This is a genomic window from Streptomyces sp. NPDC053560, from assembly GCF_044544605.1.
In the GTDB taxonomy this organism is placed as follows: Bacteria; Actinomycetota; Actinomycetes; order Streptomycetales; family Streptomycetaceae; genus Streptomyces.
In genome coordinates this window covers 1-112,528 of record NZ_JBITXI010000009.1, presented here as the reverse complement: position 1 = coordinate 112,528, position 112,528 = coordinate 1, and the positions used below count along the sequence as shown (strand labels likewise).

The 112,528-nt window shown below is 72.5% G+C and carries 98 protein-coding genes, 1 tRNA gene, 1 pseudogene and 1 riboswitch (1 of these 101 cut by a window edge); of the genes and pseudogenes, 52 read left to right on the top strand and 48 right to left on the bottom strand.

Features of this window, described 5'->3' with window-relative positions:
• Positions 1–147: the 3' end of a dienelactone hydrolase family protein gene (locus tag ACIGQF_RS22405; protein WP_399712903.1), read on the top strand. It extends 621 nt beyond the left edge of the window; the window shows 147 of its 768 coding nt (coding positions 622–768); its start codon lies beyond the left edge, outside the window; the stop codon is at positions 145–147.
• Between the two features lie 22 nt (positions 148–169).
• Here the strand turns inward: ACIGQF_RS22405 and ACIGQF_RS22400 are convergent, their stop codons facing one another.
• Entirely contained in the window at positions 170–1,807 is a 1,638-nt protein-coding gene (locus ACIGQF_RS22400; RefSeq protein ID WP_399712901.1) for a penicillin-binding transpeptidase domain-containing protein, read from the bottom strand.
• Positions 1,808–2,767: 960 nt separating this feature from the next.
• On the opposite strand from ACIGQF_RS22400, the gene ACIGQF_RS22395 reads away from it, so the two are divergent.
• The 4 genes from ACIGQF_RS22395 to ACIGQF_RS22380 all read left to right on the top strand — a co-directional run bounded on the left by ACIGQF_RS22395 (position 2,768) and on the right by ACIGQF_RS22380 (position 6,004).
• Complete coding sequence (locus tag ACIGQF_RS22395; RefSeq protein WP_399712898.1) at positions 2,768–3,511, top strand: GNAT family N-acetyltransferase; 744 nt, start codon at positions 2,768–2,770, stop codon at positions 3,509–3,511.
• A gap of 216 nt (positions 3,512–3,727) precedes the next feature.
• Positions 3,728–4,495, top strand: coding sequence for a GNAT family N-acetyltransferase (locus ACIGQF_RS22390; protein WP_399712895.1), 768 nt, complete (start codon positions 3,728–3,730; stop codon positions 4,493–4,495).
• The gene (locus tag ACIGQF_RS22385; protein WP_399712892.1) at positions 4,492–5,289 is read left to right on the top strand and encodes a lysophospholipid acyltransferase family protein; all 798 of its coding nucleotides are present in this window, start codon (positions 4,492–4,494) and stop codon (positions 5,287–5,289) included. Before ACIGQF_RS22390 ends, ACIGQF_RS22385 begins: the two co-directional genes overlap by 4 nt.
• Complete coding sequence (locus tag ACIGQF_RS22380) at positions 5,282–6,004, top strand: DedA family protein (RefSeq protein ID WP_399712890.1); 723 nt, start codon at positions 5,282–5,284, stop codon at positions 6,002–6,004. The genes ACIGQF_RS22385 and ACIGQF_RS22380 overlap by 8 nt, the downstream gene beginning before the upstream one ends.
• A gap of 46 nt (positions 6,005–6,050) precedes the next feature.
• On the opposite strand, the gene thiE is transcribed toward ACIGQF_RS22380, so the two are convergent.
• The gene (thiE, locus tag ACIGQF_RS22375) at positions 6,051–6,737 is read right to left on the bottom strand and encodes a thiamine phosphate synthase (protein WP_399712888.1); all 687 of its coding nucleotides are present in this window, start codon (positions 6,735–6,737) and stop codon (positions 6,051–6,053) included.
• Positions 6,734–7,570, bottom strand: coding sequence for a hydroxyethylthiazole kinase (gene thiM, locus ACIGQF_RS22370; RefSeq protein ID WP_399712886.1), 837 nt, complete (start codon positions 7,568–7,570; stop codon positions 6,734–6,736). The genes thiE and thiM overlap by 4 nt, the downstream gene beginning before the upstream one ends.
• A 3-nt stretch (positions 7,571–7,573) precedes the next feature.
• Positions 7,574–7,669: riboswitch (TPP riboswitch) on the bottom strand.
• A gap of 62 nt (positions 7,670–7,731) precedes the next feature.
• Here thiM and ACIGQF_RS22365 point away from each other — a divergent pair.
• From ACIGQF_RS22365 to ACIGQF_RS22350, 4 genes are all read left to right on the top strand, one after another.
• On the top strand, positions 7,732–9,096 hold the full coding sequence (locus ACIGQF_RS22365) for a purine-cytosine permease family protein (RefSeq protein WP_399712883.1): 1,365 nt from the start codon (positions 7,732–7,734) through the stop codon (positions 9,094–9,096).
• Between the two features lie 201 nt (positions 9,097–9,297).
• Positions 9,298–11,538 carry a HelD family protein gene (locus tag ACIGQF_RS22360; RefSeq protein ID WP_399713579.1) on the top strand — a complete coding sequence of 747 codons (2,241 nt, stop codon included), beginning with the start codon at positions 9,298–9,300 and terminating at the stop codon, positions 11,536–11,538.
• A 132-nt stretch (positions 11,539–11,670) separates the two neighbouring features.
• On the top strand, positions 11,671–12,444 hold the full coding sequence (locus ACIGQF_RS22355; RefSeq protein WP_361561060.1) for an IclR family transcriptional regulator: 774 nt from the start codon (positions 11,671–11,673) through the stop codon (positions 12,442–12,444).
• A 318-nt stretch (positions 12,445–12,762) separates the two neighbouring features.
• Positions 12,763–13,131, top strand: a complete 369-nt coding sequence (locus ACIGQF_RS22350) for a hypothetical protein (RefSeq protein ID WP_399712880.1) — start codon at positions 12,763–12,765, stop codon at positions 13,129–13,131.
• Positions 13,132–13,144: 13 nt separating this feature from the next.
• On the opposite strand, the gene ACIGQF_RS22345 is transcribed toward ACIGQF_RS22350, so the two are convergent.
• From ACIGQF_RS22345 to ACIGQF_RS22335, 3 genes are all read right to left on the bottom strand, one after another.
• Positions 13,145–13,756, bottom strand: coding sequence for a TetR/AcrR family transcriptional regulator (locus ACIGQF_RS22345; protein ID WP_399712877.1), 612 nt, complete (start codon positions 13,754–13,756; stop codon positions 13,145–13,147).
• Positions 13,757–13,865: 109 nt separating this feature from the next.
• A complete protein-coding gene (locus ACIGQF_RS22340) occupies positions 13,866–14,078 on the bottom strand; it encodes a DUF397 domain-containing protein (RefSeq protein ID WP_399712875.1) in 213 nt (70 codons plus the stop codon).
• Positions 14,075–14,905, bottom strand: coding sequence for a helix-turn-helix domain-containing protein (locus ACIGQF_RS22335; protein WP_399712873.1), 831 nt, complete (start codon positions 14,903–14,905; stop codon positions 14,075–14,077). Before ACIGQF_RS22335 ends, ACIGQF_RS22340 begins: the two co-directional genes overlap by 4 nt.
• Positions 14,906–15,063: 158 nt before the next feature.
• Between ACIGQF_RS22335 and ACIGQF_RS22330 the strand changes: the two genes are divergently transcribed.
• Entirely contained in the window at positions 15,064–15,504 is a 441-nt protein-coding gene (locus ACIGQF_RS22330) for an ATP-binding protein (RefSeq protein WP_399712870.1), read from the top strand.
• Here ACIGQF_RS22330 and ACIGQF_RS22325 read toward each other — a convergent pair.
• The 7 genes from ACIGQF_RS22325 to ACIGQF_RS22295 all read right to left on the bottom strand — a co-directional run bounded on the left by ACIGQF_RS22325 (position 15,497) and on the right by ACIGQF_RS22295 (position 24,167).
• Positions 15,497–16,360 carry an SDR family oxidoreductase gene (locus tag ACIGQF_RS22325; RefSeq protein ID WP_399712868.1) on the bottom strand — a complete coding sequence of 288 codons (864 nt, stop codon included), beginning with the start codon at positions 16,358–16,360 and terminating at the stop codon, positions 15,497–15,499. The two genes, ACIGQF_RS22330 and ACIGQF_RS22325, sit on opposite strands and share 8 nt — an antisense overlap.
• Positions 16,357–18,024: an FAD-binding dehydrogenase gene (locus ACIGQF_RS22320; protein WP_399712865.1), complete on the bottom strand. Its 1,668-nt coding sequence runs from the start codon at positions 18,022–18,024 to the stop codon at positions 16,357–16,359. Before ACIGQF_RS22320 ends, ACIGQF_RS22325 begins: the two co-directional genes overlap by 4 nt.
• 66 nt (positions 18,025–18,090) lie before the next feature.
• Positions 18,091–18,741, bottom strand: coding sequence for a TetR/AcrR family transcriptional regulator (locus ACIGQF_RS22315; protein ID WP_399712862.1), 651 nt, complete (start codon positions 18,739–18,741; stop codon positions 18,091–18,093).
• Positions 18,742–18,906: 165 nt separating this feature from the next.
• The gene (locus ACIGQF_RS22310; RefSeq protein WP_399712859.1) at positions 18,907–19,800 is read right to left on the bottom strand and encodes a hypothetical protein; all 894 of its coding nucleotides are present in this window, start codon (positions 19,798–19,800) and stop codon (positions 18,907–18,909) included.
• The gene (locus tag ACIGQF_RS22305; RefSeq protein ID WP_399712857.1) at positions 19,800–21,116 is read right to left on the bottom strand and encodes a VWA domain-containing protein; all 1,317 of its coding nucleotides are present in this window, start codon (positions 21,114–21,116) and stop codon (positions 19,800–19,802) included. The genes ACIGQF_RS22310 and ACIGQF_RS22305 overlap by 1 nt, the downstream gene beginning before the upstream one ends.
• Before the next feature lie 53 nt (positions 21,117–21,169).
• Positions 21,170–23,101 carry a M64 family metallopeptidase gene (locus ACIGQF_RS22300; protein WP_399712854.1) on the bottom strand — a complete coding sequence of 644 codons (1,932 nt, stop codon included), beginning with the start codon at positions 23,099–23,101 and terminating at the stop codon, positions 21,170–21,172.
• 289 nt (positions 23,102–23,390) lie between these two features.
• Positions 23,391–24,167, bottom strand: coding sequence for a FadR/GntR family transcriptional regulator (locus ACIGQF_RS22295; RefSeq protein WP_399712852.1), 777 nt, complete (start codon positions 24,165–24,167; stop codon positions 23,391–23,393).
• Between the two features lie 135 nt (positions 24,168–24,302).
• Here ACIGQF_RS22295 and ACIGQF_RS22290 point away from each other — a divergent pair, with 135 nt between their 5' ends.
• The 9 genes from ACIGQF_RS22290 to ACIGQF_RS22250 all read left to right on the top strand — a co-directional run bounded on the left by ACIGQF_RS22290 (position 24,303) and on the right by ACIGQF_RS22250 (position 36,038).
• Positions 24,303–25,538: a M20 family metallopeptidase gene (locus ACIGQF_RS22290; protein WP_399712849.1), complete on the top strand. Its 1,236-nt coding sequence runs from the start codon at positions 24,303–24,305 to the stop codon at positions 25,536–25,538.
• Positions 25,528–26,982 (top strand): aldehyde dehydrogenase family protein, encoded by a 1,455-nt coding sequence (locus tag ACIGQF_RS22285; RefSeq protein WP_399712847.1) that lies wholly within the window; start codon positions 25,528–25,530, stop codon positions 26,980–26,982. The genes ACIGQF_RS22290 and ACIGQF_RS22285 overlap by 11 nt, the downstream gene beginning before the upstream one ends.
• 85 nt (positions 26,983–27,067) lie before the next feature.
• On the top strand, positions 27,068–27,880 hold the full coding sequence (locus ACIGQF_RS22280) for an SDR family NAD(P)-dependent oxidoreductase (protein WP_399712844.1): 813 nt from the start codon (positions 27,068–27,070) through the stop codon (positions 27,878–27,880).
• 150 nt (positions 27,881–28,030) lie between these two features.
• Complete coding sequence (locus ACIGQF_RS22275; RefSeq protein WP_399712842.1) at positions 28,031–28,399, top strand: DUF3311 domain-containing protein; 369 nt, start codon at positions 28,031–28,033, stop codon at positions 28,397–28,399.
• The gene (locus ACIGQF_RS22270; RefSeq protein WP_399712839.1) at positions 28,396–29,943 is read left to right on the top strand and encodes a sodium:solute symporter; all 1,548 of its coding nucleotides are present in this window, start codon (positions 28,396–28,398) and stop codon (positions 29,941–29,943) included. The genes ACIGQF_RS22275 and ACIGQF_RS22270 overlap by 4 nt, the downstream gene beginning before the upstream one ends.
• Positions 29,940–31,601: an amidohydrolase gene (locus ACIGQF_RS22265; RefSeq protein WP_399712837.1), complete on the top strand. Its 1,662-nt coding sequence runs from the start codon at positions 29,940–29,942 to the stop codon at positions 31,599–31,601. Before ACIGQF_RS22270 ends, ACIGQF_RS22265 begins: the two co-directional genes overlap by 4 nt.
• Positions 31,598–33,934, top strand: a complete 2,337-nt coding sequence (locus ACIGQF_RS22260; RefSeq protein ID WP_399712835.1) for a penicillin acylase family protein — start codon at positions 31,598–31,600, stop codon at positions 33,932–33,934. Before ACIGQF_RS22265 ends, ACIGQF_RS22260 begins: the two co-directional genes overlap by 4 nt.
• A gap of 123 nt (positions 33,935–34,057) precedes the next feature.
• Entirely contained in the window at positions 34,058–34,501 is a 444-nt protein-coding gene (locus ACIGQF_RS22255; RefSeq protein ID WP_399712833.1) for a YchJ family protein, read from the top strand.
• 244 nt (positions 34,502–34,745) lie between these two features.
• A complete protein-coding gene (locus tag ACIGQF_RS22250; RefSeq protein ID WP_399712830.1) occupies positions 34,746–36,038 on the top strand; it encodes a YeeE/YedE family protein in 1,293 nt (430 codons plus the stop codon).
• 80 nt (positions 36,039–36,118) lie between these two features.
• Here ACIGQF_RS22250 and ACIGQF_RS22245 read toward each other — a convergent pair whose 3' ends face one another.
• Complete coding sequence (locus tag ACIGQF_RS22245; protein ID WP_399712827.1) at positions 36,119–38,296, bottom strand: OmpL47-type beta-barrel domain-containing protein; 2,178 nt, start codon at positions 38,294–38,296, stop codon at positions 36,119–36,121.
• Positions 38,293–40,773 (bottom strand): ThuA domain-containing protein, encoded by a 2,481-nt coding sequence (locus tag ACIGQF_RS22240; protein ID WP_399712824.1) that lies wholly within the window; start codon positions 40,771–40,773, stop codon positions 38,293–38,295. Before ACIGQF_RS22240 ends, ACIGQF_RS22245 begins: the two co-directional genes overlap by 4 nt.
• 194 nt (positions 40,774–40,967) lie before the next feature.
• Here ACIGQF_RS22240 and ACIGQF_RS22235 point away from each other — a divergent pair, with 194 nt between their 5' ends.
• The gene (locus tag ACIGQF_RS22235; protein ID WP_399712821.1) at positions 40,968–41,957 is read left to right on the top strand and encodes a multicopper oxidase domain-containing protein; all 990 of its coding nucleotides are present in this window, start codon (positions 40,968–40,970) and stop codon (positions 41,955–41,957) included.
• A 45-nt stretch (positions 41,958–42,002) separates the two neighbouring features.
• Here ACIGQF_RS22235 and ACIGQF_RS22230 read toward each other — a convergent pair whose 3' ends face one another.
• Positions 42,003–42,659, bottom strand: a complete 657-nt coding sequence (locus ACIGQF_RS22230) for an antibiotic biosynthesis monooxygenase family protein (RefSeq protein WP_399712818.1) — start codon at positions 42,657–42,659, stop codon at positions 42,003–42,005.
• Between the two features lie 159 nt (positions 42,660–42,818).
• Between ACIGQF_RS22230 and soxR the strand changes: the two genes are divergently transcribed.
• The gene (gene soxR, locus ACIGQF_RS22225; RefSeq protein WP_399712815.1) at positions 42,819–43,304 is read left to right on the top strand and encodes a redox-sensitive transcriptional activator SoxR; all 486 of its coding nucleotides are present in this window, start codon (positions 42,819–42,821) and stop codon (positions 43,302–43,304) included.
• Positions 43,305–43,354: 50 nt separating this feature from the next.
• On the opposite strand, the gene ACIGQF_RS22220 is transcribed toward soxR, so the two are convergent.
• From ACIGQF_RS22220 to ACIGQF_RS22210, 3 genes and pseudogenes are all read right to left on the bottom strand, one after another.
• Positions 43,355–44,302, bottom strand: a complete 948-nt coding sequence (locus ACIGQF_RS22220) for an aldo/keto reductase (protein ID WP_399712813.1) — start codon at positions 44,300–44,302, stop codon at positions 43,355–43,357.
• Positions 44,302–44,415, bottom strand: a pseudogene (locus ACIGQF_RS22215) (sugar phosphate nucleotidyltransferase); the annotation flags it as partial. The gene ACIGQF_RS22220 and the pseudogene ACIGQF_RS22215, both read right to left, overlap by 1 nt.
• 106 nt (positions 44,416–44,521) lie before the next feature.
• On the bottom strand, positions 44,522–46,093 hold the full coding sequence (locus ACIGQF_RS22210; RefSeq protein WP_399712810.1) for an MFS transporter: 1,572 nt from the start codon (positions 46,091–46,093) through the stop codon (positions 44,522–44,524).
• Positions 46,094–46,203: 110 nt separating this feature from the next.
• Here ACIGQF_RS22210 and ACIGQF_RS22205 point away from each other — a divergent pair, with 110 nt between their 5' ends.
• Positions 46,204–46,566, top strand: a complete 363-nt coding sequence (locus tag ACIGQF_RS22205) for a DUF6545 domain-containing protein (protein ID WP_399712807.1) — start codon at positions 46,204–46,206, stop codon at positions 46,564–46,566.
• Between the two features lie 130 nt (positions 46,567–46,696).
• On the opposite strand, the gene ACIGQF_RS22200 is transcribed toward ACIGQF_RS22205, so the two are convergent.
• The 7 genes from ACIGQF_RS22200 to ACIGQF_RS22170 all read right to left on the bottom strand — a co-directional run bounded on the left by ACIGQF_RS22200 (position 46,697) and on the right by ACIGQF_RS22170 (position 53,247).
• Positions 46,697–48,325 carry a GMC family oxidoreductase gene (locus ACIGQF_RS22200; protein WP_399712805.1) on the bottom strand — a complete coding sequence of 543 codons (1,629 nt, stop codon included), beginning with the start codon at positions 48,323–48,325 and terminating at the stop codon, positions 46,697–46,699.
• A gap of 76 nt (positions 48,326–48,401) precedes the next feature.
• A complete protein-coding gene (locus ACIGQF_RS22195; protein ID WP_399712803.1) occupies positions 48,402–49,016 on the bottom strand; it encodes a hypothetical protein in 615 nt (204 codons plus the stop codon).
• The gene (locus ACIGQF_RS22190) at positions 49,013–50,644 is read right to left on the bottom strand and encodes an ATP-binding protein (RefSeq protein ID WP_399712800.1); all 1,632 of its coding nucleotides are present in this window, start codon (positions 50,642–50,644) and stop codon (positions 49,013–49,015) included. Before ACIGQF_RS22190 ends, ACIGQF_RS22195 begins: the two co-directional genes overlap by 4 nt.
• Positions 50,641–51,348 carry a response regulator gene (locus ACIGQF_RS22185; protein WP_399712798.1) on the bottom strand — a complete coding sequence of 236 codons (708 nt, stop codon included), beginning with the start codon at positions 51,346–51,348 and terminating at the stop codon, positions 50,641–50,643. Before ACIGQF_RS22185 ends, ACIGQF_RS22190 begins: the two co-directional genes overlap by 4 nt.
• A gap of 128 nt (positions 51,349–51,476) precedes the next feature.
• Positions 51,477–51,884 carry an SsgA family sporulation/cell division regulator gene (locus tag ACIGQF_RS22180; RefSeq protein ID WP_361561137.1) on the bottom strand — a complete coding sequence of 136 codons (408 nt, stop codon included), beginning with the start codon at positions 51,882–51,884 and terminating at the stop codon, positions 51,477–51,479.
• 352 nt (positions 51,885–52,236) lie between these two features.
• A complete protein-coding gene (locus ACIGQF_RS22175) occupies positions 52,237–52,650 on the bottom strand; it encodes an SsgA family sporulation/cell division regulator (protein ID WP_399712795.1) in 414 nt (137 codons plus the stop codon).
• Between the two features lie 351 nt (positions 52,651–53,001).
• On the bottom strand, positions 53,002–53,247 hold the full coding sequence (locus ACIGQF_RS22170; protein WP_399712793.1) for a DUF2630 family protein: 246 nt from the start codon (positions 53,245–53,247) through the stop codon (positions 53,002–53,004).
• A gap of 235 nt (positions 53,248–53,482) precedes the next feature.
• Between ACIGQF_RS22170 and ACIGQF_RS22165 the strand changes: the two genes are divergently transcribed.
• Complete coding sequence (locus ACIGQF_RS22165; RefSeq protein WP_399712791.1) at positions 53,483–54,598, top strand: WD40/YVTN/BNR-like repeat-containing protein; 1,116 nt, start codon at positions 53,483–53,485, stop codon at positions 54,596–54,598.
• A gap of 42 nt (positions 54,599–54,640) precedes the next feature.
• On the opposite strand, the gene ACIGQF_RS22160 is transcribed toward ACIGQF_RS22165, so the two are convergent.
• Positions 54,641–55,147 (bottom strand): MarR family transcriptional regulator, encoded by a 507-nt coding sequence (locus ACIGQF_RS22160; protein ID WP_361561144.1) that lies wholly within the window; start codon positions 55,145–55,147, stop codon positions 54,641–54,643.
• Positions 55,148–55,313: 166 nt separating this feature from the next.
• Complete coding sequence (locus ACIGQF_RS22155; RefSeq protein ID WP_399712788.1) at positions 55,314–57,185, bottom strand: FUSC family protein; 1,872 nt, start codon at positions 57,183–57,185, stop codon at positions 55,314–55,316.
• Positions 57,186–57,490: 305 nt separating this feature from the next.
• Here ACIGQF_RS22155 and ACIGQF_RS22150 point away from each other — a divergent pair, with 305 nt between their 5' ends.
• Positions 57,491–57,811, top strand: a complete 321-nt coding sequence (locus tag ACIGQF_RS22150) for a hypothetical protein (protein WP_399712785.1) — start codon at positions 57,491–57,493, stop codon at positions 57,809–57,811.
• Positions 57,812–57,904: 93 nt separating this feature from the next.
• On the opposite strand, the gene ACIGQF_RS22145 is transcribed toward ACIGQF_RS22150, so the two are convergent.
• Positions 57,905–58,558, bottom strand: coding sequence for a TetR/AcrR family transcriptional regulator (locus ACIGQF_RS22145; protein ID WP_399712782.1), 654 nt, complete (start codon positions 58,556–58,558; stop codon positions 57,905–57,907).
• A 208-nt stretch (positions 58,559–58,766) separates the two neighbouring features.
• On the opposite strand from ACIGQF_RS22145, the gene ACIGQF_RS22140 reads away from it, so the two are divergent.
• Positions 58,767–59,612: an SDR family oxidoreductase gene (locus ACIGQF_RS22140; protein WP_399712780.1), complete on the top strand. Its 846-nt coding sequence runs from the start codon at positions 58,767–58,769 to the stop codon at positions 59,610–59,612.
• Between the two features lie 104 nt (positions 59,613–59,716).
• Here the strand turns inward: ACIGQF_RS22140 and ACIGQF_RS22135 are convergent, their stop codons facing one another.
• From ACIGQF_RS22135 to ACIGQF_RS22120, 4 genes are all read right to left on the bottom strand, one after another.
• Positions 59,717–60,622 (bottom strand): DeoR/GlpR family DNA-binding transcription regulator, encoded by a 906-nt coding sequence (locus ACIGQF_RS22135; RefSeq protein ID WP_399712777.1) that lies wholly within the window; start codon positions 60,620–60,622, stop codon positions 59,717–59,719.
• A 169-nt stretch (positions 60,623–60,791) separates the two neighbouring features.
• A complete protein-coding gene (locus ACIGQF_RS22130) occupies positions 60,792–61,673 on the bottom strand; it encodes a class II fructose-bisphosphate aldolase (protein WP_399712774.1) in 882 nt (293 codons plus the stop codon).
• A 241-nt stretch (positions 61,674–61,914) separates the two neighbouring features.
• Entirely contained in the window at positions 61,915–62,820 is a 906-nt protein-coding gene (locus ACIGQF_RS22125; protein ID WP_399712772.1) for an SIS domain-containing protein, read from the bottom strand.
• Positions 62,821–63,053: 233 nt separating this feature from the next.
• Positions 63,054–63,353: a YciI family protein gene (locus tag ACIGQF_RS22120; protein ID WP_399712769.1), complete on the bottom strand. Its 300-nt coding sequence runs from the start codon at positions 63,351–63,353 to the stop codon at positions 63,054–63,056.
• Positions 63,354–63,526: 173 nt separating this feature from the next.
• Between ACIGQF_RS22120 and ACIGQF_RS22115 the strand changes: the two genes are divergently transcribed.
• On the top strand, positions 63,527–63,703 hold the full coding sequence (locus tag ACIGQF_RS22115) for a hypothetical protein (protein ID WP_361561162.1): 177 nt from the start codon (positions 63,527–63,529) through the stop codon (positions 63,701–63,703).
• A gap of 94 nt (positions 63,704–63,797) precedes the next feature.
• On the opposite strand, the gene ACIGQF_RS22110 is transcribed toward ACIGQF_RS22115, so the two are convergent.
• Both ACIGQF_RS22110 and ACIGQF_RS22105 read right to left on the bottom strand, forming a co-directional pair.
• Positions 63,798–64,313, bottom strand: coding sequence for a flavodoxin domain-containing protein (locus ACIGQF_RS22110; protein ID WP_399712767.1), 516 nt, complete (start codon positions 64,311–64,313; stop codon positions 63,798–63,800).
• An 89-nt stretch (positions 64,314–64,402) separates the two neighbouring features.
• The gene (locus ACIGQF_RS22105) at positions 64,403–65,062 is read right to left on the bottom strand and encodes a response regulator (RefSeq protein ID WP_399712764.1); all 660 of its coding nucleotides are present in this window, start codon (positions 65,060–65,062) and stop codon (positions 64,403–64,405) included.
• 334 nt (positions 65,063–65,396) lie between these two features.
• Between ACIGQF_RS22105 and ACIGQF_RS22100 the strand changes: the two genes are divergently transcribed.
• On the top strand, positions 65,397–66,770 hold the full coding sequence (locus ACIGQF_RS22100; protein WP_399712761.1) for a cryptochrome/photolyase family protein: 1,374 nt from the start codon (positions 65,397–65,399) through the stop codon (positions 66,768–66,770).
• Positions 66,771–66,811: 41 nt separating this feature from the next.
• Here the strand turns inward: ACIGQF_RS22100 and ACIGQF_RS22095 are convergent, their stop codons facing one another.
• Positions 66,812–68,236 carry a carboxylesterase family protein gene (locus ACIGQF_RS22095; RefSeq protein ID WP_399712758.1) on the bottom strand — a complete coding sequence of 475 codons (1,425 nt, stop codon included), beginning with the start codon at positions 68,234–68,236 and terminating at the stop codon, positions 66,812–66,814.
• A 68-nt stretch (positions 68,237–68,304) separates the two neighbouring features.
• Here ACIGQF_RS22095 and ACIGQF_RS22090 point away from each other — a divergent pair, with 68 nt between their 5' ends.
• Entirely contained in the window at positions 68,305–69,009 is a 705-nt protein-coding gene (locus ACIGQF_RS22090) for an endonuclease V (protein ID WP_399712754.1), read from the top strand.
• Between the two features lie 107 nt (positions 69,010–69,116).
• Here ACIGQF_RS22090 and ACIGQF_RS22085 read toward each other — a convergent pair whose 3' ends face one another.
• Positions 69,117–70,304 (bottom strand): saccharopine dehydrogenase family protein, encoded by a 1,188-nt coding sequence (locus ACIGQF_RS22085; protein ID WP_399712752.1) that lies wholly within the window; start codon positions 70,302–70,304, stop codon positions 69,117–69,119.
• 218 nt (positions 70,305–70,522) lie between these two features.
• On the bottom strand, positions 70,523–71,266 hold the full coding sequence (locus ACIGQF_RS22080; RefSeq protein ID WP_399712749.1) for an MgtC/SapB family protein: 744 nt from the start codon (positions 71,264–71,266) through the stop codon (positions 70,523–70,525).
• Positions 71,267–71,554: 288 nt separating this feature from the next.
• Here ACIGQF_RS22080 and ACIGQF_RS22075 point away from each other — a divergent pair, with 288 nt between their 5' ends.
• The 4 genes from ACIGQF_RS22075 (at position 71,555) to ACIGQF_RS22060 (ending at position 77,447) form a co-directional block, all read left to right on the top strand.
• Positions 71,555–72,799, top strand: a complete 1,245-nt coding sequence (locus ACIGQF_RS22075; RefSeq protein ID WP_399712747.1) for a CaiB/BaiF CoA transferase family protein — start codon at positions 71,555–71,557, stop codon at positions 72,797–72,799.
• A gap of 17 nt (positions 72,800–72,816) precedes the next feature.
• Positions 72,817–73,959, top strand: a complete 1,143-nt coding sequence (locus ACIGQF_RS22070; protein WP_399713575.1) for an acyl-CoA dehydrogenase family protein — start codon at positions 72,817–72,819, stop codon at positions 73,957–73,959.
• 67 nt (positions 73,960–74,026) lie between these two features.
• Complete coding sequence (locus tag ACIGQF_RS22065; RefSeq protein WP_399712744.1) at positions 74,027–75,241, top strand: acetyl-CoA C-acetyltransferase; 1,215 nt, start codon at positions 74,027–74,029, stop codon at positions 75,239–75,241.
• Between the two features lie 34 nt (positions 75,242–75,275).
• Positions 75,276–77,447, top strand: coding sequence for a 3-hydroxyacyl-CoA dehydrogenase NAD-binding domain-containing protein (locus ACIGQF_RS22060; protein ID WP_399712740.1), 2,172 nt, complete (start codon positions 75,276–75,278; stop codon positions 77,445–77,447).
• Between the two features lie 45 nt (positions 77,448–77,492).
• Here ACIGQF_RS22060 and ACIGQF_RS22055 read toward each other — a convergent pair whose 3' ends face one another.
• Complete coding sequence (locus ACIGQF_RS22055; protein ID WP_399712738.1) at positions 77,493–78,221, bottom strand: MerR family transcriptional regulator; 729 nt, start codon at positions 78,219–78,221, stop codon at positions 77,493–77,495.
• 129 nt (positions 78,222–78,350) lie between these two features.
• Here ACIGQF_RS22055 and ACIGQF_RS22050 point away from each other — a divergent pair, with 129 nt between their 5' ends.
• The 3 genes from ACIGQF_RS22050 to ACIGQF_RS22040 all read left to right on the top strand — a co-directional run bounded on the left by ACIGQF_RS22050 (position 78,351) and on the right by ACIGQF_RS22040 (position 82,009).
• The gene (locus ACIGQF_RS22050; protein ID WP_399712735.1) at positions 78,351–79,565 is read left to right on the top strand and encodes an ATPase/DNA packaging protein; all 1,215 of its coding nucleotides are present in this window, start codon (positions 78,351–78,353) and stop codon (positions 79,563–79,565) included.
• Complete coding sequence (locus ACIGQF_RS22045; RefSeq protein WP_399712733.1) at positions 79,562–80,320, top strand: hypothetical protein; 759 nt, start codon at positions 79,562–79,564, stop codon at positions 80,318–80,320. The genes ACIGQF_RS22050 and ACIGQF_RS22045 overlap by 4 nt, the downstream gene beginning before the upstream one ends.
• 285 nt (positions 80,321–80,605) lie before the next feature.
• Positions 80,606–82,009: an amino acid permease gene (locus ACIGQF_RS22040; protein ID WP_399713572.1), complete on the top strand. Its 1,404-nt coding sequence runs from the start codon at positions 80,606–80,608 to the stop codon at positions 82,007–82,009.
• A gap of 78 nt (positions 82,010–82,087) precedes the next feature.
• Here the strand turns inward: ACIGQF_RS22040 and sph are convergent, their stop codons facing one another.
• Together sph and ACIGQF_RS22030 are read right to left on the bottom strand one after the other, a co-directional pair.
• Positions 82,088–83,104, bottom strand: a complete 1,017-nt coding sequence (gene sph, locus ACIGQF_RS22035; RefSeq protein WP_399712730.1) for a sphingomyelin phosphodiesterase — start codon at positions 83,102–83,104, stop codon at positions 82,088–82,090.
• Positions 83,105–83,195: 91 nt separating this feature from the next.
• Positions 83,196–84,722, bottom strand: a complete 1,527-nt coding sequence (locus ACIGQF_RS22030; RefSeq protein ID WP_399712727.1) for a M1 family metallopeptidase — start codon at positions 84,720–84,722, stop codon at positions 83,196–83,198.
• A gap of 214 nt (positions 84,723–84,936) precedes the next feature.
• On the opposite strand from ACIGQF_RS22030, the gene ACIGQF_RS22025 reads away from it, so the two are divergent.
• The 3 genes from ACIGQF_RS22025 (at position 84,937) to ACIGQF_RS22015 (ending at position 90,223) form a co-directional block, all read left to right on the top strand.
• A complete protein-coding gene (locus ACIGQF_RS22025) occupies positions 84,937–87,009 on the top strand; it encodes a Xaa-Pro dipeptidyl-peptidase (RefSeq protein ID WP_399712725.1) in 2,073 nt (690 codons plus the stop codon).
• An 85-nt stretch (positions 87,010–87,094) separates the two neighbouring features.
• Entirely contained in the window at positions 87,095–88,408 is a 1,314-nt protein-coding gene (locus ACIGQF_RS22020; protein ID WP_399712722.1) for a M14 family metallocarboxypeptidase, read from the top strand.
• Between the two features lie 54 nt (positions 88,409–88,462).
• On the top strand, positions 88,463–90,223 hold the full coding sequence (locus ACIGQF_RS22015; RefSeq protein ID WP_399712720.1) for a BCCT family transporter: 1,761 nt from the start codon (positions 88,463–88,465) through the stop codon (positions 90,221–90,223).
• 119 nt (positions 90,224–90,342) lie between these two features.
• Here ACIGQF_RS22015 and ACIGQF_RS22010 read toward each other — a convergent pair whose 3' ends face one another.
• Complete coding sequence (locus tag ACIGQF_RS22010) at positions 90,343–91,293, bottom strand: FAD-dependent oxidoreductase (RefSeq protein ID WP_399712717.1); 951 nt, start codon at positions 91,291–91,293, stop codon at positions 90,343–90,345.
• A 190-nt stretch (positions 91,294–91,483) separates the two neighbouring features.
• Between ACIGQF_RS22010 and ACIGQF_RS22005 the strand changes: the two genes are divergently transcribed.
• Positions 91,484–93,586, top strand: a complete 2,103-nt coding sequence (locus tag ACIGQF_RS22005) for an FUSC family protein (RefSeq protein WP_399712715.1) — start codon at positions 91,484–91,486, stop codon at positions 93,584–93,586.
• A 116-nt stretch (positions 93,587–93,702) separates the two neighbouring features.
• Here ACIGQF_RS22005 and ACIGQF_RS22000 read toward each other — a convergent pair whose 3' ends face one another.
• Positions 93,703–94,422 carry an SDR family NAD(P)-dependent oxidoreductase gene (locus ACIGQF_RS22000; RefSeq protein WP_399712713.1) on the bottom strand — a complete coding sequence of 240 codons (720 nt, stop codon included), beginning with the start codon at positions 94,420–94,422 and terminating at the stop codon, positions 93,703–93,705.
• A 169-nt stretch (positions 94,423–94,591) separates the two neighbouring features.
• On the opposite strand from ACIGQF_RS22000, the gene ACIGQF_RS21995 reads away from it, so the two are divergent.
• Positions 94,592–95,107, top strand: a complete 516-nt coding sequence (locus tag ACIGQF_RS21995; protein WP_399713569.1) for a MarR family winged helix-turn-helix transcriptional regulator — start codon at positions 94,592–94,594, stop codon at positions 95,105–95,107.
• A gap of 158 nt (positions 95,108–95,265) precedes the next feature.
• Here the strand turns inward: ACIGQF_RS21995 and ACIGQF_RS21990 are convergent, their stop codons facing one another.
• Positions 95,266–97,701 (bottom strand): Tex family protein, encoded by a 2,436-nt coding sequence (locus tag ACIGQF_RS21990; protein WP_399713566.1) that lies wholly within the window; start codon positions 97,699–97,701, stop codon positions 95,266–95,268.
• A gap of 190 nt (positions 97,702–97,891) precedes the next feature.
• Positions 97,892–98,782, bottom strand: coding sequence for a hypothetical protein (locus ACIGQF_RS21985; RefSeq protein WP_399712711.1), 891 nt, complete (start codon positions 98,780–98,782; stop codon positions 97,892–97,894).
• A 130-nt stretch (positions 98,783–98,912) separates the two neighbouring features.
• Between ACIGQF_RS21985 and ACIGQF_RS21980 the strand changes: the two genes are divergently transcribed.
• From ACIGQF_RS21980 to ACIGQF_RS21970, 3 genes are all read left to right on the top strand, one after another.
• Complete coding sequence (locus tag ACIGQF_RS21980; RefSeq protein WP_399712709.1) at positions 98,913–99,896, top strand: GlxA family transcriptional regulator; 984 nt, start codon at positions 98,913–98,915, stop codon at positions 99,894–99,896.
• Between the two features lie 14 nt (positions 99,897–99,910).
• Positions 99,911–100,555: a DJ-1/PfpI family protein gene (locus tag ACIGQF_RS21975; protein ID WP_399712706.1), complete on the top strand. Its 645-nt coding sequence runs from the start codon at positions 99,911–99,913 to the stop codon at positions 100,553–100,555.
• Between the two features lie 155 nt (positions 100,556–100,710).
• Positions 100,711–100,839 (top strand): hypothetical protein, encoded by a 129-nt coding sequence (locus tag ACIGQF_RS21970; RefSeq protein WP_399712703.1) that lies wholly within the window; start codon positions 100,711–100,713, stop codon positions 100,837–100,839.
• A gap of 133 nt (positions 100,840–100,972) precedes the next feature.
• On the opposite strand, the gene ACIGQF_RS21965 is transcribed toward ACIGQF_RS21970, so the two are convergent.
• The gene (locus ACIGQF_RS21965) at positions 100,973–101,722 is read right to left on the bottom strand and encodes an enoyl-CoA hydratase/isomerase family protein (protein WP_399712701.1); all 750 of its coding nucleotides are present in this window, start codon (positions 101,720–101,722) and stop codon (positions 100,973–100,975) included.
• A gap of 273 nt (positions 101,723–101,995) precedes the next feature.
• Between ACIGQF_RS21965 and ACIGQF_RS21960 the strand changes: the two genes are divergently transcribed.
• From ACIGQF_RS21960 to ACIGQF_RS21950, 3 genes are all read left to right on the top strand, one after another.
• Positions 101,996–103,648 (top strand): ABC-F family ATP-binding cassette domain-containing protein, encoded by a 1,653-nt coding sequence (locus tag ACIGQF_RS21960; RefSeq protein ID WP_399712699.1) that lies wholly within the window; start codon positions 101,996–101,998, stop codon positions 103,646–103,648.
• Between the two features lie 72 nt (positions 103,649–103,720).
• Positions 103,721–103,794, top strand: a tRNA-Met gene (locus ACIGQF_RS21955).
• A gap of 289 nt (positions 103,795–104,083) precedes the next feature.
• The gene (locus ACIGQF_RS21950; RefSeq protein WP_399712697.1) at positions 104,084–104,581 is read left to right on the top strand and encodes an ATP-binding protein; all 498 of its coding nucleotides are present in this window, start codon (positions 104,084–104,086) and stop codon (positions 104,579–104,581) included.
• Here the strand turns inward: ACIGQF_RS21950 and idi are convergent.
• Together idi and galE are read right to left on the bottom strand one after the other, a co-directional pair.
• Positions 104,556–105,167: an isopentenyl-diphosphate Delta-isomerase gene (gene idi / locus ACIGQF_RS21945; protein WP_399712694.1), complete on the bottom strand. Its 612-nt coding sequence runs from the start codon at positions 105,165–105,167 to the stop codon at positions 104,556–104,558. The genes ACIGQF_RS21950 and idi overlap by 26 nt on opposite strands.
• Before the next feature lie 125 nt (positions 105,168–105,292).
• Positions 105,293–106,303 (bottom strand): UDP-glucose 4-epimerase GalE, encoded by a 1,011-nt coding sequence (gene galE, locus ACIGQF_RS21940; protein WP_399712692.1) that lies wholly within the window; start codon positions 106,301–106,303, stop codon positions 105,293–105,295.
• 255 nt (positions 106,304–106,558) lie between these two features.
• On the opposite strand from galE, the gene ACIGQF_RS21935 reads away from it, so the two are divergent.
• From ACIGQF_RS21935 to ACIGQF_RS21910, 6 genes are all read left to right on the top strand, one after another.
• Positions 106,559–108,343 (top strand): DUF5941 domain-containing protein, encoded by a 1,785-nt coding sequence (locus ACIGQF_RS21935; RefSeq protein WP_399713564.1) that lies wholly within the window; start codon positions 106,559–106,561, stop codon positions 108,341–108,343.
• The gene (locus tag ACIGQF_RS21930) at positions 108,340–109,077 is read left to right on the top strand and encodes a sugar phosphate nucleotidyltransferase (protein WP_399712689.1); all 738 of its coding nucleotides are present in this window, start codon (positions 108,340–108,342) and stop codon (positions 109,075–109,077) included. The genes ACIGQF_RS21935 and ACIGQF_RS21930 overlap by 4 nt, the downstream gene beginning before the upstream one ends.
• Entirely contained in the window at positions 109,065–110,129 is a 1,065-nt protein-coding gene (locus ACIGQF_RS21925; protein WP_399712687.1) for an iron-containing alcohol dehydrogenase family protein, read from the top strand. The genes ACIGQF_RS21930 and ACIGQF_RS21925 overlap by 13 nt, the downstream gene beginning before the upstream one ends.
• Positions 110,107–110,886, top strand: a complete 780-nt coding sequence (locus ACIGQF_RS21920) for a CDP-alcohol phosphatidyltransferase family protein (protein WP_361561218.1) — start codon at positions 110,107–110,109, stop codon at positions 110,884–110,886. The genes ACIGQF_RS21925 and ACIGQF_RS21920 overlap by 23 nt, the downstream gene beginning before the upstream one ends.
• 17 nt (positions 110,887–110,903) lie before the next feature.
• Positions 110,904–111,776: a glycosyltransferase family 2 protein gene (locus tag ACIGQF_RS21915; protein ID WP_399713562.1), complete on the top strand. Its 873-nt coding sequence runs from the start codon at positions 110,904–110,906 to the stop codon at positions 111,774–111,776.
• Positions 111,777–111,863: 87 nt separating this feature from the next.
• The coding region (locus tag ACIGQF_RS21910) for an ABC transporter permease (protein WP_399712683.1) at positions 111,864–112,528 on the top strand (665 nt) is incomplete at its 3' end.

Here is a 112,528-nt window from a genome sequence, read left to right as displayed (position 1 = left end):
GCGGGCGTGACGTACCGCTCCGAGGTGTACCCGGACACCATCCACGGCTTCACCATGGCCGACACCGCCGCGTACAGCGAGGCGGGCCTGGCCCGGCACTGGGAAGCGCTGCTGGACCTCTTCGCCCGTACGCTGAAGCAGGCCTGACGACGCGTCGTGCGACGCGGCGCTACCCGGCGCGCAGCACCTGCGCGACGACCGGGCCCGCCGCGTCGCCGCCGTGGCCGCCCGACTGGACGAGCGCCGCGGCCGCGAGGTCACCGCTGTAGCCGGTGAACCAGCTGTTGGACCGGGACTGCCCGTCCTTCTCGGCGGAGCCGGTCTTCGCGCCCTTCGCCCCGCCGACGCCCGCCATCGCGGCCACGGCCGTGCCCCGGCCGACGGTCGCCGCGTGCATCATCTGCCGCAGCTGCCGGGCGACGGACGGGGACAGCGGGCGTGCGGTCGCCAGCGTCCGGCCGTCGAGCGACTGCGGTACGAGGACGGGCTGCCGGAAGCCGCCGTTGACGACGGTCGCGGTCACCGACGCCATGGCCAGCGGCGACATCTGCACCTTGCCCTGGCCGATGTAGGAGGCGGCGGACTCCACGCCGGACGACTCCGGGACGCTGCCGTCGAAGGACGGCAGGCCGGTCTGCCAGTCCCCGCCGAGGCCGAAGGAGTCGCGGGCCGTGCTGCCCAGCGCGGTGCCCGCGACGCCCCGGTCGTTGAGCGGCTTGACCGCCTTGATGAACGCGGTGTTGCAGGACCGGGCGAAGGCGTCGGTGAGGGTGCCGTCCGCGATCGAGAAGTCGTCCAGGTTGTGGAAGGTGTAGCCCTCCCAGCTGACGGTGGGCGGGCAGGCGGCCTTGGCGTTCGCGTCCCCGACCCCGTTCTCGATCATCATCGCGGCCGTGACGATCTTCATGGTGGAGCCGGGCGCCACCTTGCCCAGCATCGCCGCGTTGTAGCCGTCCGCACGGTTGTTGGCCACCGCCCGGATCTCGCCCGTGCTCGGCCGGACCGCCACCACCGACGACTCCGGATACGACGTCACCGCCCGCTCCGCCGCCGCCTGCACGTCCGCGTCCAGCGTCGTGTGCAGCGTCCCGGCCCGGCCCTTGCGGAGGGTGAGCAGGGTGCGCGCCGGCTCGCCCGACGCGTTGTCGATGCGCAGCTCGATGCCGGCCGTGCCGCCGGCCTTCCGGCCGTACTTCTCCCGCAGGCCGTCCAGCAGCGGACCCAGCGAGGGGTACTCCTCCTTGGCCAGCGTCCGCTCCTCGTGGTCGACGGCCCGGATCTCCGGTGTCTCGCTCGCCCCCGTCACCAGGTACTCGCCGTCCTTGAGCTGCGGGTGCAGCACCGAGGGCCGCCAGTCCACCAGCGGCTCGTGCGTGGTCCGGCCCCGCACGATCCGCAGTTCCGAGGCGTACGACAGGGGCTTGGTCCGGCCGTCGTACGACACCTCGGCCTTGACGGTGTACGGAACGGTCGTGCCGCTCCGCTCACCGGGCTTGATCACCACGTGTGTGAAGTGCGCCTGGTCATGGAATCCGGCCAGTTCGGTGCGGGCGACCGCCCGGTTGTCCGTGAGTCCGGCGGCGGTGGCGCTGTCGCCCTTCGCCCACGCGGCGAGGAAGGCCGTGGCCGTCTTGGTCGTCTCGTCGGCGCTCGGCGGCCCGGTCCGTACGGGCGCCGCCTGTGCCGTGCTGTCCGAACCGCCGTACCCCATGACGCCGTTGACCAGGTTGTAGCCGAGGTACAGCACGCCCCCGCCCACGACGGTCAGCACCCCGCCGACAATGGTGATCTTCACCCCGCTGCGCATCCGCGCTCCCTCCCCTGAGAGCCCCTTGAACGAGTTCAAGAGGGCAACGAGAGGCACGGTACGGGGCAGATGGGGTGACCGAGGCATTCGAACGGAAGTCCGTTATGGGATAGCGATCTTCGGATACCGATCCGGAGTGGGGCGGTCCGGTCGGCGGCGGGCCGCGTCTGCTGGGCGCCGACCGGGCGACGGCCTCCGGCGCCCGTTGCACCGCCGGTGCCGACGTGGCCTCGTACTCGATGGAGCACTCCACCTCGTGGTGGGCGCACAGGACTTCGGCCAGCCGTACGAGCGCCGCGGTGTCGCCGGTGCGGCCCACCCGGTGCAGATCGACGACGACGTTGCCGCTGCCGGGACGGATGACGGCGTTGAGCAGCCGCCCCAGATGGGGTTCGGCCGTCGGGCGGATCGGGCGGTGCACCTCGATGACGGTGCGGTCGGCGTACCGGCGTACCGCGACCGGGGACGGCCCGGTGGCCGCGGCGGCGGGACCCGGCAACGCGGCACCGCCCGTCCCGGCCGCCCGGGCGGGAACCGGCGCGAGCTGCGTACGGAGCCGATGGCGAACAGCGGCCCACCACGGGTGCAGGGAAGGAGCGGTCCACGTCATCGCGGTCTCCCTCGGCATCAGGACCTGCTGGGACTAGCCGTCGCGGCCCGCCGTGGCGCGACGCGGGGGCGACGCGGGAGCGACTGGGATTCTGCCACCGCGGGCGGCCGGCGGGCATGGGCCGGTCGGCCTCTGGACAGCGGACCGGAGGGCCTGTCGGGCGCGTTGCCGGGATACTCCGACAGCCCCTGCCGGAAGCCGGGCGCGGACGGTGGCTTTCGGCCGATGCCGGGCCCCGGGGGCCGCGCGTGGCTTTCATGGTCCAGCGGCGCACCGGCCGGCCCGGCGCGGGGCTCCGCCGGGCGCGCTGTGCCGGCGCCGGTCGTCTCCAGGAAGGGAGAACGTTTCACATGCTCTCGGGATCCACCGCAGTCGCGGCCACCGGTTCGTACGTCGTCTCCATCGCCGACACGGCAGGAGAGATACGGGCCGCCCAGCGGCTGCGCCAACGGGTCTTCGCCGAGGCGAAGGGAGCAGCCGTACGCACCCGGCGCGCGGGCCGGGACGCCGACGGATTCGACGCGGCGGCGGACCATCTGATCGTGACGGAAACGGTGGGCCGCCAGGTGGTCGGCACCTACCGGCTGCTGCCGCCGGGCCGCGCCGAAACCCTCCGCGCGGAGGGCGAGTTCGACCTCCGCGCCCTCCAGCCGCTGCGCGGCCGGCTGGTGGAGGCGGGCCCCTCGTGCGTCGATCCCGGACACCGGACCGGCACGGTGCTCGACCTGATGTGGGCCGGGCTCGCGCGGTACGTCCTGCTGAACGGCGTCCGCTACCTGGCCGGGTGCGCGTCCGTCCCCCTGGACGACGGCGGCCAATCCGCCTCCAGCGCCTGGCTGCTCGGCAACATGAAGCACTGCGCCCCGGTCGAGCTGCGGGTCCACCCGTACCGCCCCTGGACGCCGCGGGGTGTGAGCGAGAACGAGCCGAGTTACGCGCTGCTGCCGCCGCTGCTCCGCGGCTGCCTGCGGGCCGGCGCATGGATGTGCGGAGCCCCAGCCCACGACCCGGACTCCGGCGTCGCGGACTTCTTTCTCCTGCTGGACACGGAACGGATGGACGAGCGCCACCGACGCCACTTTCCGGGGGAGTAAGGGTTTTCCCGGAGGACTAGGGGTTGGCCCTGACACCGCTGAACCGCGCTCCTCCGGCCGGTGGAACCGGCCCCTGACGAAGGTCGGGGGCGGGCTCCGACCTTCGGGCACTGTGGCGCCACGCACCCCGCTCCTACCGTCGGTTCGGAAGGGCGCGCGGTCGCCGAGGACCGGCTGCCACGCCGCGGAAACCCAGTGAATCGGAGACGCGAGACCATGCCGACGATGTCACCCGGCACCACCGGGACCAGCACCTACGTCACCTCCCTCGCGGACTCCACCGCGCAGGTGAGGGCCGCCCAGCGCCTCCGTCACCTGGTGTTCGGCGAGGAGCTGGGCGCCACCCTCGACCCGGCACTGGCCGGTCACGACACGGACGCCTTCGACGGCCTCGCCGACCACCTGATCGTCACCGAGTCCGCGACGGGCGAGGTGGTCGGCACCTACCGGCTGCTGCCGCCCGGCCGCACCGAACGCTCCTACTCCGACGGTGAGTTCGACCTCGGTGCGCTGGCCGGCATCCGCTCCTCGATGATCGAGGCGGGCCGCTCCTGCGTCCACCCCGACCACCGCTCGGGCGCGGTGATCAACCTGATGTGGGCCGCGCTCGCCCGCTACGTCCTGCTGTCCGGCCACCGCTACCTCGCGGGCTGCGCCTCCGTATCGCTCGGGGACGGCGGAGCGGACGCGGCGAGCGCCTGGTCCCTGTGCGCCGCCAAGCACGCCCCGCCCGCGGGCATGACCGTCCGCCCGCACCGCCCGTGGCGGCCGAGCGCGTCGGCCGAGGCCGCCGCCAAGCCCTCCCTCACCCGCGTCCCGCCGCTCTTCCGGGGCTATCTGCGGCTCGGCGCCTGGGTGTGCGGAGCGCCCGCGCACGACCCGGAGTTCGACGTCGCCGACTTCTTCGTCGTCCTGGACATGGAGCAGCTGAACGACCGCTACTACCGCTATTTCCTCGGGGAGTCACGCGGGGAGGCACGATGAGTCCGTGGGCCGTCGCCTCGCCCTGCACACCGGTCTGCGCCACGCACGCCGTGCCTCTCGTGTCCCGCGCCGAGCGCTCCCGCCGGTACGCCGCGCTGGCCGCGGCCCTGGCCGGCGGCGCGGCGGCCGGACCGCGCCTCGCCGACCCCCGGATCATGCGGCTACGGGCCCGCGCCGTGCTCCGCGCGCTCGGACTGCGGCTGGAGACCAGCACGCCGGAGCTCAGCGTGCCGCGCGGTCCCGGCGGCCCCGGCACGCTGATCGTCGCCGACCACATCTCCTGGCTCGACGTCATCGCCGTGCTGGCGGTGGAGCCCGCCACCCCGCTGGCCAAGCGCGAGGTCGCCGAGTGGCCGTTCTTCGGCACCCTGGCGCGCAGAGCCGGGGCGGAGTTCATCGACCGGGACGGGCTGCGCACGCTGCCGCATACCGTCGGCCGGCTCGCCGCCACGCTCCGCGCCGGCCGCTCGGTCCTGGTGTTCCCGCAGGGCACGACCTGGTGCACGGAGGCCGGCGGCGGCTTCCGGCGGGCGACGTTCCAGGCCGCGATCGACGCCGGGGCGCCCGTCCGCCCGGTGACGATCACCTACGCGCAGCACGGCGCGCCCAGCACCGTGGCCGCGTTCCTCGGCGAGGAGGACTTCGCCAGCTGCCTGCACAGAGTGATCGGCGCCGACGGCCTCACGGTGCGGGTGACCGCGCATCCCCGGCTGGAGCCCGCGGGAGACCGGCGTGCGCTGGCCGCCGAGGCGCACGCGGCGATCTGCGGCAGCCGGCCGCCGGTCCATGTCTGAGCTGTTCGACCAGTTCGCCGAGCTGGTCAAGACACAGCTGGGCTCGCCCTGGCTCTGGCTGATCGTGCTGCTCGTGGCCGGCCTGGACGCGCTGCTGCCGTTCATGCCGAGCGAGACGACCGTGGTGACGGTGGCCGTGCTGATCGGCCCCGACCTCCCGCAGCTCGCGCTGCTGGCCGTGGTCGCCGCGCTGGGCGCGCTGGGCGGCGACTGCCTCGGCCACGGCATCGGCCGCTGGGCCGGCCCGAAGGCGATCGGCCGGCTGCTCCGCGGCGAGAAGGGACGGCAACGGTACGCATGGGGGCGTGCCATGGTCGGGCGGCACGCCACGTCGCTGGTGGTCGCGGGCCGCTTCCTGCCCGGCGGGCGGGTGGCGTCCGCCCTGTCCACCGGCAGCCTGCGGTTCCCGTTCCGCCGTTTCGTGCTGCTGGACGCGGCCGGCGCCGCACTGTGGGCGGTCCTCAGCACGGCCATCGGGTACCTCGGCGGCGCGGCCTTCGCCGAGGACCCGGTGAAGGGACTGCTGCTCGCCTTCGCGCTGGCCCTGGTCATCGTCGGGCTGCTGGAGGCCGCCCGCCGGCTGGTCGCCCGACGCCGGGGCGCCGGCGGTCCCACGACCGTCGTCGCCGTCACTACCGCCGAGGGCGTCACCACCGCCGAGGGCACGCTCCCGGCGGACGGCCCGAAGGCGGTACGGGCGGACCGGCCGAGCTGAGGTGTGCGGTACGGGCGGGTGCGCGGGGGAGACTCCGCCCCGCCCGTCAGGCCGTACCGGCCCAGGCCTGCGCGTACGCGCGCGCCGCGGCCCGCGGCTCGGCGGCGGCGCAGATGCCCGAGACGACAGCGCCGCCCGCCGCGCCCGCGGCCCGCAGCAGCGGCATGTCCGCCACCGTCACCCCGCCGATCGCCACCGCCGGGAGAGGGGTGGGCAGCGCCAGCCGGCCGAAGCCCTCGACGCCCAGCTCCGGCGGCGCGTCCGCCTTGGTACGGGTCGCGTGCAGCGCGCCGATGCCGACGTAGTCGACCCGGGCCGGCTCCTTGGCGGCGGCCCGCAGTTCCTCCTCCGCCGCGGCGCTCAGCCCGATCACCGCGTCCGGCCCGACGAGCGAGCGGACGGCGGCCACCGGCAGGTCGGACTGGCCGACATGGACCCCGGTCACCCGTGCCCCGGCCGCACGCGCCGCGAGGAACACGTCCACCCGGTCGTTGACGAACAGCGCGACCCGCTCCGGCAGCACCGCGGCGATCCGCACCACCGTCTCCAGGAAGTCCCGTGCGGCGGTGTCCTTCTCGCGCACCTGCACGGCGGTGACGCCGCCCGCCACGGCCTCGGCGACCGTGCCCGGTACGTCCCGGCCGCACGCCGCGGCCTGTGCCGCGTCGGTGACCAGGTACACGGAGAGGTCCGGGTGTGTGCCCGGAGTGCCGTCCGGGGGAGTGCCGTTCACGCCCACGAGATCGCCGCCCGCTTGCCGAGCGTGTCCTCGTCCAGGCCGTACAGCGCGTCCAGGAAGGCGGCCGCGAAGCTGCCGGGTCCGGCGCTGCGCTCCGCCGCGACCTCGGCGGCCACGGTGTAGACCGCCACGGCGGCGGTCGCGGCGGCGAGCCGGTCGGCCTGCGCCGCGCCCTCCGGTGTGGTCGGCGGCGCGAACGCCGCGAGCACCGCGCCCAGCGCGCAGCCGCCGCCGGTCACCCGCGTCAGCAGCGGGTCCCCGTTGGCGACGCGTACGGCCCGCTCGCCGTCGGTGAGCAGGTCGACGGGGCCGGAGACCGCGACCACGGCACCCGTGGCGCGGGCCAGCTCACCCGCGGCGGCGGCCGCCGACTCGACCTCGTCGGTGGCGTCCACGCCGCGCCCGCCGCCGCCCGTTCCGGCGACCGCGATGATCTCCGAGGCGTTGCCGCGGATGACGGCCGGGCCCTGGGTGACGAGTTCGCGCGCCAGCGCGGTCCGCACGGGCAGCGAGCCGACCGCGACCGGGTCCAGCACCCAGGGCGTGCCCGCCGCTGCCGCTCCGGCGACCGCCTCGGTCATGGCCGCGCGCTGCTCGGCGTGCGGGGTGCCCACATTGACCAGGACCCCGGAGGCGGCGCCGGCGAACGGGCCGGCCTCCTCGGGGATGTCCACCATCGCCGGGGCCGCGCCCAGTGCGAGCAGGACGTTCGCCGTGAAGTTGGCGACCACCTGGTTGGTGAGGCACTGGACCAGTGGTGTTTCATGGCGTACGCGGTTGAGGGCCTGCCGGGTGAAGGCGAGCAGGTCGTCGGGCGGACGCGTCATAGGGGCATTCCTCCGTGACATCCCTTCGCTGGTGCGATCCAGATCAGGTTCGACGGGTGTGATCTCAGCCCTTGAGATGGGGCACCCCGTGTCTCGTGTGCCTCACCATGCTACCCGCACCACCCCGTTCCCGATCGGGAACCCCGACCTCTGGAATCCCCATGACCATCGAGAGGCCCGTCTTCGACGGGCGCATGCCCGCCGGCGCCGGTGACCTGTCCGTCGAGAAGCACGGCATCGGCCCGGTGCCGGAGAGCAACCGCTACGGCCGGCCCGGCCGTCTCTTCACCGTGTGGTTCGCGCCCAACCTGACCATGACCGGCGTGTTCACCGGCACCGTCGGCATCGGCCTCGGGCTCGACTTCTGGACGGCGTTCGCCGCGATGGCGCTCGGCACGCTGCTCGGCGCCGCCCCGTCCGCGTACCTCGGCACGTGGGGGAGTCTCACCGGAACCGGCCAACTCCCGCTCTCCCGGCTGGCGTTCGGCCGCGGTGTGGTGCTGCCCGGCGTCCTTCAGTGGCTGTCCTCCATCGCCTGGGACGCGCTGATCGGACTGTTCGGCGGGGACGCGCTGGCCCGGCTGGTGGGCTGGCCGTTCTGGCTGGGCGCGCTGACGGTGCTGCTGCTCCAGGGCGTCGTCGGCGTCCTCGGGTACGAGGCCATCCACCGCCTCCAGACCGTGATGACCTTCGTGCTGGGCGCGGCCTTCCTCGCCCTCAGCGTCAAGCTTCTCAACGGTGTTCCGCTGCCGTCGGCCGCCAGCGCGCACGGCGCCGACCGGGCCGGCGCGTTCTTGCTGACCACCACCGTCGCGCTGAGCCTGGCGATCTCCTGGGCGCCGTACGCCTCGGACTTCAGCCGCTACCTGCCGCGCTCGGCGTCCCGGCAGCGGATGTTCTGGTACGCGCTGTTCGGCATGGCCGCCGCGTACCTCTGGGTGCAGACGCTCGGCCTGTGGGCCGCGGGCCTGTTCACCGACCAGACGGCGGCGGGCGTGCACGAACTGCTCGGCGGCGGGGCGCTCGGCGCCTTCGGACTGCTGGCCATCGCCGCGTCCGCGGTGTGCAGCAACGCCATGAACGACTACAGCGGTTCCCTCGCTCTGCAGACGGCGGGCGTGCGCATTCCCCGGCCGCTCGCCGCGGCCGTCGCCGCCGTGCTCGGTTTCCTGCTCGTGCTGTGGATGCACGCCGCCGACACCACCGCCCGTTTCCAGAACGTGCTGCTCTTCGTCGGTTACTGGATTCCCGGCTTCATCGGCGTCGTCGTGGTCGACTGGCTCGCCCGCGCGAGGGAGCGTGGCGGCCGGCCCGTCGAGGTGCACGAGGAATTCGCCCGGCCGCGGCCGTGGTGGCCGGCGGCGCTCGCCTTCGCCGGTGCGTTCGCCGTCGCGGTGCCCTTCATGAACACCTCGCTGTACGTCGGCCCGGTCGCCGAGGCGCTGCACGGCGCGGACCTGGCGTACTACGTGGCCTTCGTCGTCTCCGTGGCGGTCTACGCGCCGCTTCGGCTGCGCCGCGACTGACCGCTTCCGGACACAACAAACCCCGGTCGCATTGGCGGCCGGGGTGGACTTCCGCGTATATTGGGAGATTCGCATGCCGAGAAATAATTCAGGCAGGGCGAAGCTAACTGGAGTCATCTTAACCAGGCGGGAGTCGAATTGTCAATCCAGGTGCCGGGCGGGGAATCGGGCGTGGGGCCGGACCGGGCCGCCGACGAGGAGATGCGCCGCGAGCAGGAATTCATCGACATGCTCTACGAGCGCCTCGGCGAGCTGCGGGCCGGCGCGGGCGCCGCTGTCCAGGGCGCCCTCGCGGTCGCCGACGCCGGCACGATGCAGGCGCGGCTGGAGCGTGACGTGACCGTCGCCGAGCAGGCCGGTGTGCTCGCCGCCCTCGACGCGGGCGAGCACGGCCTGTGCTTCGGCCGGCTCTCCTTCCGCGACGGCAGCGACCACCACATCGGCCGGATCGGCATCCGGCGCGACGACGCCGAGCACACGCCGCTGGTCATCGACTGGCGCGCCGACGTCGCGCGGCCCTTCTACCTCGCCACAGGCCACACCCCGATGGGGCTGCGCCGCCGGCGCCACATCTCCACCGAGGGCCGCCGCGTCACCGCCCTGCACGACGAGCTGATGGACCTCGCCGACACGGTGCGCACCGGCCACGAGGGCACCGACGCCGACACCGTGCTGCTCGCGGCGCTGGACGCGGCCCGCACCGGCCGCATGCACGACATCGTGCAGACCATCCAGGCCGAGCAGGACCGCATCATCCGCGCCCCGCACCGCGGCGTCATGGTCGTCGAGGGCGGCCCCGGCACCGGCAAGACCGTCGTCGCCCTGCACCGCGCCGCGTACCTGCTCTACGCCCACCGCGAAGTGCTCGCCCGGCGCGCGGTCCTCATCGTCGGCCCCAACCCGGCGTTCCTCGGCTACATCGGTGAGGTGCTGCCCGCGCTCGGCGAGACCGGCGTGCTGCTCGCCTCGCCCGGCGAACTCTTCCCCGGCGTCACCGCCACCGGCACCGACACGCCCCGGGCCGCCGCGGTCAAGGGCGGTTCCGCGATGGCCGACGCACTGGCCGCGTACGTACGCGACCGCCAGCGGCTGCCCGAGCCGGACACGATCGTCCCGCACGAGGACGGCGATCTGCTGCTGGACGCGGACATCGTCCTGGAGGCCCGCCACCAGGCGCGCGAGACCAGGCTGCCGCACAACCTCGCACGCGCGCACTTCGCCTTCCGCATCATCGACGCGCTGACCGCCCAGCTCGCCGACCGGCTCGGCGCCGACCCGTACGGCGGCCCCAACTTCCTCGGGCCCGACGACATCGCCCAGCTCGGCAAGGCCGTCGCGGCCAGCGCCGAGGTGCACGCCGTCATCGCCGACCTCTGGCCCGTCCTCACCCCGCAGCAGTTGGTCGCGGACTTCCTCGCCGACCCGGTGCACCTCCCCGAGGCCGACGCGGCCGCGATCCGGCGCTCCGGCGGTGAGTGGACCGCCGCCGACATCCCGCTGCTGGACGAGGCCGCCGAGCTGCTCGGTGACGACGACTCGGCCGCGCAGGCCGCCGCCGAGGCCGAGCGCCAGGAGCGCATCGCCTACGCACAGGGCGTGATCGACCTCGCGTACGCCTCACGCACGCACGAGTTCGAGGGCAAGGACGACGAGGATTCGGAGGTACTGGGCGTCCAGGACCTCATCGACGCCGAGTTGCTCGCCGACCGGCAGGAGGAGGCCGACCACCGCACCGCGGCCGAGCGCGCCGCCGCCGACCGCACCTGGGCCTTCGGCCACATCATCGTCGACGAGGCGCAGGAGCTGTCCGCCATGATGTGGCGGCTGCTGATGCGCCGCTGCCCGACCCGCTCGATGACACTGGTCGGCGACCCGGCGCAGACCGCCGAGCCCGGCAGCTGCGGCACGTGGGAGTCCATCCTCACGCCGTACGTCGGCGACCGCTGGGAGCACGTGCGCCTCGGCGTCAACTACCGCACCCCCGCCGAGATCATGGAGGTCGCGGCGGCGGCGCTCCGGGCGGCCTACGCCGGTACGCCGACGGCCGAGGCCTTCGAACCGCCGCGCTCGGTCCGCTCCACCGGCGTACCGCCCTGGTCCCACCGCACCGACGACCTGCCGCGCGCGGTCGCCGAGGCGGTCGCCCGGGAGACCGGCAGCGAGGGCCGCCTCGCGGTCATCGCCCAGCGCCACCACCATGAAGCGCTGCTGGCCGCCGTGCCCACCGCGTCGGCGGGCACGGCCCCCGACCTCACCAGCCCGGTCGTGCTGCTGGACCCGCGGCAGGCCAAGGGGCTGGAGTTCGACACGGTGCTCGTGGCGGAGCCCGCCGAGTTCGGCGTGAGCGACCTCTACGTCGCCCTCACCCGCGCCACGCAGCGGCTCGGCGTGGTCCACACGCGGCCGCTCCCGGCGGGGCTGGAGGGGCTGGCGGCGCACTGAGCACGGCGGCCGGCGGCAGTGCTGTCCCGGCCGTCGACAGCCGAACCCTCATCGCCCTACCCTGTGTTCGTCATTCCGGCCGTTGGCCGGAATGACGAACACAGTCGGCGCGGCGGAGGGTGGGTGAGCGGCATGGGACGACTGGTCCCTGCGGTGACCCGGGCACTGGACATACTCGAACTGTTCCTGGAGGCGGAGGGTCCGCAGTCGGCACCCGACGTGGTCCGGAAGCTGCAACTGCCGCGTACCACCGTGCACGAGCTGCTCACCACGCTGGCGGCCCGTTCCTACCTTGTTCCCGTACCCGACCAGCCGGGCCGCTACCGCCTCGGGGTCCGCGCGTACCAGCTCGGCAGCCGGTACGCGGAACAGCTCGACCTCGCGGCCGAGGGGCAGCGGGTGGCCCGCGAGGTGGCCGCCACCTGCGACGAGACGGTGCACGTCGCCATCCTGGAGGGCGCCGACGTCATCTACATCGCCAAGGTGGACTCCACGCACGCCGTCCGCATGGTCTCCGCCGCGGGCCGCCGGCTGCCCGCGCACTGCACGGCGGTGGGCAAGATGCTCCTCGCCTCGCTGCCGGACGCGGAGCTGGACGCCCGCATCGAGGGCCGCGAGCTGGTCGCCCTGACGCCCGGCAGCATCACCGACCCGGCCGCGCTGCGCGCCGAGCTGGCCGCCGTCCGGGACCGCGGCACCGCCACCGAGCACCGCGAGTCCAACCCGGACGTCTCCTGCGTCGCGGCCCCGGTGCGCGACAGCACCGGCCGCGTCGTCGCCGCGCTCTCCATCTCCGTCCCGATGATCCGCTGGACCGACTCCAGCGAGACCGACCTGGCGGAGCTGGCCACCAAGGGCGCCCGCGACCTGTCCACGAGCCTGGGACACCGGGGCGCGTGGCGGTGACCCGCCCACGATCCTGACGATGCGTCAGTCAGCTGCCATCAGTCGGCTGTCGTCAATCCTCCAGCAGAGAACCGAGGATGCCGTCGACGGTCTCCTCGGTGATGCCCAGGCGTAGTAGTCGCGCGGCTGCCAGCCGGCGCGGCGTATCAGGACGACGGACAGCTCGGGCTCCTCGGCCTCGTCATCCGCTCCTCGATCGAGGAGTCACCCGAATTCGAGGCGGCGCGCGCGGCGGAGGAGACCGAGGCGAAGCAGGCGGCACCCGTCGTCGTCATCGTCTGCACCCCACTGGCAGCGCCGGCCGCCGACGGCTTCGGCATGCGCCGAGTGACCCTGGCCGGGATCCTCCTCCACCTGGTGATCGCCTTCCCGATGTTCTGGCTCGCCGACACCCGTACGGTCGGCGGCCTGTGGGCGGCGATGTGCCTCCCGATGCTGGCCAGCACGATCGCGTACGCGTCGATCGGTACGCTCCTGTCGGGCTGGTTCACGCCCCGCGTCCGCTGCACGGGCCTCTCGATGAGCTTCCAGCCGGCGGGCCTGATGGGCAGCGCGGCCCCGTCCGCAGCGACGTGGCTCTTCTCCGCGACGGGCGACTCCTGGACCCCGGTCGCCCTCGCCTTCGCCGCGATGGCGGCGCTCAGCGTGGCGTGCCTGATGCTCCATCGCCCGCCGCGGAGCACATAGCCGACGCGCGCCCTCACCCGCGGGCGGCGTCCTGGGGTGCCGCCCGGTCGAGGGTGTCCGCCACCGTGGTGCAGGCGAGCCGGGCCACGGACCGCAGCTCCGCGTCCGGCGTACCGGCACGGCTCAGCACGGCCAGCGACTGATTGACGGCGACGACGTACGTGGCGATCTCGTCGAGCGTCCTGGCGTCGGCCGGTGACCACGCCAGCGCCGCCCGCACCCGCTCCCGCTGCACGTCGAGCAGCCCCCGCACCCGTGCGCGGTTCTCGTCGTTGATCGTCTCCGACTGCGCGGCGGACTGCGCGATGAGGCACCCCGTGGGGACCGAAGGGTCGGCGATGCGAGTCAGTACGGCATCGAAGAACGCCTCCACCGCGCGCACCGGCTCACCGGCATGCGCGGCGAGCGCCTGCTCGAACCGCGCGCCGTAGATCGAGGAGTACCGGTCGAGGCTCTGCCGGAACAGCGCGTCCTTGTTGCCGAAGGCACCGTAGAGGGAACCGCGGCCGAGGCCGGTGGCCGAGGCGAGGGCGTCGAGCGAGGCATCGGCGTACCCGCGCTGCCAGAACACCCGCATCGCCTGGTCCAGCGCCGCCTCGACATCGAACTGCTTCCGGCCCGCCATGCCGCGTACCTCCTGTTTCCGTACATTCCCGCCCCGCGACCCTACCCACCTCCCGGATCGGCCGGCCGCTACCCGGCGGAGCAGGCCCCGGACGAGACCCTGGCCGCCCTCACCGAATCCCTGACCCGCTACCGTCAACAAGCACGGTGACCGCCCCGAGGAACGCGACCCAGGCCTCCGGCCCGACGACAATCCGCGTCCGGTGGATGTCCTTGGAGTCGCGTATGAGGACGGTGTCCTGCCCGACCGCGACCTCGACACAGTCGGGCCCGTCGGCGGTGCTGTGGCTGCTCTTGAACCACGACAGCTCGTCGTACGTCATGTTTCTCCCCGCAGTTTCTCGATGAAGGCCAGCGACTCGTGCGGCGTGAGTGCCTGGGCGCGGATGATCCCGTAGCGCATCTCAAGGATCCGGACCGATTTCGCATCGGAGATCAGGCCGCTGACGAGCTGCACTTCGCTGTGCCCCACCGTGGTGCCGTCCTTGAGTGACAGCAGCCGGAACGAACCGTCGAGCCCGGCATGGTCCTCACGCTCCGTGGGCATTACCTGGATCTCCACGTTCCGCAACCGTCCGACCTCCAACATGCGTTCGAGCTGCCTCCGCATGGCCATTCTGCCCCCGACGGGGCGGCGCAGTGTCACCTCGTCCTGCACAAAGCTGAAGACGGGCAAGCTCCTCGTGCCGTCGAGGATCTCTTGTCGCGACATACGTGCGGCCACCCGCTGTTCCAACTCCTCCTCGCTGAACGGCGGCCGCCGCATCGAGAACAGCGCACGGGCGTACTCCTCGGTCTGCAGCAAGCCGTGCACGACCGAGTTGTTGTACGCGCCCAACTCGACCGACTCGGACTCCAGCTTTGCCAGGTCTCGGACCTTCTTCGGGTAGCGGGCTGCCTCCACGTCCTTCTTGAGGCCGGAGATGAGGCCGTCCGCCGTCAGGACCCCGTCCGCCGCGTCCAGGAACTCCGGTTTCGGGACGCGGCGGCCGCGTTCGACCGCGGAGACCTGTTCCTCGCTGTACCCGATCGCGGCGCCCAGTTCCGCCTGGCGGAGCCCCGCTCGCTCGCGGCACGACTTGATGACTCTGCCGACCGTGCGCAGTACCGCCGCCGTTTCGTCGTCGTCGTTTTCCCGGCCGACGTCCATGTGAGCCCCCTCCGGGCCGTCCCGCCCGTACCCAACGCCGCGGCGCACGCAGCGTCACGGGGCGCCGCCCGTACAAGCCCGGACGGCAGCCGGACAGCGACCGTGCGTACGGCCGACCTGGGTATTCAGCCTACGCACAACTGACCACGCTGAGTGACATGAACGAGCAGACCGGTCACCCGGCTTTCCGTATCCAGCTCTCCGCCACACCGCGCGGCGCACGCCTCGCCCGCCGACTCGCCGTGGCGCAACTGGCCGATTGGGGCTGGCCGTACGGCTGCCCGGTGTCGGACACCGCGGCTCACCTCGTGGCGGAGCTGGCGGCCAACGCCGTACGGCACGGCCGGGTCCGGGGCCGGGACTTCCGGCTCCGGCTCGTGCTCCTCGACCACGGCCGGGCGCTCCGTATCGAGGTGACCGATCCGCGTCCCGAGCGGCTGCCCACCGTCGGGCACCACGCGCCCGACGGGGAGTCGGGGCGCGGGATGCTGCTGGTCGAGGCGCTGGCCGAGCGTTGGGGTACGGACGCCGGCAACGACCTGTGCACCAAGACCGTGTGGTGCGAAATCTCCTCGCCGGCCGTGTGCGGGCTCACTTGAGGCCGTGTTTGCGCGAGACCAGGGACTCGGCGCGGCGGCGGGAGATCAGGCGGCGGAGGGTGAAGACGAGGGGGGCGTTGCTGCCTACCGCGTAGAGGGGCTTGGGGCGGGGTGCTTCGATGGCCTTGAGGATCGTGGCCGCCACCGTGGCCGCGCTGATGCCGGTCGCCTCGTTGCGGTCCAGGCGGGCGGAGACGGTGCCGAAGGCCTCGGCGTAGGGGGAGTTGTCGGTGAGGTAGCGGGTGCGGCGCTCGCTGATGCCGGTGTTGATCGAGCCCGGCTCGACCGTCGTCAACCACACGTCGTACGGGGACAGTTCGCGGCGAGAGGCGGTCGCGAAGGCCTTCACCGCCGCCTTGGACGCCACGTACGAGGAGCGGAAGGCGAGCGGAAAGCTGGCCAGCATGGAGCCGACCATGACGACCCGGCCGTGGCGCCGCTCCCGCATGCCCGGCAGCAGCAGTTGCGTCAGCCGCACCGCACCGAAGACGTTGAGCTGGAAGAGGCGTTCCAGGGCGTCCATCGGCAGTTCTTCGAGGGGGGCCAGCTGGCTCTCGCCCGCGTTGTTGACGAGGACGTCCACCTCGCCCGCTGCTGCCGCGCACGCCTCGATGCTCGCCGGGTCGGTGAGGTCTAGGGGGAGGTACTCGGCGCCGGGGAGGCGGTCGGCCTCGGGAATCTTTTCGGGGCTGCGGCTGGTGGCGAGTACGTGGTAGCCGCGCGCCAGCAGCGCCTCGCAGACCGCCCGGCCGATGCCGGAGGAGGCCCCGGTGACCAGTGCCGTACGCCGCCGCGTACCGGGCGTTCGGCCGTCGGCCGCCCCGCCCGCCTCGCGTGCCGTGCCGCCGGTCGTCATGCCAGCTCCTTCGCCAGCGCCCGGCCCGCCGCGCGGCCGGAGAAGATGCAGCCGCCGAGGAACGTGCCCTCCAGCGCGTTGTAGCCGTGCACCCCGCCGCCGCCGAACCCGGCCACCTCGCCCGCCGCGTACAGGCCCGGGAAGGGGGTGCCGTCGGGCCGTACGACCTGCGCGTCGAGCGTGGTCTCCAGGCCGCCGAGGGTCTTGCGGGTGAGCAGGTTCAGCCGTACGGCGATCAGTGGGCCGTGCGCGGGGTCGAGCAGCCGGTGCGGCTTGGCCACTCGGACGATCTTGTCTGCCAGGTAGGCGCGCGCGTTGCGGACCGCCATCAGCTGCATGTCCTTGGAGTACGCCAGGCCCACCTCACGGTCGCGGGCCACCACCTCCCGGCGCACCTGGTCGTAGTCCAGCTCGGGCCCGCTGCCCAGCGCGTTCATACCGGTCACCAGGTCGCGGAGATTGTCGCGGACGACGAAGTCGGCGCCGTGCTCCATGAACGCGGCGACCGGACCCGTCGGGCCCTTCTTCGTCCGGCCGAGCGTCATTTTGAGGTCCTTGCCGGTGAAGTCCGGGTTCTGCTCGGAGCCGGAGAGCGCGAACTCCTTCTCGATGATCGACTGGGTCAGGATGAACCAGCTGTGGTCGTGCCCGCCGGCCCGGATGTGCCGCAGCGTGGCCAGCGTGTCGAAGCCCGGGAAGAGCGGCGGGGGGAGCCGCTTGCCGGCGGCGTCGAGCCAGAGGGAGGACGGGCCGGGGATGATGCGGATGGCGTGGTCGGGCCAGACCGGGTCCCAGTTCTTGATGCCCTCGACGTAGTGCCACATGCGGTCGCGGTTGACGATATTGCCGCCCGCGCTCTCGGTGATCTCCAGCATCCGCCCGTCGACGTGCGCGGGCACGCCGCAGATCATCCGCTCCGGCGCCGGACCCAGCCGGTCCACCGGCCAGTTCTTCCGCACCAGGTCCGCGTTGCCGCCGATGCCGCCGGAGGTGACGACCACGGCCTGAGCGCGGAGCTCGAAGGAACCGGCGGGCGTACGGGAGGACTGCACGCCGCGCGCCTCGCCCGACGGCTCCAGCACCGTGCCCCGGACGCCGACCGCCGTGCCGTTCTCCACGATCAGCTCGTCGACCTGGTGGCGGTGCTTGAACGTCACCAGCCCGCGGTGCTCCGCCGCCAGCACCGGCTCGCGGAAGACCCGTACGACCTCCGGCCCCGTGCCCCAGGTGAGGTGGAAGCGCGGTACCGAATTGCCGTGCCCGGAGGCGAGCCCGGAGCCGCGCTCGGCCCAGCCGACGTTCGGCATCAGCCGCAGGCCCAGGTCGTGCAGGTAGGCGCGCTTCTCCCCGGCGGCGAACTGCACGTATGCCTGCGCCCACTGGCGCGGCCAGTGGTCCTCGCGCTCGCGGTCGAACCCGGCCGAGCCCAGCCAGTCCTGAATCGCCAGCTCGTAGGAGTCCTTGATGCCCATCCGGCGCTGCTCGGGGCTGTCCACGAGGAACAGCCCGCCGAGCGACCAGAATGCCTGGCCGCCCAGGTTGGCCGCGCTCTCCTGGTCCACGAGCAGCACCTTGCGCCCGGCCCTGGCCAGCTCGTACGTCGCGACGAGGCCGGCCAGGCCGGCGCCCACGACGATCACATCGGCCTGTTCGCGCTCACTCATCGAGAGCCCCTTCGCTCTGGGTGCGGGAGTTGTACGGGGTGTCGCAGGCGTTGGTGCTGTGTTCGTTCAGCGTTGCTTCGTGCTGTCAGCGGTAGTGCTGTACGCGTTCACCACGTGCCGGAAGAGTTCCTCGCGGCGCCGGCGTACCGCCTCGTCGTCCGGCTCCATGAGGCACTGCACGGTGGTGCCGTCGTGCACGGCGACCAGCGCGTGGCCGAGCCCCGTCCGGTCGGTGACCACCCGTCCGCCACGGGCCAGCGCGGCCTCGACGAGCGGCAGCAGGGTGTCGTGGATGGCCTGCTCACGCGCGGCCATCACCCGGCGCAGGGCAGGGTTGCGCAGCGCGTGCGCGGTGAACTCCGCCGTCACGCGGTACCACGCGTCGTCGACCGGTACGGCGTCCAGCACGGCGAGCAGGGCCTCGTCCGCGGAGACCGTCTCCAGGGAGCCGAGCCGGTCCAGCGCTTCCCGCAGATCGGCCAGCATCGCCCCCGAACGCTGCTCCCACATGGCGAGGAACAACTCGTCGAGCGAGGTGAAGTTGGAGTAGAACGCGCCCCGGGTGTACCCGGCCCGTTCGCACACCTGGTCCACGGTGGACCGGCCGAAGCCCTCCTCGGCGAAGACCGTCAGCGCGGCGTCGAGGAGCCGCTGCCGGGTCTGCGCCCGCCGCCGGGTGACGCGCCGCGGCCGGGCGGCTGTCTCTGCTGAAGTCATGACCGGCCCGGCCCCGCCTTCCGTCGTGCGTCGTCCGTCGTGCGCCGTTCGATACGCGAATGTATGGGATGCGTTCGTGTATCGACAAGGGGTGCGGCGCGGACAGCCGAAGGGGCGGGCCGGGTGGACGTACCACCAGGCCCGCCCCATGGAGCGCGCCGCAGGTCAGACGGCCGGCGGCAGATGTGACGGCCGTCCGCGTCCCCGCGTGGCCGCGTACCCCGCGATGCCCGCGAGCGCCGCGAGCACCGCGCCCGCCGCGGTCCACAGCCAGCGCGCCGACCACCAGCCGGAGGACCAGCCGCCGTCCGGCTCGGGCCGTGCGGCAGAGCCCTGGACCAGGGGCGCGCCCAGCGAGCCGTCCACGGCTTGGGCGCTGCCCGCGTCCGTGGTGGTGGCGGTCACCGCGGTCTCCACCGGTAGACCGGTGTCGGCGGAGGCGGTGCGCACGGCGGTGAGCCGGACGTAGTACGCGCCGGGGAGCGGGTCGTTCGACCAGGGCTCCGCGGCGGCCCGGACCGTCCGCAGGGTGCAGGACAGCTCGACCGTCGCGGCGTCGGCCGCGGCCGTCCTGGTCTGCGTGCCGTACCGGCAGGCCTGCCGGCGGCGCAGCCCGTCGTACACATCGAGCTGCCAGGTGGAGTCGCCGTGCCGGGCCTCGGCGTCCGGCAGCTGCACCTTCGCGTCCACCCTGGCGCCCTGCTCCGCGTCGGCCGGGAACTGCCAGTAGAGGTAGTCACCGGTGGACGCCGGCGCGGTGGCCTGCTGGCCGGGCCGGATGACCGTGGCGGTACGGAAGGAGGTGCCGGCCTCGGTGGGCGGCGGCGCGTCCTCCGGGTCGGCGGAGGCGGACGCGGACGCGTCGGACGACGGGCTGTCGGACGACGGGGTGGGGTCCTCGGCCGGCGCCACGGAGGCGGCCGACGCGGGCCCGGCGAGGGCGACCCCGCCCGCGGCCGTCCCGAGAAGCGCCGCACCGGCGAGCAGAGCGGCGGACAGGCGCCGGCGTACAGAAGCTGCGGCGGACAGGCGCGTCCGTACAGAAGCTGCGGCAGACATCAGCGGGTCCTCCAGACGGTGACGCGCCAGCGCGAGATCCAGCCCCACACCAGCCCGGCCAGCAGGCCGATCAGCGTGACGGCGATGAGGAACCACCAGCCGTGACCGAGGCCCAGGAACGCGGCGTCGGACGCCTCGTCCGGCCCGTCCACGACATCGACGGACAGCTCGACCGGCAGACCCGGGGCGGTCTTGACCGAAGCGGGCGCCGAGAAGGCGTTGCTGACGCGCAGGCAGACGGTCTCGGGGACCGGCTCGCCGTCCGCGTCCTCCGCCGCGCTGCCGTCGTCGGCCTTCGGATAGCGCAGACCGGTCGAGAGCACGTCCGTACGGCCGTCGCCGGTGGCCTCGCCCCGCACGATCTCCCGGCCGCGCAGCGTCGAGGCGCGCAGCTGGACGCCGTAGTCGTCGTTGACGGCCCGGTCGGCCGCCACGCTCACCGAGGCGCGCAGCTCCTGGCCGGGCCGTACGTCCACCTTGTAGAAGCGGTGCTCGCCGAACTCCTCCCGGTCGGTGTAGAGCCCGGGCTTCAACTGCGGCGCGCGCTCGCAGCTGTCCGAACCCTTCGCCGGTTCCGGGGTGAGCGACGGCTCGACCGTCCGGTGCACCAGCTGCTTGACCCGGCCGGACAGCTCGTCCTTGTGCTGCACCGAGGTGTACGTACCGCCGGTGGCCTCGGCGATGCAGCTCAGCTGGGTACGCGTCTTGGCATCCGGCACCAGGCCGAGCGTGTCGATGGTCAGATGGATTCCCTTGGCCGCGAGTTCGCGCGCCACCTCGCACGGGTCGAGCGGCTGGCAGGTGTCCTCGCCGTCGCTGATCAGCACGATGCGGCGGGCGCCGTCGCCGCCCTCCAGGTCGTCGGCGGCCTTCAGCAGGGCCGGGCCGATCGGCGTCCAGCCGGTCGGCGTCAGCGTGGCGACCGCGGTCTTGGCCTCGGTGCGGTCCACCGGGCCGACGGGGTACAGCGCGCGGGTGTCCTTGCAGCCCACCTTGCGGTCGTCGCCGCGGTACTCGGCACCCAGCGTACGAATGCCGAGCTGCACCTCTTGGGGCACCGCGTCCAGCACCTCGTTGAACGCCTGCTTGGCCGCCGACATACGGGACTGCCCGTCGATGTCGCGGGCCCGCATCGAGCCGCTCACGTCGAGTACCAGGTCGACCTTGGGGGCGTCCTTGGCCGTCTCCGCCGATGCCCCCGCCGATGGCTCTGAGGTGGCCGGTCCGTCGGCCGCGGCGGTCGCCGGTGCGAGCCCGCCCGTCAAACTGACCAGCAAGCCGCACAGCACGGCCGCCAGTCGCCTTCTTATGATCATCGCCGGATCATAGTGATCTCGGGGCGAACTGCCCAACTCGCGGCATGCGGCGCTTACTGAGGCGGCCTCAGGGTGACCCGGAAGCGCTTCGCGGGACCAGTGTTTCCCGCCGCGTCCAGCGCCCGGTACTCGATGGTGTGGGTCCCGTAGTCCGGCGTGGCGTCGTCCCACGGAACGGCCCGCGGCGTGCCGAGCTTCCCGTGGACGAGATCGTCGATGACGGTGCCGCCGGGGGAGAACCGGAACGGCGCGTCCGCGTCCGTCGGCCAGCCGAAGTACGTGAACCAGCCGTCCCCGTCCCCCCGGAACTGCGTCACCACGTAACCGTCGCGGTCGTCCTTCCCCGTGAGCTTCATCGTGAAGGGACCGTCGTACACGTACTCCACGGGCCGGCCCGGACGGTGCACCGTCCGCAGCGGCTCGGACAGGGCGTACGAGACGGTCGCCGGGGTCGCGTCGACGGTCCACCTCAGGCGGGTGGCGGGGGAGGGGCGGGCACCGGCGACGCGGGCGGTGACGGTGTGGTCGCCGGGCCGCAGCCGGAGCGCGCTCAGGTCCAGGTCGCGGTCGTTGCCGCGGTTCGCCACGGGGCGGCCGTCCACCGCCCACGAGATGCGCACCGCGCCGCGTACGGGGTGCGTGGTGTCGGCGTACAGCACGGAGGACGCGCCCACGGGGGCGTCGGTGGCGGTGTGCCCGGTGAACTCCGCAGCGACGGGCGCCGGATCCGTGGTCACGGACGGGTCGACGGTCCAGGTGACCGTACGGGTCAGCGCCGCCGAGCCGCGCACGGCCGGATCGCGCACGAAGGGCGTCGGGTCGGTGACGGTGGCCGTGAGGCGCCGCGGCCGCTCGCCGGAAGGGACGTACCGGCGCAGGTCCACCGTGCGCAGCCCGGCCGTCCCGGGGAGCGGCCGGCCGTCCAGCCGCCAGGTCACCTTCAGTTCGCCACCCGTGGGGTGCAGCGTGTCGACCCACACGGAGCGGTCGGCGCCTATGGGCGCGCCGTTCGGGGTGTGGCCCTGCACCAGGTTCACCTTGGCGGCGACGGCGCGTGTCATGACCTCGCGCTCCACCTGGTCGAAGGGGTAGCCGAGCGTCTTCATCATCGAATGCGCGCTCGGCCGCCACACCCCCTTCGTGCTGTACATACCGCCCTCGTAACGCCCGATCCGGCCGCCGGACTCGCTCTCCTCACCCAGCCAGCGCCACCACTTCTTGCGCTGCTCCCGCATCTGCCGCGCGGTCAGCACGGTGTGATGCGCCGAGTCCGGCTCACCGTCCGCGTACCGGCCGCCGGGAACACCGCGCTGGTAGTAGTCGTACTCGTCCTGCAGCTTCCCCAGCGAGTGGCCGATCTCGTGCGGCGTGATCAGCGAGGACAGCGAGTTGCCGCCGGACGCGGTGGCGTACGTGCCGCCCGCGCCGCCGTAGGTGTCACTGTGCGCCAGCCCCACGATCTGCCGGTTCCCGGCCGAGGTGCCGGCCACCAGATCGGCCGCCGCCCTGGCCTTCCCGTCGTCCATCGTGATCAGCCGCTGCACGCTCCGCGCGTCGCACCCGCCCCAGAACCCCATGTCCAGCGCCGTGTCCCGGCGCGGCGCTCCGAGCCCCGGATCGCAGTCGACACCGGACTCGGCGGACGGCGTCTCCACCGCCCAGACATTGATGTACGAGCGGTAGGAGGCGAACGGCTCGGTGCTCCACAGCACGTTGAGGTGCTTCTCGACGTTCGCCCGGAACTCCGGCATCTCGTCCGAGGTGTAGCCGTCACCGAGAAAGACCAGGTTGAAACGCTTCTCCGCGGGGCCGGTCGACTGAATGGGCAGCACCTTCGCGCCGCTGCTCCCGGTGATGGCGTCCTGTTGCTGCGCTGCCGCGCCGGCCGGTGGTGCCGTCCCCAGTACGGACGCGCCGCACAGCAGCCCCGCCGCCGCGAACAGCCCGATGCCGGTCCGGCGCCTGCGCTCAGCCCTCGCGGTCATGACGACGCCCTCCTCGGGGTGCGGTCTCCGTGTACGAGGCTCTCCGCGTACGGTGGCGGAGCGTACGGGCGTGAACAACCGGCCGTAAAGAGGCGGAAGTTGGCCACGGGGCTGCCGCGCTGGGCGTGGCTTCTGCCGACGGGACCGTCACCACCACTGCCCGACCTGGAGCGGGAGGCGCGGCAGGCCGGTGCCCGTATCGTCACCGGGTCGCGGGTCGACGGTGAGCTGCTGCGCGCCGAGCGGCCCGACGCGGTGCAACGCCGAAGCAGGAGCCGACCGGGCCGTACTACTGCTCCTGCTCCAGCGCCGCATTGAGCAGCGCCCGCGTATCCGGTTCGACGTGCTCGGCGTAGTAGGCGTACAGGGCCTGGCGGGCCAGCCGGGCGGCGTGCGGGGCGTCGCCGGCGCGGATCGCGGCGAGCACCTGTTCGTGGTGGTCGATGGAGCGTTCCCGCCAGGCCGCCGCATCCGAGGCATCGGCGATCTTGCGCTCGATGATGTCCACGACGGCGTCGTGGACGGCGCGGGCGCAGAGACCGAGCAGCGCGTTGCGGCTGGCCTCCGCGACGGCCTGGTGGAACAGCGCGTCGGCCTCGCTGAACGCCCGCAGCCCGGCGCCCGGCCCGGCGGACAGCGACCGCATCCGGTCGATCAGCTCCGCCATCCGCTTCAGGTCGTCCTCTGTACGCAGCCGGGCGGCGAGCCGGTTGCTCTCGGCCTCCAGGACCATCCGGAACTGGATCAGTTCGCCGAGGCTGGATATGTGGGAGCGGGTGAGCCGGCCGAGCGCCTGGCTGAGGTTGTCGGCGGAGACGCCGAGCACTTCCGCGCCGAGCGGGTCGCCGGGCCGGGACCGGACCAGGCCGGTGGACTGCAGGACGCGCAGCGCCTCGCGGACCGTGGAGCGGCCGACGCCGAACTGGTTGACCAGTTCGCGTTCGGCGGGGAGGCGGGAGCCGGGCGGCAGTTCGCCGCGGAGGATGCGTTCCTCGATCTGCTCGGCCACCCGCTGGTAGGCCCGTACCGGCTCGACGGGGGTGAAGGGAGCATCGTAGGCGGCCATCGGGACCCCGTTCCGTTTCCGTACCGATTGCTGCTGGTGGCCTCTTGACCCACGCGTGAACGTGCGAGCAGAGTACGGGAAATCAACTGGTCTGACCAGTGGACTGGCCTCCCGGCCAGGTGTTTTGGAGGTTCTATGCAAGCCGCCCAGACCCACCCGCCGACCGAGATCACGATCGACGCCGACGCGGCCGTCGCCTTCACCCAGGACCTGATCCGGCTGCGTACCGTCAACGCCACCGGCGCCACCGATGTCGAACGCCCGGCCGCCGACCTGGTGGCGGCGCTCTTCACCGAATTCGGCTGGCAGCACGAGGTGGTGGAGGTCGCGCCGGGCCGCCCGAACGTCATCGCCGTCGTCGACGGCAAGGGCGGCGCCGGACCGACCCTGATGTTCGAGGGGCACACGGACGTGGTCACCGAGGGCGATCCGGCAGTGTGGAGCGTCGACCCGTACGCCGCGGAGATCCGCGACGGCAAGCTGTGGGGCCGCGGCGCGGCGGACATGAAGTCCGGGGTGGCCGCCATGATCTACGGCGTGCGCGCGCTGCAGCAGGCAGGCCCCTTCCCCGGCCGGATCGTCCTCGGTGTGCTGTGCGACGAGGAAGGCATGATGCTCGGCGCCAAGGCGTTCGCCGCCTCGCCGCTGGCCGCGGAGATCGACGGAGTGATCGTCTGCGAGCCGGAGGGGTACGAGGTGTGCACCTCGGCCCGCGGCGGCGTCCGGCTCCGGCTGGAGCTGACCGGGGTCATGGCGCACGGCGCGATGCCGCAGGAGGGCAAGAATCCGGTCGTCGCAGGGGCCAGGATCGTCGAGGCGCTGAGCCGCGCCCAGACCTGGGCCGAGGTGCGTTTCGGCGCCCACCCGCACGCCGGGCAGGTCACCGTCACCCCGACCGTGCTGCACGGCGGCGATCCCGACCAGCTCAACGTCATCCCGGCGCACGGCCTGGTCGGCGTCGACGTACGGACCGTTCCGGGCACCGACCACGCCGAACTGATCGACCGCATCCGGCACGAGGCCGAGGAGGCAGCGGCGACCGCCGGTGTCACCGTCGCCCTGACCGTCGTCGACGACCGTCCGGCGATCGAGATCGCCGAGGACCACCCGGTGGTCGCCGGGCTGGTGGCGGCGCACGAGCGGGTGCACGGCAGCCCCCCGCCCTTCGGAGCCGTGCCCGGCACCACCGACGGCACGGTCCTGACCCGCGACGCCGGGCTGCCCACGGTCGTCTACGGGCCCGGCGGCAAGTGGATCGCGCACCAGAAGGACGAGTACGTGGAGGTGCGCGAGATCGGCGAGTACACCCGGGTGTACGCGGAGGCGGCGCGTCATTTCCTGACCCGGGGGGTGCGCGGCGATGACGCGTGAGGAGATCTCCGGGCGCTTCCCGGCGGGGCTGCCGGTCGGCGACGGCTGGGTGCCGGCGCCGCGTACGGAAGCGGTGACGTTCCCGTACGACGGCAGTGAGGTCGCTCAGGCGCCCGTGGGGGACGAGGCGCTGGCGCGGCAGGCCGTGGAGCACGCGGCGGCGCTGCGGAAGGACATGGCCCGACTGACCTCCCGCGTACGGCGGCGGGTGCTCGGCGGGGTGGCGGCGGCGCTCGCCGAGGCCGCCCGCCCCATGGAGGACCTGCTCGTCCTGGAGACCGGCAAGCCGCGGGTGGACTGCCGTACGGAGGTGCAGCGCACGGTCTCCACCTGGGAGGCGGCGGCCGACGAGGTGGTCCATGTCCACGGCGAGACGGTGCCGCTGGACATGCTGCCCTCCGGGGACGGCATGACGGGCTTCTGGACCCGCCGCCCCATCGGCGTCGTGGTGGGCATCGCGGGCTTCAACTACCCGATGCTGCTCGCCTCCCACAAGATCGCGCCCGCGCTGGCGGCCGGCTGCCCCGTGGTGATCAAGCCGGCGCCGGCCACGCCGCTCGCCACGCTCTGGCTGGTGCACCTGGTCCGCGAACAACTGGCCGCGGCCGGCGCCCCGGTGGGCGCGGTACAGCTGGTCACCGGGGACGCGGCGGTGGGCCGCGCGCTGACCACGCACGAAGCGGTGGCGGCGGTCTCCTTCACCGGCTCCGCCGCGATCGGCCACCGGATCGCGCGGGACGCCGCGCCCCGCAAGGTCGTCCTCGAACTGGGTTCCAACGCCGCGCTGGTGGTCGCCGCCGACGCCGATCTCGACGCCGCGGCCGATGCCGTGGTCCGCGGCGGCTACTACGCCTCGGGGCAGGCGTGCATCGCCGTGCAGCGGGTGATCGCGGTCGAGGAGGTCGCCAAGGAGTTGGCGGCGAAGATCGCCGACCGGCTCGCGGGTGTGGTGGTCGGCGATCCGCGCGAGGAGGCGACCCGGGTGGCGGCGCTCATCGACGAGGCGGCCACCGACCGGGTGCTGGCCTGGATCGAGGAGGCCCGCGCGGCCGGCGCCCGGGTGATCGCCGGTGGCGAGCGGGTGGGGCGCTGCCTCGCGCCCGCGCTGCTGGCCGAGGTGCCGGGCGGGCTGCCCGCCTGGGACGAGGAGATCTTCGGCCCGGTCGTCGCGCTGCGCGCCGTGCCGGACCTCGATGCCGCTTACGCGCTGGTCAACGACTCGCGGTACGGCCTGCACGCCGCGGTCTTCACCCGCGACCTGGGGGCCGCGTTCACCGCGATCGACACGCTCGACGTCGGCGGCGTGGTCATCAACGAAGTCCCGGGCTACCGCAGCGACGTGGCCCCGTACGGCGGCGTGAAGGACTCCGGCATCGGCCGCGAGGGCCCGCGCTTCGCCATCGAGGAACTGACCGTGACCCGCATGGCGGTGATCAGGCCGTGACGCCCGTGCGTCCGGTGGCGCCCGCAGCGGCGGTGCCCCGGACGCTGCTGGACCCTCCCACGACGACCGGGCGAAGGAGCCCCGTATGCAGACCCGTATGACGTACGCGCAACTCTTCCGGCTCGACGGGCGGCATGTCGTCGTGGTCGGCGGGGGCAGTGGCATCGGACGTGAGGCCGTACGGGCGCTGATCGCGCACGGCGCCGATGTGACCGTGGCCGACCGGGACCTGAAGGGCGCGGAGGAGACCGTGCGGCTCGCGGGGGAGGAGCCTGCCGCTCCCGGCAGCGGTACGGGGACGGCGACCGCGTGCGCGCTCGACGTGCTGGACGACGAGGCGGTGCGCGCGGCGGCGGAGGCGTGGGGCGCGCCGGACGGGCTGGTCGTCACCGTAGGCGCCAACGTCCGCAAGCGGATCGCCGATTACACCCTGGCGGAGTTCGACCGGGTGGTGGCGCTCAACCTCCGGGCGCACTTCGCGCTCGTGCAGGCCGTCGCCCCGGCCATGGCCGAGCGGGGCAGCGGCAGCGTGGTCGGGCTCGCCTCGATGCGCGCGGTGCAGGTCGAGCCGGGCCAGAGCGTGTACGCCGCGTCCAAGGCGGGGCTGGTGCAGTTCCTGCGGACGGCGGCGGCCGAGTGGGGGCCGCGCGGGGTGCGGTTCAACGCGATCGCGCCCGGCGTCGTGCGGACGCCGCTGACGGACCAGATCGCCGCGGACCCGGAGTGGTACGAGGCCTACGCGCAGGCCTCCGCGCTGCGGCGGTGGGCCGGTGCGGAGGAACTGGCCGGTGCCGTGCACTACCTGGTCTCGGACGCCTCCACCTTCGTCACCGGCAGCGTGCTGGCCGTGGACGGCGGCTGGACGGCGGTCGACGGCCGGTACGAACCCTCGGTCTGACGCCGATGCCCGAGGACCGACCCCGGGCTGGGGCCTTGATTCGTTTCTGACCTGCGATACCGTCCGGTCGGCCGGTCGCCGTCCCCGCGGCTGTCCGGCCGGCCGCCCGCTCGACCGTCCCGGACACACCCCTTTCCCCGAAGGAGTTCCATGTCGCACGCCCCCGAGGACAGAGGGCGGGAGGGCCCGGCGGAGACCGGACCGCACCCGTCCGACGGACTGCCCGAGGTGAGCGCCCGGCGCCCCGCGCTGTGGCTGCTGCTCGTGCCGGCCGTGCTGTACTGCCTGGCGCCGCTGGTGGCCAACAGCATCGAACCGCGCGTCCTCGGCATGCCGTTCCTGCTGTTCTGGCTCGTCGCCGCCACGGTCGTCAGCCCGCTCGTCATCTGGGCCGTCACCCGCCTGGACCCCGCGTACCGCGTCGACGCCGCCGAACCGCTGCCCGGCGACCGGCCGCAGACGGGCCCGTCCACCGCGCCCGGGGCCGCGCCCGGCGGACCCGAAGGAGGCGCCGCATGAGCGGATCAGCGGCGATCGCGACCACCATCTTCGGCCTCGCCATGATCGCGACCATCGTCATCGGCGTGCTCAGCGCGCGCGGCCGGGACAAGGGCCTGGCCGAGTGGTCGGTCTCCAGCCGGGGCCTGGGCGTCCTCTTCATCTGGCTGCTGATGGCCGGGGAGACCTACACCAGCTTCTCCTTCCTCGGCACGGCCGGCTGGTCGTACTCCTTCGGCGTGCCGATCCTCTACCTCGTCGCGTACCTCACCGTCGGCTTCGCCGTGGGGTACGTCGTCGGCCCGGCCATCTGGACGTACGCCAGCCGGCACGGCCTGATCTCCATCGCCGACCTGGCGGAGCACCGCTTCCGGTCCCGGCCGGTGGGCATCGTCGTCGCGGTCATCGCCACCGTCTTCCTCGTGCCCTACATCCAGGTGCAGATCCAGGGCATGGGCGTGGTCGTCAACGCGATGACGTACGGGAGCGTGGACCTGCGGGTCGCCGCCGTCATCTCCTTCGTCGTCGCCGAGGTCTTCATCCTGGTCTCCGGGCTGCGCGGCTCGGCGTGGGTCAGCGCGCTCAAGGACGTGCTGGTCATCTTCGCGGTGGTCTTCCTCGCGGTGTACGTGCCGATGCACTTCCTCGACGGCGTCGGCGACTTCATGCACCGCATGGTCACCGAGAAGGCCGACTGGCTGACCTTCCCCGGGCACGAGTCCGGGGGCAAGGGCGGGATGTGGTTCATCACGACGACGCTGCTCAACGCCGTGACCATCACCATCTTCCCGACCACGGTCGCCGGTTACCTCAGCGCGCGGAGCCCGAACGCGCTGCGCCGCAATGCCGTACTGCTGCCCTGGTACCAGCTGCTGCTCTTCGTCCCCATGATGATCGGCGCCACCGCGCTGTTCGTCATGCCGGCCCTCGGCAATCCCGACCTCGCGCTGTTCAGCCTGGTCACCGACTCCCTCCCGGCCCCCGTCGTGGCCATCATCGGTGTCGCGGGCGCACTCTCCGCGATCGTCCCGATGAGCGTGTTCATGCTGGCCATCGGCACGCTCTGGGGCCGCACGCTGCTCGGCGGCGGCAACGGTGCCGACCCGCGCAGCCGCCGTACGGGCCGCACGCCCGCCGACGACGTGCGCACCAAGCGGCTCTCCCAGCTGGTCTGCCTCATCGCCGGGCTGATCGCCCTGGGCGGCGCCCTCTTCTACCCCAACACCCTGGTCCAGCTGTCGGTCCTGTCCTACGAGGGGCTCGCGCAGCTGGTGCCCATCGTGCTGCTCGCGCTGTTCTGGCGGCGGATGACGAAGGCCGGCGCGCTGGCCGGGATGTTCGCCGGGCTGGCGGTCGTGGTGGCGCTCTGGGCGACCGGCAACGACCCGCTGCACGGTGTCAACGGCGGCATCGTCGGACTCGCCGTCAACCTCGTCGTCACCGCAGTGGTCACCTTCGCCCGGCCCGAGGGGCAGCCGTCCGCGCCGCGGCGGGTGGGTACGACTCCGACGACCGGCACCGACCAGGCCCCGGCCGCCCCGGCGGCCCCGAAGGAGGCTCCGTGACCGACGTGACCCACGAGACCACCCCCGTCCTCTACCGCGCCGACCGCATCGTCAGCCAGCGCACGGACGGCACCGGCGCGGACGGCGCGCCCGAGCCGGAGGGCTTCGCCGTCGCCGACGGCCGCATACGCGCCACCGGCGGCTTCGCCGCGCTCCGCGACCGCTTCCCCGACGCGCCCGAGGTCGACTTCGGGGACGCCACCGTGATCCCCGGCCTCAACGACGCGCACATCCACCTCGCGATGGCCGCCACCGACCTGCTCCACCTGGACCTGTCGGCCGCAGCGGTCGCGACGGCCGACGCGCTGCTGGCCACCGTCACGGCTGAGGCGGCCCGCACGGCACCGGGGGAGTGGGTACGCGGCAGCCGGTACGACGACGTCAAGACCGGCCGGATCACCCGGCACGAACTGGACCGGGCGGCCCCCGGCCACCCGGTGCTCGTCGTCCACGTCGCCGGACACTGGGGCGTCGTCAACTCCGCCGCGCTACGGGCCCTCGGCATCGACGAGGACACCCCCGCGCCCGACGGCGGCGACTTCGGGCGTGACGCCGACGGCCGCCTCGACGGCCGGCTGATCGAACGCGCCCTGATGAACGTGGTCTACCCGGCCACGGCACGCGGCGACTCACCACTCGCGCCGAGTTCACCGGAGGACCGGCTGCGCGGTCTGCTGCGCGCACAGGAGCTGTGGCACGCCGCCGGACTCACCTCGGTCTGCGACGCGCTGATCGCCCCGGACGACGTCGCCCTGCTGCGCACCGCCCGCGACCGGGGCCTGCTGACGCTGCGTACGGGCATGCTGCTCTCCATCGACCACTACGCCAAGGCGCGGGCGCTCGGCGTCGGCAGCGGCTTCGGCGACGACCTGCTGCGGTTCGTCGGCGTGAAGGCGTTCCTGGACGGGGCGATCGGCGGCCGGACCTGCCTGCTCGCCGAGCCGTACGCCGACCCCGAGTGCGGCGGCGCCGACGGGCACGGCCTGCAGACCACCTCGACCGAGGAGCTGTTCGCGCAGGTACGGGAGGTGCACGCGGCCGGCGACCGGATCGGCGTGCACGCCAACGGCGACGCCGCGATCCGGCTCGTCCTGGACGCGTTCGAGGCGGCACAGCGCGAACTGCCGCGCCCCGGACTGCGGCACCGCATCGAGCACTGCTCCCTCATCGACGACGCGATCCTCGCCCGGATGAAGGCGCTGGACGCCGTCGCCGTACCGTTCGCCGGATACGCGGGCTACCACGGCGGGGCGCTGAACACCTGGTACGGGCCCGAGCGCACGGAGCGGATGTTCGCGCACCGCTCCTTCCTGGACGCGGGCGTCACCGTCGCCGGCTCCTCCGACTACCCCTGCGGCCCCTACGAACCGCTGCTCGGCCTCCAGTCGATGGTCACCCGCGAGGGCATCGAGGACGGCGCGAAGGTGGGGCCCGCGCAGCGGGTCACCGCCGCCGAGGCGCTGCGGATCTTCACCCTCGGGTCGGCGGAGGCGGAGGGCACGGCCCACCACAAGGGCCGGATCGCCGCCGGCCACCTCGCCGACTTCACCGTCCTCGGCGAGAATCCGCTTACCGCCGACCCGTACGGCATCGCCGCCATCCGCGTGCGCGCGACCTACGTGGGCGGACGGCGCGTGCACGAGGAGGCCGCCCGATGACCGCAGCCGGTGCCACCGACACCTTCGAGGTGCCGGGGCTGTCCGCGCCCGTGGAGATCCTCATCGACCGCTGGGGCGTCCCGCACCTGTACGCCGGCTCGCGCGCCGACCTCTTCCTCGCGCAGGGCTTCAACGCGGCGCGCGACCGCCTCTTCCAGATCGACCTGTGGCGACGGCGCGGCCTCGGCCTCCTCGCCGAGGTCTTCGGCCCCGAGTACGCCGAACACGACCGGGCGGCCCGGCTGTTCCTCTACCGTGGCGACATGGCGGCGGAGTGGGCGTCGTACGGCCCGGACGCCGAGCGGGTCACCACCGCGTTCGTGCGGGGCATCAACGCGTTCGTCGCGCTCTGCCGCGAGCGGCGCGAGCACCTCCCGCCGGAGTTCCGGCTGCTGGACTACGAACCGGCGTACTGGCAGCCCGCCGACGTGGCCCGCATCCGCAGCCACGGTCTCCACTACAACCTCCACGACGAGGTCGAACGCGCCCGCACACTGCGGGACTTCGGACCCGCCGTCGAGGATCTGCGCAAGGTCCGCGAGCCCGCCCACACACTGCGCGTCCCCGAGGGCCTGGACCTCTCCGTCATCCCGGACGACGTGCTGCGCGTCTACCGGATGGCGACCACCCCGCCGTGGGCCCCGCAGGCCCCGCGCCAGGGCATCGACGGCAGCAACAACTGGGTGCTCGCCCCGTCCCGCACCGCCACCGGGCGCCCCGTGCTGGCCAACGACCCGCACCGCGCCGTCACGCTGCCCGCGCTGCGCTACCTCGCCCACCTCTCGGCACCGGGCCTCGACGTGATCGGCGCGGGCGAGCCGGCCCTGCCAGGCGTCTCCATCGGCCACAACGGCTGCCTCGCCTTCGGCCTCACGATCTTCCCGATCGACCAGGAGGACCTGTACGTCTACCGCACCGACCCCGCCGACCCGAAGCGGTACGCGTACGGCGACGGCTGGGAAGCGATGACGAAGGTCACCGAGACCATCCCGGTGCGCGGCGGCGAGCCCGTCACCGCCGACCTGTGGTTCACCCGGCACGGCCCCGTCATCGACGAACGCCCGGACCGCGCCGCCGCGTTCGCCGTCCGCGCCGCCTGGCTGGAGCCCGGCATGGCGCCCTACCTCGGCAGCATGGACTACATGGGCGCGACCGGGCCCGACGCCTTCGTCGCGGCCATGGAGCGGTGGGGCGCGCCCGGCGAGAACCAGGTCTACGCGGCGCCCGACGGCACCATCGGCTGGCGCCCCGCCGGCCGGGTCCCGGTCCGCCGCGGCTGGGACGGCACGCTGCCGGTGCCGGGCGACGGCCGATACGAATGGGACGGCCACCACCCGGTCGGCGCGCTGCCCTCCGTACGGGACCCGGCGGACGGCTGGTTCGCCACGGCCAACCAGCTCAACCTCCCCGACGACTACCCGCACGCCGAACGCACCGTCACCCACGACTGGTACGCGCCCCACCGTCACGAGCGCATCGCCGAGGTGCTCGCGGCGCGGTCGGACTGGACCGTGGCGGACTGCGTGGCCCTCCAGAACGACTACGTGAGCCTGCCGGCGCGCCGCATCCAGCCGCTGCTCGCCGGGCTGACCAGCGACGATCCGCGGGTGGCCGAGGGGCTGAAGCTGCTGCGGGACTGGGACGCCGCGCTCGACGCGGACTCGGCCGCGGCCGCGCTCTTCGAGATCTGGTACCGCCGCCATTTCCGCGCCGAACTGCTGAGACAGGCCCTCCGCCGGCTGCTCCCCGCGGAACGGGTGGCCGCGGCGCTGGACCGCGTCCTGCCCGCCGAGGACGCCACCGCCGACGCCCGCGTCGACCTCTCGCTGCTCCTCGACCCGGGGGACCGGCTGGGCCCCCACCCGGACGCGGTGATCCGTACGGCCGTGCTCGCCACCCTCGGCCCCGCGATGGCGGAGGCAGGGCGGCTGCTCGGCCCCGACACCGGCACATGGCGGTGGGGCACTCTCCACCAGGCACATCTGCACCATCCCCTCGCCAAGTTGCTCGGCGAGAAGGCCTCGGACTGGTCCTCGGTGGGTCCGGCCCCGCGCGGCGGCAGCGGCGAGACGGTGTCGGCAACCTCCTACGGGCCCGGCTTCCGGCAGACCGGCGGCGCCAGCTTCCGGCTGGTCGTGGACGTGGGCGCATGGGACGAGTCGCTGGTGATGAGCACCCCGGGCCAGTCCGGTGACCCCGCCAGCCCGCACTACCGCGACCTGTTCGACGCGTGGGCGGCGGACGGTGCGTTCCCGTTGCTGTACAACCGGGACCGGATCGAGGAGCACACGACGCGGCGCATCCTGCTCACGCCGAGGCAGGGCACACGCTGAGAGCGGATCGAGGGGGAAGTGGGGAGTCGGCCTGTCTCGTCGGCGACCCCGACGAGCGGGTGTGCTGCGCCCTGCGCAAGAGCCCGGACGAGTAGTGCGCCGGTGTCACGGCACAATGGGCAGATGTCCCGTCGCACCGCACGTCCGAAGAGGCCGGCCGTAGTCGCCGCGCCCGCCGTCACCTCGGCCTCGCCCTGCCCCTGTGGGCTGCCGGGCACGTACGGGGAGTGCTGCGGCCGGTTCCACACGGGCGCGGCGGCCGCGCCCACCGCCGAGCGGCTGATGCGGTCGCGCTACAGCGCCTTCGTGGTGCGTGACGAGGCGTACCTGCTGCGGACCTGGCACCCGGACACCCGGCCTGCCCGGCTCGGCCTCGACCCGGCGCAGCGGTGGATCGGGCTCACCATTCAGGAGACGTCCGAGGGCAGCGCCTTCCACGCCGCCGGCACGGTCGCCTTCCGGGCCCGCTACGCCCACGGAGGCACTGAGGACGCGCTGCACGAGCACAGCCGCTTCGTCCGGCACGAGGGTGCCTGGGTCTACCTGGACGCGCTCTTCGTGGAGTGACCCACCCCACGTACATCCGTCAAGCGGACGAGTCATCTCGCCATTCGAGACATATTACGTGCGGCTTACACCCGGTATTACCGTGGACGACATGTCCGGACCCGCCAGTGTGCTCACGCTCGCGCTCTTCGCGGCGACGCCGTGGGACGTCGACGACGCGCTCTGTAGCCGCTGACGCCCACAGGTCCGGCCTTCTCCCCTTCCGGTACCGCGCGTACCGCCTCCCCTCCCACGGAGACCCCACGTGACGACCGCTCCCCCCGCCGGGGCGGCCGGGGCCCCGCCCCGTTCCGGTGCCCTGCTCACCCCGGCCCCCACCCACACGCCCGCGCCCGCGGCGGAGCCCGCGCCGCCCGTCCGCCGTACGCCCCTCGTGGTCGCCGGGCTCATCGGCGCCGCCCTCACCGTGTACGTGTGGACCGCCAACGGCGCCAAGCCCGGCATCCTGCTGCTCCTCGGCATCGCCCTGGGCTTCGCCCTCTTCCACTCCCGCTTCGGCTTCACCTCCGCCTGGCGGCAGCTGATCGCCGTCGGCAACGGCACCGGGCTGCGCGCGCACGCCCTGCTGCTCGGCACCACCGCGACGCTCTTCGCGCTGGTCATCGGCACCGGCACCGGGCTGTTCGGCTCGGTACCGGCACCCAGCGCGGGGCCGCTGGGCGTCGCCCTGCTGGCCGGCGCCTTCCTCTTCGCCGTCGGTATGCAGCTCGGCGGCGCATGCGCCTCCGGCACGCTCTTCGCGGTCGGCTCCGGCCAGAGCACGATCGTGCTCACCCTCGGCGGCTTCATCGCCGGCTCGACGCTGGCCGCCTGGCAGTTCGACCTCTGGCGCGACCTGCCCGCTTTTGACCCGGTGCTCTTCTCCGACCACCTCGGCTGGGGCGGCTCCTGGGCTCTGACCATGGTCCTGCTCGCCGTGGTGGTACTGGTCTCCCGCCGCGTCCAGGCGCGCCGCAACCCGCCGCCGATCGGCACCCCGCCGTCCGCGCGCACCACCCTGGCCCGCGCCTTCCGCGGCTCCTGGAGCCTGTGGACCGGCGCCCTGGTCCTCGCCGCCCTCGGGGCCGCCGTACTGCTGGTCTCGGGCGGCGCCTGGGGCATCACCAGCGCCTTCGCGCTGTGGGGTTCGAAGCTGGCGGGCGCGCTGGGTGCCTCGCCCGAGACCTGGGCGTTCTGGCAGGACCCGAAGAACGCCGCCTCGTACGCGGGCCCGGTGCTGGCCGACAAGACCAGCCTGACGGACATCGGCATCATGATCGGCGCGGCGGTCGCGGCCGCGGCGGGCGGCGTGTGGAAGCTGCACCGCGGCATCCCCGCCCGCACCGCGCTCGCGGCCGTGCTCGGCGGCATCCTGATGGGCGTCGGCGCCCGGATGGCCGGCGGCTGCAACATCGGCGCGTACCTCGCCGGCATCGCCTCCGGCAGCCTGCACGGCTGGATCTGGGGCGCGGTCGCCCTCGTCGGTACCTGGGCGGGCCTCCGCCTGCGCCCCGCCTTCGGGCTCGGCAACCCCAAGCCGGGCGACGGCGTCTGCTGACCGCCCGACACGGAACGGAACGGAGCGGCGGCCGCCGGGGAGGAATCCCGGCGGCCGCCGCTTTCACTGTGGGCGCGCGCTCACAGCTCCTGGATGCGGATATTGCGGTACGAGATGACGTCGCTCGTACTGTGGACCTGGAGCCCCACATAGCCGGAGGCGTAGCGCCGGCCGTCGGTGCCCGGGTCGTCGTCCCGCGGCGGGTAGAAGGTCTGCCCGCCGGTGTTGTCGAACTCGTTGATCAGCTTGCCGTTGCGGTAGATCGAATAGTGCTGGTCGACCACCCGGATCTCGTAATCGTTCCAGGTGCCCTTGGGCGTGACGCCCGCGCCACCGAGGCCGACCCGGTCGAAGCCGTAGAGCGAGCCCGTCTTGTACATGTCGCCGTCCGGACGGTCCAGGATCTGGACCTCATGTCCGTACTTGATGGCGACCCACTCGGGCCGGGACTCCTCCGGGTGGTCGTGGACGTCGGGGAAGCGGACGAAGACCCCGCCGTTGGCGTTGCCGGTGCCCGGCGCGTCGTCCCGGAACTGCAGCTTCAGCGAGAAGTCGTCGAAGCGGCGCTCGGGGAACCACAGCATGCCCATGCCGTCGACCTTGGTGCTGCTGGTCATCGCGCCGTCCCCGGTGAGCGAGAAGGCGCCGCCGCCGACCTGCTGCCACTTCTCGAAGGACGCCTGCGTCCCGTCGAAGAGGTCGCGGTAGCCGGTGTGCTGGCCGGGCTTGCCGATGCCGGACTGGCGCGCTGCCTTGTTGATCGCCCGGTACTCCCGCTTGTCGATCACTCCGTCCCTCAGGAGCTTGTCGGTCACCTCCGTGACGTGCTTGAGGAAGAGGGCCTGCGAGGACCAGTCCTTCTCGTCCTCGATCAGCTCGTTGATCATGCAGCGGTTGCCGGTGATCCGGTTCGGCACGCCGGTGTCCACCGTGCCGACGATGACGGTCAGCCGCTCGTCGTGCTCGGGGCAGGGCGGCGCGGGCACCCCGCCGCCCGCGACGACGTCGAGGGAGAGCGTGCGTGCGGGCGAGGTGTTGCCCGCCTTGTCGGTCGCCCGGTGCGCGACCGAGTGGTGGCCGGTGCGGTCCACGACTACCGGCGCCTCGTACGCGAGGTAGGGTCCGCCGTCGAGGGAGTACTCCACCTTGTCCACGCCGCTCCCGGCGTCGGTGGCGGTGACGGTGACCTTGGCGCTGCCGACGTACGCGCCGTCGGAGTTCTTCTGCCCCTCGGCCTTCGCGGCGGTCTCCGGCGGTGTGGTGTCCTCGGCCGGCGGCTCGACGACCGTGAAGTCCACCGACTTCTCCGCCGCCGCGTTGCCCGCCTTGTCGGCGGCCCGGTAGCGCACCTTGTGGGTGCCCACCTCGTGCACCATCACCGGTGCGGTGTACGGCTGCCATGCGCCGTCCCCGACCGCGTACTCGATGGTGTTGACGCCGGAACCGGTGTCGGAGGCGGTGACGGTCACCGTCGCCATGCCGAGGTAGGCGCCGTCCGCGTTCTTCTCGCCGGTCACCGTCGCCGAGGTCTCCGGCGGGGTCGTGTCGTCGGTGTCCGGCGCGACCACGGTGAAGTCGACGGACCTCTCCGCTGCGACATTGCCCGCCTTGTCGGCCGCGCGGTAGCGGACCTTGTGGGAGCCGACCTGATCGATCACGAGGGGCGCGGTGTACGGCTGGAAGCCGCCGTCACCGACCGCGTACTCGATCCGGTCCACGCCCGAGCCCTCGTCGGTCGCCGAGAGGGACACGGTCGCGCTGCCGACGTACGCGCCGTCGGCGTTCTTCTGCCCCTCGACCTTCGCCGCGGTCTCCGGCGCCGTGGTGTCCTCGCCGCCGCCCTCGGTGACGACCAGGACGCCCTGCATCGTCTCGTGGCCGGGGATCGTGCAGTGGTAGCGGTACTTGCCCGGGGTCAGGGTGACCTCGGCGGTGTGCTTGCCGCCCGAGGAGTCACCGGGGTTCGCCAGGATGTTCAGGCTGACGTCCTGGTTGTACTCCGAGTCGGAAGTCACGAAGGTCAGCGTGTGCGGCATGCCCATCGTGTTGCCCGTGGCCTCGCTGTTCTCGAAGACGATGGTCGCCTTCCCGGCCACGGCGGTGGTGGGCGCCGAGGTGTACTTGGTGATGTCGTCGCCCGCCGTCCAGGTCAGCACCTGCTGCTCCGCGACGGGCGCCGGCTGTCCGTACGCCGTGGTCGCGCCCACGCCGAGCAGCAGGAAGAGGACGGACAGCAGGGCGGTCAGCCGCCGGTTCATCGGGCGTCCTTCCGGGCCAGGTCCGCGGGGAGCGGAGTCGCCGGACCGCCGTGGTAGGTGATGTGCCACAGTGCGGACTTGTTGTCGGAGGTGAAGAAGCCGCGCCCGTAGTCCAGGACGTAGAGCGAGCCGTCGGGCGCGAACGTCCAGCCCATCAGGTTGCGGATGCCGTCGGCGCCGACCGGGACGATCTTGTCGAGGGGCTCGGCGTGCACCGGCAGCCCGCCGGAACCCACCGTCTTCGGGTCCATGACGACCGCGTGCCGCGGCTGGTCGGCGTCGTAGAAGTCACCGACGAACCACTTGCCGTCCCAGTACGCGGGCCAGGCGTCCTTGCCCGCCGTCTTCGCGTCGTACCGGTAGACCGGGCCGTCCATCGCGGCCTGGCCGCCGCCCTTGAGCCACGGCAGCAGGAACTTCTGCTCGGACTTCTTGTAGCTGGGCACGCCGTCGGCATCGCGCGGGAAGTCCGGGCCGCCGCCGGCGGGGGAGTACCAGATGTTGTTGCCCTCGGCGGGCGGGATGTTGACCAGCCCGTCGTTGTTGGGCGACTCGTTCTTCAGGTTGTCGCAGTCGTACCAGCCCAGTGGCTTGCTCGGGTCCGGCAGGTTGCGGTCGCGGTAGGGCTGCTCGTTGCCCATGCAGAACGGCCAGCCGCGGTTGGAGGCATGGGTGATCGCGGCGAACGTGTCGTACTTCGCCGGGCCCCAGGTCTCGCTCGGATCGGTCGCGTCCGGGCCGACCCAGCCCGCGTAGAGGGTGTCTGTCTTCTTGTCGACGGAGATGCGGGAGGGGTTGCGGACGCCCATGACGTAGATCTCGCCGCGGGTCTTGCCGCCGCCCTCGTCGGGCTCCTTGCCGGTGAAGAGATTCCCCTCGGGCAGGGTGTACGTGCCGTCGTCCTCGGGGTGGATCCGCAGGATCTTCCCGTTGAGGTTGTTGGTGTTGCCCGCGGTGCGGCGGGCGTCGGCGAACGACACGCCCTTGAAGTCCGGCTCCGGGTTGTTGCCCGAGTAACCGTCGCTGAACCGGCTGGAGTTGTTGTCACCGGTGGCGATGTAGAGGTTGTCCTTGGAGTCCCACGCCATGCCGCCGCCCGCGTGGCAGCAGCTGTGGATCTGCACCGGCCACTTCAGCAGCACCTTCTCCGAGGCGAGGTCCAGCTTGTTCGTCTTCGGGTCGAGGTGGAAGCGGGAGACGCGGCGCTCGGCCATGTGCGTCTCGCGGTCGATCCGCGAGTGCGGCGTGTAGTGCAGGTAGACCCAGCCGTTGTCGGCGAAGCCGGGGTCCAGCTCGATGCCGAGCAGCCCCTCCTCGTTCTTGACCAGCTCGTCGCCGCCGCCCTTGTTGCCGAAGACGGTGACCTCACCCGCGAGTGTGACCTTCTTCGTCGCCGGGTCGTAGATGTGGACGGTGCCCTTGCCCTTGCCGATGTCGGGGTTGTTCCAGTCGGTGACGACGGGCGCGTCCGAGCCCTCGCCGCCGCGGCCGATGTAGAACACCCGGCCGTCCTTGGCGGTCACCACGCCGTGCGGCTCGCCGATCTGGTCGTGCTGCCCCGGCTGGTTGGGCTGGGTGGCCCGCTCGGCCTTGTAGTTCGAGGTGATGGTGGCCTGGCAGTCGGCACGGGCCAGCCGGGTCGTCCACAGCAGCGCGCCGCGCAGGTGGGCCCGGAAGTCGCTCTCCTGGAAGCCGGCCGCTGTGCCGCCCATGCCGGTGTAGAAGGACCGTCCGCCGTCGTAGTCACGGCACCAGGAAATGGGGTGGTCGGCGCCGTTGGCACCGGTACCCGGCCGGAAGGTGTTCTCCCGTACGCGGGCCACCGTGTGCACCGAACCGCTCGGGTTCTCCGCCCAGTTGAGCCACTTGTCGGGGCGCTTCCACTCCAGCGGCAGGCTCTTGGTGGCGGGGTTCTCCCGGTCGCCCACCTCGACGGTGGCGCGCTGCACGGTGCCCGTGCCGCCGGTGGGGCGGGCGCCGATCAGGCCGGTGAACCAGGAGGAGTACGGCTCGGCGCGGGCCGCGTCGTGAATGCCGACGAACCCGCCGCCGGCCTTCATGTAGCTCTCCAGGCCCGCTTCCTGCTCCGGGTCGAGGATGTCACCGCCGCCGGTCAGGAAGACGACCGCGTTGTACCTGCCGAGCTTGGGCCTGGTGAACACCGAGGCGTCGGCGGTGGCGTCGACGGTGAAGTGCTCAAGGGCCGGCCCCTGCCGGCCGATTTTCTCGATCGCCTCGATCCCGGCGTTCACCGTCGGCGGCTCCTCGCCCGCCGAGGCGTGGAAGACGAGTACGCGGACGTTCTCCCCGCCCGGCGGGGACGGCAGCGCCAGCTTCGGTACGGACGGTTCCGGCGGCGCACCGGCCAGTGCGGGGGTACCGCCCAGCAGGGCCGCCGCGACGGCCAGGGCCGACAGGCCGGCCGTCCGTCTCCACCGTCCGGTGGTGGAGGTTTTCCGACGTGGTGCGCGACGCATTGGTTCACCCACCCCTCTGAGGAACAGCTGTGAGCGCACAGCAACAGCCGACGAAGCTAGACCTCTTTCGGCGGTCCGCCAATAGCTATGACCGCAAGTCAACAAACTTTGTCCTGACCGTGGATAAACGAAGATCACGGCGCTACCGTTCCGGACGGCTCACTGCCGAGAGCGCTTTCTGCGAGGGGAGCACGATGACCGAGGAAGCCAGAACTTCCGCTGTGCAAGGGGCGTTGAGCCGTCGGCTGTTCGCCGGTGGGGCCGCCACCGCGGCGCTCGGCGCGGTCGGTCTGGCCGTGGGGGCCACGGCCGCCGCGCCGCCCGCCAGGGCCGCCGGCAATGTGCGCAGGGCCGGCGCCGGCGGCGAGGTCAGGCACCTCAAGCTCTACATGGAGAAGCTCCCCGACGGGCAGCTCGGATACGGCCTGGAGAAGGGCAAGGCCAGCATCCCAGGGCCGCTCATCGAGCTGACCGAGGGCGACACCCTGCACATCGAGGTCACCAACACCCTGGACGTCGACGCCAGTCTGCACGTCCATGGCGTGGACTACGACACCGCCAGCGACGGCACGAAGATGAACGGCAGCCACATCGCGCCGGGCGGCACCCGTACCTACACCTGGCGCACGCACAAGCCCGGCAGACGCAAGGACGGCACCTGGCGTCCCGGCAGCGCGGGTTACTGGCACTACCACGACCACGTCGTCGGCACCGAACACGGCACCGGCGGCATCCGCAGAGGTCTCTACGGTCCGGTCGTGGTGCGCAGGGAGGGCGACATCCTGCCCGACCCGGACCGTCAGTTCACCATCGTCTTCAACGACATGACGATCAACAACCTGCCGAAGGGGCCCGACTTCAAGGTCACCGTCGGCGACCGCGTGGAGATCATCATGATCACGCACGGCGAGTACTACCACACCTTCCATGTGCACGGGCATCGCTGGGCCGACAACCGCACGGGCCTGCTGGAGGGCCCGGACGACCCCAGCCGGGTGATCGACAACAAGATCACCGGCCCCGCGGACTCCTTCGGCTTCCAGTTCCTCGCGGGGGAGGGGGCCGGCGCGGGCGCCTGGATGTACCACTGCCACGTCCAGAGCCACTCCGACATGGGCATGGCCGGCATGCTGCTCGTCGCCAAGCCGGACGGCACGGTTCCGGGACACGACGGGCATCACTAGGCGCCCTACTCGCTCCTCACCCGCCGTCGGGCCCGGCGGCCGGCCTCACCGGGTGCCCGCGACGCTCTCGTGCAGGACGTAGCGCTTGCCTCCGAGGCCGCGGACGCCGGGCATGTCCTGGATGGCTTCGAAGGCCTTGGTGGGCATCTCGCTCCGCATGAACTTCTCGTGGGACTCCTCGTCCTCCCACTCCGCGTAGTTGAGCACCCGCGAGCCGTCGGCGCTGACGTGGAAGTGCAGCGCCACCAGTCCCGGGTACGGTGCGGCCAGCGGTCCGTCGAGCAGGATGTCGGCGACCATGCGCTGGCGCTCCGGGCCGTCGACGTCGAAGACCGGCGCGACGATACAGCCGGGAACGTTCCCCGGGGCCGTCACGTTGCTGCGATGGAGCCGATAACGGATCGGATCGGCGTGCCGTGCGTCGCCCGCGCCGTCCCTCCCGCTCCTTTCGGCGCGCACGAAGGCGTCGTAGGCGTCCTCGCTCGTCCACTGGGCGTACGTCAGGATGTTCTGGCCATCGGTGCTCACGAACGTGTTGAACGAGAGGAAGCCCTCCGGTGCGGGGCGCTCCCGCCACGTGGCCGTGGCCTGTTCGCCCGCCACGAGTTGCTGGGCCGGTGAGCCCACGTAAAGCGTGCTCACCAAGGCCAGTCCGGCATCCGGCCGGGCTATGTCGGGCAGCGAGCTGACGGTCCGGGCCACAGGCCCTCCTCTGAGTCTGAGCGGTCTTCGGGTTGTTACGATCAAATTCTGCAACCTCAACACCAGTTGAGGTCAATCGTCCGGCCTCCGGGGCGCGGTCGCCGCCGCGGGCCGGCAGCGGACGGCCGAGCGGGAGTCAACGGAAGAACGGGGAACGTCGTGGCCACCAACAGACCGGACACCGAGCACGGAGAACTCACCGTCGGCGAGCTGTCGGCGCGCAGCGGAGTGGCCGTCTCGGCGCTCCACTTCTACGAGCGCCAGAAGCTGATCACCAGCCGTCGCACCAGCGGCAACCAACGCCGCTACAAGCGCGAGACGCTGCGACGGGTCGCTCTCGTCCGGCTCGCGCAACGGCTCGGCATACCGCTCTCGGAGGTCGCCGAGGTGCTCTCCACCCTCCCGGACAACCGCACCCCCACCCGGAAGGACTGGCTGAAGCTGTCCGAGCGCTGGCAGGACGAACTCGACCTGCGCATCCTCCAGCTCCAGCAGATCCGCGACCGGTTCGCGGACTGCATCGGCTGCGGCTGCCTTTCACTGGAACGCTGCCGGATGGCCAATCCGGACGACGACCTCTCCGTCCATGGCACCGGGCCGCAGCTGCTCGGTACGTACGCGTGCAAGCCCGGCGCCAAGGGATGACGGTGCGGCCGTCACCGCCGGAGGCGGCTTCGGCCGGCCCGGCGCGGTGGTCAGCCGGTGATCCACGCTTCCGGTGCCGCCGCGGGCGGCCCCGGGAAGAGCGCATCGAGCCGTGACAGCACCTCGTCCGGCAGCCGGAGGCTCAACGCCGCGACGGCGTCGTCCAGTTGCGCGTCACTGCGCGGGCCGATCACCGGGGCGGTGACTCCCGGCCGTGACAGCACCCAGGCCAGGCCGACCCGGGCGGGTGGTTCACCGAGGTCACGGCAGAGCTGCTCGTACTCCTCGATGCGGTCGAAGTGCTCCTTGAGCGCCGGCACCGCACGCCCCTGAGCGGACTTGACCGCGGTCCCGTCACGCAGTTTCTCCAGCACCCCGGCCAGCAGCCCGCCGTGCAGCGGGGACCACGGCAGGACCGCCATGCCGTACGCCTCCGCCGCGGGAATCAGTTCCAGCTCCACGAGACGGCTGACCAGGCTGTACGCGCACTGCTCGGAGACCAGGCCCAGGAAGTGGCGGCGTGCGGCCGCCTCCTGGGCCATGGACACGTGCCAGCCCGCGAAGTTGGAGGACCCGACGTAGAGCACTTTGCCCTGGGAGACCAGCAGGTCAAGGGCCTGCCAGATCTCGTCCCACGGCGCGGTGCGGTCCACGTGGTGCAGCTGGTACAGGTCGATCCGGTCGGTCTTCAGGCGGCGCAGTGACGCCTCGCAGGAAGCGACGATGTGCCGGGCCGACAGGCCGCTGTCGTTGGGCGCGTCGGTCATCGGGTTGCCGACCTTGGTCGCCAGTACGGTCCGGTCCCGGTTCGCCGGGTCGGCGGCGAACCACCGGCCGATCGACTCCTCGGTGTACCCCTTGTGCACCCGCCATCCGTACATGTCGGCGGTGTCGAGGAAGTTCAGCCCGTGTTCCAGGGCCCGGTCCATGAGGCGATGGCCGTCCTCCTCGGACACCCGGCCGCCGAAGTTGACCGTGCCCAGGCACAGCCGGCTCACGGCTTGTTGGCGACCGGGATCAGCTGTTTGGGCATGGAGTAACTGAAAGGGCGCAGGCGGGTTCCCGCTCCGCCCGACAGCACCAGGGCTTTCCTCGGGGATCGTCTCCTCACGGCATCGTTACGGGATCGTGTGCCGGCCGGGCGGCCGCACACAGCGCAGCAGGGGTCCGGCCACCCTGGTGGGCGGCCGGACCCCTGCTGCGGTCGGTCCGGGGTGTCACAGGCTGCTGGGGGCCACGTCCTTCGTCTCCTCCGCGGGTCCGGCGGCGTCCTCCTCCGCCTGCTCAGCGGGTCGCACGTTGCGGAGCACCACCGTCACCACGGTGGCCGTCAGCAGGATCAGGGGGGTGGCGACGAGTGCGTTCATCTGCAGTCCGTGCGCGAACGCCGACCGGGCGGCTTCGGCGAGCGCGTCGCCGGCCTGCCCCGGGAGCCGCTCGGCCGCCTGCAGGGCACCGGCGAGGGTGTCACCGGCGGAGGCGGGCGCCGACGCGGGCACCTCGCCGGTCATCCGGCTCTGGTAGACGGCGTTGACGATGCTGCCGACGACGGCGATGCCGAGCGCGCCGCCGAATTCGTTGGCGGTTTCGGAGATGGCGGCGGCCGGCCCTGCCCGGTCCGGCGGGGCGGCACCGACGATCATGTCGATGCCCAGGGCCGATACCGGTGCCAGACCGGCGAACATCAGGATCGACGCGGTCACCACGATGCCCGGGCCGGAGGCGGCCTCGACCTGGGTGAGCAGACCGAAGCCCACGGCAGCGACGACCATGCCCGCCCCGAAGACGTATGCGGTGCGCACCTTGCTGACGATGCCCGAGGCCGCCAGGGCCGCGACCATGCCGCCGACCACCGCGGGCAGCATCCACAGGCCCGCCTGCATCGGCGACAGCCCCAGCACGCTCTGCAGGAACTGCGCGACGACGAACTGGACGCCCATCAGGAACATGACGGTGAGCAGCAGCGTGGTCAGCGAGGCGCTGAAGGCGCGGTTGCGGAAGAGCGCCATGTCGAGCAGCGGATGGGCGAGCACACGCTGACGCCGTACGAAGACGAAGCCGACGGCCAGGCCGAGCAGGATCATGACGGTGGGAACCGGCTGGAAACCGTGTTTGGCCACCTCCTTCAGCCCGTAGATCAAGGACAGCACCGAGATCATCGACAGCACGGCGCTGACCAGGTCCACCTTGTCGGCCTCGGGGTTGCGGTATTCCGGCAGCAGCACCGGGCCGAGGACGAGCAGAAGCACCATGATGGGCACGGCCAGCAGGAAGACCGAGCCCCACCAGAAGTGTTCGAGCAGCACTCCGCCGACCACCGGCCCGAGGGCGCCGCCGAGCATGAAGCTGGTGGACCACACCGTGACGGCCGTGGTGCGCTGCTGCGGTGACGGGAACATGTTGCGGATCAGGGAGAGCGTCGAGGGCGCCAGGCAGGCGCCGGCGATGCCGAGCAGGGCGCGGGTGACGATGAGCATCTCCGGACTCTGCGCGTACGCCGTGAGGATCGAGGCGATTCCGAAGACCGTGGCGCCGCCCAGCAGCAGCCGCCGCCGTCCGACACGGTCGCCGACGGTGCCCATGGTGACGAGGAATCCGGCGATCAGGAACCCGTAGATGTCCGTGATCCACAGGAGTTGCGAACTGCTGGGGTCGAGGTCCGCGCCGAGGTGCGGCACCGCCAGGTGCAGCAGCGTCAGGTCCATGGTCACGAGCATGGACGGCAGGGCGAGGACGGCCAGGCCGATCCATTCGCGTTTGGTGGCGCGCGGTGGGGCGGTCACGTTCATGAGCGGGTCTTCTCTCCTTGGACGGCAGAGCGGCCGGCGTCCCGGGGCCGGTGATGTTCAGGACGGTAGGACCTGAACAAGAGTTGAGGTCAAGCGGACCCGGGCGCCCAGTGGGAGAGCAGCCCGGCGGCCCGGACGGCGGCCAGGCCGGGAGCCCGGGCGTCCTTGGGGGACATCAGCGGCGGTTCGGTGAAGGACCACGGGAGGGCGAGGTCCGGGTCCAGCGGATCGATGTCGATCTGCGTACCGAGGACTGGCTCGCCACCGCCCTGCACGCCAAGCGGAACGGCCAGCGTCCGCAGGCCCAACTGTCCAGTCTGGTGGACCCCGGCACGAACGACCTCGCCGATGAGGTCAGCGAGCTGCTCCGCGTGGCGGAGGCATACGCGGCGCCGGCCGTCCGTGCCTACGCGGCGGCCCTGCCGAGCCACTCCGGCATCGCCGGCCACGCCCCGCATTCCTGCGAGACGTGACGTTTTCGGCGGCCGCACGGTCGATGTACGTGTCGCTCCACCGGCCGCGGTTCCTGCGGTTCAGGCCGACGACGGAGACCGGCTGAGGACGGGCGCCGCCTGAGGGCAGGGCCCGGCTGAGGGCCGTGCGTCACTCGTCCCCGTGCCGGATGAGATCGGCGGCGCGTTCGGCGATCATCACGGTGGCGGCGTTGGTGTGGCCCCGGGTGATGCGCGGCATGACCGACGCGTCCACCACCCGCAGGCCCGTAACGCCCCGCACCCGCAGCGCCGGGTCGGTCACCGCGTCGTCGCCCGTGCCCATCCGGCAGGTGCCCACCGGGTGGTACAGCGTCTCCGCCAGCGCCCGCACCGTGTCCTCCGTACCGGCGTCGTCCTCGCTCGTCCGCCACGGCGGCAGCGCCCCGCCGACGTGCGGGCGCAGCGCCGCATTGCCGAACAGCTCCTCGGCGAACCGCACGCCCGCCACCATCCGCCGCAGATCGGCCGGCCGGCTCAGGTACGCGGGCTCGATGCACGGCGGCGCGGCCGGATCGGCGTCCGTGAGCGTGATGCGGCCGTGGCTCTCCGGCTGGAGCAGCACGACCCCGATGGTCACGCCGTGCTCGGCCGGCGGCTCCAGGCCGTGCCGGACGAACGGCACCGGCGCGAAGATCAGCTCCAGGTCCGGCGCAGGCAGTCCGGGTTCGCTCCGTACGAACGCGACGGCCTCGCCGACGTTCGAGGTCAGCGGCCCGCGCCGGGCCACCAGATAGCGCGCGATGTTGACGGGGGTGTCCGCGCCGGTGAGCGTCACCGGGTCCACCGCGTACCGCAGCACCGGCACCGACAGATGGTCCTCAAGATGGCGTCCCACCCCCGGCAGGTCGGCCACCGGCACGATCCCCAGCGCCTTGAGGTCGTCGGCATCCCCCACGCCCGAGCGCAGCAGCAGCTGTGGGGAGCCGATCGCCCCGGCGCTCAGCAGCACCTCGCGGCGGGCCCGCAGCACGCCGTCCGCCAGCTCCACCCCGCAGGCGCGGCCCTCGTCGAAGAGGACGCGGCGCGCCTCGCTGTCCGTGAGCACCGTGAGGTTGGCGCGCCGCAGCGCGGGCCGCAGATAGCCGTCGGCCGTGCTCCAGCGCCGCCCGCGCCGCTGCGACAGCGGGGTGGCCGCGCAGCCGCCGTGGTCCGGGCCGTTCAGCTCCGCCAGCCGCGGCAGGCCCGACTCCACGCAGGCGTCGAGGAAGGCGGACGAGAGCGGGTGCAGGTCACGCGCGGGGGAGATCCACAGCGGCCCGGCCGAGCCGTGCGCCCGCTGCCCGTTGTCGGCATTGAGCGCCGGCGCCGGCGGGCCCGCCCACCGCTCGGCCCGGCGGAAGTAGCGGGCGACCCGGTCGTACCCCCACTCCTCGCCGGCCGTCGCCGCCCACGCGTCGTAGTCGGCGCGGTGGCCGCGCACCCACATCATCGCGTTCAGCGAGGATGAGCCGCCGAGGGTGCGGCCGCGCGGCCAGTACAGCTCCCGGTCGTTCAGCGCGGGCTGCGCGGTGGTGCTGAAGTCCCAGTCGTACGCCGTCTTGAACAGCTTCGGGAAGGCGGCGGGGATCCGGACCTCCTGCCGGCGGTCGGGGCCGCCCGCCTCGACCAGCGCCACCCGCACCGTCGGGTCCTCGGAGAGCCGGGCCGCGAGCACGCAGCCCGCCGAACCCGCCCCGACGACGATGTAGTCGTACGTTCCCGAGGCCGCTCTCCCGCGCGCCGCTGACCGCCGTACCATCCGCAACTCCCTTGCCCCATCGGCATGGTGACCGGATTGATCGCCGAGAGCAGCGTAGAGGAAGCGGGCCGCCCGGTCAGGACCGCGAGGACGGCTCGGGGGCGCTCTGCGGGGCCGCCGTGGTGGCGGGGCTCGGCGACGCCGACCGCGGCGTGATGTACGGATAGGCGTTGTTGCCGCCGCACACCAGCGGGCCGACCTCCACGTCCTTGCCGCGCACCGTCACGGAGATCTCCTCCGGCGACCGGCCGCCCGGCACCTGCCCGTTGGCCGCCGTGCACACCAGCTGGCTGAGCGCGGGCTGGTCCAGCCGCTCCGGGTCGGTCGGCACGGTGATCGTGATGCGGCCGTCCCGCGGTGTGACGGTGACCTTGTCGTGCAGGTCCGGCAGCGCGGTCGTCAGACCCCGCTGCCGCTCGGCGGTGTTCGGCCCGGCGAGCAGCAGGTCGACGGCGCGCTGCGGGGTGGCCTGGTGATCCGCCGACCGGGCGGCGGCCCGCAGCCCGGTGGACGCGAGGAAGAACAGCTGCACGTCGGCGGGGGCCTGTCCGTCCGACTTCAGCCCGGTGGCCGGCTCCCCGGCGTCGATCACGTCGCTGGGCTCGATGCCGCAGCCGGCGAGCGCACCGGCCAGCAGCGCGGCGAGGGCGGCGACCGCGGTGCGGGTGCGCGCTTTCGGGGGGCGGCTCATGTGTTGTCCTCGCCGTCGGTCGCACGGGGCGTGCCGGTTGTGCCGCTCGTGTGGGTCGCGCCGCTCGCACGGGGCGTGCCGGTTGTGCGGGGCGAGCCCTTCGTGCTCTTCGTGCTCGTTACGTGTGGCTGGTCCGGCTCGTGCAGCTCGTCTTCCAGTTCGTCCTCCGGATCGTCCGTCTCGTCCGTGCGCAGGGGCAGGTCGATGGTGAAGACCGCGCCGCCGTCCGGCGCGTTGGCGGCGCGCAGGGTGCCGCCGTGCAGCCGTACGTTCTCCATCGCGATCGCCAGGCCCAGGCCGCTGCCCTCGGACCGGGCGCGGGCGGAATCGGCCTTGTAGAAGCGGTCGAAGACGTGCGGGAGCACTTCCGGATCGATGCCGGGGCCCTGGTCCGCCACCTCGATCAGCAGCCGGCCGTCCACCGGCGCGCGCAGCCGTACCGCGACCGGCTCGCCCCCGTGGTGCAGCGCGTTGCCGACCAGATTGGCGACCACCACGTCCAGCCGGCGCGCGTCCAGCCGCGCCCGCACGCCCGTCGGCAGCTCCGCCGCCACCCGCTCCTGCCACGCCCTGGCCTGCAGCGTCTTACGGATCGCCTCGGCGACGTCCACCTCGTACGGATGGAGCGCGGCGGCTCCCGCGTCGAACCGGGAGACCTCCATCAGGTCCTCCACCATGCGGGCCAGCTTGCCGGTCTCCTGGCTGATCAGCCGCACCGCCGACGCGGTGTCCGGGTCCAGCCCGCCGGCCTCCGCGTCCTCGTCCAGTACGTCCGTCACCGCGGTCATCGCGGCCAGCGGCGTGCGCAGCTCGTGCGATACGTCCGCGGCGAACCGCCGCGAGTTGGACTCCAGACGGCGCAGCTCGGCGACGTTCTCCTCCAGGTGCGCCGCCATGTCGTTGAACGTGAGGGACAGCTCGGCCAGTTCGTCCTCGCCCTTGACCTCCAGCCGGGTGTCCAGCTTGCCCTCGGCGATCCGGCCGGCGGCCTGCCGCAGCTTGCGGACCGGCCGCAGCACACCCCGCGCCGCGAACAGCGCCGGGATGAGGGCCAGCGCCAGCACCGGCAGCGCGCCCCGCTGCGCGGCGCTCACCAGCTCCTCGACGTTGGCCTCCTCGGCGCGCAGCGGCAGCCGGGCGTAGACGGAGAGCTTCGACGGCGCGCGGTCGTGCGCCCGGGTGACCGGCATGCCGATCAGCAGCCACGGCTCGCCGTCGCGCTCGACCCGCTGGAACGCCGGAACGTGCCGCCGCTCCACGGAATCCCGCAGCTCCTGCGGCACCGCCACGACCGCGTCCGAGCCGTTGTCCGGTACGCCTTCGTAGTCCGCCTCGACGTCCCAGTCCCGGGCCTTGCCCGACCGGTCCAGCTGCCGCGCGAACTCGTCCAGGTCGGCGCGGCTCGGCGGCACCGGCAGATCCGGCGCGAGCGAATTGATCTGCGCCCGCAGATCATTGATGGCGGTGTCCTGCGAGCGCTCCAGGATCGCGTTGCGCGCCTCGCGGTACGTGAGCGCCGCGGTGGTCAGCGCGCTGACGGCCGCGACCAGCAGGAACGCCACGACGAGCCGGGCCCGCAGGCCGCGCAGCAGCTGCCGCAGCCCGGCCCGGCCGCGGGAGCCCGTCACAGCGGGCCGAAGCGGTAGCCGAAGCCGCGGACCGTCTGGACGTACCGCGGGCTGCGCGGGGTGTCCTCGATCTTCGTCCGGAGCCGCATCACACACGCGTCCACCAGCCGCGCGTCCCCGTGGTAGCTGTGCTCCCACACGTGCTCCAGCAGCTGCTGGCGGCTGAACACCTGGCCGGGCGCCGCCGACAGGAACAGCAGCAGCTTCATCTCCGAGGGGGCCAGCGCCAGGTCCTGGCCGTTCTTGGCCACCACCAGCCCCGCCCGGTCCACGACCAGTTCGCCGTGCGCCTCCACCGGCGCCGGCCCCGGCTCGTGCGGCCCGCCGTCGTCCAACGCCGGCGGCGCCGTCCGCCGCAGCACCGCCCGGATACGGGCCTCCAGCACCTCGCCGCGCGCGGGCTTCACGATGTAGTCGTCCGCGCCCGCTTCCAGGCCGAGCACCACGTCGAGGTCGTCGCCGCGCGCCGTGAGCATGATGATAGGCAGCTGCCGGTCGGCCCTGATGCGACGGCACACCTCGAAGCCGTCCTTGCCCGGCAGCATCAGGTCCAGCAGCACGATGTCCGGCCGGAAGGCCGGCAGTGTGGTCAGTCCCTCCTCGCCGCTGGCCGCGGCCGCCACTTCGTGCCCGCGCCGCCGCAGCGCGAGCGAGACCCCGTGCCGAACAGCGGCGTCGTCCTCGATGAGCAGTACTCGTGGCATGCGACCAGTATCAATACGTTTCTTGACGGGTCGGTAACAGGCGGTCCGTGCGGGCAGGCAAGGGCCGGTGAGGGCCGGTTCGCGGGTCGGTGGCAAGGCGGTTCGCGCCTGGCGGCGGGCCCGGTCGGTCAGCCCTCGCCGAGCAGCTCCGCGAGGCCGCCGTCCACGTCGAGCCGCTCCTCCCCGGCGGGCACCGCCTCGTACGACCGCGCCAGGAAGAGCCGGATGTCCGCCGAGCTCATCTGCACCATCGCGACGCCGTCCGCCACGTGCAGCTCCAGCACCGTGCGTTCGTCGCCCAGCGGGCGCACCCGTACGTCCCCGGTGCCGGCTTTCCCGCGCAGCCCCTCGGACAGGAGCTCGCGTGCGAACGCCCACTCCACCGCCGCGCCGTCCAGCGAGATCTCCGGCGGGAAGGACATCCGCACGGCCAGCGGGTCGGCCGGATGGTAGTGCAGGGTGGCGGGGACCGGACGCGCTCCCGGCGCCGTGGCGATCAGACGGACCTGTACGGCTTGGTCGATGGCGCTCTGCATCGCGGCTGCTCCCTTGCGGCTGTCGGGGTCATGGGCATGGCCGGGTCGGCGCACGGCTCACACTGATAGACGCAGTGCCCGGGTGAGGCGTGCATGTGTCAGGTGTGTGATCTATGTCATGTCAGGTGATCTCTGTCGTGTGTGGGGTAGCCGCCCAGGTTCGGACGTCCGTGCTGCTACAGCCTTCAGGTACGGAATATCAGGTACACAGGGTGAACGATCACCCGGGGTGCCGGGTTCCTGACCCGCGCCCCGTATCGCGGACCGCTGTTCCGGATCGCTGTTCCGGATCGCTGTCCCGGACCGCCGTCTCGGGCCTCTGACTCAGGGGACTCCGATCCAGGCCGCTGTCTCAGGCCTCGCGCAGCAGCGCCGCCAGATCGGCGTCCACGTCCAGGTGACGGGACTCGTTGCCCCGGGGCACCACCAGGTACGTACTCGACAGAAAGCGCCGCAGATCGGCCGCGGCGAACCGGACCATCGCCATGCCCTCGGCGGCGTGGAACTCCAGCATCGTGTGGCGCGGCCCGCACGGCCAGGCATGCACGTCGCCGTCCCCGGCCGGCCCGCGCATCCCCTCGGCCAGCAGCTCCCGGCCGAAGGTCCACCTGACCTCGGCACCGTCCAGAGAGGCCGAGGCCGGGAAGATCGCCTGAACGGCGAACGGATCGCTGCTCTTGTAGCGCAGCCGAGCGAGGACGGCGCGCGACTGCGGTTCCGTCGCGATGAGGCCGGCCTGAACAGCGTGGTCGATGATGTCCGGCATCGTCGGCTCCCTGGTGTCCGGTGCGGTTCCTTGCCTCTACGACATCTATGACGGCGGCATCGTTACGGCAGTGCACCGGATTTCCGCGTGAGCTGCGTCACGGGCTCCTGGAAGGGCGGGCAACTGCGCCCCGCGGTTCCGCTACGGCCCCTCCGAAGCTCGGCAGCAGCCGCTCAGCAAGCGCCGCACACCCACCGGGCGGCCCGGCGTCCGCGCTACCCGCCCGGGTCGGACGGACGTACGCTCGGCCGCCTTCAGTAGGCGCACAGGCGCCCGCACGCCGACCGGATACGCAGAACGGACGGCGCGCGTCGCAGTACATGCGTAGCCGTTGCGTAGCTCCGGCCCGCCCTACGACCGGTACTGCTCCACCTGGGACGACGGGCGGACGGTCGCCTCGTCCGGGTTCTGCCCGAACTCGCTCTTGGCGCGCCGCTGCCGCAGCAGGTCCCAGCACTGGTTCAGCTCGCGTTCCAGCGCGGCCAGCTGCGCGCGCTCCTCTTCACCGCCGGATTCCTCGGCGCCGATGCGGTCACGCAGCGCCCGTTCCGTCTCCACCATCGCCGAAATGCGCGAGAGGATCTCCTGCTGGTCCATGGGTCACTCCTCACTGGCGGAAAACCCCTGAGGCCTACCGCTCACTGTAGGAAGCGGGGGAGCGCACCGCGATTCGGCGTCTGGCGCCGGGTCCGGGCTTCGGCTACGTTCCAGCGGATCGCGCAGGCGCGGGAGACGCACGGGAAACGGGGGGCGAATGAGACGCGCGGCGGAGTACGCAGCGGCGGAGCACGTAGCCGTACGGCGCTCGGGCGGGCGGTGGAGAGGCCCGGTCATGCGGCTGGCGGTCGCCGCGACCGCGGTCGTCTGCGGGGCGGTACCGGCCGCCGCGGCGGAGCACCGGGCCGCTCCCGCGCCCGGCGCGCGGACCGCCGTCACCGGCTCGCTCTCCGGCGGCTGGGCGTCGCGGGACACCGGTACGGACGCCCGCTTCCGGGGCCTCGCCGCCGTCAGCCGGCGTACCGCCTGGCTGGCCGGCACCGAAGGCACCGTGCTGCGGACCCGCGACGGCGGCGTGACCTGGCAGCACGTCTCGCCGCTCGGCGCGGACGGGCTGGAGTTCCGGGACGTCGAGGCGTTCGACGGCCGCCGCGCCGTGGTGCTGGCGATCGGCGAGGGCGAGGCGTCACGGATCTTCCGTACCGAGGACGGCGGCGCCACCTGGACGGAGAGCTTCCGCAACACCGACCCGCGCGCCTTCTACGACTGCATGGCGTTCCTCGACACCCGGCACGGCCTCGCCGTGAGCGACCCGGTCGACGGCAAGTACCGCATCCTCGCCACGGGCGACGGCGGCCGCAGCTGGCGGGTCCTCCCGTCGGCCGGCATGCCGGCGGCCCAGCCCGGCGAGGCCTCCTTCGCCGCATCGGGGCAGTGTCTGGTCACGTCGCGGAGCGGCGCCGCGGGCCGGTCCGGCGGCGGCCGGGACGTGTGGCTCGCCACGGGTGGCGCGGCCACCGCGCGGGTCCTGCACTCCGCCGACCGGGGCCGTACGTGGACCGCCACCGCCATGCCGCTGCCGGCCGGTGACCCGGCCCGCGGCGTCTTCGGTCTCGCCTTCCGCGACCGTGCCCACGGGCTGGCCGTCGGCGGCGACTACCGCCCCGGCGAACCGTCGCCCGAGGCCGCCGCCACCACCGACGACGCGGGTGCCACCTGGCGTACGGCGAGTGCCCCGCCGCCCGCCTACCGCTCGGGCGTGGCCTGGCTGCCCTACTCGCGGCGCGCCGCGCTGGCCGTCGGCCCGACCGGCACCGACCTCACGACGGACGGCGGCCGCACCTGGCGCACGATCGACACCGCCTCGTACGACACCGTGTCCTGCACTCCCGACCTGGCCTGCTGGGCGGCGGGAGAGCGGGGGCGGGCGGCGGTGCGGCGGGGGTGGTGATTGTCCCGAGGGGGACGACTGTCCGGTGGGGGTGATCGTCGTTCAGGCCCGTGGGGTGCCCAGCCGGCCCTCCAGGTGCAGCAGCAGGTCGGAGAGGGTCGTGGAGAGGTGCCCCAGCTCCTCCCCGGACAGTCCGGACAGCAGGCTGGACTCGAACGACAGCTGATCGGGCAGCAGCCGGTCGATCAGCTCCACGCCCTGCTCGGTGAGGCTGAGGTGGGCGACCCGGCGGTCACGCGCGTCGGGGCGCCGCGCGACCAGGCCGCGCTCCTCCAGTACGCGCAGCCGCTTGGTCACGGCGGCGCCCGAAGCGAAGGTCTCGCGGGCGAGCTGGCCCGGGGTGAGTTCCCGCCCGGTACGCCGGAGGGTGCCGAGGATGTCGAATTCGGGCCGGGACAGTCCCTCCTGCGCGAGCGGCGCGTCCACCGCCTGCTGGAGCAGCGCGGAGCAGCGGTTGAGCCGGCCGATCACGGCCATCGGCCCGGTGTCGAGACCGGGGTGCACCTGCTGCCATTGCCGCAGCACCCCTGCGACGATGTCCTCGGCCACGCTCAGCACTCCTTCGTCCGGCCGTTCTTCCGCGCCCATTCTGCCCACTCGCTCCTGTACTGCCGCCCCACGCCGGGGCTGTGTGTTCCGGGCTCCGCCGCCCCGGGGCCGGGGGGCTGACTGACGGGTACGGCCGCGATCACGGGCGCAGGCGATACCGCGCGCGTTATGCCGCCAGCGTGGGTGCGGTGAGGTGGCGGACGAGGCGCGCGAGGGCACGGTGGCCGTCGCGTTCGGCGAGGGCCACGCGCTCGGCGGGCAGCGCGCGCTGCCACCACTCGCCGGAGGCGACCTCGACCGCCTCGCGCAGCTCGACCAGCGCCGCGGCGAGCCGGTCGCGGGCCCAGCCGGCCGCCAGGTCGTCCGGCTGGTCGTCCGGTCGGTACGCCGTGAGCGCCGCGTCCGCCGCCGGGGCGTCCGGCCTGTCCGTCGCGAGCACGGCGCCTGCCGTCGGGGTGTTCGGCTGGTTCGCCGCGAGCGCCGGGTTCGCTGCCAGGTCGTTTCGCCGGTCCGCCGTGAGCACCGCGTCCGCCGCTTCCCGGGCCGCGAGGACGCGTCCGACCGCGGCCTCGATGCGGTCCGTCGCCCGCCGGTTGGTCACCAGTACGCAGCAGACCAGGCCGATGACCGCGCCGACCACCGTGTCCACCCAGCGGTCGCGTACGAGGACGCCTGCGGGCAGCGCATTGCCGAACGAGGTCAGCAGCAGCGCCATCGGCGTCACGCAGACCGAGCCGAGCCAGTAGTTGCGGGGGATCCACGCCTCCGCGCCGATCTGGAAGAGGATCACCAGCAGCACCATCGCGAGGTGCCCGGTGTGGATCACGGGCAGCAGCGCGGTGAAGAGGAGCAGCCCGAGGAGATTGCCCAGGGCGCGCTGCACGGCGCGCTGCCAGGAGAGCGTGGTGTTGGCCTGGAAGACCGAAGCGGCGGTGACGACCGCCCAGTACGGATGCTCGGAGCCGATGGCCATCGAGGCCCAGCCCGCCAAGGTACAGCCGATCATCACCCGCGCTCCCAGCGGCAGCAGCGGCGACCCGGGCCGCAGCTGCGCGAGGACGGGCCGGAAGCCGCGCCGGTGATCGGGGGAGGGCCGGCGCAGATCCAGCCCGGCTCCGTCCTGATCGGCGGCGATGCCGGCCAGCTCGGCGGTCTGCCCGGCGTCCAGCGCCACATCGGGCAGCGGCCCGCCACGCCGCAGGTCACGCGCCCAGGCGTCGAACAGTTCGGCATCCGCCGCACGCTCCCCGGCGGGTACGTCCGCCACGGCCAGTGCGGATTCGGCCCGGACGAGCAGGCGTTCCAGGCGCGCCCTGGCGGCGTACTTGGCCGCACTGCGGGCCGGTACGAGGAAGACCGTCTGCCACGCGGCGTTGACCGCGGCGGCCGTGGCGTGCCGTGGGCCGGCGGTGGCCTCGGGTGCGGCACGCAGCAGTCCGGCGGCGGCCTCCAGCGCCCGCGCGGTGGCGATCCGCTGCGGCCCCTCCGGCCGTACGAGCCGGGGCGCCATGCACACCAGCCAGGCGACGGCCCCGCCCGCGACGGCGAGCAGCAGGTGGAACGGGATCTGGTCCGGCCGCTGCGGCACGAAGAAGGCCGAGGCCGAGATGAAGGTGATGATGAGGTTGCCGGGCGGCCCGATACGGGTCGCGTCGCACATCATCTTGTGCACCGCGGCCAGTGCCGAGGCGATCACCACCAGCAGCATGGTGCTGCCGATGAAGGACGAGCTGACCAGGCCGACGGCGAGGCTGGCGATCATGGCCAGGATCACCCACGCGACGGTCCGGGCCCGCGCGGCGTACGGCTTGTTGTGCCCGTAGAGCGCACACATCGCGCCGGCCGAGGTGTAGAGGACCAGATCCATCCGGTCCAGGGCGAGCAGCGCGAGATCCGGTACGCCGATGGCGACGGCCGCGCTGAAGGCCGGCTTGTGCCAGTGCCGGGTCTCCAGCGGCCGCCGGAGCCGCACTGTGCTCTTGACCGGCAGCTTCGTGATCCTTTGTCCCGGTCGTGTCGGTCCAGCATGCTTGCCCATACATAAATATTAGCAGGTGTTTTACTCGTGAATAATTGGCGTCGCGGCGCGGTGTCCGTGAAGGTCCGACGGTGACTGATAGTGACTGGCTGTGGCGGCGACTTCGGGGCATTGCCGCCCGCTCTCCCGCCGCCCCACAGGGCGCGTCCGCACGGCAGTACACGGGAGCACCGCGGGAAGCGTGCCCCCGGTCCGGGCGCCCCCGCCGCCCCCTGGGCCGCAGCGTGCTCCCTTGTACGGTGGGGTGTCCCTTGTCCGTCTCGCGGAAAATGCGATAGTCAAGTGGACCGATCACGGGGGGACCCATGCGTAGATACCTGGCTATAGCCATAGTCGCGGCCATACTGAGCGGAACGCTCGGTATCGCGTCGGCCGAGCCCGCATCCGCCGCTTCCCGGCACCAGGGGACGCCCCAGTGCGTCAAGGTGGCGAAGTACTACACGAAGAAGCACAAGCGCTACGTACGCCTGAAGAACCTCTGCGCCAAGCGGACCGCCTGCTACACCATCGTCGTACCGTGGCGCCCCGATCCGCGCGGCCGCCTCAAGAAGGGCGTCACGAAGAACGTCCGCTACGGCACCGACCGCGACCCCCGCGCGCTGTACGTCAAGAACCGCTCCTGCTGACCACCGCTCGCGCCGAGCGGCAGGCCGCGGGGCGGGGGCCGGCCGCACGGCGGGGGCGAGGTGGGTCGGTCCGGCGTTGCGGACCGTTCGCCGTTACAGCTCGTCGTCGGCTACCGCGTGCATCGCCCGCCGGTCGTCGATCCGCAAGTACCGCAAGGCCCGAGCGGTCAGGACCATGACGTCTTCATCTGTCTGATCTTGCGGGCCGTGTTGTTCCCGGGCCCAGAACTCCATCGCCACCGTGAGGGCGTCGATCAGCGCCGCGGCCAGCAGCCGGGTCTCCATGCTGTCGGGGTCCCCGTCGGTGCGCGGGGCGAGAACGGGTGCGAGCCGGTCCCGCATATCCCGGCCCGCCGCCAGCCAGCGCGTACGGAGCGCCGGCACCGAAGCCATCACCCGGAGCAGCCGCCGCGCCCGCTCCGCGTCGGCCAGCCGGCGCAGCGCGGCTCCCTCGGCGAATGCCGCCCCGACAGCCTCGACCAGGGGTTCTTCGGCAGGGCGGACGGCCAACTGGTCGACGAGGCCGCTGACGCTCGCCGTGAAGACCGGCGTGAGCGCGTCCTCCTTCGCCGGGCAGTAACGGTAGAAGGTACGCAACGAGATCCCGGCGGCCGCCGCGATGTGCTCGACCGTCGTCGCCTCGTACCCCCGGTCGGAGAACAGCTCGGCCGCCGCCTCGGCGATCATCATCCGGGTCGCCTGCCGCCGGTCCTCACTGAACGACGGCCGCCCGCGTCCCGCTGCCATCCGCGTCGCCCCCCTCGCCGTCCTCGCGTGCCACCGCACCGGCCGTCACTCTGCCACAGCGCTGCGTCCCGACTTATTGGCATGTCGTGCCACTTAATCTAAATTGGCTGCCAGCCAAGCGAGTTGCCGCCCCGTACGCCCCTCTCTGTACGCCCCGCTCTGTACGTCCTGTCCCGCACACCGTGCCCCCGAGCCGCAAGGAGCCGACATGCCCCTGCCCCCTTCCTCTTCCGCATCCTCCGCCGCTTCCCCTTCCGCTTCTTCCTCCGCTTCCGCTCGCACGTACCTCGTCACCGGCGCGGCATCCGGTATCGGCAAGGCCACCGCGGACCGGCTGCGCGCCGCGGGCCACACCGTCATCGGGGCCGACCGGACCAGGGAAGCCGACGGTGTCGCGATAGCGGCAGACCTCGCCACGGAGAGCGGCCGTGCCGAACTGGCCTCACAGGCCCGCGAACTGACCGGCGGCCGGCTCGGCGCCGTCATCGCCTGCGCCGGCCTCGCGCACTTCGTGCCCGCCACCGTCCGGGTCAACTACTTCGGTGCGGTCGCCACGTTGGAGACCCTGCGCCCGCTGCTCGCCGCCGGTACCGCCCCGCGGGCGGTCGTCGTGGCCTCCGTCGCCGCCGCCCACCCCGCCGACCCGGCCATCGTCGAGGCGTCGTTGGCGGGCGACGAGGAGGCGGCGGCCACCGCGGCACAGAACGCCCTCGACCGCGGCGAGGGCCACCTCATCTACGGTTCGTCCAAGACCGCTCTGGCCCGGTGGGTACGGCGCACGGCGGTCACCGACGACTGGGCGGGCGCCGGTATCCCGCTGAACGCCATCGGTCCCGGCACCGTCCTCACCCCGATGACCGAGGGCATGCTCGCCGACCCCGACCTGCGCAAGGTCGTCGACACCAGCGTCCCGATGCCGCTCAACGGCCATGCCCGGCCCGAACAGATCGCCCCTCTCCTCACCTGGCTCACCTCACCCGAGAACACCCACGTCACCGGCCAGCTCCTCTTCGTGGACGGCGGCGCCGAAGCCCTCCTTCACCCCACCCGCTGAACCCAGGTCCGGCGCCCGACGCCCCGCGCCCCGCGCCCGGTGCTCGGAGCCCCACGACCGGCATCGGCCCGTCCCCGTCATCCCACCGGCGGCCGGGCCCCGTGTCACTGGGTATCCGGCGCCGGGGTCGGTGCAGAGGCAGAGGTGGAGGCGGAGGCAGGGGCAGAGGTGGAGGCAGCGGCAGAAGGAGCTGCGGAGGCGGGGCCGGAGGCGGCTCGGGACGTCGCGGCGGCGATGACGTGGAGGCCGCGGTCGGTGAATTCCTGCCGGACCGACTCCTCCACGCGGTCGTCGGTGATGAATGTGTCGAACACGTCCGCGTCGCCGACCCGGGCGAAGCAGCGCTCCCCGATCTTGGAGGAGTCCGCGACGACCACGGCCCGCTGGGAGCGTTCGGCCATCAGGCGGTTGATGCGTGCCTCCGCCTCGTCGTGCACCGTGGCGCCGCGCTGCGGATCCACTCCGTTCGCCCCGATGAACGAGATGTCCACGGAGATCTGCTGCAGTACCAGCTCGCTGAACGGCCCGACCAGCTCGAACGACCGCGAGTGCGCCACCCCGCCCGTCAGTACGATCTTGATCTGCGGCCGCACGGCCAGCTCGTTGGCGATGTTGAGCGAGTTCGTGACGATCGTCAGATGCGGCTGCGGCCCGGCCTCCGCGAAGTCCGGCCGGGTCGCGAGCACCCGGGCGATCTCCGTGGTGGTCGTACCCCCGCTCAGCCCGACCACGTCGCCCCGCTCGACCAGCCCGGCCGCCGCCTGGGCCACCGCATCCTTCTCCGCCGCGCGGTGCGAGTGCTTGTAACGGATGGGCAGGTCGTACGCCACGGAACTGAGCACCGCGCCACCACGGGTCCGGGTGAGCAACTGCTGCTCGGCCAGCGCGTCCATGTCGCGGCGCATGGTCGCCGCCGACACCTCGAGCGCGGTCGCCGCCTCCTCGACCTCCACCCTGCCCCGTTCCCCGAGCAGCTCCAGCAGGGCATTCATCCGTTCATGGCGCTTCATGCGAAGACCCTAACCGTCGACATCGCCCCCTCTCCCTCTCCGCCGGCACAAACCCCTTCGTCGCCCTCGCCCTGTCCTCGGCGACGCTCCGCTCCCCGACTCACCCGCACCCGGCCCCCTCGGTCAGCCGCTGTCCGGCCCCGGACTCAGCCGCTCCCCGCTCGCCGGCTCAGCCGCAGGCCGGGGTCACGGGGGCGTACTGGCCGGGAAGTGCCGTCTTCGCGCTGAGCGCGTTCAGCAGCCGGGCCGCCTCCTCGGCCACCGCTTCGCGGGCGGGCTTGAGGTACTTGCGCGAGTCGACCAGGTCCGGCTCCGTGGTCAGCGTCTCCCGGACGGAGCGGGTGAACACCGAGACCAGGTGGGTCGATATGTTGATCTTCGTCATGCCCGCGGCGATCGCCCGGCGCAACTCGTCGTCCGGTACGCCCGAAGAGCCGTGCAGCACCAGCGGTACCGGCAGTTTCTCGTGCAGCGCCCCGATCAGCTCCTTGTCCAGTACGGCCGTTCGCTCCCGCATCGCGTGCGACGACCCGACCGCCACGGCGAGCGCGTCCACCTCCGTGGCCGTGACGTACGCCAGCGCCTCGTCCGGATCGGTGCGCACACCGGGTGCGTGAACGCCGTCCTTGCCGCCCACCTCGCCGAGCTCCGCCTCGACGTACACGCCCCGCTCGTGGCACCAGGCGGTCAGCTCCGCCGTCGTCGCCACGTTCTCCTCGTACGGGAGGGCGGAGGCGTCGACCATCACCGAGCCCACCCCGGCCTCGACCCCCTCGTACACGAGCTGATGCTGAGTGATGTGGTCCAGGTGCACGGCCACCCGCGCGGTCGAGGCCTCCGCGAGCGCGAGGGAGGCGCGGGTGATCGGCAACAGACTGCCGTGGTACCGGATGCAGTTCTCACTGATCTGGAGGATGAGCGGAATGCCCGTGCGCTCGGCGGCGGCGACCAGCGCTTCCGCGGTCTCCAGGTGAATGACGTTGAAGGACATGGCGCCGACCCGTGCCTCATCGGCGGCCCGGACGATCTCTGACGTGGGGACGAGGGGCATGGAGCCGGCCTCCCTGGCGTATGGACGGTCCGCGGATCCCGGGATCACGGGATTTCGGGTCTCGGGTCTCGGGGTATCGGGATCCCGTGATCTCCGGGTCTCGGGATCACGTAGGAGTAACAGGGTGGGTGGGGGAGAAGCGATTGCGGCGGCGGTGCCTGTGAGGCGCGGGTGCCGGTCGATCGACAGCGTCGGGGCCCATGGACCGGCGGTCAGGGGATGTAAGGGAGCGACGGCGCGGTCAGGGAGTCGTCGTCGGGGTGAGCATGACCGAGCGGGTGAGGCCGCGGGGGCTGTCGGGGTCCAGGCCGCGGGCTCGGGCGCGTTCCAGTGCGACGCGGTGGACCAGTACCAGGTCGGCTAGCGGGTCGCGGTCGTGTGCCACGAACCGGGCGCCGGTCCGTACGACGTCGTCGGCCAGTCCTTCCGGGGCGTTGCCGAAGAGCCATGTGACGCGTCCAGGAGCGGCGATGGATATCGGGCCGTGCCGGTACTCCATGGCCGGGTAGGACTCGGTCCAGCTCTGCGCGGCCTCGCGCATCTTGAGTGCCGCCTCGTTGGCCAGGCCGACGGTCCAGCCGGTGCCGAGGAAGGAGAACTGCTCGGCGTCGACCCACTCCCGGGCGACCGGAGCCGACAGTGCCTCCTCGGCGTCGCCCATGGCGGCGGAGAGGTCCTCTCCCAGGTGAGTACGGAGCAGGGCCAGGGCGGTGGTGGCGAACCGCGTCTGTACGACGGAGCGTTCGTCGGCGAAGGGGAGGGCGACCGTCTCGTCGGAGAGTTCCTTCGCCGGGGTGTCCTGGTCGCCGAGCAGGGTCACCGTGGGGATCCGGCCCTTCACGGCTTCGAGAATGCGGAGGACCTCCGTCGTGGTGCCGGAACGGGTGATCGCCACCACTGCGTCGTAACCCCGCTCGGCGCCGAGGAACGCCTCGGAGGCGGGGAAGGCGTCGGTGACGCCGGCGCCGGCCGCCTCACGCAGCGCGGCGTACGACTGCGCCATGAACCACGAGGTGCCGCAGCCGATGACGGCCACACGGCGGCCGGCCTTCGGCAGGGGGCCGTCCGCGCCGCCCAGGCGCGCCGCCTCGCGCCAGGTCTCCGGCTGGCTGCGCAGCTCCTGCTCCATGTGCGACATGCCGCTCATCGCTGACCCCGCCCTTCGTCCCCGTCGTCCGCCGCTCGGCGTCCATTGCTTGCGTGAATCACTCGGTCCGTGCACGAAACTGCAACTTTTGGCTTCACTGCAATCAACTGTACGCAGTTTGGCGCCGGGCTGCCATCCCTCGAATGAGTGAGCGGGAGCGTCGGGGCATGAAAAAAGAGGGGTGCGCTCGCCGGAAAACCGGCGCGCACACCCCTCTCGTCAGGTCTTTTCCGTCAGGCGGGCGGCTGCTCGCGGTAGCGCTCCAGGTCCGGGACGGTCTTGGTGGCGATGAACTCGGTGATCCGGTACTCGCACACGCCGGCCGTGACGAACGGGTCCTCCTGGCTGATCCGCTCCGCCGTCGCGCGGTCCTCGACCGAGGCGAGGATGACGCCACCGTCGCGCGGCTGCTTGCGGCCGGAGGCGAGGAAGTGCCCGGCGGCGTAGTGCCGGTCCAGCCAGGCGACGTGCTCGTCGAGCGAGGCTTCCACGCGGTCGAGAGGGGCGGTGTAGGTCAACTCAAGTACGAACATCCTTGAAATATAGGACAGGTGTTGCACGGGCTTGTAGCGGGGCGGTACGGCGCGGAGCAGGACGGATGGCGCTCGTGGTCCGTTCGCAGCAGCGCCGGGGGCGTCGCGTGGCGGGTGGTCGGCAGGCGGTCGAGGATGGAGCCGCACTGGTTTCCTCACGGGAAGGAACAGCAATGATGCGACGTCTCACGGTCATGCTCGCCGCCGTCTTCACCGCAGGACTGCTCGCCACCGGGTCCGCGGTCGCGGCTCCCGCGGACGAACCGGACCAGCTGACTCCGCGGGAGCAGGCGGGCCTGGACTTCGCCGGCAACGTCCTCGGCTCCCTCTTCGGCGGCGGCCAGCGCTGACCCCTCCACCGCACCTCGGTGGAGCCGGCCGGCCGAATTCCCCGGCCCGGACCCCGTACGTATCGCCCCGGCGCGCCCGGCAGCCCCGCCCCCGTCATGAGTCGCTCACCTCGTTCGCGATGTGATGCGCCCAGTCGCGGACCCGGGACACCTCCCGGTGGTCGGCCGAGAAGTCGCCAGGGGCCGTCGAGCGGGTGAACGGGACGCGGGGGAGGCGGCCGGCCGGGCCGCCGATCGTGAGGTGGCCGCGGGCGCCGGTGCGGTCCATGGCCCGGATCGCGCCGCGGACCGGCGGCGCGTCGGCCCCGCCGCTCGCCGACGCGTCTGCCGAGCCGGGTCCGTTGCTGAAGAACCAGACCGCGCGGGAACGCAGTTGCGCCGCGTGCCGGCGGGCGAAGCGGCGGGCTTCGCGGTGCCACCGGCCTCCGCGCAGCTCGCCGCCGAGGACGACGGCGTCGTACGGGCCCACGCTCACGATCTCCGCTGCGGGGCGCAGTTCGGTGTCGAAGCCGTCCTCCCGTAGTGCGGCGGCGATTTCCTCCGCGATGCCCTGGGTGGACTCGGACGAGCTTCCGTAGGCGATCAGGACGCGGTGCGGGGCCATGGCCATGGATATTCCTGAAGTTTCCGGGCGATACCTGGAGCGTGGGGGCGATGTGGGGCGCCGCCTGCCGGGCAAGTGGGCGAAGGGGCCCGTGCTCACCGGTAGCCGGGTGGCTCCTCGCGCTCCCGTACGCGTTCGGCGATGACCGCGGCCTGGATGCGGCGGCCCACCTTGAGCTTGGTGAGGATCGCGGAGATGCGGTTCTTCACGGTCTTCTCGGCGAGGTAAAGGCGCTCGGCTATCTGGCGATTGGTCAGGCCCTCCCCGATGAGGTCGAGGATCTGCCGCTCCCGTGGGGAGAGCCCGGCCAGCTCGGGTGGGCCGGCGGGGACGGCCGGGCCCCGCAACCGGGCCAGTACTCGGGCGGTGGCGCCGGGGTCCAGCATCGACCGGCCCGCCGCCACCGTCCGTACGGCCGTCACGAGGGCCGAGCCCTTGATCTGCTTGAGCACGTAGCCGGCGGCACCGGCCATGATGGCGTCGAAGAGGGCCTCGTCGTCATCGAAGGACGTGAGGATCAGGCACGCCAGGCCGGGGAGCGCCACGCGCAACTCGCGGCACACGTCGATGCCTTCGTGGTCGCCCGTGTCGGCACTGGAGCCGAGGCGTACGTCGAGCACCGCGACGTGCGGCCGCAGCGCCGGGGCACGGGCGAGCGCCTGGCGGGCGTCGGCAGCGTCGCCCACGACGGCCATGTCCGGCTCGTCCTCCAGGAGGTCGCGCAGGCCGCGGCGCACGACTTCGTGGTCGTCCAACAGGAACACCCGTATCGGCGGCTCTCCGGAGTGCCCCGTTTCGCCGCACCTCGAAGTCGTGCGTGCGGCTCCGTTCCTGCCCGGTTCGTCGGTCGCCATTGCCGGCCGCCCTTCCGCCGCCCCCTGCCCCCGTGCTGTCCCTTCCCAGCCTTGTACGTCGGGGCGTTCCCCACCATGCCCTGACCGGCCTCTTCGAGGGGCGCGAGCGGAGGGGGCATCAAGGAGAGGGGCGAGCGCACCGCAAGCCGACCGTGGGCGGCGTGGCGTAGAGCGGTGAACCGGACGGCACGGCATCGTGGGGCGTCAACGCGCCTTCCTGAACCGGAGTATCACCATGACCGTGTCCGTCGTCCTGTTCACCGCCGATCTGCGGGTGCACGATCAGCCCGCATTGCGCGCGGCCTTGAAGCAGGGGCGGGAGGTGGTGCCGCTCTTCGTGCGGGACGATGCCATCGGTGCAGCCGGCTTCGCGACGCCGAACCGCTCGGCGTTCCTGGCCGATTGCCTCACCGCCCTCGACGCGGCGCTCCGGGACCGGGGCGGCCGGCTGGTGGTGCGGTCGGGCGACGTGGCCGAGACCGTGTGCAAGGTCGCCGCCGAGGCGGATGCCGCCGATGTGTACATGTCGGCCGACGTCAGCGGTTACGCCCAGCGCCGTGAGGACCGGCTGCGCACCGCGCTGGCCGCCGACGGCCGGCGGCTGCACGTGCACGACGGGGTCGTGACCGCCGTACCGCCCGGCGCGGTCACCCCGCAGTCCAGGGACCACTTCGCGGTGTTCGGCGCGTACGCCCGGAAGTGGGAGCAGCAGAGCCTGCGCAAGCCGCTGGGCGCCCCGCGGACCGTCCGGGTGCCGAACGGCATCGGCTCCGAGAAGATCCCGTCCCGGAAGGCCGTCAAGGGCGTCTCGGAAGGGCTGGCGAGCGGCGGCGAGGCCGAGGGGCGGGCCCGGCTCTCCGCGTGGGGCCGTGACGGCATGGACGCCTACGAGGACCGGCACGACGACCTCGCGGGCGACGCGACCTCGCGGCTCTCCCCGCACCTGCACTTCGGGACGGTCTCCCCCGTGGAGGCGGTGCACCGGGCGCGCACGAAGGGCGGCGCGGGAGCCGAGGCCTTCGTACGGCAGCTCTGCTGGCGGGACTTCCACCACCAGGTGCTGGCCGCCCGGCCCCGGGCGGCGGCCGAGGAGTACCGCACGCAGCACGACCGCTGGCGCACCGAGAAGGGGGCGCGGGCTGAGGTCGAGGCCTGGCAGCAGGGACGGACGGGCTATCCCGTCGTCGACGCCGCCATGCGGCAGCTGGCCCACGAGGGCTGGATGCACAACCGCGGGCGGCTGCTGACCGCGAGTTTCCTGGCCAAGACGCTGTACGTGGACTGGCGGGCGGGGGCCCGGCACTTCCTGCAACTGCTGGTCGATGGCGACGTGGCCAACAACCAGCTCAACTGGCAGTGGGTGGCGGGCACCGGAACGGACTCCCGGCCCAACCGTGTCTTCAATCCCGTCACCCAGGGCAAGCGGTACGACCCGGACGGCGCCTACGTACGCCGCTGGGTTCCCGAACTCGCCGGGATCGAGGGGCGTGCGGTCCACGAGCCGTGGAAGCTGCCCGCACGGGAGCGCGGACAGTACGACTACCCCGACCCGCTGATCGACCTCGCCGACGGCCTGGCCCGCTTCCGTCGCGCCCGCGGCAAGGAGTGAGACCGCGGACACTGCGGCCGGCGCTCGGCTCCCCGAAGGGGTCAGAAGCGCATGACCTGCGGGGACGGCCCGGGCAGCCACGGGCCCCAGGGGGCGAGGCCGGGTGCTTCGGGGGAGCCGGTGGCGGTGAAGGCGGCGAGGGCACCGCCGAAGGCGCGGGCCAGTGCGCGGTCGTCGTCGCCCACGGGGCCGAGCATCGGCGCTTCGGGGTACGCGTCGAACGTGCCGAAGAGGAAGGGCAGCTCGGCGCAGTGCGTCGCCCCGAGGCCGTGCGGGTCGGCAACCGGGCGGCGGGTGAAGCGGTACACGTGGGCGGGGACGCCCTGGGCCGCACGATGGGCGGCGATCTCGGTGACGCCGTCGCCGAAGAGCCGGCCGGTGAGCCGGCCGACGCCGGACCGGTCCACGCCGCCGAACGACAGGAACGCCGTCATCTCGTCCTGCGTGGCGCCGATCAGCAGCTCCTTGCCGCCCAGCGCGCCGTCGGCGACGGCGTCCTGCCAGGCGCGCGGCAGTCCCGGCCCGCCCAGCACCGGGTACATCGGCGGTGCCACCTCGCCCGGCCGGGCCGTACGGGCGGCCAGTTGCCCGTACGCGGCCACCAACTGCCCGGCGGGCAGCGCGCGCAGTGCCTTGCCGAGCGCGGTGGGGGAGCCGTCCGGATCGATGCCGAGGATGCGCAGGTAGGCGGCGGTGCGCTCCGCTGCGTCCGTCGGGGCCTGCGGGCGCAGCCCCCACGGCCCCGACTGGGCGATCACCCGGCGCACCAGGCCACCGGTGCCCGGGTCGAGGGCGAGCGAGAGGGCCGACCAGGCGCCCGCCGACTGGCCGCCGACGGTGACGCGGCCGGGGTCGCCGCCGAACGCCGCCGCGGTGTCCCGTACCCAGCGCAGCACGGCGGCCTGGTCCTGGTTGCCCAGGTTCGCGGCGCCGATGGCGGGCAGGTGGAGGAAGCCCAGCGGGCCCAGCCGGTAGTTGGCGGTGACCACGACGATGTCCCCGAGCGCGGCGAGCCGCGCGCCGTCGTACCAGTCCCAGCCGCCCGAACCGCTGGTCCAGCCGCCGCCGTGGAACCACACGAGTACCGCGCGGGGCGGCGCTCCGGGGGCGAGCGCGGCAGCGGGCGTCCATACGTTGAGGTTCAGGCAGCCGTGCTCGTCCCAGTCCGCGGCGCGCGGCCCCATCACGGCCTCCAGCCGCGAAGCGGCCTGCGGCGCCGAGGGGCCGGACCGTGCCGCGTCGCGCACGCCCTGCCAACCGGGGTGCGGCCGGGGCGGCGCGAACCGCCGCTCGCCCACAGGAGATGCCGCGTACGGGATCCCCCGGAAGGCGGCGACAGACGCCGCTTCTCCCTCGGGGCCGGGCGTCGGGGGCTCTTCGTGCACGGGTGTCGGCGTCTCCCGTACGCCGCGCACCGCGCCCCGCTCCGTGACCACCACCGGTCGCGCTTCCTCAGGCACCGTCATCGCTGCCTCTCCTGTCCCTCGGTCCGTCTCTCACCCCGCCACGGGGGCCCGGTAGCGTGGGCGCCACGATGACGAGCAACGGAACCGTCTCCCGCGACGACGAACTGCGCAACTGGCCCGCCGACGAGGCCGCGGCCCGCGCCGCCCAGGACCGGCTGCGCCCGCACGTCGTCCTGGACGAGCCCGGACCCGAGCCGGGCTTCGCGGGCACGGTGGTCGGAGTGGATGTCGCGTACGACGACGAGCGGGGCGTCGTCGCGGCCGCGGCCGTCGCGCTCGACGCCCGCACGCGCGGCGTCGTCGACGAGGCGACGGCGGTCGGCCCGGTGTCCTTCCCGTACGTCCCGGGGCTGCTGGCCTTCCGGGAGATCCCGACCGTGCTCGCCGCGCTCGACCGGCTCGCCCTCGTACCGGACCTGGTGGTCTGCGACGGCTACGGGCTCGCCCATCCGCGCCGCTTCGGGCTGGCCTGCCACCTCGGGGTGCTCACGGGGCTGCCGGTGATCGGTGTCGCGAAGAACCCGTTCACCTTCACGTACGAGGCGCCGGGACCGGAGCGGGGCGCCACCTCCGCGCTGCTGGACGGCGGCGAGGAGGTCGGCCGGGCCCTTCGGACGCAGCCGGGCGTGAAGCCGGTCTTCGTGTCCGTGGGCCACCGCGTCGGCCTGGACCGCGCCTGCGCCCACACGTTGGGGCTGGCGGCTTCCTACCGCCAGCCGGAGACCACCCGCGCCGCCGACGCACTGTGCCGCCGGGCGCTCGCTGAGGCCTGAGAGGCCCGAGGTCGCTCGCGGACGCCTGAGCCGACGCGCAAGGGCCAGGGCGCCCCGTACGGCGCCGGAGGTGCGGCGCCCTGCGTACGGGGCCCGTACGGCCCGTGTCAGCCCTGCTGTTCCACCACCCGGAAGCGCAGCCCGGCCCGCTGCAGGCGGTCCGTGAGCGCGTCGCCCATCGCGACCGCCGACGTCACCTGCCCCGCGGTGTCGGGGAGTTCGTCGTACGCCAGGCAGAGGGCCGACTCGGCGAGCATCTTCGCCGTCTCGTCGTACCCCGGGTCGCCGCCCGACACCTCGGTGACGACCCGCCGGCCGCCGCCCTCGCCCACGAAGCGGACCTTGAACCAGCTATGGGCGCGGCGCTCCTCGTCCGGCCCGTCGCCCGGCGCGAGCCGTGCCGACAGCCACCGGCGCGCGGGCGGGACCTGTGCCGCACCGTACGCGGCACCCGCGCCCAGTACGCCGCCGACCACCGTGGGAAGCCGCCTGACGCCGGCGTAGTGGCGGTAGCGGAAGTCCGGCCCGTACCGCTCCAGGGCCGCCGCGGAGCGGCCGATCACCTGCGGGTCGAGGGTCGGCAGCGGCACGCCCCAGACGCCCTGCTCACGGGTCGGCGCCCCCGGGACGGCGCGCACCGTGCGGCCCACCGGGCGGGGCTCCACGCGCTGCCGCTCCCGGGCGGCGCGCACCATGCCGAGCGGCCGCGACATCACCGTGAGCGCGGAGGCCAGGGTGCCGCCCGAGAAGGTGGCGTTGGTACGGACGATGCCGGTCATGCGCAGCGGCACGCCCTCGGGCAGCAGCCCCACCGTGTAGAGCACGCCGAGGTCGTGCGGGACGGAGTCGAAGCCGCAGGCGTGCACCAGGCGGGCGCCCGAGGCACGTGCCGTCTCGTGGTGGCGCACGTACATCAGGTCGATGAACTCCGGCTCACCGGTCAGGTCCACGTAGTCCGTGCCCGTCTCGGCGCATGCCGCGACCAGCGGTTCGCCGTACTTCAGGTACGGGCCGACGGTGGTGGCCAGCACCCGGGTGGCGGCGGCCACGGCTCGCAGCGACTCGGGGTCGGCGGCATCGGCGTGCACGAGGGGCAGGTCGGCGCAGGCCGGGTGGCTCGCCGCCAGTTCGGCGCGGAGCCGCTCCAGCTTGCTCTTGTCACGCCCGGCCAGCGCCCAGCGGCAGCCTTCGGGGGCATGCGCGGCGAGGTAGGCGGCGGTGAGCCGGCCCGCGAAGCCGGTGGCGCCGAAGAGGACGACGTCGTACGTCCGCCCCGCGTCGTCCTGTCGTGCCATGGTGCGGCCCTTTCGGTGTGAGCGCCGGTGCGGGCGCGTTCGGTGCGGTCGCCTTCAAGGTGCGTGTGCGGTCGTTCACGTATGCGCGCAGCGGGTCAAGGTACTCGCGCAGTGGGTGGTCGCACGCTATGGATCAGTTGTACATGGCGTCAACACGCCCCTTCGGGCGCTGCGGACTTCGGCACCGTGGACGCTTTCCTTCTACAGCTGAGCCGTCCTCACTCCGTGCGGTCCGACTCGCGGCCCAAGGTGATGCCGCGGACGCCCTCCAGTTCGGAGAGGCGTTCCACCAGGTCGTGTGCCGATGCGGTGCCCTCCAGGCCGAGGAGGACTTCCGAGGCGATCCGGTCGGGGGCTTCGGGGTCGGTTTCGACCTGGACGTCGGTGACCTGGAAGCCGCCGCTGGTGCACATCTCCAGCATGCGGCCGAGCAGGCCGTGCTGGGCGCGGTAGGCGAGCCGCAGTTCGAAGCGCTCGACGGACGGGGCCGGCGCGATGCGGTCGGTGACCTTGGGGAAGCCGCGGACGACCAGGAAGTGCACGGCCGTCGACGCGAGCGCCAGCAGCGGCAGCCCGCCGCCGCAGGCCATGCCGATGGCGCAGGTGAGCCAGACGGTGGCGGCCGTGGTCAGGCCGCGCACCGCGTCCTTCTTCACGAAGATCAGGCCACCGCCGATGAAGCCGATGCCGGAGACGACCTGCGCCGCGACCCGGGACGGGTCGAGCCCGATGCCGTCGATGCCGGTGACCGCTCCGAAGCCGTGGATCGACACCTCCATGAAGAGCGCGCTGCCGACGCCCACGAGGGTGTGCGTGCGCAGGCCCGCGCTCTTCTGGCGCGCCTCACGTTCCAGCCCGATGAGGGAGGACAGCAGCAGCGCGATGGAGAGCTCGGCGATCTGGCGCCAGCCCTGGCCGGCGCCGGTATCGAACAGTGCGGCGGCGAGGTGCGTGTAAGACATTCGGCCATTGTCACCACGGCCTCCCGGCAGGCAATGGCGGCGGGTCCAACCCGCCCGCAATGCCGCCCGGAAAGCCCTCGGCCCGCGGCCTCCGACCGGCCTCCGAGCCGGCCGCCGAACCAACCCCCGAGCCGGCCGCCGAACCACCCCTCCCGCTCCTCCCCGAGCCCGTTCCCGAACGTGCCCTGAGGGGGCTTGTGGAAAGTGGAACACGTTCTTAACATCACGAGTGTTACAGCAGTGGTGTCACAGACGGCGTCACAGGCAGTGTCACAGACAGGGGGCTCGATGGCGCAGACAGGGAACGGCCCGCTGAGCGGAGTACGGGTGGTGGAACTCGCCGGTATCGGGCCGGGCCCGTTCGCCGCGATGCACCTCGCCGACCTCGGCGCCGACGTCGTACGCGTGGACCGCCCCGGCGGCTCCGGCATCAGCATCGACCCGGCGCACGACCTCACCAACCGCGGCAAGCGCTCGGTGCTGGTGGACCTTAAGGCCCCGGAGGGGCCGGAGCAGGTGCTCGACCTGGCCGAGCGGGCCGATGTGCTCATCGAGGGGTTCCGGCCGGGCGTCGCCGAACGGCTGGGCGTCGGTCCCGAGGACTGCCTCGCCCGCAACCCCCGCCTCGTCTACGGGCGGATGACCGGCTGGGGCCAGGACGGCCCGCTCGCCGACACCGCGGGCCACGACATCGGCTACATCGCGCTCACCGGAGCGCTCGGCATGACCGGCACCGCCGACGGCCCGCCGGTGGCCCCCGCCAACCTCCTCGGCGACTACGCCGGCGGCTCGCTCTACCTCGTCATCGGCGTCCTCGCGGCCCTCCAGCACGCCCGCACCGAAGGCGGCAGCGGCCAGGTCGTGGATGCCGCGATCGTCGACGGCACGGCCCACCTCACCACCATGATCCGCGGCATGCTGGAGGCCGGCGCCTGGCAGGACTGCCGCGCCGCCAACCTGCTGGACGGCGGCGCGCCCTTCTACGGCACGTACGAGACGGCCGACGGCGGCCACATGGCGGTCGGCGCGCTGGAGCAGCGGTTCTACGCCGAGTTCCTGCGGCTGCTCGGCATCGCGGACGAGGCGCCCCCGAGGGAGGACCTCGCCAAGTGGGGCGAGCTGCGTACGGCCATCGCCGACCGGTTCCGTACCCGTACCCGGGAGGAGTGGACGGCCGTCTTCGAGGGGTCCGACGCATGTGTGTCCCCTGTGCTGTCCCTGCGCGAGGCGCCGGCCCACCCCCATCTCGCCGCCCGCGGCACCTTCGTCGAGCACGCCGGGCTGACCCAGCCCGCGCCCGCGCCGCGCTTCTCCCGTACGCCGGGAGCCGTGCGCGGCGGCCCCGCCCTGCCCGGCGCGGACACCGAAGCGGTGGCCCGCGACTGGAACGTCCCCGCCCTGACCACCGCACGCCCCGAAGCCCCGACGGCCGCACAGTCCGAGGCCTCGACCACCGCACGCCCCGAAGCCCCGTCCACCGCACACCCCGAGAACCGGCCCGGCGCCGGCCCCGAGGAAGGCCCGCAGCGATGACCCAGCAGCCGGCGCAGCTGAAGCGCCAGATCTACACCGAGGACCACGACGCCTTCCGGGAGACCGTGCGCACCTTCCTGAAGAAGGAGGTCGAGCCGCACTACGAGGAATGGGAGAAGGAAGGCATCGTCAGCCGGGAGGCGTGGCGCGCCGCCGGCCGGCAGGGGCTGCTGGGGCTGGCTGTGGCCGAGGAGTACGGGGGCGGCGGCAACCCCGACTTCCGCTACAGCGCCGTACTGGCCGAGGAGTTCACCCGGGCCGGCGCAGCGGGCCTGGCCATCGGCCTGCACAACGACATCATCGGCCCGTACCTCACCTCGCTGGCCACCGAGGAGCAGAAGCGGCGCTGGCTGCCCGGGTTCTGCAGCGGCGAGATCATCACCGCCATCGCGATGACCGAACCGGGCGCGGGCTCCGACCTCCAGGGCATCAGAACGAGCGCGGAGGACCGCGGCGACCACTGGGTGCTGAACGGTTCCAAGACCTTCATCTCCAACGGCATCCTGGCCGACCTCGTGGTCGTCGTCGCGAAGACCACCCCCGAGGGCGGCGCGCACGGACTCAGCCTGCTGGTCGTCGAGCGCGGCATGGAGGGCTTCGAGCGCGGCCGCAACCTCGACAAGATCGGCCAGAAGTCCCAGGACACCGCCGAGCTGTTCTTCAACGACGTACGCGTGCCGAAGGAGAACCTGCTCGGCGAGCTGAACGGCGCGTTCATCCACCTGATGACCAACCTCGCGCAGGAGCGGATGGGCATCGCCGTCGCCGGGATCGCCGCCGCCGAGCACCTGCTGGAGATCACGACCCAGTACGTCAAGGAGCGCGAGGCGTTCGGCCGGCCGCTGGCCAAGCTCCAGCACGTCCGTTTCGAGATCGCCGAGATGGCCACCGAGTGCGCCGTCACCCGCACGTTCCTGGACCGCTGCATTGTCGACCACTCGGCCGGGCAATTGGATGCCGTACACGCCTCGATGGCCAAGTGGTGGGCCACCGAACTGCAGAAGCGGGTGGCCGACCGCTGTCTGCAGCTGCACGGCGGGTACGGCTACATGAACGAGTACCGCGTCGCCAAGGCGTTCACCGACGGCCGCATCCAGACGATCTACGGCGGCACCACCGAGATCATGAAGGAGATCATCGGCCGCTCGCTGCTCGGCTGACGGGGTCACCGACCCGGCCGACCCTCTGTTACGCACGGCTCACCCTCATCTTGAAAGGCTCCACACCGTGACTTCCGAAGCGTACGTGTACGACGCGATCCGCACCCCGCGCGGGCGCGGCAAGGCCTCCGGTGCGCTGCACGGCACCAAGCCGATCGACCTGGTCGTCGGCCTGATCCACGAGGTGCGGCGGCGCTTCCCCGACCTCGATCCGGCCGCCGTCGACGACATCGTGCTCGGCGTCGTCGGCCCGGTCGGCGACCAGGGCTCCGACATCGCCCGGATCGCGGCGATCGCCGCCGGGCTGCCCGACACCGTCGCCGGCGTACAGGAGAACCGCTTCTGCGCCTCCGGCCTGGAAGCCGTCAACCTGGCGGCCGCCAAGGTCCGGTCCGGCTGGGAGGACCTGGTCCTGGCCGGCGGCGTGGAGTCGATGTCGCGGGTGCCGATGGCCTCCGACGGCGGCGCCTGGTTCAACGACCCGATGACCAACTTCGACACCAACTTCGTCCCGCAGGGCATCGGTGCCGACCTGATCGCCACCCTCGGCGGCTACAGCCGCCGCGACGTCGACGAGTACGCCGCGATGTCCCAGGAGCGGGCAGCGGCGGCCTGGAAGGACGGCCGGTTCGAGCGGTCCGTCGTCCCCGTCACCGACCGCAACGGGCTCACCGTCCTGGACCACGACGAGCACATGCGCCCCGGCACCACCGCCGACTCGCTCGCCGGCCTCAAGCCCTCTTTCGCCGCCATCGGCGACATGGGCGGGTTCGACGCGGTGGCGTTGCAGAAGTACCACTGGGTCGAGCAGATCGACCACGTCCACCACGCCGGCAACTCCTCGGGCATCGTGGACGGCGCCTCGCTGGTCGCCATCGGCTCCAAGGAGGTCGGCGAGCGCTACGGCCTGACCCCGCGGGCCCGCATCGTCTCCGCCGCGGTCTCCGGTTCCGAGCCGACCATCATGCTCACCGGGCCCGCGCCCGCCACCCGCAAGGCCCTCGCCAAGGCCGGCCTGACCATCGACGACATCGACCTCGTGGAGATCAACGAGGCGTTCGCCGCGGTCGTCCTGCGCTTCGTCGCCGATATGGGCATCGGCCTGGACAAGGTCAACGTCAACGGCGGCGCCATCGCCATGGGCCACCCGCTCGGCGCCACCGGCGCGATGATCCTCGGCACCCTCGTCGACGAGCTGGAGCGCCAGGACAAGCGCTACGGCCTGGCCACCCTCTGCGTCGGCGGCGGCATGGGCGTCGCCACCGTCATCGAGCGCCTCTGACCGTCCGTCCCGAACCCCTTACGGAGAACGCACCATGAGTGAGACCAGCACGATCCGCTGGGAGCAGGACGAGACCGGCGTCGTCACCCTCGTCCTCGATGACCCGAACCAGTCCGCGAACACGATGAACGAGGACTTCAAGGCCTCCCTCGCCGCGGTCGCCGACCGCCTGGAGGCCGAGCAGGACAGCATCCGCGGCATCGTCTTCACCTCCGCCAAGAAGACCTTCTTCGCCGGCGGCGACCTGCGCGAACTGATCGCCGTCACCCCCGAGAACGCCCAGCGGGCCTTCGAGGCGGGCCAGGGCATCAAGCGCGACCTGCGCCGCATCGAGACGCTCGGCAAGCCGGTCGTCGCGGCCATCAACGGCGCCGCGCTGGGCGGCGGTTACGAGATCGCGCTCGCCTGCCACCACCGCGTCGCGCTCGACACCCCCGGCACCAAGATCGGCCTGCCCGAGGTCACCCTCGGCCTGCTCCCGGCCGGCGGCGGCGTCACCCGTACCGTACGGCTGCTCGGCATCGCCGACGCGCTGCTGAAGGTCCTGCTCCAGGGCACGCAGTACAACGCCACGCGCGCCAAGGACAACGGGCTGATCCACGAGGTCGCCGAGACCCCTGAGGACCTGCTCGCCAAGGCCCGCGCGTTCATCGACGCCAACCCCGAGTCGCAGCAGCCCTGGGACGTCAAGGGGTACCGGATCCCCGGCGGCACGCCCGCCAACCCGAAGTTCGCCGCGAACCTCCCGGCGTTCCCCGCCAACCTCAAGAAGCAGCTGAACGGCGCGCCGTACCCGGCCCCGCGCAACATCCTCGCCGCGGCCGTCGAGGGCTCCCAGGTCGACTTCGAGACCGCGCAGACCATCGAAGCGCGCTACTTCGTGGAGCTGGTCACCGGCCAGACCTCGAAGAACATGATCCAGGCCTTCTTCTTCGACCTCCAGGCCGTCAACTCCGGCGCCAACCGCCCGAAGGGCATCGAGGAGCGCAAGGTCTCCAAGGTCGCGGTCCTCGGCGCAGGCATGATGGGCGCGGGCATCGCGTACAGCTGCGCCAAGGCCGGCATCGAGGTCGTCCTCAAGGACGTGTCCGCGGACGCCGCTGCCAAGGGCAAGGGCTACTCCGAGAAGCTGTGCGCCAAGGCCGTCTCCCGGGGGCGTACGACGCAGGAGAAGGCGGACGCGCTGCTGGCGCGGATCACCCCGACCGCCGACCCCCAGGACCTCGCGGGCTGCGACGCCGTCATCGAGGCGGTGTTCGAGGACACGTCGCTCAAGCACAAGGTGTTCCAGGAGATCCAGGGCATCGTCGCGCCCGACGCGCTGCTCTGCTCCAACACCTCCACCCTCCCGATCACCGGCCTCGCCGAAGGCGTCGAGCGGCAGCGGGACTTCATCGGCCTGCACTTCTTCTCGCCGGTCGACAAGATGCCGCTGGTGGAGATCATCAAGGGCGAGCGGACCGGCGACGAGGCACTGGCCCGCGCGTTCGACCTGGTACGCCAGATCCGCAAGACCCCGATCGTGGTGAACGACAGCCGCGGCTTCTTCACCTCCCGCGTCATCGGCCACTTCATCAACGAGGGCGTGGCGATGGTCGCGGAGGGCGTCGACCCGGCCTCCGTGGAGCAGGCGGCGGGGCAGGCCGGCTACCCGGCCAAGGTGCTCTCCCTGATGGACGAGCTGACCCTCACCCTGCCGCGGAAGATCCGCAACGAGACCCGCAAGGCGATCGAGGACGCGGGCGGCAGCTGGGCGCCGCACCCCGCCGACGCGCTGATCGACCGGATGGTGGACGAGTTCGGGCGGCCGGGCCGCAGCGGGGGCGCGGGCTTCTACGAGTACGGCGAGGACGGCAAGCGGCAGGGCCTGTGGCCCGGGCTGCGCGAGCACTACACCAAGCCCGACGTGTCGATCCCGTTCAAGGACATGCAGGAGCGGATGCTCTTCTCGGAGGCGCTGGACACCGTCCGCCTCTTCGAGGAGGGCGTGCTCACCTCCGTCGCCGACGCCAACATCGGCTCGATCCTCGGCATCGGCTTCCCCGGCTGGACCGGCGGCGTGATGCAGTACATCAACGGTTACGAGGGCGGCGTCGCCGGCTTCGTGGCCCGCGCCAAGGAGCTCCGGGCGACGTACGGCGAGCGGTTCGCACCCTCGCCGCTGCTGCTGGAGAAGGCGGAGAAGGGCGAGCGCTTCAAGGACTGACGCGCGCGAACGGGGGCGGGTCCTGCGGGGCCCGCCCCTTCCCGCTCACCGCTCGCTGAACCACTCCTGCAGTTCTTCCTTCATCGACCGCTGAAAAGCAGTCACGAGGGCTTGCACGACCAGTGGCTGCATGTGGGCGGAGAGCGACTTGCGGCGGGCCACCTCTTCGGCGTCCGGTCCGTCGTCCTCGTACGCGGCGCCGACCTCGTCCTTGAAGAGCCGGCTCAGCTCCCGGGCCGCCGAGCGGGTGTGCTCCATGACGACGGTGCGGGCCGCGAGGATCGTCTCCAGCGCGATCGGCACGTCCAGCAGCCGCACCCCCAGCTGCAGCAGCCCGGGATCCACCTCGAAGACGTCCCTCTCCTCGGTCCGCACCAGCACGCTCATCGCCGCCAGCCGGTCCAGGTCGGGATCGGTCAGCGAGCGGCCCACCCGCCGCTCCAGCTGCGCCCGGGTCTGCTCCTCGGCCCGATCCGGGAGCCAGCCGGCCACGAGGGCGCGGTGGATGGCGAGGTCCTGCGCACTGAGGTCCGGCGGCAGCTGCGCCAGATAGCGCTCGATGGCCGACAGGGTCATGCCCTGGTGCTGCAGCTCCTCGATGAGGGCCAGCCGCGAGAGGTGGTCCGGGCCGTACCGGCCGACGCGGCGCGGGCCGAGCTCGGGCGGCGGGAGCAGCCCGCGGGTGCTGTAGAACCGGATCGTACGGACCGTGACGCCGGCCCGGGCGGCCAGCTCGTCCACGGTCAGGCTCTCGTCGGCAGCGGACTCCATCATGTTGGACAGTATTGCTGTCTCACCACAGTTGTCACCACTCCGACGAGTGAGGGTGCGGCCGCTCTCCCTCCGGCGCGACGCCCCCTTCAGTAGCATCCGCTGGTCCGGTACGGAGCCTACGGGGGACGCATGCTCGAACTCAGCGATGACCCGTTCACCGTGCGCGTGCTGGTCGTGGGGCCGTCCGGATCCGGCAAGACGGTCTACCTCGCCAGCCTCTTCAAGCGCCTCCAGGTGCAGAGCAGTGCCGCGATCTTCCTGGAGTGCCCGCAGGCGCAGCGCATCGAGCTCATGGAGTTCTACCGCCAGGTGCGGGACCGCAAGGAGTGGCCGGCCTCGACGCGGGTGCACAGCAACCGCGAGTACACCTTCGACTGCAAGACCCGGCGGAGCGGCACGAACCACTCGGTGCTGCGCATCAAGTACTTGGACTACGCGGGCGAGCTGCTCACCGAGGCCACCCACGACGACGCCGCCTCGCGGGCGCAGGAGGAACTGACCGAGCGGCTGGTGGCGGCCGACACGGTGCTGTGCCTGCTGGACGGGCAGTACGTACGCGAACTGCTCATGGGCACCGAAGCGGGCCTGGACCACTTCCACCACGAGATGTCGCTGATCTTCGGGCTGCTCCAGTCGGCGGAGAAGCCGGTGCACTTCGTGGTCACCAAGTGGGACCTGCTCGCCGGACACGCCCGTACGGAGGGCGTGTCGCTGGCGGCGGTGCGGGACGCGCTGTGCGGCATCGAGGAGTTCGCGCACCTCGTCGAGAACGTCACGATGGCCGGGAACGAGTACGCCCCCGCCGTCCGTCTGCTGCCGGTCAGTGCGGTCGGCCCCGATTTCGCGACGCTGGAACCGGACGGCCAGATGCGCAAGCACCCTGGTGCGCTGCCGCATCCGCAGTACGTCGAGATCCCCTTCCTCGCGATCCTGCCGGACATCTTCTCCTCGATCCTCGGGCGGCTCGACGACGCCACCCGCCGACAGCTCATCCTCGACATCCAGCGGAGCACGGCGCTGACCGCGGGGGAGCGGATCAAGTGGCTGAGCGGCACGCTCAGCACCCGGCTGAGCAAGGCCCTCACCGGCGTGCTGGGCGCGGTGGTCGGCGGCAAGAAGCTCGACAAGGTGAGCGAGGCCGCAGTGGAGATGTTCGCCGGCAGGCTGACCGAGCGGGGCGACATCAAGATGGGGGTGCGGGAGCGGGAGCTGGGCCAGGTCGACCGGCTCACCGAGGAGGCCGCCTCCGCGCGGCGGATCGCCATGGACCGGATGAACGCCGAGCTGGCCTCCTTCGTGGCCAGGATGCCGTCCTCCGTGCTGCGTGACGGCGAGGCCCCGTGAACCGCCGTGGAGCGCGGGACCACGGGTGCTGGCCCTTCCTGGTGGCGCGGGGCCGAGTGGTGGGGCAGCGGACGCTGCTCGTACCGCGCTTCCTGGCCGAGCGCGGCCTGTCCGGGCTGCTGCGCGACGCGATCACCGGCGGCCTCACTCAGGCGGGGGAGAGCTGGCACGCGGAGGCGGCACTGCCGGACGGCGGGCGGATCGGGCTCTCCTACCGCATCGTCCAGGCGTCACCGCCCGGCGCCGAGGGCGTGGTGCTGCGCGACCGCAGCGGCCGGCCCGTGGAGGTGGCGTACGGCGTGGTCGTCACCGGGGCGACGGGCGCGCGGGCACGGGTCTCCGTGACGGAAGCCGAGCTGCCGGGGCTGCGGCCGATGGCCCTGGAGGTGTTCGCGCGCTTCCTGGCCGACGAGCGGGCGTTCCGGCCCCTGGTCTCGGCGCGTGTGCCGCTGGCGTCGCTGGCCGCCGGGACGGTCCCGGCGGCGGAGCCCGGACCGGAGCCGTCCTCCGGCCCGGCGGCGCGCAAGGCCGTCCCCCCTGTGGCCGCCTCTCGGCGCCCCGGAGCGGCGGCACCGCGGACGGGGCCGGGCCCGGGGCCGCAGCGCGCCCAGGACCTCCCCCAGGACGGCCCCGGCCTCGTCGCGTGGCTCCTCGCGCTGCTCAAGGGCCCGGGCGCCGGCCTCTGGGCGGTCGTCCTGCTGGCGGGCTGGCCGGTGGCCGTGGTGCTGGTGCTCGCGCTGCTCCTGAGGGACTGAGGGGCGGGGTACGGGCGAAACACGGGACGGAGAACCCGGCTCGTGTGATCTCTTTCACAGACGGATGGCCGTCCTTCGGGGAAGGTGTGCCGTCGGCCCGGCTCGCGCGACCCGCAGCGGCCGACCGTGGCTTGATCGCCCTCCCGAAAGCGAGATGACCCACCCGTGAGCACGCATACCGTCCAGGAAGACGCCTACCGGCCGCCGGACGGGGGGAACGGCAATGCCCCGCACGACGCGGGCGATGCCGGATACAGCAAGGGCCTCAAGGCCCGGCACATCAACATGATCGCCATCGGCGGCGCGATCGGCACCGGCCTGTTCCTGGGCGCCGGCGGCCGGCTGGCGGCCGCGGGACCCGCGCTCGCCGTCGCCTACGCGGTCTGCGGTCTCTTCGCGTTCTTCGTCGTACGCGCGCTGGGCGAGATGGTGCTGCACCGTCCCTCCTCGGGCTCCTTCGTCTCCTACGCCCGTGAGTTCCTGGGCGAGAAGGGCGCCTACGTCGCGGGCTGGATGTACGTCGTGAACTGGTCGACGACCGGTATCGCCGACATCACCGCCATCGCGCTCTACACGCACTACTGGAGCCTCTTCACCGACGTGCCCCAGTGGGTGATGGCCCTGATCGCGCTCGCGGTCGTGCTGACCGTGAACCTGATCTCGGTGAAGATCTTCGGCGAACTGGAGTTCTGGTTCGCGATCATCAAGGTCGCCGCGCTGGTCGTCTTCATGTTCATCGGCATCTTCCTGCTGGCCACCCAGCACCCGGTGAGCGGTCACACCCCCGGCTTCGACCTGATCAGCGACAGCGGCGGATTCTTCCCGACCGGCCTGCTGCCCGTGGTCGTCGTCCTCCAGGGCGTGGTCTTCGCGTACTCCGCCGTCGAGATGGTCGGCGTCACCGCCGGTGAGACCAGCGAGCCGCACAAGGTCGTCCCGAAGGCCGTCAATTCGATCATGTGGCGAGTGGGCATCTTCTACGTCGGCTCGGTCGTGCTGCTGACGCTCCTGATGCCGTGGGACAAGTACAGCGGCTCCGAGAGCCCCTTCGTCACGGTGCTCTCCAATGTCGGCGTGCCGGCCGCGGGCGACGTGATGAACCTCGTCGTGCTCACCGCCGCCATGTCCAGCCTGAACTCCGGCCTGTACTCCACCGGCCGCATCCTGCGCTCGATGTCGATGTCCGGCTCCGCGCCGAAGTTCGTCGGCCGGATGAACCGCCACCAGGTGCCGTACGGCGGCATCCTGCTCACCTCGGCGGTGTGTGTGCTGGGCGTCGCGCTGAACTACCTCGTGCCCAGCCAGGCGTTCGAGATCGTGATCAACATCGCCGCGCTCGGCGTGATCAGCACCTGGGTCGTCATCATGATCTGTCACATGGTGTTCGTCCGCCGGACGAAGGAGGGCCTCCTCCAGCGCCCGAAGTTCCGGCTCCCGGGCACGCCGGTCACCGACATCGTCACCATCGCGTTCCTGCTCGGCGTCATCGTCCTGATGTGGTTCGACGGTGGCGTCGGCCGGGACACGGTCATGCTGGCCCCGGTGATCGTCCTGGCCCTGATCGTCGGCTGGTTCGTCGTCCGCGGCCGCGTCGGCCGCATCGCGGCGGAGCGCGCCGCCGGCGGCTCGGACGGCCTGGAGGGCCCGTCCGCGCCGGACGCGCCGAAGGTACCCGGCCCGCGCGGCTGATCCCTGCATCGTCCCGGGGCCACCGGGTGGCGGTCGTCCGACCGTCACCCGGTGGCCCCTAGCCGTTCCGGCCCACCTCTACGGCTGATCCGCCGCGCCGTCCTGTGCGCCGGCGGCAGCCGTGACGGGGTAGTGGTCCGAGAGGTTCGTGTACGTGAAGGACTTGCCGCCGCTTGTGACGGTCCAGGGCGGGGTCTGCTCCTTGACGACCTCGTTGTGCCAGCCCGCGGGGCGGACGTGGCCCGCGCGGTGCAGGACGTGGTCCAGGTCCTCGCGGGGATCGGTGGGGTACCGGTCCCTGGCGATGGAGTTGTCCCGGGTGTCGAAGGAGTACGGGTGGCCGGTGCGGGCGTCGGCGCCCACCAGGCCGGCGTCGTTGAGCATCGTCCGGTACTCCGCGCTCCGCGCGTCGACGTTGAAGTCGCCGGCGACCATGACCTGCTCGTCCGCCGGGATGTGCCGGGCGTCGAGGAAGGCGTCCAGCTCCTTGAACTGCTTCGCGCGCGTCGCGGCGGCCTCGCCCGCGGCGCATCCCGGGTCGGTGGACTGCGGGTGGGTGCCGACGACGTGCACCTTCTTGCCGTCCACGTTCAGAACCGCGTAGACGAAGCCCTTGTTGGACCAGTAGTCCGAACCGCAGGCGTCCTTGAAGACGTGCTGCTCCTTGCGGACCACCGGCCACTTGCTGAGGACGGTGACCCCGCCGTCCTCCGGGGTGAGCGAGGAGTACGCCCCGGAGGTGGCGTCCCAGCCGTCCTTCGAGCGGCCCAGTACCGGGGTCTGGTACGGGTAGTCGGCCGCCGCGTTCGCCTTGAGCGCCTCGGAGGAGGAGTTGTCGAACGCCTCTTGAAGGACGACGACGTCCTGTCCCCGGAAGAAGCCGGCCGCCGGGATCTCCTTGGCGCGGTGGTCCTGGCCCCAATTGGGGTACAGCGCCTTGCTGAACAGGAACGTGTTGTACGTCAGGACCTTGAGCGCGGGGGTGTCCGCGGTGGCGGCCGACGCGGGCGCCGCTGTGGCGAGCGGCGCCGCCGCGACGGTGATCGCGGCGGCGAGGACGGCGGCGCGCGTGCGGCGCGGCGTGGAGTGCGGCACTGAATCTCCCTGTGGGGGTGTGGGTTGATCCGGCGCCGCACATCCAACCAGCCGTGATTACCTTCTGGTAACCACCGGGCGGCCGGGAGATTTACTCCGGCCGGTGCCCGTCCTGTGCGTGCACGTCACCGTGGTCGTGGACGTCGTTCGTCGCCGCGATGGACTTCCACGACTTCGGCCGCTCCGCCGCGGTCCTCGCGGCCGCGATGGAGGCGCCCTTCGCCGCCGGGGCGGAGGGCTTGGCGGGCTGGTACAGCCAGGTGTCGAAGAACTCCGCGAGCGGCTTGCCGGACTTCTGCTCGGCGAACTTCACGAAGTCGGCGACCGAGGCGTTGCCGTACTTGTTCTCCGTCGGCCAGGACTTCAGGAGCCCGAAGAACGTCTTGTCGCCGAGCTTGTTGCGCAGTGCCTGGAGGGCCAGCGCGCCCCGGTCGTAGACCGCGATGTCGAACTGGTTGTCCGGGCCCGGGTCGCCCGGCTTCACCTTCCAGAAGGCGTCGTCGGCCGGGTGCTGGTCGTACACGTAGTCCGCCAGCTCCTGCGCAGTGCCCTCGCCCTCCTTCTCCGACCACAGCCACTGGCTGTAGCGGGCGAAGCCCTCGTTGACCCAGATGTCCTTCCAGTCCTTCAGCGACACGCTGTCGCCGTACCACTGGTGGGCCAGCTCGTGCACGACCACGGAGACGTTGGTGCCCGCGTCGAAGGCCTTCTTGCCGTAGAAGGGGCGGGTCTGGGTCTCCAGCGCGTAACCCGCCGGGACGTTCGGCACGTATCCGCCGAGGGCGTTGAAGGGGTACGGGCCGAAGACCGTCTCCAGCCACTCGGCGACCTCGGTGGAGCGCTCGATGCTGGCCTTCGCGGCGCCCTCGTTGCTTCCCAAGTCCTTGCTGACCGCGTTGATGACCGGCAGGCCGTTCGCTGTGGTGTCCTTGGTGATGTCGAACTTGCCGACCGCCAACGTCGTCAGGTACGTCGCCTGCGGCTTGTCCGAGCGCCAGTTGTAGCGCGTCCAGCCGAGCTTGGAGGACTGCGAGAGCAGGACGCCGTTGCTGAGCGCCTGGGTGCCGTCCGGGACCGCCACGGAGATGTCGTACGTGGCCTTGTCGGTGGGGTGGTCGTTGCTCGGGTACCACCACACCGCCGAGTCCGGCTCCTGCGCCACCACACCGCCGTCGGGGGTGCGCGCCCATGCCGTGAAGCCGTCGATCTTCAGCTCGGAGGGCTTGCCCGCGTACCGCACGACGACGCTGATGTCCTTGCCCTTGGGCAGCGGCGCGGCCGGCGTCACCTCCAGCTCGTGCTTCCCGGAGGCCTTGAAGGACGCCTTCTTGCCGTTGACGCGGACCTCGCTGACCTTCAGGCCGAAGTCGAGGTTGAAGCGGGAGAGGTCCTGGGTGGTCTTCGCGAGCAGCGTCGCGGTGCCCTCCAGCAGGTCCGTCTTCGGCTGGTACTTCAGGCGCAGGTCGTAGTGGGAGACGTCGTACCCGCCGTTGCCGCTCTCGGGGTAGTAGGAGTCGCCTGCGCCCGGCGCGCCGGGGGAGTAGTCGGCAGCCGATGCCGGGATCGCCAGCAGCAGGCTGAGCACGGCAGCGCCCGGCACGAGGAGTCTGTGACGCACGAGTCCTCCAACTCGTCGGAGAGGCCGGACGATTCCGGCCTACGTGGGGGGTGACACCGACCCTGGTCGGGTCTCTCCCGACCCTATGTACTGCGGCGTCTCACGTCAGGTGCATGGCCATATCTGACACATGACCGACATCGGGCCGTCATGGTCACTTCCGTCCCTGCCGCACCCTTACGTGGCGCCGGGAGCCCGCGCTACGGTCCGGCGGGTGACCATACGCACGCGGCTGGGCCGCATACCGTGGCAAGCGTTTGTCGTGGCGGCCACCGCCGCCCTGCTGGCCGTCCTGCTGCCACCCGGTGGCACCGCGCAGGCCGCCCCCGAAGGGACGCGGGCCGCCGCCTCCGAGGGGATGCGGACCGCCGCTTCAGGAGATGCGCGGGCCGCGGGCCCCGGAGAGAGCAGACCCGTCTACTCCTACGACCGCGCCATCCGCGAATCCGTATGGGTGGACACGAAACTGGACGGCGACTCGGACGGCAGGACCGACCGGGTCGCCGTCGACATCGTCCGGCCGCGCGAGGCCGCCGAGCAGGGCCGCCGGGTCCCCGTGATCATGGACGCAAGCCCGTACTACTCCTGCTGCGGCCGCGGCAACGAGAGCCAGAAGAAGACCTACGACGCCGACGGCCGCCCCGTGCAGTTCCCGCTGTTCTACGACAACTACTTCGTGCCGCGCGGGTACGCCACGGTCCTGGCCGACCTCGCCGGCACCAACCACTCGGACGGCTGCGTCGACGTCGGCGGCCGGTCCGACGTGCAGTCCGCCAAGGCCGTCGTGGACTGGCTGGCCGGCCGCGCCCGCGCCTACGACGCCCCCACGGGCGGGAAGCGGGTCACCGCCGGCTGGTCCAACGGCAGGACCGGCATGATCGGCAAGAGTTACGACGGCACCGTGGCCAACGGCGTGGCCGCCACCGGTGTGCCGAACCTGAAGACCATCGTGCCCATCGGCGCCATCTCCTCCTGGTACGACTACTACTTCTCCCAGGGCGCCCCGCTCTACGACTCCGGCCCCGAGTGGCTGTCGGACTACGTCGAGAGCCCGGCCGCCCGCGCCCGCTGCGCCGCCGTCCAGAAGAAGCTCGTCGACGGCGCCCCGCGCAGCGGCGACTGGACGGACCTGTGGTCGGAGCGCGACTACGTGAAGGACGCGCACAAGGTCAAGGCGAGCGTCTTCGTGGTGCACGGCATGCAGGACCTCAATGTCCGCACCAAGCACTTCGGGCAGTGGTGGGACGCGCTCGCGAAGCACGGCGTCGAGCGCAAGATCTGGCTCTCGCAGACCGGCCACGTCGACCCGTTCGACTTCCGGCGTAGTGATGAGGCCTCCCCTGCTCGAACGGAGAGGAGAGCCTGGGGATGGGTGTCGACGCTGCACCGGTGGTTCGATCACTACCTGATGGGCTACGACAACGGCATCGACCGGGCCCCGATGGCCGACGTCGAACGCGCCCCGGGGAAGTGGACGACGGACCGCGTCTGGCCCGCGCCCGGTACGGCCGCCCGTACGACGCTGCGGCCCGGAACGGGCGAGGAGCCGGGTGTCGGGGTGCTCGGGACGCGGCCCGCGCCGTCCGGCGCCACCGAGACCTTCACCGACGACCCGAAGCTGAGCGAGACGGACTGGGCCGAGCACGCCGACGAACCGACCGCCGCCAAGGCCGCGTTCCGCACCGCCCCGCTGGCCGCACCGCTGCGGCTGTCCGGCGCCGGCCGGGTCACCGTCACCGCCACGCCCTCCACCGCCAGTGCCCACCTCTCGGCCGTCCTGGTCGACCTCGGCCCCGCCACCATCCGCGACTACGCCGGGGAGGGCGAGGGCATCACGACGCTGGACCGGCGCACCTGCTGGGGCGCGAGCCGGGACGGCGACAGCGCCTGCTTCAAGGAGACCGCGCCCGACACCCAGAAGGTGGCGCAGACCGTCGTCAGCCGCGGCTGGGCCGACCTGGGGACGTACGCCGACCCGCACAAGGGCCGCCCGCTGACGCCCGGGAAGCCGTACACGATCACCCTGGACCTGGCAGCGACCGACCACGTCGTGCCCGCCGGGCACCGGCTCGCCCTGATCATCGGCGGCACGGACGCCGGGCTCATCGACCCGCCGGCCACGAAGCCGACGCTCACCCTCGACCTGTCCCGCACCAAGGCCGAGCTGCCCCTCGTAGGGGCCGCGCAGGCCCTCTCCGGTACGGCGCGTACGCCGCGTACCGAGGGCAAGCCGCTCGCCGGCCTCGATGCGCCGCGCCCGACCCGCCCCGTACCGGCGGCCCGCTGACCCCGGGGGCGGGCCGCACCGCACCGCATACGTGCGGCCCGCCCCGGAGAACCGTGTCCGAACCGCTCAAGGGAGACACCGCTTCGTGAGGTACAGATTCCGCACCGCACTGCTCGGCGTCGTCACCACCGCGCTCACCACGGCCTTCCTCGCCGTACCAGGCCAGGCCGTCGCCGCGGGCCACGAAGGGCCGCGCACCGGCTTCGAGGAGAGCGACGGCGCCCGCTGGACCACCCAGCCCGAGGAACAGGAACTCCTCGCCCGCGCCGACCGGGAGAGCGCGCGCATGCGGGTCGACCGCATCGGCTCGACGAAACAGGGCCGGCCGGTCCGGCTCGTCCGCATCGGCGCCTCCCAGCCGCCCGCCGCCGACCGCGTACGCCACGGCAACTCCGTCCTGCTGATCTGCTCCCAGCACGGCAACGAACCCTCGGGCCGCGAGGCCTGCCTGTCCACCGTCCGCGACCTCGCCTACGCGAATGACGACGCCACCCGCCGCTTCCTGGCCCGTACCAGCGTCCTGGTGATCCCCACCGCCAATCCGGACGGCCGCGCCGCGAACACCCGCGGCAACTCCGACGGCGTGGACATCAATCGCGACCACATCGCCCTGAAGACCGCCGAGGGCCGTGCCATGGCCCGGGTCTTCCGCGACTACCGCCCCGACACCGTCTACGACCTGCACGAGTACGGTGCCACCCCGCCGTACTACGACAAGGACCTGCTGGCACTGTGGCCGCGCAACCTCAACACCGCGGACGCGGTGCACAAGGAGGCCACCACCCTCTCCGAGCGGTACGTCCGCCCCACCGTGCGGGACAGCGGCTTCAGCACCGGCATCTACGGCATCTGGACCGACCCGGAGACCGGTGAGCCCGTCAAGCAGGTGGCGGGCGACGGCCAGGAGCGCATCCTGCGCAACACGGCCGGTGTGAAGAACTCCGTCGGGCTGCTCGTCGAGACCCGTACGACGCCGCTCACCCAGGCCGAGAAGGACGACCCGGCCGTCAACAACCGGCGCCGGGTGGACTCCCAGCTCGCCGGGCTGGAGGGCGCGTTCGCCTTCCTCGGGGAGCGCCGTGGCCGGATCGAGGCGGCCACCACGGCGGCGCGGCTGGCAGGATATGCGGACCGCGGGCCGGTCTACCTCGGCGGCGCCGACAACGATCCGGCCACCGACGAGCAGGTCATCAAGGACCCGCCGTGCGGCTACCGGCTGGACGGTGCCGCGTACGAAGAAATCGGCGACGAACTGGCGCTTCACGGTGTACGGGTCGAACATGACGGTGCGGGTGCACTCGTCCGGCTCCGTCAGCCGCTACGGGCGCTGGTGCCCCTGCTGCTGGACGGGCGGTCCGCAGGTCACCTTACGGTCGCGAAGCCCTCATCCAGGTGTTGAACCGTGGTAAGGGGTAATGGCTAGGGGAAATCCAGCCCATCGAAAGGTCACCACGTGACGGACAGAGAGAACGAACCGGGGGGCGGAAGCGGGGCACCAACCCCCATAGACCTGCCCACGGAGTCTCAGGGTGCCGGGCCCGCCCAGACCGACAAGGTCGTCTTCGGCGTCACGGCACTGCTCACCCTGGCCTTCATCATCTGGGGTGCCACCTCCACCGAGTCACTGGAGAACGCGTCGAGCACCATGCTCGACTGGCTCATCAAGAACGGCGGATGGGCCTTCGTACTGGCCGCGTCCGGCTTTGTGATCTTCGCGATCTGGCTGGCCATCAGCAAGTACGGGCGGATCACTCTCGGGGCCGAGGGCGAGCAGCCGGAGTTCCGCACGGTCTCCTGGATCGCCATGATGTTCAGCGCCGGTATGGGCATCGGCCTGATGTTCTACGGCGTGAGCGAGCCACTGGGGCACTTCACCACGCCGCCGCCGGGCACCCATCCGGGCGACGCCGCGCAGGCCATGGACACCGCGATGGCCACCACGCTCTTCCACTGGACGCTCCACCCATGGGCGATCTACGCGGTGGTCGGGCTCGGCATCGCCTACAGCACCTTCCGGCGCGGCCGCAGGCAGACCATAAGCGCGGTCTTCACGTCGCTGATCGGGAAGCGGCGGGCCAACGGCACGGCCGGCCGGGTCATCGACATCCTCGCGATCTTCGCGACGCTCTTCGGCTCGGCCGCCTCGCTGGGCCTGGGAGCGCTGCAGATCGGCAGCGGCATCAAGGTGCTGGGCTGGAAGGACAGCGTCAGCACGACGCTGCTGGTCGTCATCATCACCGTGCTGACGATCGCGTTCATCCTCTCGGCCGTCTCCGGCATCGCCAAGGGCATCCAGTGGCTGTCCAACATCAACATGGTGCTGGCGCTGATCCTGGCCGTCTTCGTGTTCATCGCGGGGCCGACCATCCTCATCCTGAACATGCTGCCCACCGGCGTGGCCTCGTTCATCGGCGAGCTGCCCCAGCTGGCCGGCCGTACGGGCGCCAGCAGCGGTGCGGACGTCGACACCTGGCTGCGCAGCTGGACGGTCTTCTACTGGGCGTGGTGGATCTCCTGGACGCCCTTCGTGGGCATGTTCATCGCGCGCATCAGCCGGGGCCGGACGATCCGTCAGTTCGTCGGCGGCGTCATCCTGGTGCCGAGCGTCGTGAGCCTCATCTGGTTCGCGATCTTCGGTACGTCCGCGATGTTCCTGAAGGACCACAAGAAGCTGTCGGACGCCTCCTCCGTGGAGGGACAGCTCTTCGATGTGCTGCACCAGTACCCGGTCGCCACGCTCATGAGCGTGCTCGTCATGATCCTGGTCGGCATCTTCTTCGTGTCCGGCGCGGACGCCGCCTCCATTGTGATGGGCACGCTGTCCCAGAAGGGGACCATGGAGCCGACCCGGCCCGTCGTCATCTTCTGGGGTGTGGTCACGGGCGCGGTCGCCGCGATCATGCTGCTCATCGGCGGCGGCAGCGGTGACGCGCTCACCGGCCTGCAGAACCTCACGATCCTGGTCGCGGCGCCCTTCACACTCGTGATGATCGCGATGTGCTGGGCCTTGCTGAAGGACCTGCGGAGCGATCCGCTGATCGTCCGCGGACAGATCGGCGAGGAGGCCATCGAGGCCGCGGTCGTGGCCGGACACGAGAAGTACGAGGGCGACTTCGAGATCCGGATCGGACCGGCCAACGGCGACTCGGGGGAGGGGGCGACGGTCATCAGCGACAAGGACGGCCCCGCACCCGCGGGCACCGGGAAGGACTGACCCGCACTCACGTCAGCGGTGACATCGGAGCGGAGGGCCGCCACGGCCCTCCGCTCCGGCGCGTCGGCCCTCGTGCGGCCGGGTGCGGCCTTGTGCGGCGGGGCCCGGCTCAGGGGCCCTCAGGCCGCCGCGTCCAGCAGCCGCAGCACCTCGTCCGCGCAGCCCCACGCCACGGTGACGCCCGCGCCGCCGTGCCCGTAGTTGTGCACGCACAGCCCGCCGCCCGGCAGCCGCTCCGCCTCCAGGCGCACCGCGGGGCGGGCCGGGCGCAGCCCCACGCGGTGCGCGAGGATCCGCGCTTCGGCGAGCGCCGGGTGGACGCGGGCACAGCGCGCCACGATCGCCTCGGCGACCGCCGGATCGGGCTCGGTGGACCAGGCGCCCTCGACCGCCGTGCCGCCCAGCACGACCCCGTACGGCTGCGGCAGCACGTACGTCGTGGTGTCCGCGTGCCCGTCGGCGTCGACGAACCACTCCTCGACGCCCGGGTTCTCGACGATGACCAACTGGCCCTGCACGGGACGCACGTCCGGGTCGGGCACCAGCTCCCGGGCGCCCAGGCCCGAGCAGTTCACCACCGCGCCGGCCTCCCGCGCGACGTCGTCCAGGGAGCCGGCCGGGCGCCGCTCCAAGGTGCCGCCGGCCGCGGCCAGCCGCCGCTCCAGGTACTGAAGGTGCGCGTCCATCGCCACCAGAGGGGTGCGGGCCCGCAGGCCCTCGGGTATGCCGGCGGGCAGCTCCTCGGGGCGCGCGGCGCGCAGCCCCGGTACGGCCTCCCGCCAGCGGTCGGGCACCGTCGCCGCCGCCATCGTGCCCGTCACCATCCGCACACCCGTGTCGTCCGCTCCGGCGAGCTCGGCCAGGGCCTCGTAGCCGCGCACCGACCACTCGACCGCCGCCGCCTCCGGGAGGATGCGGTACGGCCAGCACAGGCCGCCCGCCACCGAGGACGTCGTTGCCGCCGCCGGGTCCCGGCTCAGCACGCGTACCGTCCGGCCCGCCTCGGCGAGGCGGACGGCGCAGGTCAGCCCGGTGACCCCGGCTCCGATCACGATCGCATCGTTCGTCATGGGAGGACCGTATCCGGAGTCCCTTCGACCTTTTGTGATCTTGGGTTAACCCTCCGGCAGCGACCCGGACAATGCGGGCACTTAGGCTGGTAGCAGCACACCGTCGGCCGACGACGCCCCACGGACCGTCCGTACTCGTACGCAGCGATGACCTGTACCGCAGCCGTACGCAGCCGACCCGAGGAGGCCCATGCCCCGCGCCGTACCCGCCTGGCTCGCTCACCCGTTCCGCTGGCAGCGGCTGCCCGTCCCGTGGGCGGCGGTGGTCAGAGGAGCGCTGTGCGCCGGGCCGCTGCTGGGCGCAGGCATCGCCACCGGCCACCCGGCCGCGGGCGTGCTCGTGGGCCTGGGCGCCATGCTCGCGGGCGTCAACGACCGGCCCGGCACCCGCCGCAAGGGCGTCGTGCACATCGGACTGCCCGCGCTCGCCGTCGCGCTGGGCATGTTCGCGGGCGCCTCACTGTCGGGCGTCGGCTGGTGGCTGGTGCTCGCCCTCTTCGGCATCGGATTCGTCTCCGGCGCCGGCAGCGTCGCCGGGCCCGTGCGCTCCGCGGCCGGCATGCAGATGCTCGCCGCCGCGATCCTCGGTGCCGGCATGCCGCTGCCGCAGCTGGAGCCGTGGCAGAAGAGCCTGCTGACGCTCGCCGGCGCGGCCTGGCTGCTCCTGCTGCGGCTGGTGCTGCGCTCACCGCGGCCGCCGGGCGGCCCGCTCAGCGGCGAGCGCGCGGCCGTCGCCACCGTCTTCGACGCGCTCGCCGAGGCGCTGACGGCGGTCGGCACACCGGGTGCCGAACCGGCCAGGCGTCGGCTGACCACGGCTCTGGACCGGGCGGACGAGGCCATGCGGCTGCGCCGGCTGCTGCGCCGCAGGCCCCGCACGGGCGAACGGCGGCTCATCGAACGCTTCGCCGCCGCCACGGCGCTCTGCGAGGCCAGCGTCGCCCTGCTCTGGGAGGCGCGGCCGCTGCCCGCGCGCATCGCCGACGGGCCGCGTGCCCTCGCCACCGCCCTGCGCACCGGGCGGCCGCCCGGCCGGCTGCCGGCGCCCGAGACCTCCACGCCCGCCCGGAGCGCCTTCGACCGGGCGCTGCTGGACGCCGCGGTGGTCTTCGCCCGTACGCAGCCACCGGGCGGCGGAACCGCGGCGGGAGCGACGGACGAGCGGCTCCTCCGCGGGCTGCGCCCGGCCCTCGGGGGGCCCGGCGCGACCCCGGAGGAGGTGGCGGACACCGCCGCCGACGCGGCACCCGAGGAGAGCGGCGCCTGGGCCCCCTTCGGGTCGCGCGCGGCCTTCGAGACCGGGCGCTGGGCCTCCGTGGCGCGCGGCGTCGCGGGCGTGTTCGCCTGGCGCCGGGGGCCGGGCCGCCGCGTCTTCGGGCCGGCCGGGCGCGACTACGGACTGCGGGTCGGCCTCTGCATCGCGGCCTGCGCCGCCACGGCGCTCCTGCTGCGCGCCGACCACTGGTACTGGCTGCCCGCCACCGCCACCTTCCTCGTCAAGCCCGACCTCGGGCCGCTGTTCTCGCGTACGGTCAACCGGTTCGCCGGCACCGCCTGCGGCGTGCTGGTCTTCGCGCTCCTCGGACCGCTGCTGCCCGGCGCGTGGTGGCCGGTGGTGATGGCGACCGCGGGCGGTGCGCTGCTGCCGTTCGCAACCCGGCACTTCGCCCTGCAGACCGTCGCCATCACGCTGATGGTGTTGTCGTTCGTGCACGTCAGCGGCGCGCGGGAGGCGGCACCCGAGCGGATCGTCGACACCTCGATCGCCTGCCTCATCGTGCTGGTCGTCGGTCATCTGCCGAAGCTCGCCGACCCCCGCCGCCGGGTCGGCCCACGAGTGGGCGCCGCGCTGCGCTGCACGGAGGCGTACCTGCGCCAGGTGCTCGCCACCGAGCCCGGTACGGACACGGGGGAGCGGCTGGCGCTCCGCAGGGCCGCCTACCAGGCGCTGGCCGAGGCCCGTACCGCGGCCGAGACCGCGGCGGCGGAGCTGCTGGCGCACCGGACCGACGCCCCCGACTGGCCGACCGTCGTCAGGGCCGCCGAGCGCATCGTGGACGCGACGACCGCAGCGGCCGTCCGGCTGGACCAGGGCGCGCAGCGGCCCAGCGAGGAGGACGCGCAGCGGCTGTGCGCGGTGCTGACGGAGATGGCGGGGGCGCTGGACGCCCCGCGCCGGCACCGCCCCCGGCTGCTGCCCCCGCCCGCCCTGGAGTCGGCGCCGGACTGCGCCACGCTCAGCGACGTCGCGGCCGAACTGGAACGGATGCGGGGGTACGCGGGGGCGGTCTGAGACGTACGGGGCGCGGCGCCCTCGTGCGGGGCGGTCCGGGGCCCACGAGGGCGCGGGCGTGGCGCGCCCCTTGTGGGGCGGGGCCCGAGCCGCACGAAGGTGCGGCGCCCCTCGCCTCATCGGGTGGTGAGCGCGCCGCCGTTCACGTGCAGGACCTGCCCCGTGATGTGCCGTGCCGCCGGGGAGGCGAGGAACGCCACCGCACCCGCCACGTCCTCCGGGGAGCCCGGCCGGTCGACGGCGGTCTCCGTCACCAGCTGCGTACGCCGCTCGTCGGTGAGCCGGTCCCGGAAGAACTCGGTGTCGGCGATGTAGCCGGGCGCGACCACGTTGGCGGTGATCCCGCGCGGCCCCAGGGCGCCGGCCAGGTCGATGTTCCACGTCGCCAGCCCGGCCTTCGCCGCGCCGTACGAACCGCCTCCCCGGGCGGCCGCGATCGACCCGATGTGCACCACTGCGCCGCCTTCGGCGAGCCGCCCCTCCAGAGCCTTCGTCGTCAGCGCGGCGCTGACCAGGTTCGCGTCGAGGTTGGCGCGGAAGTCCCGGGCGTACGCCGCCAGGTCCGACGCCGCGTCCGCGTCGAAGTCGGTGTTCCCGCCGGCGTTGTTGACCAGCACGTCGACGCGGTCGGGCAGCTCGGCGAGCAGCCGGGTGAGCGCATCGGGGTCGGTGTGGTCGCACACCACGGCACGGGCGCCGATCCGGTCCGCCGCCTCCTTGAGCGGACCGGTGCGGCGGCCGGTGATGACGACCGTGGCCCCCTGCTCGGCGAAGTGCCGCGCGATCGCGTGGCCGATGCCCGTGCCGCCGCCGGTGACCAGGACGTTGCGTGTCATAAGCTGAACCCCTCACATCCATTCAGGTCTAAATTTAGAGCTAAACGTAGCAGAGGTGAGGGGCGCCGTGACAAGGGAGAACGAGACAAGCGAGAGCGGGAAGCAGGCCGACGACGGCCGAGAGAGGGAGGGCGGTCGGCAGGGAGAGAGCAGGGCTCCGTCCGACCCCGTGCGCGACATCGCCGCCGCGTGGGAGCGCGAGCGCCCGGGCACGCCCGTCTCCTCCATCGGCATCGTCACGAGCGTCTGGCAGCTCGCCAAGCTCTTCGGCGACGACCGCCGCCGCACCCTCGCCCGCGCCGGCGTGGACACCGCCACCCTGGACCTGCTCAGCGTGCTGCGGCGGAGCGGCCCGCCGTACACCCTCAGCACCCGCGAGATCGGCCGCCGCAGCATGATCACGGCCGGCGCCGTCTCCCAGCGGGTGGCCCGCGCCGAACGGGAGAACCTGGTGGTCCGCGGGCCCGCGCAGGGGCGCCCGCGGACCGTCGAGGTCACGCTGACCGCGACCGGCCACGAGGTCGTCGAGGCGACCGTGGACCAGGTGCTGCACCGGGAGGCCGAGTTGCTCGACGGCCTCGCCCCCGAGAAGCAGGCCGAGCTGACCGCCCTGCTCCGTACCCTCCTCGCCGACGTCCAGCACCGCCTCGGCGACGACCGCCTGACACACGTCGGCGAGACCTGACCGGGGTACCACGCGCGCCCACTGCCCGCAGGCGTGGCCTCGGGTGGGCCCTACGGGCACGGTGCCCTGCCGCACATACAAGGGCGGGCGGCCGGAGCACACGTATGCTCCGGCCGCCCGCCGTCGTTCGTGCCCGGGGCGTTGCGCCGCCTATCGGCTCAGCGCTTGCCGCCGTCCTTGCCCAGCAGGCCCGCGCGGCGCAGCGCGTCGGCCATCGCGCCGTTCGCGGGGGCCGCGTCCCGGCCGCCGCCGCGTCCGCCGCGGGCGTTGCCGCCGCCCTGCCGGCCCTGGCCGCCGCCCTGCCGCTGCCGCGGCGTACCGCCGCGCCGCTCGCCGCCGCGCTCCTCGCGGCGCCCGCCGCGGCCACCGCCCTGGCCGCCCTGGCCGGAGGCCGCGTTGTGGTCGTCGTCCAGCCGCAGCGTCAGCGAGATCCGCTTCCGCGGGATGTCGACGTCGAGCACCTTCACGCGCACGATGTCGCCCGGCTTCACCACGTCCCGCGGGTCCTTCACGAACGTCTTCGACATCGCCGAGACGTGCACGAGGCCGTCCTGGTGCACGCCGATGTCGACGAAGGCACCGAAGGCGGCCACGTTGGTGACGACGCCTTCCAGGAGCATCCCGGACTGCAGGTCGCCGATCTTCTCGACACCCTCCTTGAAGGTCGCCGTCCTGAACTCGGGCCGCGGGTCACGCCCCGGCTTCTCCAGCTCGCTCAGGATGTCCGTGACGGTCGGCAGACCGAAGGAGTCGTCCACGAAGTCGGCCGGCCTCAGGGTGCGCAGCACCGCGGTGTTGCCGATCAGGGAGGGCACGTCGTTGCCCGCTGCAGTGACGATCCGGCGCACCACGGGGTAGGACTCCGGGTGCACGCTGGAGGCGTCCAGCGGGTCGTCGCCGTTGCGGATCCGCAGGAAGCCCGCGCACTGCTCGTACGCCTTCGGGCCCAGCCGCGCCACGTCCTTGAGCGCCTTGCGGGTACGGAATGGGCCGTTGGCGTCGCGGTGCGCCACGATGTTCTCGGCCAGGCCCGAACCGATGCCGGAGACCCGGGAGAGCAGCGGCGCCGAGGCGGTGTTGACGTCCACGCCGACGCCGTTCACGCAGTCCTCGACGACCGCGTCCAGGGAGCGCGAGAGCTTCACCTCGGAGAGGTCGTGCTGGTACTGCCCGACGCCGATCGACTTCGGGTCGATCTTGACCAGCTCGGCCAGCGGGTCCTGGAGACGGCGCGCGATGGACACCGCGCCGCGCAGCGACACGTCCATGCCGGGCAGTTCCTGGGAGGCGAAGGCGGAGGCGGAGTACACCGAGGCACCCGCCTCGGAGACCATCACCTTCGTCAGCTTCAACTCCGGCTGCGCGGCGATCAGGTCGGCGGCCAGCTTGTCCGTCTCGCGCGAGGCCGTGCCGTTGCCGATCGCGATGAGCTCCACATCGTGCTCGCGGGCGAGCTTCGCCAGAGTGGCCAGCGAGGCGTCCCACTTCTGCTGGGGCACGTGCGGGTAGATCGTGTCCGTGGCGGCCACCTTGCCGGTCGCGTCCACGACGGCCACCTTCACGCCCGTACGGAAGCCGGGGTCGAGGCCCATCGTGGCGCGGGTGCCGGCCGGCGCGGCCAGCAGCAGGTCACGGAGGTTGGAGGCGAACACCCGTACGCCCTCGTCCTCGGCGGCCTGCCGCAGCCGCAGTCGCAGGTCGATACCGAGGTGCACGAGGACGCGGGTACGCCACGCCCAGCGCACGGTGTCCAGCAGCCAGCCGTCGGCCGGGCGGCCGCGGTCGGCGATCCCGAACCGCTGTGCGATGGACGACTCGTACGACGTCCGGCCCTCGACCGGCTCGGTCTCCGGCTCCAGAGCGAGGTCGAGGACCTCCTCCTTCTCGCCGCGGAACATGGCCAGGACGCGGTGCGAGGGCAGCTCCGTGAAGGGCTCGGCGAAGTCGAAGTAGTCGGCGAACTTCGCGCCCGCCTCCTCCTTGCCCTCGCGCACCTTCGACGTCACCTGGCCGCGGGTCCACATCCGCTCGCGCAGCTCGCCGATGAGGTCCGCGTCCTCGCTGAACCGTTCGGTGAGGATGGCCCGCGCGCCTTCGAGGGCGGCTGCCGGGTCGGCCACGCCCTTGTCGGCGTCCACGAACGCGGCGGCGGCCGCCTGCGGCTCCACGGACGGGTCGCTCAGCAGACCGTCGGCGAGCGGCTCCAGACCCGCCTCACGGGCGATCTGTGCCTTCGTCCGCCGCTTCGGCTTGAACGGCAGGTAGATGTCCTCCAGGCGGGCCTTGGACTCCGCGCCCCGGATCTGCGCCTCCAGCGTCGCGTCCAGCTTCCCCTGGGACCGTACGGACTCCAGGACGGCCGTCCGGCGCTCCTCCAGCTCCCGCAGGTAGCGCAGCCGCTCCTCCAACGCGCGCAGCTGCGCGTCGTCGAGCATCTCCGTCGCTTCCTTGCGGTACCGGGCGATGAACGGCACGGTCGAGCCGCCGTCGAGCAGTTCGACCGCGGCCTTCACCTGCCGCTCCCTGACGCCGAGCTCCTCGGCGATCCTGCTCTCGATGGACCCCGGGGCCCCGGGAGCCCCCGGGGACTGGATGGGCCCGGTGGACTCGGTGGTTGCCGTCACGATGCTCCCGACCTGCCTTCTCGCGCTGTGCTTGAGCCTGCATTGTGCAGGGTCGCGGTCCGGCCTGTCGCGTGACCCGGGCAGGAGTACACAGGTGTGACAAGAGGCACGGCAGCGGGGCGGGCCGCCGGACGCCCGGCGGCCCGCCCCGAAGCCCGGCTCAGCCCTGGCCGAACAGATCGGCGGGGAACGCCCCGTTGCCGACCGCGGTGGTGGTGAACTTCGTGGCCAGCTCCGTCAGCCGGGCCACGCCCTCCGCTCCGAGGTGCTCGTAAGGCGCCGCGTCCAGGCGGTCGGTGGTGTCCTCCAGGTCGGCGCGGAGCCGCGTACCGGCCTCGGTCAGGCCGTATTCGGCGTCCAGGAGGCCGCGGTCGCGCAGCGCGTCGCGCGCCCCCTGCCACTCCTCGGCCGACCAGCCGCGGGTCGCCAGGATCCACTTGGTGCTCATCCCGCGGCCGCTGGCGGTGTGCGAGGCGAGCGCCTCCAGGGGGCCCAGGCCGGCGTCGGCGAGCGCGATGAGATGGCCGTCACCGCGGTGCTCACGCAGCAGGGTGGCGGCGTGCCAGTACGCCAGGTGCGGCGCCTCGGGCACCGGGAGGTCGGCGTGGGCGGCGTACAGCGGCCGGGCGTGGCGGGCGCAGGCCTCGGCGGCGCGGAGCGCGAGCCGGGCCGCCTCGGCCATCTCGTCGGACTCCGCCAGCTCGTCGCCCAGCAGCCGGCGGAGCGTGCTGTCGGCGGCGCGCAGCCGCGCGTCGAGCACCTGCTGCGGCGTGACGACCGACCAGGCCTCCGGGATGTGCCGGGCGATCAGCTCGTACTTGAAGTTGTAGAACGTCGCGGCGATGACGCCGGGGCCCACCGGGCCCATGGCGGCGGCCCGGCCGAGGAAATAGGCGGCGCTGCGGTCCTCGATGCCGAGCTTCGCCATCTCGGCGGGGAAGTCCGGGGCGAAGTAGACGGTGGAGTGCAGCGGGTTGACGACGTTGTGACAGCGTCGTCCGGCGCGGTCGGGCAGCGCGGAGTGGTCCTGCGAGGAAGCCGTGGTGGTCATGGCAGCACGTTACCGACCCGTCGGTATGCCCGGTAGTCCGGGGCGGGCGGACGGTCGGGCCGGCCTTCGTGGCAGGAAAGGTGGGAAAGACGTCATTGCCGCCATCGTGCACCGCGCCCACGATGGAGCCATGCCATCGCACGACGTACTGGTCGTCCTCTTCGACGGCGTCCAGAGCCTGGACGTCACCGGCCCCCTGGAGGTCTTCACGGGCGCCGGCCACTGTGTGCCCGGCGCCTACCGGGTCCGTACCGCCACGTTCGACGGCACCCCAATACGCACCTCCAGCGGCCTGCGGATCACGCCCGACCTGGCGCTGTCCGACGCGGCACCCCCGGACACCCTCCTGGTGCCCGGCGGGCAGGGCACCAGGGACCCCGACCCGCGCCTCGTCCACTGGCTGCGTACTCATGCACCGCGGGCCGGCCGCAAGGTCTCGGTCTGCACGGGCGCGTTCCTGCTGGCCGCCGCCGGCCTGCTGGACGGCCGCCGCGCCACCACGCACTGGGCGATGTGCGACACGCTGGCCGGCCGCTTCCCCGGCGTCGACGTAGACCCTGAGCCGATCTTCATCCGGGACGGCGACCTGGCCACCTCCGCCGGCGTCACCGCGGGCATCGACCTCGCACTGGCCCTCGTGGAGGAGGACCACGGCCGGGACGTGGCACTGACCGTCGCCCGCCACCTCGTCGTCTTCCTGCGCCGCCCCGGCAACCAGACGCAGTTCAGCGCCCAGCTCGCCGCGCAGACCGCGGAGCGCCCGCCGTTGCGCGAGGTCCAGCACTGGATCACCGAGCACCCGGCCGCCGACCTGTCCGTCGAGGCGCTCGCGGCCCGCTCCGGGCTCTCACCACGCCACTTCGCGCGGGCATTCCGCGACGAAGTCGGCATGACGCCAGGTCGCTATGTCGACAGAGTCCGGCTGGAGGCCGCGCGCCGGCTCCTGGAGGACACCACCGACGGCGTCGAACGCGTCGCGCGCCGCTGCGGATACGGCACCCCCGAAGCCATGCGCCGCGCCTTCCTGCGCGCCCTCGGCACCGGCCCGGCGGAGTACCGGCGCCGGTACCGCCCGCACCACCCGGCGGCCCCTCAGCCGTCGGCCGCACGCTGACGAAAGGGCACCTCGTGCAGATCGCGATCCTCCTCTACGACCGCTTCACCGCCCTGGACGCCGTCGGGCCGTACGACACGCTCGGGCGGCTGCCCGGCGCGGAGACCGTCTTCGTGGCCGAGCGCACGGGCCCCGTACGCAACGACAGCCATGGCCTCGCGATGGTCGCCGACGCGGCCCTGGAAGACGTCACCGCGCCCGACCTCCTGGTCGTACCCGGCGGCCCCGGGCAGAGCGACCTGATGGCCGACGGGCCGCTCCACGAGTGGCTGCGCGCCGTCGACACCGCCACCACCTGGACCACCTCCGTGTGCACCGGCTCGCTGCTGCTGGCCGCCGCCGGACTCCTGGAGGGGCGCCGCGCCACCTCCCACTGGCTCGCGCTGGACCAGCTCAAGGAGTACGGAGCGGAGCCCACGGGGGAGCGGGTCGTCTTCGACGGCAAGTACGTCACGGCGGCCGGCGTCTCCTCGGGCATCGACATGGGCCTGACCCTCCTGGGCCGGCTCCAGGGCGACACCCTCGCGCAGACCGTGCAGCTCGCCGTCGAGTACGACCCGCAGCCGCCGTACGACAGCGGCTCGCCGGAGAAGGCGCCGGCAGAGGTCGTGGCGGCGCTGCGCGACCGCAGCCGCTTCCTCCTGAAGGGCTCGGCCTGACACGGACGCCCCGGCGGACACGTTCCGCCGGGGCGTTGTCAGTGGTGCGGTCTACGGTTTCCCCATGACCCGATGCGTTTCGAGCGGCACCGCGGCGAAATCGTCGCGCAGACCGACCTGTTGCGCTTTCACGCCACGAGAAGTCCGCGGTCACCGTGCGCGGCCCCCTCGTCGAGCTGCTGCTGACGATCTACCGGCGGCGGTCTGCGCAGGAGGGCACCGTCGAGGTCATCGGCGACGCGAAGCTGCTGGACTTCTGGCCGGAGCGGGGCGCCTTCGGGTGAGGCGAGCCGTCGGGGCCTCTTGGCAGCGTGCGGCCCCCGGGAGCGGCGTGCGCCGCGGGCTCCGGCCGGCCCGGCGCCGATGCGGTCGGCCATATCAGCCGGCGCGGCTCGTCCCGGCCGTCGACCGGGTGGCTCACACCGTCCACTCGAAGCGCGGCGCCCGGCGCTCGAGGAAGGCGGCGACGCCCTCCGCCGTGTCGCCGCTGCCGCGCGCCTGCTCCTCCCAGTACGCGTCCCGCTCCGCGTCCGCCGGCCCGTCGGCGAACTCCTTCGCCGCCGCCTGGGTCAGCTGTGACCGGCTCGCCAGCACCGCCGAGAAGTCCGCGACCCGCTTGTCCAGCTCGCCCTCCGGCAGCACCTCGTCCACCAGCCCGGACCGCAGCGCCCGCGCGCAGTCGATCAACTCCCCGGAGAAGAGGAGGTACTTGGCGGTCGCCGGGCCCACCAGGCGTACGAGCCGCCGGGTGGAGGCGGCCGGGTAGACGATCCCCAGCTTCGCCGGGGTGATACCGAAGAGCGCGCCCTCCTCGGCGAACCGCAGGTCACAGGCGGCCGCGAGCTGGCTGCCACCGCCCACGCAGTAGCCGCGGACCGCGGCCAGCGAGGGCTTGGGGAAGGCGGCGAGCGCCTCCTCGGCGGCCTGCGCGAGCCCGCGGTTCTCGTCCCCCGACTCGCGCAGCGACCCGATGTCGGCCCCCGCGCAGAACGTATTGCCCTCGCCGGTCAGTACCAGTACGCGGACGGACCGGTCCTCGGCCAGCCGCGCCACCAGCTCCGGCACCGCCCGCCACATGGCGGCCGTCATGGCGTTCCGCTTGGCGGGATTGCTGATCGTGACGGTCGCGGTGCCGCCGCTGACACGCGTGCTGAGCCCTGGGTTCATGCTGCGGATCGTAGAACCGACGCCCGGCCCGCGTCCCGCCGGAGAGACCGCGATCACAGTGCCTCGGCACGTGGGAAGGCACCCGTACGTCCGAACCCCCGGCCGTACGCGGCCCCGTGGACCCGCGTGCGCAGGCCGGAGCCCGTGCACGCAGGCCGGAGCTCACGTGCGCAGGGCTGATGCCCACGAGTGCAGGGCTGATGGCCCACGTGCGCGGGGCCGCGGGAAATGCCGCGCCTGTTCGGCGGCGGCGCGGCTACGATCGGCGGTCTGATGTCTGCCACTCTCGTCGCCAAGAACCTCGCCGCCGGCCACGGTGACCGCACCCTGTTCTCCGGGCTCGACCTCGTCGTCGCGCCGGGGGAGGTGATCGGGCTGGTCGGTGCCAACGGCGCGGGCAAGTCCACACTGCTGCGGCTGTTCGCCGGGCTGGACACCCCGCAGGAGGGCGAGCTGCGGCTGAGCCCCGCCACCGCCACCGTCGGCCACCTCCCGCAGGAACCCGAGCGCAGGGCCGGGGAGTCGGTCCGCGACTTCCTCGCCCGCCGCACCGGCGTCGCCGCCGCCCAGCTCGCCCTGGACGAGGCGACCCAGGCGCTGGTCGAGGAGAAGCCGGGCGCCGACGACGCGTACGCCGTCGCCCTGGAGCGCTGGCTCGCGCTCGGCGCCGCCGACCTGGACGAGCGGGCCGGGGAGACCGCCGCCCAGCTGGGCCTGGCGGTCGGCCTGGACCAGCCGATGACCTCCCTCTCGGGAGGCCAGGCGGCCCGCGCCTCGCTCGCCTCCCTCCTCCTCTCCCGGTACGACGTCTTCCTCCTGGACGAGCCGACCAACGACCTGGACCTGGACGGCCTGGACCGGCTGGAGCGGTTCGTCACCGGGCTCCGGGCCGGCACCGTCCTGGTCAGCCACGACCGCGAGTTCCTGACCCGCACGGTCGACCGGGTGGTGGAACTGGACCTCGCGCAGCAGCAGGTGAACGCCTTCGGCGGCGGGTACGCCGCGTATCTGGAGGAGCGCGAGCGGGCCCGGCGGCACGCACGCGAGGAGTACGAGGAGTACGCCGAGACCAAGGCGTCCCTCGAAGCGCGCGCCCACCTCCAGCGCAACTGGATGGAGAAGGGCGTCAAGAACGCCCGCCGCAAGGCTCCCGACAACGACAAGATCGCCCGCAAGGGCCGGGTGGAGGCCACCGAGAAGCAGGCGGCGAAGGCCAAGCAGACCCAGCGCCTGATCGACCGGCTGGACGTCGTCGAGGAGCCGCGCAAGGAGTGGGAGCTGCGCATGGAGATCGCGGCGGCGCCGCGCTCCGGCGCCGTGGTCGCCACGCTGCGCGGCGCGCGCCTGGCCCGCGGCGACTTCCGCTTCGGCCCGGTGGACCTGCAGATCGACTGGGCGGACCGGGTAGCGATCACCGGCCCGAACGGCTCCGGCAAGTCCACCCTCCTCGGCGCGCTGCTCGGGCGGCTGCCGCTCGACGACGGGGACGCGTACCTCGGTCCCGGCGTCGTCGTCGGGGAGATCGAGCAGGCCCGCGGCCAGCTCTTCCAGCACCCGGGCGCGGCCGGCGAACCGCTCGTGGACGCGTTCCGGCGCTCCGTCCCCGAGATGGCGCCGGCGGACGTGCGGACGCTGCTGGCGAAGTTCGGGCTGAAGGCCGGGCACGTACTGCGCCCGGTGGCCACGCTCTCGCCGGGGGAGCGGACCCGGGCGGCGCTCGCGCTCCTGCAAGGCCGCGGCGTGAACCTCCTCGTCCTGGACGAGCCGACCAACCACCTCGACCTGCCGGCGATCGAGCAGCTGGAGTCCGCGCTCGCGTCGTACGACGGCACGCTGCTGCTGGTCAGCCATGACCGCCGGCTGCTGGAGGCGGTGCACACCACGCGCCGCATCGAGGTCGCGGACGGTCGGGTCACGGAGCGCTGACGGGAAGCCGCCGGTCCGGCCGGTAATGGATTTGGCCCTGCCGGACGGAACCCGTAAGGTGGTGTTCACCGACGCGGGGTGGAGCAGCTCGGTAGCTCGCTGGGCTCATAACCCAGAGGTCGCAGGTTCAAATCCTGTCCCCGCTACTCACGCAACAGTGCGTACCGAAGGCCCCTTCTTCACAGGAAGGGGCCTTTGGCGTGTGTGCGGCCGGTTCCCTGAGCCGGTGCTCCGGCCCGGCTCGGCCCGGGCGAAGCGGGAGAAACGGAGAAACGCATCTCTTCCTCGCAGTTCTTCAAACAAGAACAAAAGGGTCAAAGTCGATCTCTCGGATGATCGACACGTAGAAATGCGTTCAAAAACTATCGATAAGTGCTGACTTTTTGTCAGCAGGCCAGCCCGGACGGTGGGATTCCCAACACTCGAAGGGTGAGGATGCCTTCCGGACCCCCAGCCGAACCTCCCGAGGAGCTGACGGCCCCGCTCGCGTACGAAGGTGTCTGGAGGTTCACCGCTCCGGCACTGGAGTCCTCGGTGCCACAGGCTCGGCACGCCGTACGGGATCTGCTCGGCGACCAGCGCGTGCCCGCGGGGCCCGACATCGTGGACGGCCTGCTGCTGATCACTTCCGAGCTGGTCACCAACGCGGTGCAGCACGCAGCCCTGCTCTCCCCGCAGATCGCCGTCGAGCTGGCGGTCGGCGCGGACTGGGTACGGATCGCCGTCGAGGACAACCACCCGTACCGGCCCACGGCAATGGAGGCCGACGAGGAAGACGTCGGCGGCCGTGGCCTCTGGCTGATCAAGATGCTCACCACCGAGGCCGGCGGAAAGTGCGGGGTGGAGCACACGGCGAGCGGCGGCAAGGTCGTCTGGGCCGAGCTGCCGCTCGCCGAGGTGCCCACGCCTACCAGCCCGCCGACGCCCCTGTGAGCTCACGGATCGCCGGACGCGCCGCGTCCAGGACGGTCATGAACCACACCGAGAACGGCGCCTCGGCATGGCGCCGGGTCAGCTCGGCCGGCGTCACGAAGGCGTACTCGCCGACCTCCTCGGGGTCCGGCTGCGGGGTGTCCCGGACCAGGCCCACGAAGAGGTGGTTGTACTCCTGCTCGACCAGCCCGGACTCCGGGTCCGGGTGGTTGTAGCGCACGGTGCCGGCCTCACCGAGGAGCGACGGGGCGACACCCAGCTCCTCGGCGGTACGCCGGGCCGCCGCCGCGAACGGCTTCTCGTCCGGGTACGGATGGCCGCAGGCGGTGTTGGACCACACACCGGGGGAGTGGTACTTCCCCAGCGCGCGGCGCTGCAGCAGCAGCCGCCCCTGCTCGTCGAAGAGGAACACGGAGAACGCGCGGTGCAGCTGCCCGGGTGCCTGATGAGCGGCGAGCTTCTCCGCCGTACCGATCGTTCTACCGTCCTCGTCCACCAGCTCCAGCATGATCGGCTCCGCGGCCGTGTCCGGCGCGGCCACCGCCGCGGTTCCGGCGGTCTGTCCGTTGGCAGGTGTGATCGGCATGCCCATCCTTCTCGGTCGGTCCTCGATGTTCAGTCTGCCCTAGTAGCGCCCGTATCAGTGGCGCAGTGCCGCACCGTGTGCGGCGTGGCAGAACAGGCGGCGCGCAGCAGCCTTTACGCGCCGTCTCAAGCCGACCGTGCGCCCTCCTCTGCGGCCCCACGAGCCTCCGGATGGTGGCGGCACCAGCCCTCCCAGGCCGAGCCGACCATCGCGTCGATGCCGTGCCGGGCGCGCCAGCCCAGCTCCCGGGTCGCCCGCTCGCACGAGGCGACCACCCGCGCCGGGTCACCGGCCCGCCGCGCCTCGACGACGGGCGTCAGGTCATGGCGGCCGCTGACCCCGAGCACCAGATCGGCCATTTCCCGTACGGAGACGCCCTGACCGGTGCCGACGTTGAGCGTGAGGTCCTGCGGGCTGTCGAGGTCCGTGAGCCGGCGGGCGGCGGCGAGGTGCGCCTCGGCCAGGTCCTCGACGTGGATGTAGTCCCGGACGCAGGTGCCGTCGGGGGTGTCGTAGTCGTCGCCGAAGATCCGCGGCGGCTCGCCGGCGGTCACCTTCTCGAACATCATCGGAATGATGTTGAAGACCCCGACGTCCGCCAGCTCCGGCGCCGCCGCACCCGCCACGTTGAAGTAACGCAGGCAGGCGGTCGCGATGCCGTGCGCCCGGCCCGCGGCGCGCACCAGCCACTCGCCCGCGAGCTTGGTCTCGCCGTAGGGGTTCATCGGCGTGCACGGGGTGTCCTCGGTGACGAGGTCGACGTCCGGCATGCCGTACACCGCCGCCGACGAGGAGAGGACGAAGCGGCGCACACCGGCCGCGGCCACCGCCTCCAGCAGCACGGTCAGCCCGTGCACGTTCTCCCTGTAGTACGTCAGCGGCTGCTCCACCGACTCGCCGACCTGCTTCTTCGCTGCGAGGTGGATGACGCCGGTCACGCCGTGCTCCGCGAGCGTGGCGTCCACCACGTCACGGTCCTGTACCGAAGCGCGCACCAGAGGCACCCCGGCGGGCAGCCGGGCGGGGTATCCACTGGAGACGTCGTCGAGCACGACGACCTGCTCGCCCGCCGCCACCATGGCCCTCGCCACATGCGCGCCGATATAACCCGTCCCACCTGTGATCAGCCATGTCATAACCGGCACCCTAACCAGCGCCGCAGTTGTTCATCGACGGCAAGATCCACCATGATGATCGCGGCAGACGCCGCCGCCGGTCGGCCACCGGGCGGTGAATGCGTGGTGAACGGCCGCATCCGGCGATCCGCTAACCTCTGCCGACGTGCCACCGACCCCTCCGGGGCCCGAGGTGTGCCACGACTGCTGCCCGGGTAGTTCGTATCGAATGCGGACCGGCCGGCGGCCTTGCCAGCATTCAGGGAGTGAATTCGTCTGTCGACCGCAATCCTCACCGGTGCGCCGGTCGCCGGGTCGCCGCTCGAGGGCGACCTGCGCGAGCTGGGCTTCGATGTCCGCAGCGCGGCCGACGCCGCCGATGCGGCCCGGCTGCTGGCCGAGGTCCCCGCAGGCCGCCGGGTCGCGCTGGTCGACGCCCGGTTCGTCGGCCACCTGCACAGCCTGCGCCTGGCCCTGACCGACCCCCGCTTCCCGGCCGCGGCCGTCACCGGCGCGCTCACGGCGCAGCCCGAGGCGCGCGCCGCGCTCACCCGCGCGCTCGCCACGGCGGACTCCGCCGACGGGCTCCCGGACGCCGTGGCAACGGCGCTGGACGCCGAGGGCGTATCGGTGCACCACCCCGAGCTCGGCTCGCTGGTCGCCTCCGTACCCTCCGGCGCACAGCAGCGTCACGAGGCACGGGCCGCCGTGAGCGCCGTGGACGACGAGGCCGTACGGCTGCGGACCGCCGTGAAGTCCCGCGACGGGTTCTTCACCACGTACTGCATCAGCCCGTACTCCCGGTACATCGCCCGCTGGTGCGCGCGGCGCGGCCTCACCCCGAACCAGGTCACCACCGCGTCCCTGCTCACCGCGCTGATCGCGGCGGGCTGCGCGGCCACCGGCACCCGCGGCGGCTTCATCGCCGCAGGGCTGCTCCTCCTCTTCTCCTTCGTCCTGGACTGCACGGACGGGCAGCTCGCCCGTTACTCCCTGCAGTACTCGACGATGGGTGCCTGGCTCGACGCGACGTTCGACCGTGCCAAGGAGTACGCGTACTACGCGGGCCTGGCGCTCGGCGCGGCCCGCGGCGGGGACGACGTCTGGGCCCTCGCGCTCGGCGCCATGGTGCTGCAGACGGTCCGGCACGTCGTGGACTTCTCCTTCAACGAGGCGAACCACGACGCCACCGCCAACACCAGCCCCACCGCGGCCCTCTCCGACAAGCTCGACAGCGTCGGCTGGACGGTCTGGGCCCGCCGGATGATCGTGCTGCCGATCGGCGAGCGCTGGGCCCTGATCGCGGTGCTCACCGCCTGCGCCACCCCCCGCATCGTCTTCTGGGTGCTGCTCATCGGCTGCGCGCTGGCCGCGTGCTACACGACCGCCGGCCGGGTGCTGCGCTCGCTGACCCGCCGCGCGCGCCGTACCGACCGGGCCGCGCAGGCGCTCGCCGACCTCGGCGACTCCGGGCCGCTCGCGGAGGGCTTCGCCGCCGCCTTCAAGGGCGCGGCGCGCAAGCTCCCCGGCTTCGCGGCCCCCGTGATCGCCGCCGCCGGCGCCGCTGTGATGATCGCCACCGCCGCGTTCGCCGGCTGGGGAAGCCCCTGGGTCTGCGTCGCCGTGCTCGGCTACGCCGTACTCTCCGGACTTGCCGTCGCCCGCCCCCTCAAGGGCGCGCTCGACTGGCTCGTACCGCCGTTCTTCCGCATCGGCGAATACGTCGCGATTCTGGTGATTGCGGCCCGTTCCGAGGTGAACGGAGCGTTGCCGGCGGCATTCGGGCTGGTGGCCGCGGTCGCCTACCATCACTACGACACGGTGTACCGCATCCGCGGCGGCAGCGGCGCGCCCCCGCGCGCCCTGGTACGGGCGACCGGCGGGCACGAGGGCCGCGCCCTCGTGGTCACCATCGCCGCGGCCGCGCTGCCCACCTCAGGTTTCACAATCGCGCTCACGGTCCTTGCGGGGGCCCTGGCGCTGCTGGTGCTCACCGAGAGCATCCGCTTCTGGGTGTCCTCCCATGCACCCGCCGTACACGACGAAGGAGAACCCGCATGATCGGCCTCGTGCTGGCGGCCGGCGCCGGACGGCGTCTGCGTCCCTACACCGACACCCTCCCCAAGGCCCTGGTGCCGGTCGACGGCGACACGACCATCCTCGACCTCACCCTCGGCAACTTCGCCGAGATCGGCCTGACCGAGGTCGGGATCATCGTCGGCTACCGCAAGGAGGCCGTGTACGAGCGCAAGGAGGCCCTGGAGCGGAAGTACGGCCTCAAGCTCACGCTGATCGACAACGACAAGGCAGAGGAGTGGAACAACGCCTACTCCCTCTGGTGCGGCCGTGACGCGATCAAGCACGACGTGATCCTCGCCAATGGCGACACCGTGCACCCGGTCTCCGTCGAGAAGACCCTGCTCGCCGCGCGCGGCGACGGCAAGAAGATCATCCTCGCGCTGGACACGGTCAAGGACCTGGCCGACGAGGAGATGAAGGTCGTCGTCGACCCCGACAAGGGCATGACGAAGATCACCAAGCTGATGGACCCGGCCGAGGCGACCGGTGAGTACATCGGTGTCACCCTCATCGAGGGCGAGGCCGCCGACGAGCTGGCCGACGCGCTGAAGACCGTCTTCGAGGCGGACCCGCAGCAGTTCTACGAGCACGGCTACCAGGAGCTCGTGAACCGTGGCTTCCGGATCGACGTGGCCCCGATCGGCGATGTCAAGTGGGTCGAGATCGACAACCACGACGACCTCGCGAAGGGCCGTGAGATCGCATGCCAGTACTGACGAGGCTCATCCCCTCGCCGCTCGTCGTCGACATCCGGCCGGGGGCGCTCAACGACCTGGCCGGTGTCCTCGCGGACCAGAGGATCTCGTCGTCGGGCAAGCTCGCCATCGCCATCAGCGGCGGCTCCGGATCCGTGCTGCGTGAGCGGCTCGCGCCGGCGCTGCCCAGCGCCGAGTGGTTCGAGGTGGGTGGTGGCACGCTCGACGACGCCATCAAGCTCGCCGACGCCATGAAGAAGAAGGGCCGCTACGACGCGGTCGTGGGCCTCGGCGGCGGCAAGATCATCGACTGCGCCAAGTTCGCGGCGGCGCGCGTGGGCCTGCCGCTGGTCGCCGTCGCGACGAACCTGTCGCACGACGGCCTCTGCTCGCCCGTCGCGACGCTGGACAACGACGCGGGCCGCGGCTCGTACGGCGTGCCGAACCCCATCGCGGTGGTCATCGACCTCGACGTGATCCGCGAGGCACCGGTCCGCTTCGTCCGCTCCGGCATCGGCGACGCCCTGTCCAACATCTCCGCCATCCGGGACTGGGAGCTCGCCGCCCGCGAGCGCGGCGAGGACATCGACGGGCTCGCGGCCGCCATGGCGCGCCAGGCCGGCGAGGCCGTACTGCGCCACCCCGGCGGCGTCGGCGACGACGGCTTCCTGCAGGTGCTCGCCGAGGGCCTGGTCCTCACCGGCATCGCGATGTCCGTGTCGGGCGACTCCCGCCCGGCGTCCGGCGCCTGCCACGAGATCAACCACGCCTTCGACCTCCTCTTCCCCAAGCGCGCTGCCAGCCACGGCGAGCAGTGCGGCCTGGGTGCGGCCTTCGCGATGCATCTGCGCGGGGCCCACGAGGAGTCGGTGTTCATGGCAGAGGTTCTGCGCCGTCACGGCCTGCCGGTCCTGCCGGAGGAGATCGGCTTCACCGTGGACGAGTTCGTGCAGGTCGTGGAGTACGCCCCGCAGACGCGCCCCGGGCGGTACACGATCCTCGAACACCTCAACCTGAAATCCGACCAGATCAAGGACGCATACCTCGACTATGCCAAGGCCATCGGTAGCTGAACTCCGGCCCGTCGTTCACCCCGCAGGGGTGAAGGACCGCCGTAGCGGTGAGCACTGGGCGGGCCGCCTGTACATGCGAGAGATCTCGCTGCGCTGCGACCGCTACCTGGTGAACACCAGGATCACGCCCAACCAGCTGACCTACCTGATGACCGTCTTCGGCGTGCTCGCGGCCCCGGCACTCCTGGTGCCGGGGATCGCGGGCGCCGTCCTCGGCGTCGTCGCGGTCCAGCTCTACCTGCTGCTCGACTGCGTCGACGGCGAGATCGCCCGCTGGCGTGAGCAGTACTCGCTGGGCGGCGTGTACCTGGACCGGGTCGGCGCCTACCTGACCGACGCCGCCGTGCTGGTCGGCTTCGGCCTGCGCGCCGCAGACCTGTGGGGCTCCGGGCGGATCGACTGGCTGTGGGCCTTCCTCGGGACCCTCGCCGCGGTCGGCGCGATCATGATCAAGGCGGAGACCGACCTCGTCGGCGTCGCCCGCCACCAGACCGGGAAGCCGCCGGTCCAGGAGTCGGCGTCCGTGCCGCGCTCGTCCGGCATGGCGCTGGCGCGCAAGGCAGCGGCCGCGCTCCAGTTCCACCGGCTGATCCTCGGGATCGAGGCGTCGCTGCTGATCCTGGTCCTGGCGGTCCTCGACACGATCCGCGGAGACCTGTTCTTCTCGCGGCTCGGCGTCGCGGTGCTGGCCGGTATCGCGCTCCTCCAGACGCTGCTGCACCTCGTTTCCATCATGGCTTCAAGCAGGCTCAAGTGACTCAGACTCCCCAGAACCTGAAGCTCGGCGCGGTCGTCCTCACCATGGGCAACCGCCCCGAGGAGCTGCGCGCGCTCCTCGACTCCGTCGCCAAGCAGAACGGCGACGCGGTCGAGGTCGTGGTCGTCGGCAACGGTTCGCCGCTGCCGGAGCTGCCCGAGGGCGTACGGACCGTGGAGCTGCCGGAGAACGTCGGCATCCCGGCGGGCCGGAACGTCGGGATCGAGGCCTTCGGGCCCGGCGGGTCGGAGAAGGACGTCCTGCTCTTCCTCGACGACGACGGCCTGCTCGCCACCATGGACACGGCCGAGCTGTGCCGCGAGGCGTTCGCCCGCGACCCGGAGCTCGGCATCATCAGCTTCCGCATCGCGGACCCGGACACCGGGGAGACCCAGCGCCGCCACGTACCGCGGCTGCGCGCGTCCGACCCGATGCGCTCCTCCCGCGTCACGACCTTCCTCGGCGGCGCGAACGCGGTCCGCACGAAGGTCTTCGACGAGGTCGGCGGGCTGCCCGACGACTTCTTCTACGCGCACGAGGAGACCGACCTCGCCTGGCGGGCCCTGGACGCGGGCTGGATGATCGACTACCGCTCCGACATGGTCCTGCTGCACCCGACCATGGCGCCCACCCGGCACGCCGTGTACCACCGGATGGTGGCGCGCAATCGGGTGTGGCTGGCGCGCCGCAACCTGCCCGCCCCGCTGGTACCGGTGTACCTCGGGGTATGGCTGCTGCTGACCCTCGCGCGGCGCCCGTCGCTGCCGGGGCTGCGGGCCTGGCTGGGCGGCTTCAAGGAGGGCTGGACCAAGCCGTGCGGCCCCAGGCGTCCCATGAAGTGGCGTACCGTGTGGCGACTGACCCGACTGGGCCGGCCTCCGGTCATCTGACAAGCTCGGGGCGAGAGCAGCATCCGGCGCTGCCCGGGGTACCCACCTCACTCCGGGAAGCGCCCCTTGAGGACGAGAGTGTCAACTGTGAGCGAGACCAGGCACGACAGTGCGGTCGCCGTGAATGCCCAGCGGGCCCCGGAGGAGGGGCTTACGCCGGTGCGGCTGGCCCAGAAGTACGGGCTGACGCAGAGCGGCGCCCGGCCGAGCCTGCCGGCGTACGTGCGGCAGCTGTGGCAGCGGCGCCACTTCATCTCGGCGTTCTCCAGCGCCAAGCTGACCGCCCAGTACAGCCAGGCCAAGCTGGGCCAGCTGTGGCAGGTGGCGACGCCGCTGCTGAACGCGCTGGTCTACTACTTGATCTTCGGCCTGCTCCTCGGCACCAGCCGGGGCGTGCCGGACTTCGTGCCGTTCCTGGTCACGGGCGTCTTCATCTTCACCTTCACGCAGAGCTCGGTGCTGGCGGGGACCCGGGCCATCTCCGGCAACCTCGGCCTGGTGCGGGCGCTGCACTTCCCGCGCGCCTGCCTGCCGATCTCGTTCTGCCTGATGCAGCTCAAGCAGCTCATGTTCTCCATGGGTGTGCTCGTGGTGATCCTGCTGGCGTTCGGGCAGGTGCCGGGCTGGTCGTGGCTGCTGGCGCTGCCGGCGCTGTGTCTGCAGTTCGTCTTCAACACCGGGCTGGCCATGATCATGGCCCGGCTGGGCAGCAAGACCCCGGACCTGGCGCAGCTGATGCCGTTCATCCTGCG

Excerpts from the sequence above, each read along its gene's own strand:
- ACIGQF_RS22400 (WP_399712901.1), bottom strand. The coding sequence starts at position 1,807 with ATGCGCAGCGGGGTGAAGATCACCATTGTCGGCGGGGTGCTGACCGTC.
- ACIGQF_RS22395 (WP_399712898.1), top strand. The coding sequence starts at position 2,768 with ATGCTCTCGGGATCCACCGCAGTCGCGGCCACCGGTTCGTACGTCGTC.
- ACIGQF_RS22390 (WP_399712895.1), top strand. The coding sequence starts at position 3,728 with ATGCCGACGATGTCACCCGGCACCACCGGGACCAGCACCTACGTCACC.
- ACIGQF_RS22385 (WP_399712892.1), top strand. The coding sequence starts at position 4,492 with ATGAGTCCGTGGGCCGTCGCCTCGCCCTGCACACCGGTCTGCGCCACG.
- ACIGQF_RS22380 (WP_399712890.1), top strand. The coding sequence starts at position 5,282 with ATGTCTGAGCTGTTCGACCAGTTCGCCGAGCTGGTCAAGACACAGCTG.
- thiM (WP_399712886.1), bottom strand. The coding sequence starts at position 7,570 with ATGACGCGTCCGCCCGACGACCTGCTCGCCTTCACCCGGCAGGCCCTC.
- ACIGQF_RS22365 (WP_399712883.1), top strand. The coding sequence starts at position 7,732 with ATGACCATCGAGAGGCCCGTCTTCGACGGGCGCATGCCCGCCGGCGCC.
- ACIGQF_RS22360 (WP_399713579.1), top strand. The coding sequence starts at position 9,298 with ATGCGCCGCGAGCAGGAATTCATCGACATGCTCTACGAGCGCCTCGGC.
- ACIGQF_RS22355 (WP_361561060.1), top strand. The coding sequence starts at position 11,671 with ATGGGACGACTGGTCCCTGCGGTGACCCGGGCACTGGACATACTCGAA.
- ACIGQF_RS22350 (WP_399712880.1), top strand. The coding sequence starts at position 12,763 with ATGCGCCGAGTGACCCTGGCCGGGATCCTCCTCCACCTGGTGATCGCC.
- ACIGQF_RS22345 (WP_399712877.1), bottom strand. The coding sequence starts at position 13,756 with ATGGCGGGCCGGAAGCAGTTCGATGTCGAGGCGGCGCTGGACCAGGCG.
- ACIGQF_RS22340 (WP_399712875.1), bottom strand. The coding sequence starts at position 14,078 with ATGACGTACGACGAGCTGTCGTGGTTCAAGAGCAGCCACAGCACCGCC.
- ACIGQF_RS22335 (WP_399712873.1), bottom strand. The coding sequence starts at position 14,905 with ATGGACGTCGGCCGGGAAAACGACGACGACGAAACGGCGGCGGTACTG.
- ACIGQF_RS22330 (WP_399712870.1), top strand. The coding sequence starts at position 15,064 with ATGAACGAGCAGACCGGTCACCCGGCTTTCCGTATCCAGCTCTCCGCC.
- ACIGQF_RS22325 (WP_399712868.1), bottom strand. The coding sequence starts at position 16,360 with ATGACGACCGGCGGCACGGCACGCGAGGCGGGCGGGGCGGCCGACGGC.
- ACIGQF_RS22320 (WP_399712865.1), bottom strand. The coding sequence starts at position 18,024 with ATGAGTGAGCGCGAACAGGCCGATGTGATCGTCGTGGGCGCCGGCCTG.
- ACIGQF_RS22315 (WP_399712862.1), bottom strand. The coding sequence starts at position 18,741 with ATGACTTCAGCAGAGACAGCCGCCCGGCCGCGGCGCGTCACCCGGCGG.
- ACIGQF_RS22310 (WP_399712859.1), bottom strand. The coding sequence starts at position 19,800 with ATGTCTGCCGCAGCTTCTGTACGGACGCGCCTGTCCGCCGCAGCTTCT.
- ACIGQF_RS22305 (WP_399712857.1), bottom strand. The coding sequence starts at position 21,116 with ATGATCATAAGAAGGCGACTGGCGGCCGTGCTGTGCGGCTTGCTGGTC.
- ACIGQF_RS22300 (WP_399712854.1), bottom strand. The coding sequence starts at position 23,101 with ATGACCGCGAGGGCTGAGCGCAGGCGCCGGACCGGCATCGGGCTGTTC.
- ACIGQF_RS22295 (WP_399712852.1), bottom strand. The coding sequence starts at position 24,167 with ATGGCCGCCTACGATGCTCCCTTCACCCCCGTCGAGCCGGTACGGGCC.
- ACIGQF_RS22290 (WP_399712849.1), top strand. The coding sequence starts at position 24,303 with ATGCAAGCCGCCCAGACCCACCCGCCGACCGAGATCACGATCGACGCC.
- ACIGQF_RS22285 (WP_399712847.1), top strand. The coding sequence starts at position 25,528 with ATGACGCGTGAGGAGATCTCCGGGCGCTTCCCGGCGGGGCTGCCGGTC.
- ACIGQF_RS22280 (WP_399712844.1), top strand. The coding sequence starts at position 27,068 with ATGCAGACCCGTATGACGTACGCGCAACTCTTCCGGCTCGACGGGCGG.
- ACIGQF_RS22275 (WP_399712842.1), top strand. The coding sequence starts at position 28,031 with ATGTCGCACGCCCCCGAGGACAGAGGGCGGGAGGGCCCGGCGGAGACC.
- ACIGQF_RS22270 (WP_399712839.1), top strand. The coding sequence starts at position 28,396 with ATGAGCGGATCAGCGGCGATCGCGACCACCATCTTCGGCCTCGCCATG.
- ACIGQF_RS22260 (WP_399712835.1), top strand. The coding sequence starts at position 31,598 with ATGACCGCAGCCGGTGCCACCGACACCTTCGAGGTGCCGGGGCTGTCC.
- ACIGQF_RS22255 (WP_399712833.1), top strand. The coding sequence starts at position 34,058 with ATGTCCCGTCGCACCGCACGTCCGAAGAGGCCGGCCGTAGTCGCCGCG.
- ACIGQF_RS22245 (WP_399712827.1), bottom strand. The coding sequence starts at position 38,296 with ATGAACCGGCGGCTGACCGCCCTGCTGTCCGTCCTCTTCCTGCTGCTC.
- ACIGQF_RS22240 (WP_399712824.1), bottom strand. The coding sequence starts at position 40,773 with ATGCGTCGCGCACCACGTCGGAAAACCTCCACCACCGGACGGTGGAGA.
- ACIGQF_RS22235 (WP_399712821.1), top strand. The coding sequence starts at position 40,968 with ATGACCGAGGAAGCCAGAACTTCCGCTGTGCAAGGGGCGTTGAGCCGT.
- ACIGQF_RS22210 (WP_399712810.1), bottom strand. The coding sequence starts at position 46,093 with ATGAACGTGACCGCCCCACCGCGCGCCACCAAACGCGAATGGATCGGC.
- ACIGQF_RS22200 (WP_399712805.1), bottom strand. The coding sequence starts at position 48,325 with ATGGTACGGCGGTCAGCGGCGCGCGGGAGAGCGGCCTCGGGAACGTAC.
- ACIGQF_RS22195 (WP_399712803.1), bottom strand. The coding sequence starts at position 49,016 with ATGAGCCGCCCCCCGAAAGCGCGCACCCGCACCGCGGTCGCCGCCCTC.
- ACIGQF_RS22185 (WP_399712798.1), bottom strand. The coding sequence starts at position 51,348 with ATGCCACGAGTACTGCTCATCGAGGACGACGCCGCTGTTCGGCACGGG.
- ACIGQF_RS22180 (WP_361561137.1), bottom strand. The coding sequence starts at position 51,884 with ATGCAGAGCGCCATCGACCAAGCCGTACAGGTCCGTCTGATCGCCACG.
- ACIGQF_RS22175 (WP_399712795.1), bottom strand. The coding sequence starts at position 52,650 with ATGCCGGACATCATCGACCACGCTGTTCAGGCCGGCCTCATCGCGACG.
- ACIGQF_RS22170 (WP_399712793.1), bottom strand. The coding sequence starts at position 53,247 with ATGGACCAGCAGGAGATCCTCTCGCGCATTTCGGCGATGGTGGAGACG.
- ACIGQF_RS22165 (WP_399712791.1), top strand. The coding sequence starts at position 53,483 with ATGCGGCTGGCGGTCGCCGCGACCGCGGTCGTCTGCGGGGCGGTACCG.
- ACIGQF_RS22155 (WP_399712788.1), bottom strand. The coding sequence starts at position 57,185 with ATGGGCAAGCATGCTGGACCGACACGACCGGGACAAAGGATCACGAAG.
- ACIGQF_RS22150 (WP_399712785.1), top strand. The coding sequence starts at position 57,491 with ATGCGTAGATACCTGGCTATAGCCATAGTCGCGGCCATACTGAGCGGA.
- ACIGQF_RS22145 (WP_399712782.1), bottom strand. The coding sequence starts at position 58,558 with ATGGCAGCGGGACGCGGGCGGCCGTCGTTCAGTGAGGACCGGCGGCAG.
- ACIGQF_RS22140 (WP_399712780.1), top strand. The coding sequence starts at position 58,767 with ATGCCCCTGCCCCCTTCCTCTTCCGCATCCTCCGCCGCTTCCCCTTCC.
- ACIGQF_RS22135 (WP_399712777.1), bottom strand. The coding sequence starts at position 60,622 with ATGAAGCGCCATGAACGGATGAATGCCCTGCTGGAGCTGCTCGGGGAA.
- ACIGQF_RS22130 (WP_399712774.1), bottom strand. The coding sequence starts at position 61,673 with ATGCCCCTCGTCCCCACGTCAGAGATCGTCCGGGCCGCCGATGAGGCA.
- ACIGQF_RS22125 (WP_399712772.1), bottom strand. The coding sequence starts at position 62,820 with ATGAGCGGCATGTCGCACATGGAGCAGGAGCTGCGCAGCCAGCCGGAG.
- ACIGQF_RS22120 (WP_399712769.1), bottom strand. The coding sequence starts at position 63,353 with ATGTTCGTACTTGAGTTGACCTACACCGCCCCTCTCGACCGCGTGGAA.
- ACIGQF_RS22115 (WP_361561162.1), top strand. The coding sequence starts at position 63,527 with ATGATGCGACGTCTCACGGTCATGCTCGCCGCCGTCTTCACCGCAGGA.
- ACIGQF_RS22110 (WP_399712767.1), bottom strand. The coding sequence starts at position 64,313 with ATGGCCATGGCCCCGCACCGCGTCCTGATCGCCTACGGAAGCTCGTCC.
- ACIGQF_RS22100 (WP_399712761.1), top strand. The coding sequence starts at position 65,397 with ATGACCGTGTCCGTCGTCCTGTTCACCGCCGATCTGCGGGTGCACGAT.
- ACIGQF_RS22095 (WP_399712758.1), bottom strand. The coding sequence starts at position 68,236 with ATGACGGTGCCTGAGGAAGCGCGACCGGTGGTGGTCACGGAGCGGGGC.
- ACIGQF_RS22090 (WP_399712754.1), top strand. The coding sequence starts at position 68,305 with ATGACGAGCAACGGAACCGTCTCCCGCGACGACGAACTGCGCAACTGG.
- ACIGQF_RS22085 (WP_399712752.1), bottom strand. The coding sequence starts at position 70,304 with ATGGCACGACAGGACGACGCGGGGCGGACGTACGACGTCGTCCTCTTC.
- ACIGQF_RS22080 (WP_399712749.1), bottom strand. The coding sequence starts at position 71,266 with ATGTCTTACACGCACCTCGCCGCCGCACTGTTCGATACCGGCGCCGGC.
- ACIGQF_RS22075 (WP_399712747.1), top strand. The coding sequence starts at position 71,555 with ATGGCGCAGACAGGGAACGGCCCGCTGAGCGGAGTACGGGTGGTGGAA.
- ACIGQF_RS22060 (WP_399712740.1), top strand. The coding sequence starts at position 75,276 with ATGAGTGAGACCAGCACGATCCGCTGGGAGCAGGACGAGACCGGCGTC.
- ACIGQF_RS22055 (WP_399712738.1), bottom strand. The coding sequence starts at position 78,221 with ATGATGGAGTCCGCTGCCGACGAGAGCCTGACCGTGGACGAGCTGGCC.
- ACIGQF_RS22050 (WP_399712735.1), top strand. The coding sequence starts at position 78,351 with ATGCTCGAACTCAGCGATGACCCGTTCACCGTGCGCGTGCTGGTCGTG.
- ACIGQF_RS22040 (WP_399713572.1), top strand. The coding sequence starts at position 80,606 with ATGATCGCCATCGGCGGCGCGATCGGCACCGGCCTGTTCCTGGGCGCC.
- ACIGQF_RS22010 (WP_399712717.1), bottom strand. The coding sequence starts at position 91,293 with ATGACGAACGATGCGATCGTGATCGGAGCCGGGGTCACCGGGCTGACC.
- ACIGQF_RS22005 (WP_399712715.1), top strand. The coding sequence starts at position 91,484 with ATGCCCCGCGCCGTACCCGCCTGGCTCGCTCACCCGTTCCGCTGGCAG.
- ACIGQF_RS22000 (WP_399712713.1), bottom strand. The coding sequence starts at position 94,422 with ATGACACGCAACGTCCTGGTCACCGGCGGCGGCACGGGCATCGGCCAC.
- ACIGQF_RS21985 (WP_399712711.1), bottom strand. The coding sequence starts at position 98,782 with ATGACCACCACGGCTTCCTCGCAGGACCACTCCGCGCTGCCCGACCGC.
- ACIGQF_RS21980 (WP_399712709.1), top strand. The coding sequence starts at position 98,913 with ATGCCATCGCACGACGTACTGGTCGTCCTCTTCGACGGCGTCCAGAGC.
- ACIGQF_RS21965 (WP_399712701.1), bottom strand. The coding sequence starts at position 101,722 with ATGAACCCAGGGCTCAGCACGCGTGTCAGCGGCGGCACCGCGACCGTC.
- ACIGQF_RS21960 (WP_399712699.1), top strand. The coding sequence starts at position 101,996 with ATGTCTGCCACTCTCGTCGCCAAGAACCTCGCCGCCGGCCACGGTGAC.
- ACIGQF_RS21950 (WP_399712697.1), top strand. The coding sequence starts at position 104,084 with ATGCCTTCCGGACCCCCAGCCGAACCTCCCGAGGAGCTGACGGCCCCG.
- idi (WP_399712694.1), bottom strand. The coding sequence starts at position 105,167 with ATGCCGATCACACCTGCCAACGGACAGACCGCCGGAACCGCGGCGGTG.
- galE (WP_399712692.1), bottom strand. The coding sequence starts at position 106,303 with ATGACATGGCTGATCACAGGTGGGACGGGTTATATCGGCGCGCATGTG.
- ACIGQF_RS21930 (WP_399712689.1), top strand. The coding sequence starts at position 108,340 with ATGATCGGCCTCGTGCTGGCGGCCGGCGCCGGACGGCGTCTGCGTCCC.
- ACIGQF_RS21925 (WP_399712687.1), top strand. The coding sequence starts at position 109,065 with ATGCCAGTACTGACGAGGCTCATCCCCTCGCCGCTCGTCGTCGACATC.
- ACIGQF_RS21920 (WP_361561218.1), top strand. The coding sequence starts at position 110,107 with ATGCCAAGGCCATCGGTAGCTGAACTCCGGCCCGTCGTTCACCCCGCA.